The following is a 113,547-nucleotide window of genomic DNA, read 5'->3' on the forward strand; positions in this document are numbered from 1 at the left end:
AAGTCGGCAAACATGTGCTTGATCTGCAAAAGACAGAGCAGCAGCAATACTGTGCCTAGCGTCGCAGGCAAATGAACCCTCCCGATATCGTCCTGAGACGAACACTAGGCGGTAAATCCGCTGTGCGCAAATGAACTAGTTCACACAAGGCGAAATTGATGCAATTCGCAAATTCATTTGCGTCTATGGTTCGGATTGCGGTACTTTCGGACGGGCGTATTTTTGCCAAAATCAAGGGTTTGATCGGCGATTCATTAACCGGGGGCGGGTTTTATCGAGCGGACGATTTTTCAGTTTATCTGGAAATACTCCAAACGCGACCAGTTGATTCTACTGGCCGTGACGGCGACTCTGTTCCCTCTGCTCTATCTGACGCTGGAACTGCCCAAGCGGATTATCAATGACGCCATTGGCGCGTCCAGCTCGATTGTCGATGTCTGGGGCTTTAGTCTGCCGCAGACAACGTTCCTGATGATCCTGTGCTTTGGCTTTCTGCTGGCGGTGCTGGCGCACGGCCTGATGAAAATGCGCATCAACACCATGAAAGGTGTGCTGAGCGAACGGATGCTACGCCGCTTTCGTTACCAGTTGATCAGCCGCGCGCTGAGGTTCCCACAGCCGTATTTCGAGCGTGTCAGCCAAGGTGAAATGGTCTCGATGGTCACGGCGGAAAGCGAACCCATGGGCGGGCTGATGGGGGATGCGATTAGCCAGCCGGTGCTGCAGGCGGGTCAGATGATCACCATCCTGTCCTTTCTGTTTCTGCAAAGCGTTTGGTTCGGGCTGGCAGCCGTCGCACTTATTCCGTTGCAGGCGTGGCTGATCCCGAAATTGCAGCGCCAAATCAACTTGTTGAACAAGAAGCGCATACAAGAGGTTCGCATCCTGGCCGCGCAGATTGGCGAGAACGCAGCCGGTGCCGCGACTTTGCGCGCCAATGGTGGCTGGCGTTATCGCCGGGCAAAGATCTCGGATCAACTGGGCCGTTTGTACGGCATCCGGTTCGAGATCTATCAGAAAAAGTTCTTTATGAAGTTCATCAACAACTTCATCTCGCAACTAACGCCATTCATGTTCTATCTGGTCGGCGGCCTGCTGGTTCTGCAGGGCTCGGTTTCGCTGGGGGCGCTGGTGGCCGCGTTGGCGGCGTACAAGGACCTGAGCTCGCCGTGGAAGGAATTGCTCACCTACTACAATCAGACGCAGGACATGTCTTTGCGCTGGAACGTGGTGATCGAGCGGTTCGCACCATCGGGAATGACCGACGAGACGCTGTTCGAAGGTGACCCCGAATCCCAAGCGCATCTGAGCGGAGACATCGTGCTGAATCAGGTTTCGGTGCGGGACATTGACGGCAACCAGGTTCTTGACGACCTGGACCTGACATTCCCGGCTGGCAAGACGATCGGCATTGCCGCGCCCTCGGAAGAGGATCGGCGCGCCGTAGCTGAATTGTTGACGCGGGAGATTCTGCCAAGCTCGGGCCGGGTCGAGGTCGGGGGGCAGAACCTGGCGTCTCTGCACCAGGGCGTCGTGGCAGCACGTATCGGCCATGCCACCTCGCGGCCGGTTATGTTCCAGGGTACGCTGGGCGAAAACGTCATGATGCCCATGCGGTACAAACCGGTGACCTCACCCGATACGACAGCGGATTTTGCCGAGACCTTGCGCGCCGGGAACAGTAGCGATCCGTTCGACGCCGATTGGCTGGACCCGTCTCTGGCCGGATTGGGCAGTGCCGGCGATCTGCGCGACTGGTGGCTCAAACTGATCGACGGCATGGGCTCGGGCACTGCGCTTTATCGCCGGGGTGCCGAACAGGTCTTTGATGAAGGTACGCACGCGGAACTGGCGCAAAAGCTTGTCGAATTGCGCCCAACCGTTCAGCAGGCCGTTCGGCGTGCCAAGCTGGATCAGCAAGCGCTGATCTTTGATCGCGAGGTCTATAACCCGGCGCTGCCAGTTGTCGAAAATCTGTTGTTTGCGACACCACGAGTTCCTGTCACGCAGGAATTGCTGGCCCAGCAAACAGTGTTCCTCGGTCAATTGCGCGAACTGGGTCTGGACGAGACCCTTATCGCGCTGACGCGCGATGTGATCGATATGCTGCGTCAGATCTTTGGGCTGGACGGGACCGATCATCCCCTGTTCCGCAAGCTGGGTCTTGAGGCACAGACTTACGAAGCGGCGGTTGAACTGGTTGAACGGACCCGGCAGGAGGGCGGGCAGGGGCTGGATGACGAACAATTGGCCAATTTGCTGGCAGTGCCCTTCGTGATTTCGGCCGAGCAAATCGGCCCCGCCTTCAGCGATGAGTTGAAGAACCGCATCCTCGAATTGCGCGCCAGTCATTCGGACAAGCTGATGCAGCTGTTGCACGATGTGTTTGTTCCACTGGATGCAGACAAATTCGCACCGGGCCTGACGGTGATGGAGAACGCGCTGTTCGGAAAGGTCAGCCAGATAGGCGGCGCGCGGTCGGACGAGGTGCGCAAACTTATCGTCGATGTTTTGGCCGAGAACGGCGCGCGGCCTTTGGTAGTGGAATTGATCTATGACATCCCGGTGGCGCTGGGTGGTCAGAATTTGCCGGCCGTCTTTGCCGAACCGCTGGCGTTCACGCGGGCGACAATCAAGAAGCCCGACATCCTGATACTGGAAAACGCGCTGGCCAGTTATGACATGCAGACGCAGGTTGCGGTGTACAAGAACCTGCGTCAGTTGTTGCCGGATACAACTGTCATCTACCTCAATGATCAATTCGAAAGCCCGGATGTGTTCGACATGTATGTCGAAATCCGGCAAGGTCGGGTGGTGACAGATGAAGGGCCTGCCGACGTGGAAGAAGACAGCGCTGCCTCAGCCGACCTGGCACGCAAGCTGCGTGCGCTGGAACAGACGCCGCTATTTTCCGGGCTGGATCGACGGCAGCTGCGCCTGCTCGCCTTTGGTGCGCGCTGGTTCGAGGCGTCGGCCGGGCAGGTCATTTTCCTGAAAGACGATCAACCGACAGATGGTGCCTATGTGGTGCTTGAGGGCGAAGCGGGATTGTACCTTCCACAGCCGGACGGGCCGGACAAGCTGATCCTTGCGGTGGGGCCTGGCGCGTTGGTCGGCGAGCTTGGCTTGATCCGCAAAGAACCGCGCGCACTTAGCATGGTGGCCGAGACCGATCTGTCCTGTCTGCGCATCGGTGAAGAAGAGTTTATGGCCGTGGTCGAAAACGACGCCGCAACCGCATTCAAGCTGTTGCAGGTCATTGCGGGATACGTCTCCAACTAGCGTTGAGCTGTCTGACTTACCCGTGCGTCAGCTGTCAGTTGCCGGGGCACCGCCCTGAAAGGCGTTGCCGTTGGCATAGTCGCAAGGTTCCTCCTGCATCTGCAGGTGCAGCCCGTCACCCGTATAGGGATGCGCACGGGCCAGCGCCTCGTCAACATCGATCCCTAGACCCGCGGCGGTCGGAGGTGCGACAAAGCCATCCTCAACCCGGATGGTGCCCTTGATCAACTGATCGTGGAACGGTGTTTCGATACTCTCCAGCAGCAACAGGTTCGGGATCGAGGCGGCAAGGTGGATATTGGCGGCCCACTCAACCGGCCCCGCATACAGATGCGGTGCCATTTGGGCATTAAACACTTCGGCCATGGCAGCGACTTTCTTCATCTCCCAGATCCCACCTGCGCGACCCAGCGCCGGTTGCAGAATTTCCGCGGCTCCTGCGCGCAGCACGGCACCGAATTCGGCCTTGGTTGTCATGCGCTCACCAGTGGCCACGGGGATACGTACGTTGCGGGCGACACGCGCCATATCTTCGATCATGTCAGGCGGCGTGGGCTCTTCGAACCAAAGCGGCGAATAGGGTTCCAGCGCCTGCCCCAGACGAATTGCGCCTGCGGTGTTGAATTGCCCATGGGTCCCAAACAGCAGGTCGGCCTCGTCGCCCACCGCCTCGCGAATGGCTTTGCAAAAGGCCACGGACTGAGAGATATCGCTCATCGCGGGCATATGGCCGCCACGGATCGTATAGGGGCCTGCCGGGTCGAACTTGACCGCTGTGTATCCGCGTTTGACCATTTCGGCGGCGCATTCTGCGGCCTGTTCCGGTGAGGTCCAGAAATCGGTCAGATTATGCTGGGGCAGGGGATACAAGTAAGTATATGCCCGGATGCGGTCGTTCATGCGCCCGCCAAGCAGAGCATGAACAGGCCGGTCGCGATCCTTGCCCAGAATGTCCCAGCAAGCGATCTCGAGCCCGGAAAAAGCACCCATTACGGTCAGATCGGGGCGCTGGGTGAAACCGCTGGAATAGGCGCGGCGGAACATCAGCTCGATGTTTTCGGGATTTTCCCCAGCCATGTGGCGTTCGAACACATCACGGATCACATGCTGCATCGCATCCGGGCCGATGGACGACGCATAGCATTCGCCCCAACCGGTGATCCCGGTGTCGGTCGTCACCTTGACCAATATCCAGTACCGCCCGCCCCAGCCCGGTGCGGGTGGTGCCGTGACAATGATGTCGAGGTCTTGCAGCTTCATCGGTGTCTCTTTCTAGGGCGGTCAGCCCTTGTCGAACAGGATCACGTTGCGCTTGGCCGAGCCGGTCTTGGTGTCTTCGATGGCGTCGTTGATCTGGCTCAGCGACCACCGGCCCGAGATCAGTTCGTCCAGCTTCAACCGCCCCTGTTCATACAGGTCGATCATCCAAGGAATGTCCCGCTGAATGACCACATCGCCCATCTTGGATCCGATCAGGCCCTGGCCGATGGCGGCCAGGATGACCGGCTCGTAGGTCGCCTGCGCACCGGAATGCGGCATTCCGATCATGACAGCCTTGCCGCCGCGTGCCAGATAGCGTGGCGCCTGATCATAGGCGGCAATTGCGCCGACGGTGATCAGGACCGCATCCGCCCCCCGGCCTCCCAATGCTTTGCTGGCCGCTTTCCACGGTTGATCGAGGGTTCCCAGAACCCCATGAGTCGCGCCGAACTCTTTTGCGATCTCAAGTTTTTCTTCTGACATGTCGACGGCGACGATACGGCGGGCCCCTGCAATACGCGCACCCTGAATGGCGTTGAGTCCGACCCCGCCAGCACCGATCACGACAACGTCCTGGCCGGGGCGTAGGGCGGCGGCGTTCACAGCGGCGCCGACTCCGGTTATGACGCCGCAGGACAGCAGGCTGGCGATGTCCTTGGGCATGTTTGGCGGGATTTTGACGATTTGGCGGTGGCTGACCACGACCTTTTCGGCAAAGGCCCCACAGGCCATGGCCTGTTCCAGCGGCCCGCCATCCGCCGTGCGCAATGGCCCTTTGACCGTATCATAGGGGGTCTCGCAAATCGTCGGCTTACCGCTGGCGCAGGACGGGCACGAGCCGCAGGCGCGGATCAGGGTTACGACAACCGTATCGCCGATCTTGAAGCCGCCGACACCATCCCCGACATCGGTGATGACACCCGCAGCCTCATGACCGTACACGGCTGGCAGAAACCCACCCCACGCACCGCTGGCAAATGTGATGTCGGAATGACAGATGGCCACGGCGCCCAGTTCAACCTCGACCTCGCCCATTCCGGGAGGTGCGAGCAGGACGTCCTCGATCACCAGTGGCGCGCCAAACGCGCGGCAGACGGCTGCTTTGATGGTTTGCATGTTGTTCCCCGTTCCCCGTTTTGGCCACGGTGGACTGTCGGATTGCCGCCTGCAAGGCAGAATCCGCCAAAGATGTGTCGCTTACAGTGTCTCGGGCGCGGGCCGCAGAAAAAGCGCGAAGCCCGCCATCATCAACACCAGCGCCAGCAGGAACGGCGCACCGGGCAGGCAGAACGGCGCATCGTTCCGTATGAATTGTGCAAACACGTTGGTCATGACCAAAGGAGAGATGATCATCGCAAGCGCGTGCAGCGCGGCCAATACGCCCTGCAACTCTCCTTGCTGCGAATCCGGCGTCGCTTTGGACATCATCGCCTGCAATGCAGGAGTGACTACGGCCCCCAACGCGGTGATCGGGATTAACAGCATCGCAATCGTTCCATTGGTCAGAAACGCCAGAATAAGAAAGCTTCCGATCTCGAACCCCATGCCCCAGATGATGGTTTTGCGTTCACCCAAATGGCGCGTCGCTGGGCGAATGAGCCCTCCCTGTACGGCTGCCATGCCCAGACCATAAACGGCCAGCGACAGGCCGATCATCTGCGGCGACCAGCCAAAGCGTTCCAGCGTGAAATAGGACCAGATCGCAGGGTAAACGTAGATGGATACGGAATAGAGGAAATACACCCATAGCAAAGGCCGAATGCCCGGAAGCGCCGCTATGGCTTGCAAAGAGCCCGCCGGGTTGGCTCGACGCCAATGAAACGGACGCCGCGTTTCGTCCGTCACGGTTTCGGGCATGACCAGAAATCCGACCAGACACCCAAAGGCCGAAAGCCCCGCCGCCGCCCAGAATGGTGCACGTGTTCCAAACTCGCTCAGTACGCCGCCCATCAGCGGCCCCAGAACAAAACCGACGCCAAAAGCCGCGCCCAACAGGCCGAAATTCGCGGCCTTCTCACTGGGTTTCGAGACGTCTGCCATAAAAGCGGCTGCGGTCGAGTGGGTCGCGGCGGTGATCCCGCCGACAATGCGACCTGCCAGCAGCAGCCAGATGCTGCCCGCAACGGCCATCACCACGTAATCCAACGCCATGACAAACAAAGACACCAACAGAACGGTCCGGCGGCCATAGGCGTCTGACAGATTGCCCAGAACCGGTCCAAACAGAAACTGCATGGCTGCGAAGGCGGTGCTTAGAACGCCGCCCCAGATAGCGGCGTTTGCCAGCGTGCCGCCCTGAACCTCGACAATCAGTTGCGGCATGATCGGCAAGACCAGACCAATGCCCATCGCATCGATCATCACGGTACCGAGAACAAACAGAAAAGGCAGACGCATAAGGGACCAATGGTTCGGATTTGTCCGGCACCCTAGCGGCGACGACGGCACCTGAAAAGAGGGCTGTCGCCGCCTGACGTGAGATCACATCTGCTGTGCCGCTTTGTCCAAAAGTTCTGCCAAGGCCCTCGGTTGCGAGAAGAAGGGTGAATGAGAGCTGTCAATGGTCAGGCGCAAATGCGGGCTTGCGCATTGGCTCATCTCGGCCTGGTACTCGGTTGGAACAATCCGGTCGTCGGTGGCGCGGATATAGGCCTTTGGAAGTTGCTCAAAACAGTCGCCGACAGGCAAAGCGGTATCTTGCGGCCTGATCGCCTGCGGACACATGCGGGCCAGAGCATATGAGACGATCTCGGACGGGCAATCGTGATAGAGCAGATCGTGAACCCGGTCTGGTAAGATACTGTATGAGGTGCCGTCAGTGGATTTTTCCAGCGCGTCATCAAGCAGCTGGCGTGGCCCGCGCTTTCGCATCTCGATCAGGGATCGTCCGGCGGCGGGGACATAGGCGCAGACATAGATCAGGCCGCGCATCGCTGTTGGATCAGCTTCGGCTGCGGCGCTGATCGGGTATCCGCCCCAGGAATGCCCCACAAGAATGGTTTCCGGCGTCGAGGCATTCAGCACAGCATCCCGGCACATCTCAAGCGTGACGTTGCCAGCCGGTGTCGGGTCTGACCCGTGGCTGGGCAAGTCGATCGCGCGGGCGGTATGTCCCAGGGCAACCAGTTCGGGCAGCAGGTCCCGCCAACACCAGGCGCCGTGCCATGATCCATGAACCAACAAAAAATCTGCCACCGTGGGCTCCTTCAAATATGTCCGATCCGGGTCAGGAAATCGGTAAGAATATCGGCGTATTCGGCGGGGCGCTCGACACAGGGCAAATGGCCTGCTTTTCGGATCAGCCGGAATTCCGATCCGGGGATAAGGTCAATGGTTTCACGCACCAGATCCGGGGGTGTCGAGCCGTCCTCGCTGCCGGCGATGCCCAGTGTTGGTAGGCGTAACCCGCTGGTGGGCGTATAGAAATCCGTTCCCGAGATCGCGGCGCAACACCCCAGATAGCCGTCCACAGGTTGTCGGACCATCATGTTGCGCCACAGGGCCACGTCTGGGGTTGCGCGAAAAGCGCGGGAAAACCAGCGCTCCATCGTTGCGTCGGCCAACGCCTCGATCCCGCCCCGTTTGACTGCGGAGATACGTTCTTGCCAGATCGGTGGCGTGCCTATTTTGGCCGCTGTATTCGACAGGACCAGCGCGCGAACCTGATCCATCCGTTTGACCGCAAGCCCCTGCGCGATCATCCCGCCGATCGACAGGCCGACAAACACGCAATCCCGGACATCAAGATGGTCCAGCAACCTTTCAGCGTCCCGCACCAAAGTGCCCATGGAATATGGCGCAGGTGGTTGCGATGACAGCCCGTGGCCGCGCTTGTCGTACCGGATGATCCGCAACCCTTTGGGTAGATGCGGCAGGATCGGGTCCCAAAGGCGCAAGTCAGTGCCCAGCGAGTTTGCCAGTACCACCGGCGCACCGCTGGGGTCGCCATCGATCCGGTAATGCAGCCGGACATCCCCGAGTTCGGCAATATTCATCTTTCTATCCTGTCCGTGAGCCAGACGTTTCTGCGGATATTGCACCGCCGATATGGGGTTGTCAGGTCAGGAATTCCAACGCTTGCGCAAAAATCTGCGGATCGGTGTTGCCCCCCGATGCAACCACGATGACCGTGTCGCCATTGATCTGGTCCTGGCGGAACAGGGCCGAGGCGAGCGATACCGCCCCGCCGGGCTCCAGCACGATTTTCAGGCGCAGAAAAGCCAGTGCCATGGCGTGCAGGGCTTCTTGCTCGGTCACCGCGAATCCAGGCCCGCACAAACGGTTGAGGATGGGGAACGTGATGTCGCCGGGCTGAGGCGTCAGAATCGCATCACAAATATTGCCGGACGTGGCGGGGTTGCTCTGAATCTGCCCGCTCAGCAGCGACCGCCGGACATCATCAAAGCCCTCGGGCTCGCACGGGCGGGGCCGCAATCCGGGCGCATGCCCCGCAAGCGCCAGCGAGATGCCCGCAGTCAGACCGCCGCCGCCGCAACAGATCAGAACATCCGCTTCGGTGACGCCCAGATCCTGCGTCTGCCGGGCCAGCTCCAGCCCGACAGTGCCCTGTCCGGCGATGACCTGCGGTTCGTCATACGGACGGATCAAGGTCAAGCCGCGCTCGGTTGCCAGCGCTTCGCCTATCGCTTCCCGGCTTTCGTTTGCGCGGTCGTATAGTACGACCTCGGCCCCCAAAGCCCGCGTGTTGTCGATTTTGAGCAGCGGTGCATCCGAGGGCATCACGATGACCGACGTGATGCCATGTTGCGCAGCCGCATAGGCAACGCCCTGCGCGTGGTTGCCCGAGGAATAGGCGATCACCCCGCGTCGGCGCACCGTTTCGTCCAGCGCAGAGATCGCCGACCATGCGCCACGAAACTTGAAGCTGCCGGTGTGCTGAAGACATTCCGGTTTGACCAAGACGCGGCGGCCGGCGATTTCATCCAAAAACGGTGAGGACAGGAGAGGTGTCTTGCGGACGTGCCCCTCAAGCCGTTTGGCGGCGGCCTCGATCAATTCCAGAGTACTCATGAGGCATCCAGTATTTTGCGAATAATTCTTAGCGCTTGCGGCTCGTCCAAGAAGGGTACGTGGCCGCGATCAGGCACTTCAGCTGAAATCAGGTCGGGATGACGCGCGCGCATCTGTTTGACGGTCTCAGCGCTCAGCACATCCGAGTTCTCGCCCCGGATCACGCCGGTCGGGATGGTGCGGAGGGCGTCGAACAGCGGCCAAAGGTCGGGTGCCGCGCCGTCTGCAGCCTGTCCGATCAAAGCGTCGCGCAGCGCGCTGTCGTACCGCAGAGCCAGCCCATCGCCGGTTTCCAGATACTGAAATTCCGCCTGACGCCGCCAGATATCTGCCGGCACCCCCGGAAACTGGGATTCCATGATCTGGCTCAGAAGTGCGGCGGCCTGATCATAGGTCTTTGCAGCGGGTTTCTTGCCCACGTAGTCCATGATTTTGGCGATGCCTGCGGGCTCGATCACCGGGCCAACATCATTCAGGATGACACCCGCAAGACGATTGGGTGAGGTCGCGGCAAGGGCCATTGCGATCAAACCGCCCCGGGACGTGCCGAGAACGGTTACTTTCTCAAGCCCCAGATGATCCAGCAGTTCAACAACGTCCTGAGCTTCGCGCAGCACGTTGTAGTTCATGAAATCAGGGTCGTGGTCCGATTGCCCGCGCCCGCGATAATCCATCTTGATCAGGCGCAGATCACCCGCGTGCGGCGCAAAAAATGAAAAGTCCTGGCTGTTGCGGGTCAGACCGGCAAGGCAGAGCAGCGGCGTGCCAGAGCCGCTGTCTTCGAAGTAGATTTGCAAGCCGTCCGAGGTTTTGAAGAACGCCATCAAAGCCCTGCCAATTTGGGAATGTTCGTTAGGTCTGCCAACACATGCGCTGGTGTCCAGGGTAGCCTGTCCGTGGGCTCGCCTGCGCGATTGACCCAGGCGGTGACAAACCCGTATCCGCTCGCACCTGCTGCGTCCCAACCATTCGAGCTGACAAAAAGCACCTCGTCACGGGCGCAACCAAACCGCTGCTGAACAAGATCGTAAACGCGGGCATGGGGTTTGAAGACGCCAACACTCTCAACGGACAGCACATCATCCAGAACGGCACCGATTCCTGCGGATTGCACCGCCCCATCCAACATCGGCGGCGAGCCGTTGGACAGGATCGCGGTCTGCATTCCACCCGCTTTCAGGGCAGCCAGCATATCGGGCACTTCGGGATAAGCTTGCAGTTCCCAATACAGGTCCAGCAAGCGTTGTCTCAACCTGTCGTCGCCTTGTAGCCCGGTGGCCTCAAGCGCCCAGTCCAGACCGTCTTGGGTCACATCCCAGAAGTCGGCATGGGCATCGGCAACCGCGCGCAGCCAGGTGTATTGCAGTTGTTTCAAACGCCAATGATTTGCCAACTCGGGCCATTTGTTCTGCAGGGCTTCGAACCCGGGTTCGGCGGCAGCCTGACGGGCGGCAGCTGCAACGTCGAAAAGCGTGCCATAGGCGTCAAAGATGCAGGTTGTGATGGCCATCTGTTCCTCCGGTAATCGTGCGCAGGTTGACACAGGAGTTCGAGGGGTGAAAGAGCCCAGGCTTTACAATGTCGTGTCAGACCCTAGGTTTGGCCGTTCATCCCTTTTGAGGCCGGAGGCCCCCATGACCACGATCAAACAAGGCGACACCGTTCGCATTCACTACACCGGTACCTTGCTGGACGGTAAAGTCTTTGACAGTTCCGAGGGTCGAGACCCGCTGGAATTCGCGGTGGGGTCGGGTCAGATCATTTCGGGCCTAGATGCGGCGCTGCCCGGCATGTCGGTCGGCGATAAGAAGCGGGTCGAAGTCCCCTGCGCCGAAGCCTACGGTCCGATCAACCCCGGCGCGCGGCAACAAATCCCGCGCGAGGGCATTCCCGATGACATTCCGTTGGAACCCGGCTCGCAGTTGCAGATGCAAACCCCTGACGGTCAGGCGGTGCCGGTCACCGTTGTCGAGGTGAACGAAGCAACGGTGACGCTGGATGCAAATCACCCGTTGGCAGGTCAGGATCTGGTGTTCGACATCGAAATTGTGTCGATCAACTGAACGCCACTGGGGGCTGACTCTAGTGATAGGGGCCGCGCTGCAGCAGCGATTCGATCGCCGAGACGACCTCTGGCTGTGTGAAGAACAGGAATGCGGTCAGTAGGGCGACAAGGGCAACCAGCAGCATTCGCGCACGACCGCCCCGCAGCCCGGATTTGTGGCGTGGGGCGGCGATGCGGCCATTGCTGGCCAGGATTTGTTCAACTTTGCTCATGATCCAATCCCTGCCGGGAAAAGATGGTCAAATCTTGACGTCGGCAGGGAAAGAAAAGGTCACATCGATTCGGGCTGTGGCATTCCCAGAATGTGGTAACCGCCATCGACACGGATGATTTCGCCCGAGGTATACATGCCGGCATCCGACGTGAGGTAAACGGCGGTGCCGCCGACCGCCTCAAGCGTCGCATTCGAGCGCATCGGCGCGTTCTGGTCGCAGAACTTGTAGGTTTTGCGTGCGCCGCCAATGGCCGCACCGGCCAGCGTTTTCATCGGTCCGGGCGAGATCGCGTTGACGCGGATACCTTCGGGACCCAGGTCGTTGGCCAGATAGCGCGTCGCCGATTCCAGCGCCGCCTTGGCAACGCCCATTACGTTGTAGTTCGGAACGACTTTGTTCGAACCCTGATAGGTCAGCGTCAACAGGGTGCCGCCATTGTCCTGCATCAGCGGATAGGCGCGGCGGGCAACCTCGATGAAGGAATAGGCTGACACGTCTAGCGAGTGTTTGAAATTCGCCCGCGTGGTGTTCAGGAACCGGCCTGTCAGTTCGGATTTGTCCGAATACGCAATGGCGTGAACAACGAAGTCGATCGTCGGCCAGCGCGCGCCAAGCTCGTCAAAGGCACGATCCAGAGACGCGTCGTCGGTGACATCCGCGTCGACCATAAAGTCGCTTCCGAGGCTCTGTGCCAAAGGCTCCAGCCGTTTTCCGAACGCTTCGCCCTGATAGGTGAACGCCAGTTCCGCGCCTGCTTCGTGCATCGCCTTGGCAATGCCCCACGCGATCGAGCGATCATTGGCCACGCCCATAATCAGGCCGCGTTTACCCTTGAGAAGTTCCGACATCACATTCACCCGTTATATTTCGACAGAATCATGGACCCGTTGGTGCCGCCAAAGCCGAAGCTGTTGGTCATGACACTGTCCAAGCCTGCATTTTCAACCACTTGAGTTGCAATTTCACCGGGCTGAATGCCTTCGGCAAGTGTGTCGACATTGATCGACGGAGTAATAAAATCGTTGTCCAGCATCAGCAGACAGAAGATCGCCTCCAACGCGCCAGCCGCGCCCTGCGCGTGGCCGGTCATGGATTTCGTGGACGAGATAGGCGGCACGTTGCCTTCACCAAAAATGCGGCGAACGGCTTCGACCTCACCCACGTCTCCGACCGGGGTCGATGTGCCGTGGGCGTTGATATAGCCGACTTTGCGACCTTCGGGCAGCGTGGACAATGCCAGACGCATCGCCCGCTCACCGCCTTCGCCGGATGGGGCCACCATGTCATGGCCATCCGAGGTGGCGGCATAGCCTGTGACCTCGGCATAAATCTTGGCGCCGCGGGCCAAGGCGTGCTCCAACTCTTCCAGCACGACGATGCCGCCGCCGCCGGAGATCACAAATCCATCGCGGTTTTCATCGAACGCGCGCGAGGCTTTGTCGGGCGTGTCGTTATATTTGGACGACATCGCACCCATGGCGTCGAACAGGCAGGACAGGGTCCAGTCCAGTTCTTCACCGCCGCCTGCAAACATGACGTCCTGTTTGCCCAGCATGATCTGTTCAGCCGCGTTGCCGATGCAGTGCAGCGACGTCGAGCAGGCCGAGGTGATCGAGTAGTTGATGCCCTTGATCTTGAACGCGGTCGCCAGATTCGCAGAAATCGTCGAACACATGCATTTCGGCACTGCAAACGGCCCGATCCGCTTGGTTGCGCCGGTTTTCAGCACGGTCTGATGCGCGGTCAGCATGGCGCTGGTCGAAGGACCGCCTGATCCGGCCACCAGACCCGTACGCGGGTTGACGACCTGATCCTCGGTCAGCCCTGAATCCGCGATAGCCTGATTCATGGCGATATGCGCATAAGCCGCACCCGGCCCCATGAAACGTAGGGTGCGTTTGTCCACATGCTCGGCCACGTCAATCTTGAGCGTTCCGGCGATCTGGCTGCGAAAGCCGTGTTCGACCATCTGCTCGTTGGCTTCGATGCCGGATTTGCCCGCTTTCAACGAGGTCAGAACCTCTTGGGCATTGTTGCCGATAGAGGAGACAATCCCCAGACCGGTGACAACTACTCGACGCATGTGCGTGCTCCTTGTTTCAGGCTGGTCCGCCTTAGGCGTCGGACAAAACAACTCTCATGTCTTTGACGTCGTAAATCATTTCGCCGTCCGCTTCGACGATGCCATCCGCCACACCCATTGTCAGGCGGCGAGTCTGGATCGCCTTTTTGAAATCTATTTTATATGTCAGCATCTTACGGTCCGGGCGCACCATGCCGGTCAGCTTGACCTCGCCGACGCCGACTGCCATGCCGCGACCCTGCCAGCCACGCCAGCCCAGGTTAAATCCGGTCAGCTGCCACAAGCCGTCCAGCCCAAGACAGCCCGGCATGATCGGGTTGCCGGGGAAGTGGCAGTCAAAGAACCAAAGATCGGGCGTAATATCGAACTCTGCCTGGACGTGGCCCTTGCCATGTGCGCCACCGTCGGCCGAGATATCGGTAATCCGGTCCATCATCAGCATCGGCGGTGCGGGCAACTGCGCGTTACCCGGGCCGAATAATTCGCCGCGGGCGCATTTCAGCAGATCGTCCTTGTCAAAGCTGCTCGGGAATTGGGCCATTCTGCCGCCTCTCCTGCCAGGGGTCCGTTCGTTATATCTGGCCTCGTCTAGCACCCGTATGCAAGGTCCTGCAAGAGCGGCGCGCCACATCTTGTTGTGCCTACGACATTCTTTGCGAATGAATTTCATTTGAAATTGCCCGCACAGCGCACTTATATATAGGGTCAGCGAAAACGGGTATCGGACATATGACACCTCAGAGCCGAAACATAGCGACAAACTGGTTGGTAGATGCCGGATTGCGACCAACGCGTCAGCGGGTTGCACTGGCTGAGCAATTGGTGGGTGACGGGCGCCATCGCCACGTGACCGCCGAAAGCCTGTTCGACTCTGCCAAAAGCAATGGTGATGCGGTTTCGCTGGCCACGGTCTACAACACGCTGCGCGCTTTCTGCGAAGCGGGTGTGCTGCAGGAAATCACCGTTGACGGATCGAAAAGCTATTTCGACACCAACACCCATGATCACCCGCATTTCTTCTGGGAAGACGAAGGCCGCCTGAGCGATGCGCCATCGGACCAGCTGGTGATTCAGCGTCTGCCCGAGGCTCCGGAAGGCGTCGAGATCGCATCGGTGGATGTAGTCATCCGCCTGCGCAAGAAAAATACCTAATTCTGACTTAGCTCCTGGATCAACACCTGCTCTGCCTGCCCGACTGTGGTATCAACAGGTCCGGTGCCGTGACGCGCCAGCACAATTGATTCGATTGCTTCGGGGTCGGTGATCGGAATACTGACGACCGGCGCTCCATCATAACTGACATCACCGTGCGGACGGGTATAGCTGATCCCAATTCCCTCGCCATGGGCGGACAGGCTGCGCAGCAGCTCTAACGAGCTCGCCCGGTGCGCCACGACGGGATGCAGTTGCTGGCGCTGAAACAGGCTCAGTACATATTGTGCGGAAAGACCTTCCTTCGACAGGATCAGAGGGTGCGGCTCGAGTTCTGCGAGCGTAAGGGTTGCGTGTTTCGACAGGGGGTGTCCGGGCGGCACCATCGCGCTGGGGCATTTCTCGAACAACTTCCGGCGCGTGAACCCGGCATCCATTCCCAGATCAAAGGTGATGGCCAGGTCGGTCTTTCCTTCGATCAAGCCGGCGACAAGACCCTCGAACCGTCGGATGTCATAGCGGATTTCGACGTCCGGCAGCGCATTGCGCAATTGCCTGAGGGCGGGTGCCAGAACAAATGGCGCGAGGTCTTCGAAACAGCCCACTACCAGATGACCCGTTCCGGGCGTGGTTTGCGAGGCATCCTCAAGACGTGCGGCGTCTGCCAACAGCGCCTCGGCGTTCTGTACAAACGCGCGCCCCTGAGGAGTCAGCGTCATCGCCGCGCCGCGTTTGCGCGCGAATAACGCGTGTCCCAGCCGCGATTCGATCTTGGTGACTGCGTTTGAAAGGGCCGGTTGCGAGACATTCAGATGTTGCGCAGCGGCAGACAGGCTGCCGTAACGCCCTATGGCGCAAATATATTCGTGCTGACGGAGTGTAACGTATAACATGAAGCTAATAGTTACTTTCAAAGATATTACTTGAACAGAGGTAAGCGTCATCACAAAAAAGATGTGTCCAACGCAGGAGCTTGCCATGTCTCACCCCCTTGTTACCCAGGAAATGATCGACAACTATCAGACCGATGGCGTTGTTCTGGTCAAAGGCCTGTTTGCCGATCACGTCGACGATCTGCGTGAGGGGATTGCCGCGAACATGGCCGAACCGGGGCCCTATGCGTCTGAAAACAAAAAGGAAGGAGAATCCGGGCGGTTCTTCGATGACTACTGCAACTGGTCTCGTATCCCGCAGTTTCAGGCTGTGATCCAGAACTCTCCCGCCGCTGAGGTTGCCGCCGACCTGATGCAATCGCAATCGGTTCAATTGTTCCATGACCACGTTTTGGTTAAAGAGCCCGGAACCTCGATGGCGACGCCGTGGCATCAGGATGGACCATATTACTTTGTCGAAGGGCAACAGACGGTCAGCTTCTGGTCGCCGCTCGATCCGGTGAAACACGCGACGCTGCGCTGCGTTGCCGGGTCGCACCGCTGGGAGAAAGAGGTGCTGCCAACCCGTTGGGCCTCGGAAGAGGGGTTCTTTGCGGATGAAGGGCAGTACATTCCCGTACCTGATCCTGACGCCGAGGGCATGCGGGTGGTCGAGTTCGAGATGGAACCAGGTGACGCGGTTGCCTTCAACTACCGCACGTTGCATGGCGCGCGCGGCAACCAGTCGGACAGCCGCCGCCGCGCGTTTTCGCTACGGCTGGTGGGCGAAGACGCCCGCTATGTCGAGCGTCCGGGCCGGACGTCGCCGCCCTTTCCTGGGCACGACATGGTCGCGGGCCAGCGCTTGCGCGAGGACTGGTTCCCAGTCTTGCTGCAACGGTAAACCGGTTCAGAACCACTGACCGGGCTCCATCAGCCCCAGATCCATCAGCTGGTGCGAGTTCCATTCGAACGCAACCGACCCGCGCCAGCGAAAGCTGGGGATGGCAAAGGTCGAGCCCGCATTCGACTTGAGCGCCTTGGCGGCGCGGAACGAGCAGATGGCTGCCGTCACGTTGTGATGCCAGGGGCAGGAATAGGTGTTGTATTCCGCTATGTTAAAGCTGTGGTCGGATTGCAGTTCCAGCCCTTTTTGGGCCTTGAACAGGGCAATTCGGTCGATGCGACGGCGGGCGTAAGGTATGTGATCCTCGAACCGCCAGCGCAGCCCACCGGACATGTCCAACTGCCGGTCCTGTGCTTGCCCGGCCGCGTCGTGACGTGCGTGGGCATAGTATCCGATATTGTCCAGCATGGCATGATCCCGGTCCACGCCATTTGGATGCGTCGCCAGATCGTCCGCATAAAGGTCGATCACATGGGTCATCATCGCGGCGCGCCGCTCTTCGGTGTGAAACGCCAGCAACTCGGAGATGTTGCGGGTTTCGCAGAACGGGTAGAACAGGTATTCGGCGTTGTAGCCATAGTACATCCAGGTTCCTGGCGCGGCCTCGATGATGCGATTGACGGTGTCAAAAACCACCTCGCGCGGGGCGCAGGTCAGCGGGACCCGGTGGACGATCTCTGCCAGATCGTCTTCGAGCGTGAATTCATCCGGCTTGAACAGGAGCACGGACTTGAATCCAAGCTTCAGGTGGTGGCGTAAGGTACTGCCCAGTTCCACGTCGTCTTCGGCAAACAGCAAGGCGACCGGGCCTTTCGCAAGCGCTGCCCGACCGGTTTTCAGGAAGTGGTCCAGAGAATTGTACTGCATCGCCCGCTTTGGTTCCGCCTTGCTGGAAGTTTTTGCCAAATTCGGGTAAACGCAGCGCCATTGCAAGCGGCGTTCGTTGCGTATAGACGACGCCGACCCAGCGTATGCAAAGGCCCGTCCCATGTCCGAACCCAAAAAGCTGTATATCAAGACCTACGGCTGCCAGATGAATGTCTATGACAGCGAGCGTATGGCCGAGGCGCTGGGCGGTCAGGGGTATGTCGAGACCAAGACGCCCGACGATGCGGATATGATCCTGCTGAACACCTGCCATATTCGCGAAAAGGCTGCGGAAAAGGTCTATTCCGAACTTGGTCGGTTCAAGGGACTGAAAGCGGACAAGCCCGATCTCAAGATCGGCGTCGCGGGCTGTGTCGCACAGGCCGAGGGGGAAGAGATCATGCGCCGCCAGCCGTTGGTCGATCTGGTCGTTGGCCCGCAAAGCTATCATCGTCTGCCCGAAATGGAGGCAAAGACACGCGATGGCGAAAAGGCGCTGGATACGGATTTCCCCGAAGAGGATAAGTTTGAAAAGCTGAAAAACCGCCCAAAGGCCAAGCGTGGACCAACGGCGTTTCTGACGGTTCAGGAGGGGTGCGACAAGTTCTGCGCCTTCTGCGTGGTGCCCTATACCCGAGGGGCGGAGGTCAGCCGCCCGGCCGATCGCATTATCCGCGAAGCGCAGGATCTGGTGGAACGCGGCGTGCGCGAGATCACGTTGCTGGGCCAGAACGTCAACGCCTATCACGGGGCCGGTCCGAACGGCGACATGACGTTGGCGGGTCTGATCTGGGAGCTGAACAAGGTCGACGGGCTGGAGCGCATTCGTTTTACCACATCGCACCCGAACGACATGAGCGACGATCTGATTGAGGCGCACGGCACCTGCGACAAGCTGATGCCTTATTTGCACCTGCCAGTTCAGTCGGGATCCGACAAAATCCTCAAACGAATGAACCGCAGCCATACCGCAGAAAGCTATCTGCGTTTGATCGAGCGCATTCGTGAGGCGCGTCCGGATATTCTGATGTCAGGCGACTTTATCGTCGGTTTCCCAGAAGAAACCGAAGAGGACTTTCAGGCGACCTTGGACCTGGTGGAAGAGGTCCGCTACGGCTACGCCTATTCCTTCAAGTATTCGACCCGCCCTGGCACGCCAGCGGCGGAAAGGGCACAGGTCGACCCGGCACAGGCGGATGACCGCCTACAGCGATTGCAATCCATGATCACGCGCCATCAGCGTGAAATTCAGGAATCGATGGTGGGCCGGAACGTGCGTGTGCTGTTTGAAAAGCCAGGGCGTCAGACGGGGCAGATGGTCGGAAAATCCGAATATCTGCACGCAGTTCACGTCGTCGGACCCGATCTGAACGTCGGAGAGTTGCGGGATGTCCGCATTACCGCATCGGGCGCGAATTCACTGGCTGGCGAATTGCTCTGAGATTCTGTGCCCTCTGCATAGGTGACGTGAAACCCTGAAATTAACCCTTGATTTATGGGTCAGAACTATGCTCGGACATACCCCAGTTTTTTCGACTGGGGTGTGCGTCCGTTGTTGCAGGATCGCTGGTCGCAATAAGGTTGCCTGGAGGGTACGAGTGGTGGACAGAACACGGTTTCTACGGTCGAGATGTATACGTTTCCTGTCAGCATTCCTGCTGCCTTATGCTTGCGTCGTGCCAGCGATGGCGGGTGACGTGATCGGCGATGTAGCAGAACCCGAAGTTCTTTCCCCGGAAACCGTCGCGTACGATGTGAATGCGTTCTATCTTGGCCTGAGCGGCGGATATGGCTCGGGCGATGTCGATCGGTTCGGCCTGGCGATCCCGGGTGGCAGAGTTCGAATTGGCGATCTGGAACCCAGCGGCAATTACGGCGGGATTCGCGGCGGCTGGCGCGGCTCGGTGCCCATCGTGGGTGGGCGCGACTATGTCTATGGCTTTGAAGTGTTGTATGATTTCGGCACGCTTGACGACAGCACCTCCTCTCTGATCGGGGGAACCACGGTGGATGTTGGGTCCGAGATTTCGGACGTTCTGTCGATCCGATTCCGAAACGGTATCACCAACCGCAGCCGGAAAGTGCTGTATTTCGTTTCGCTTGGCTATGTTCAGGGCGACATAACAACGTCGGCATCGCTGACGAACGAAGATACCGCCAGCGCGTTTGAGGAATCCGACAGCCGCAACGGGTTTTCCGCAAGCATTGGTGCAGAACACCGCTTTAACAAAAACTGGTCAATCACCGGAGAGATCGAATACTACCAATTCGACTCGAAAGACGTTGATTTCAGTTCGGATTTCTCAACCAAGTCGACCCCCAGTTTCCGTGGTGTGCGGGTCGGCCTGAACTACACGTTCTGATTTACGCCTCAACCTTTTTGGTGACATTGCGACCCTTGCGCATTGGGTCCGCCTGCGGCTGGATAGTCGCAATTTCCATTTCGCGGCAAAATTTGAATTCTGCCGCTTGCGTCCGGCCAAGTTTGTTGTCTACCCTCAAGATGAAACGCCAAGACAGGAGAACGGATTGGCCATCGGTGCCCTGACCCCACCGCCAGACGACATGCCCCAGCGTGAGGCTTTTGTTGAATTTCCCGACAACCGGTTGTTGATTGATCTATGCGGCGAATATGACCGCAATCTTGCTGACATCGAACAGAAACTGACAGTTCAGATTGTTCGGCGAGGGAATCAGCTTGTTGTGATGGGCGAAGAAGGCGCTCAGAATCAGGCGATCGAAGTATTGCAGGCGCTCTATACCCGTTTGGAGGGCGGCCGAGACGTCGAAGCCGCCGATGTGGACCGCGAATTGCGCATGGGCAACTCAGAAGTTGGAACCGGCACGCGCGACGGTGACCAGCTTGAGATGTTCAAGGGTGGCACGGTCGAAATCAAAACCCGCAAAAAGCTGGTTGAGCCGCGCACCGATGCGCAGAAAGCCTATGTGCAATCCCTGTTCAACAACGAACTGGCTTTCGGCATCGGCCCGGCTGGTACCGGCAAGACCTATCTGGCCGTGGCCGTTGGCGTGTCGATGTTCATCGGTGGCCATGTGGACCGCATCATCCTCAGCCGCCCAGCGGTCGAAGCGGGTGAAAAGCTGGGTTATCTACCGGGCGACATGAAGGACAAAGTCGATCCCTACATGCAGCCGCTTTATGACGCGCTGAACGATTTTCTGCCGGGTAAACAACTGGCGAAACTGATCGAGGAAAAGCGAATTGAAATCGCTCCGCTTGCCTTCATGCGGGGTCGAACATTGGCCAATGCTTTCGTGGTCCTGGACGAGGCGCAAAACGCCACGACGATGCAGATGAAAATGTTCCTGACCCGTCTGGGCGAGGGCAGTCGTATGGTGATCACCGGGGACCGCTCGCAGGTCGATCTGCCGCGCGGCGTGCAGTCTGGGCTGGCGGATGCAGAACGGCTGCTGAAAACGATCCCGAATATCAGCTTCAACTATTTCACATCGAAAGATGTGGTACGTCACCCGCTTGTCGCCGCCATCATCGAGGCGTATGAGGCCGACTCGGGCCGCGAAACCGGATAATACCGCAAGGCCCGGGCAACGCCGAAGCTTTGGACTGTGGAAATGAATCTGGAGATAACGATTGAAGACCCGCGCTGGCAGGGCTTGGAGTCGATCGCGCGCAGGTCTGTAATGGCAGTTCTGGATCATAGCGGTCTGTCGCGCGAACTGTGCGAAATCAGCGTTTTGGGATGTGACGATACTCGGATTGCCGAACTCAACGCGGAGTTCCGAGACAAGCCGACCCCGACAAATGTTCTAAGCTGGCCGGCCGAGGATTTGTCCGCTGACATCCCCGGTCAGGCGCCCAGTCCCCCGCAGGCGGATTTTACCGGCGAGATTGCATTGGGCGACATCGCAATATCCTACGACACCTGCGCCCGCGAGGCGTCAGAGGCAGGCAAATCGATGGACGATCATGTCACACATTTGATCGTTCACGGCGTTTTACATTTGCTGGGCTACGATCACATTCGTGACCCGGACGCCACTTTTATGGAAAGTGTCGAGGTCGAGATACTTGGCAAAATGGGTATAGATGACCCATATAATATATGACACAGGGTCTTGGACCCGATCATTTGGAACAGGATAATGGGCGATACAGACGGCAGTTCTAGGGCGGCGCACGGCGCGCAACCCCCGAACAGCGACGAAACCAACACTGAGAAAAGCGGGCTTTTTTCCCGTCTTTTCGATGCATTCTCTTCACATGATGATGCGGCTGAGCCGGTAAACGGAACCCCAGTCAGCCCTCCGCAGTCGCGCGGTATGATCAACCTGCGGCGCATGCGGGTCGAGGATGTGGCGATCCCGACGGCCGAGATCGTCTCGGTGCCCCTGACGACCACCAAGGAAGAATTGGCCGAGGTGTTTCGCGAAAGCGGTCTGTCCCGCATTCCGGTTTATGACGGGACGCTGGATACGCCGCTGGGGTTCATACACCTCAAGGACTTTGCGCTGACCCACGGGTTCAACGGCAATTCGGCCGAGTTTGACCTGAGGTCGATGCTGCGCACGCTTCTGTTCGTTCCTCCGTCAATGCCGATCGGTGTTCTCATGACCAAGATGCAGACCGAGCGGCGGCATATGGCGCTTGTGATTGACGAATATGGCGGCGTCGATGGTCTGCTAACCATCGAGGATCTGATCGAACAGGTCGTGGGCGAGATTGCCGACGAACACGATGCCGATGAAGATCAGCTATGGGTACAGGAAAAACCCGGTTGCTACATCGTGCAGGCCCGCGTCCCGCTCGAGGAATTCGAGGCCGAGATCGGACGTTCCCTGACAAGCCACGAAGATGTGGACGAGGAAGAGATCGAGACTTTGGGTGGTCTGGTCTTCATGCTGTCGGGACGGGTGCCCGCGCGGGGCGAGGTCGTGCTGCACCCCGAAGGTCCCGAGTTCGAAGTGATCGATGCAGACCCGCGACGGATCAAACGTTTGCGCGTGATGATGCCGGATATCGCTCGATGAACCCTGCCCAGGGCTGGCCTTTTTGGGTTCGGCTGCTTTCGGCGACCGTGTTGGGCGCGGTTGCAGCCATGGGTCAGGCACCCTGGGGGGTCTGGGCCGCGACACTGATCGGGCTGGTCCTGATCGTGCCGCTCTATCTGACTTGCGAAACACCCAGGCGCGCCGCCCTGCTTGGATGGGTCTTTGCAACTGGCTATTTCGCCAATTCACTCAGCTGGATAACTGAGCCCTTTCTGGTTGATGCTGAGCGCCACGCCTGGATGGCACCTTTCGCGCTGGTGTCTCTCGCGGCTGGGCTTTCGCTGTTCTGGGCGGCGGCGTTCTGGCTTGCTCGCCGGATCGCAGGGCGGCCCGTGCAGCAGGCGTTTGTTCTGGCGATGGCACTGGCACTGGCAGAGTTTGCGCGCGGATACGTGCTGACCGGATTTCCCTGGGCCGGGGTTGCGCAGGTTTGGGTGGATACGGCTGTCGCGCAGCTGTTGTCGCTGATCGGTCCGTATGGGCTGGCAGCGCTGACATTTCTCGCGACGCTACCGCTTGGGGCTGCTTTGTGCACATCAAGGACCCTCCGCGGATGGGCGGTACCCGTTGCGTTGACGGCAGCGTCTGCGATTCTGGCGCTCGGCTATGCCGCCACCCGACCACCTGTGCAGATGACGGAACATGTTGTGCGGTTGGTTCAGCCGAACGCACCTCAGCATCAAAAATGGGATCCAGCCTATGCGCCCCTGTTTTTTGCCCGACAGCTGGAATTCACTGCAGCTGAACCGCGCCCGGACCTGATCGTCTGGCCCGAAACGTCGATCCCGGCCTGGCTGGGCAGTGCTCAGCCCTACCTTGAGGCGGTCGCGCAAGCTGCACAAGAAACACCTGTAGTCCTTGGTATCCAGCGGGGCGACGGCGCGCGCATCTACAACTCGATGATCTATCTGGATTCGGACGGGCGGCAGGATGGGCTTTACGACAAACATCATCTGGCGCCCTTCGGAGAATACGTCCCCTTTGGCGACCTTATGGCTCGGTTTGGCATCTACGGCATGGCGGCAACCACAGGTCACGGCTTCAGCGCTGGACCGGGCGCGGCGCTTCTTGATGCCGGGCCGCTGGGAAAGGCGTTGCCGCTGATCTGCTACGAGGCGGTGTTTACGCAGGACGTGCTGTCTGCGCCAGGCAGGGCAGACTTCCTGCTGCAAATCACCAATGACGCCTGGTTCGGGACGCGTTCGGGCCCCTACCAGCATCTGGCGCAGGCCCGTATGCGCGCGATCGAGCAGGGCTTGCCGATGATGCGGTCTGCCAACACTGGCGTGTCGGCAATGATCGATCCACTGGGGCGGGTGACATCGTCACTTGGGCTGGAGCAGGCAGGATATATCGATGCCGAATTGCCGCGACCGCATCCGCCAACGGTTTATGCGTCGATTGGCGATACTTGGGTGTTCGGCGCGCTGTTGGTTCTGTTTGCGCTGTTTTGGCGCAACGCTGCGGCAGGAGCTGCAAAACGGGATTGACCCGGCGCCCAAGCGGGCGTATCCCCGCGCAAACCCGTCACAACGGCTTCCTGGCGTGGCGGAGAAATCTTAATGGAGCACTTTCATGTCCCGACAGAACTACACATTTACTTCGGAGTCCGTTTCCGAAGGGCACCCGGATAAGGTCTGCGACCGGATTTCCGATGCCGTACTCGATGCTTTTCTGAATGAAGAACCCGAAGCGCGCGTGGCGTGCGAAACCTTTGCAACGACCGATCGAGTTGTCATTGGTGGCGAAGTAGGTCTGTCTGATCAGGAAAAACTGCATGATTACATGGGCCGCATCGACGAGATCGCGCGCGCCTGCATCAAGGATATCGGCTATGAGCAGGACAAGTTTCACCACGAAACGGTCGAGGTGACGAACCTGCTGCACGAACAGTCCGCCCATATCGCACAGGGCGTCGATGCGGCAGCGGACAAAGATGAGGGCGCGGGCGACCAGGGCATCATGTTCGGGTACGCCACCACGGAAACGCCGGCGTTGATGCCCGCGCCGATCCAGTATTCGCATGCCATTCTTCGGCGCTTGGCCGAGGTGCGTAAAGACGGTTCGGAACCTGCGTTGGGCCCCGACGCAAAGTCTCAGCTGTCGGTCATTTACCGCGATGGCAAGCCGGTTGGCGTCAGCTCGATCGTGCTGTCGACGCAGCATCTGGACGAAGCGCTGAGCTCGAACGACATTCGCGCCATTGTCGAGCCCTATATCACCGAAACCCTGCCAGATGGCTGGCTGTCGGCCGAAACCGAGTGGCACGTGAATCCCACAGGCAAATTCGTGATCGGCGGTCCCGATGGCGATGCCGGTCTGACCGGACGAAAGATCATCGTGGATACCTATGGCGGTGCCGCGCCCCATGGCGGCGGTGCGTTCTCGGGCAAAGACCCGACCAAAGTAGACCGCTCGGCTGCCTATGCCGCGCGTTATCTCGCCAAGAACGTAGTGGCCGCAGGCATGGCCGAACGCTGCACCATCCAGCTGAGCTATGCGATTGGCGTGTCCAGGCCGCTGTCGATCTACGCCGACACGCATGGAACAGGCCAGATTGCCGACGCCGTGATTGAAAAGGCTGTTGGCCAGGTCATGGACCTGACGCCGCGTGGCATTCGCGAGCATCTGCAACTGAACAAGCCGATCTACCAGCGCACCGCCGCCTACGGTCACTTTGGCCGCGAACCGGATGCGGATGGCGGATTCAGCTGGGAACGCACCGATCTTGCAGCTGCGCTCAAGGCCGCCGTCTGATCGATTGTCAAATTGTGCACCCTGACGGGTGCGCTCTTCATCTTTTTGAATATACTCCGGGGGTGTGGGGGCTGGCCCCCACCTCCACCACTTGCCTCACCGTGCGCATCGCAGTATGGGCACCGCCATGAGCACCCAGACCCCACAGCGCCCACGCAGAAACTTCTACGGCCGTTTCAAAGGCAAAGCCCTGAAGCAGAGCCAGAAGGCATATCTGAACGAAGATCTTGGCGCGCTTTCGCCCGGCGACGTCGATTGGGACCGCAACCCCGAGCGCAAACCGCTTGACCTTGGCACTTTGTTCGGTGGCAAGGATGTCTGGCTTGAGGTCGGCTTTGGCGGCGGCGAGCATCTGGTGCACCAGGCCGCGCATAACCCCGATATCGGCATCATCGGGGCCGAGCCCTATATCAACGGCGTTGCCATGTTGCTTGGGAAAATCCGCAAAGCTGGGGTTGATAATCTGGCCGTGCATCCAGGTGATGCGCGCGACCTGTTCGACGTATTGCCCGAGGCCAGCATCTCGCGTGCGTTTCTGCTCTATCCTGACCCTTGGCCCAAAACACGACACCATCGCCGCCGATTCGTGACGCCCGAGCATCTGGAACCCCTGGCCCGCGCGCTGAAGCCGGGCTCGATCTTCCGGGTCGCCACCGACATACCCGACTACGTTCGGCAAACGTTGGAAGAAGTTCCGCGCGCCGGGTTTGAATGGCTCGCCGAGCGTCCCGCAGATTGGCGCAGGCCGTGGGAGGATTGGATTTCCACCCGCTACGAACAGAAGGCTCTGCGCGAAGGTCGTACACCGCATTACCTGACCTTCCGCCGCAAAGGCTGATTGCCGCTGGACCAACCGGCGCCAATTCGCTAATCGGCCTGAGTACTGATAGCGAAAACAGGAGCCCCCATGTCCGGACACGGCACGCCCATCCCGATGACCTCGCATCCTTGCGGCCCGCTGACCGGTACGGCTGAGGTGCCGGGGGACAAGTCGATCTCGCACCGGTCGCTGATCCTGGGCGCGATGGCTGTCGGAGAAACCAGGATATCGGGTCTGCTGGAAGGCGAGGATGTTCTGGACACCGCCAAGGCGATGCGCGCCTTTGGGGCCGAAGTCACGGATCATGGCGACGGTGAATGGACCGTACACGGAGTTGGGGTCGGCGGGTTCGCCGAGCCCGATCAGGTCATCGACTGCGGTAACTCGGGCACGGGCGTGCGCCTGATCATGGGCGCGATGGCGACATCGCCACTTGCGGCGACCTTTACCGGAGATGCCAGCCTGAACAAACGCCCGATGGCGCGGGTCACCGACCCGCTGGCATTGTTCGGCACGCGGGCGGTCGGCCGGGAAGGTGGGCGTTTGCCCATGACCATCGTTGGTGCAGCTGACCCGGTGCCCGTGCGATACGAGGTGCCGGTGCCGTCGGCGCAGGTGAAATCGGCGGTGCTGCTGGCGGGCCTCAACGCGCCCGGCAAAACCGTCGTTATCGAAAAAGAGGCGACCCGCGACCATTCCGAAAGGATGCTGGCGGGATTTGGCGCTGAAATTACCGTTGAAGACACCGACGAAGGTCGGGTTATCACGCTGACCGGACGGCCGGAGTTGAAACCTCAGGTGATCGCAGTACCACGCGACCCCTCTAGCGCGGCGTTCCCGGTTTGCGCTGCACTGATCACACCGGGTTCGGACGTGCTGGTTCCCGGCATCGGCCTGAACCCCACCCGTGCAGGTCTGTTCACCACATTGCGCGAGATGGGGGCCGATCTGACCTATGAAAACGAGCGCGAAGAGGGTGGTGAGCCGGTGGCCGATCTGCGCGCGCGCTATTCACCCGAGATGAAGGGTATCGAGGTTCCGCCTGAACGTGCAGCCTCGATGATCGACGAATACCCGGTTCTGTCCGTCGTTGCGGCGAATGCAACCGGGACGACACTGATGGCGGGCGTGAAGGAATTGCGGGTCAAGGAAAGCGACCGCATCGACGCGATGGCCCGTGGCTTGCGCGCGAATGGTGTGACCGTGGACGAAGGAGATGATTGGTGGTCGGTTGACGGTCTGGGCATCGGCAACGTCCCTGGTGGCGGTACTTGCGAAAGCTTTCTGGATCACCGCATCGCCATGTCGTTCATGGTGATGGGCATGGGTGCGAAATCGGCGGTTTCGGTGGATGACGGCGGACCGATTGCCACGTCTTTCCCGATCTTCGAACCGTTAATGGCAAGCTTGGGCGCAAAGGTCGCCCGGGCATGAGCTTTACCGTCGCAATAGACGGACCCGCGGCTGCGGGGAAAGGCACGATCTCGAAAGGTGTTGCCGCGCATTTCGGATTTGCGCATCTGGATACCGGGCTGCTCTATCGCGCGGTCGGGCGACGCACGCTGGACGGCACCGGCGCGGTGGCGGCTGCGCATGCGCTGACCGCCGACGAGTTTGAGCAAGGCGACCTGCGTACCGCAGATATCGCACAGGCGGCTTCGAAAGTTGCTGTGATCCCGGAGGTGCGGGCGGCATTGGTCGATTTCCAACGCGCTTTTGCGCGCCGCGCAGGTGGGGCTGTTCTGGACGGACGCGATATCGGGACGGTCATTTGCCCTCGGGCGGAGGTCAAGCTTTACGTAACCGCCAGCGCGGAAGTGCGCGCCGAGCGCCGTTTTCTTGAATTGGCCTCGAAGGGACATGACGTTTCGCGCGCGCAGGTTCTGGCTGATGTGCGCGAACGCGATGCACGTGACGCCGAACGCAGCACCGCTCCGATGAAACCGGCAGACGATGCGGTTTTGCTGGACACCTCGGACCTCAGCATTGATCAGGCGCTGGCCCAGGCGGTTACCCTGATCGAACGTGCTCTGCCCGCCGAACGGTAGTGCATCACTGATCACCAAGCTTTGTTTGGCCTGTGCGACGACCGATCCCTATGGTCAGGGTAACGTCCGCAGGAGAGTGATCATGATCCGACTTGTCATCGCACTTTTTTTTCTGGCCTCAAGCCTGTCCGCTCAGGAGACTGAACCTCGGATGGATTACGAGCGGCTAGGCAAGATCCTGTTTGCGCTTGATCCCGAAGCACAGCCAAACGGGCCGGGTTTTGAACTGACGCTCGGCGACGTGCCAGTTCTGGTGATCGCAGATGAGGCAGCAGACCGGATGCGGGCGATGGTAGCAATTCGCGGGGTTGACGGCCTGACGGCGCAGGATCTGCATCGCATGATGCAAGCGAATTTCGACGATGCGCTGGATGCACGATATGCAATCGCCAATGGTACGCTGTGGTCCGTTTTCATCCACCCGCTGTCTTCGCTGGAAAGGGATCAGCTGATCTCGGGGCTGGCGCAGACCGTGAACATCGCGCTGACCTACGGAACCCTGTATTCCGGTGGAGGCATGCAGTTCGGAGGCGGTGACAGCAATGATCTGCAACGTGCCTTGATCGACGAACTTCTGAAAAAAGGCGACGATATCTGACCCGATTAGTCATGCGGTGACCCGAGGTGAAAGAGGGCTTGCTCGCGAGTTTTGATATGTTATGAAATAACGTATTGTAAAAACCAGCGGCTAATCCGGTTCGCATGCTTCAATGAACAGACCGGCCTTACCCATGACGGATCAGGACTGCCATGTCTGAAAGTAAATCGCGGCGGAATCTTCGAACGTCGATGAAGACACGCCGACGGGGCGGGTCGCGGATGCAGGCATTCGATGCGTTGCCGCGAGACCTGCGAGTTTGGCTGGCCTCGGCCTGTTTGCCCTGGAGCCCGGAATCGGCACTGAAGGTCTGGAGCCGCGCTGGTGGGCGGCTCAGCCCTGATGCGGCGATCTCACGCCTTGATGAAATCGAACAAGCGATGCTGCAAAAGGATGCGCGGGTTTGGACTGCGAGTCCCTACCCAAATGGATAAGCGCTTGCCGATACCCTTAAGAAATTGGCTTTCTGCTTGCGCCTGACAGGAAATCCGCTTATACGCGCGCTGTCTGAACAAGGGCGGTCAACGTCCGGATGACGTATCTGAGCAGGGCCGGGTTACCTCGGCCCTTTGTGTTTGTTTGCTCAGGCGCGTTCCGGGTCACGCAGTCAGGCATCATGAAACAAGACCGGCGGAGACAACCGTTCGGCCAGCAAAAACGTACTGTAAAGGAAAACAACGCCACATGGCTAACGCATCCATGGAGGAATTCGAAGCCCTCCTGAATGAAAGCTTCGAAATGGACACACCCGAAGAGGGTTCTGTTGTCAAAGGCAAGGTTCTGGCGATCGAAGCCGGCCAAGCCATCATCGACGTAGGCTACAAAATGGAAGGCCGCGTTGATCTGAAAGAATTCGCAAATCCCGGCGAAGCCCCTGAAATCGCTGTAGGCGACGAGGTAGAAGTTTACCTGCGCGCCGCAGAAAACGCCCGTGGCGAAGCCGTCATCTCGCGCGAGATGGCCCGCCGTGAAGAGGCTTGGGACCGTCTGGAAAAAGCATATGCCGACGACCAGCGCGTCGAAGGTGCAATCTTTGGTCGCGTCAAAGGTGGCTTCACCGTCGATCTGGGTGGCGCAGTTGCGTTCCTGCCCGGCAGCCAAGTTGACGTCCGCCCCGTGCGCGACGCTGGCCCGCTGATGGGTCTGAAGCAGCCGTTCCAGATTCTGAAAATGGACCGCCGCCGTGGCAACATCGTTGTGTCGCGCCGCGCAATCCTGGAAGAATCGCGTGCCGAACAGCGTGCCGAAGTCATCGGCAACCTGTCCGAAGGTCAGACCGTCGAGGGTGTCGTCAAGAACATCACCGAATACGGTGCATTCGTTGATCTGGGCGGCGTTGACGGCCTGCTGCATGTCACCGACATGGCATGGCGTCGTGTAAACCACCCGTCCGAGATCCTGACGATCGGCGAAACCATCAAGGTTCAGGTCATCAAGATCAACAAAGAGACCCACCGCATCAGCCTGGGCATGAAGCAGCTGCAGGAAGATCCGTGGGATCTGGTTGCTGCCAAGTACCCGCTGGGCTCGGTCCATCAGGGTCGCGTCACCAACATCACCGACTACGGCGCGTTCGTCGAGCTGGAAGCCGGTGTCGAAGGTCTGGTTCACGTGTCCGAGATGTCCTGGACCAAGAAAAACGTCCACCCCGGCAAGATCGTTTCGACCAGCCAGGAAGTCGACGTCATGGTTCTGGAAATCGACGGCGCCAAGCGTCGCGTATCTCTGGGCCTGAAGCAGACTCAGCGCAACCCGTGGGAAGTGTTTGCAGAAACACACCCCGAGGGCACCGAGGTCGAGGGCGAAGTCAAGAACATCACCGAATTCGGTCTGTTCATTGGCCTCGAAGGCGACATCGACGGCATGGTTCACCTGTCCGACCTGTCGTGGGACGAGCGTGGCGAGGATGCGATCCAGAACTACCGCAAAGGCGACATGGTTTCGGCCGTCGTCTCGGAAGTTGACGTCGAAAAAGAGCGTATCTCGCTGTCGATCAAAGCCCTGGGCGGTGACAAGTTCGCCGAAGCCGTGGGCGGTGTGAAGCGCGGCTCGATCGTGACCGTCGAAGTGACCGCAATCGAAGATGGCGGCATTGAGGTGGAATACGAAGGCATGAAGTCGTTCATCCGCCGTTCCGACCTGAGCCGTGACCGTGCCGAACAGCGCCCCGAGCGTTTCTCGGTCGGTGACAAGGTCGATGTTCGCGTCACCAATGTCGACAGCAAGACCCGCCGTCTGGGCCTGTCGATCAAGGCACGCGAGATCGCCGAAGAGAAAGAGGCCGTGGAACAGTACGGTTCGTCGGACTCGGGCGCATCGCTGGGCGATATTCTGGGTGCAGCGCTGAAATCCGGCGACTGATCCAGGGCGCAAGCCATTGATGACTTTTCAGCCCTGCGCACCCGCGCGGGGCTGTTTTTGTTGCGAATCAACATGTTCTGATTTTCCGGGTTTGACCGGCGCTGGTTCGCTCAATACGTGTGAGAATCGAGCGCGCAGGCCAAAAATCGCGTGAGATTGCCGGAAAATTCTGAAACTACGCACAGAGTCTACGTTCCCCCGAACCCGGTTTTTTCCTATACTGTCCAGAACAATAGAGATGGTAACCGGCCGCCTGGGAGGGTAACGCGCATGATCCGTTCAGAATTGATTCAGAAAATCGCTGACGAAAATCCGCATCTTTATCAGCGGGACGTCGAACGGATCGTCAACACCGTCTTCGAAGAAGTCACTGACGCCATGTCACGCGGCGACAGGGTCGAATTGCGTGGGTTTGGGGCGTTCTCTGTGAAAAAGCGCGATGCCCGTGTAGGCCGCAATCCCAGAACCGGTGAAACTGTGCAGGTAGAAGAAAAATGTGTGCCGTTCTTCAAGACCGGCAAGTTGCTAAGGGACCGTTTGAACGGTAAAGCCTGACCTTATGATGCGCTATATTCGCTATGCCTTTCTTGCGATCCTTGGGATCGTTCTGGTTTCCATTTCTCTGGCAAATCGCCAGATCGTGGAACTGAAACTGATGCCGGATGCGTTGGCCGAACTGATTGGTTTCAACCTGTCCACATCGCTTCCGCTGTTTCTTGTGGTGCTGGGCGGTGTCGTTGCCGGACTGGTTATCGGGTTCCTGTGGGAATGGCTGCGCGAGCACAAGCACCGCAAAGACGCCACCGTTAAAAAAAGCGAAGTGCGTAAGCTTGAGCGCGAGGTCAAGAAGCTCAAGAAAAAGCAGAATGTGGGTCAGGATGATGTGCTGGCCCTGCTGGATGAGGCAAGCTGAGACGCGCTCATGTCCGGTGACATTGCAGTCAAAATTTGCGGTCTGACCGCTCCTGAGCATGTGCGCGCAGCGGTGGACGCTGGCGCGCGCTATGTGGGGTTTGTGTTCTTTCCAAAATCGCCCCGCCATCTTGAATTGGCGGTGGCTTCGGAACTGGCGCATATCGTGCCAGCTGGTGTCGCCAAAGTGGCGCTGACCGTGAACGCCTCGGACGAAGACCTGGATAGGATAATCGGGGCCGTGCCGCTGGACATGCTTCAATTGCATGGAAAAGAAACTCCTGATCGGGTTTCGGAAGTTCGACAAAGGTTCGGTTTGCCGGTGATGAAGGCCATCGGCGTCGCCGAGGCCGAGGATTTGGAGGCCATCGACCTCTATTCCGAAGTTGCGGACCAGTTGCTGATCGACGCCAAGCCACCCCGCAACTCTGAACTTCCTGGCGGCAACGGTTTGTCATTCGACTGGCGCCTGCTGGCCGGGCGCAAATACTGGCGCCGCCCGTGGATGCTGGCTGGTGGCCTGACGCCGGAAAACGTCGCCGAGGCGGTGCGGATGACGGGCGCACGACAGGTCGACGTTTCGTCTGGTGTGGAATCCGCGCCTGGTGTCAAGGACGCCCAGAAAATCCGGGACTTTATCGCCGCCGCCAAGTGATCTGACCTTCCACCGCCCGCGTATCTCTGGTGGGAGAGGAATAGTCATGCTCGCAGCGATTGGCGGTGTTTCGTTGAAGCACTGGTACAATGCGCCAGAGTTTTTCTGGCGTGCAGGTCAGGCGATGAAGCAGGCGCGGGGCGATCCGCTTTGTCTTCATGCCGAGGTGTTCCCGCATCGGGGCCTTTATTTTTCCTTTACGGTTTGGCAGGATATCGAGGCAATGTTGACCTTCGCCCATTCCGGGCCGCACCGACATGTGGTTCAAGCCGCACCCCGGCTGGCAAACATCAACAGGTTCTGTCATTTCGACTGCATCGCGGTTCCAACCCGCGATCAGGCGCTCGAGGTTTGGAGACAGCAGCGTGAGGCTGCGGAATGATGCGTTTTGCGATGGCAAATCCCCGCGCCACCTCCTATGAACAACGGGTAAGATGACGGAGACAGCCATGGCCAACGATCTTTTCAATTCCTTCATGTCCGGCCCTGACGAACAGGGACGGTTTGGCATTTTCGGCGGACGGTTTGTCAGTGAAACACTGATGCCGCTGATCCTGTCTCTGGAAGAGGAATACGAAAAGGCCAAGGATGACCCGAGTTTCTGGGCCGAGATGGACGATCTGTGGGCGAACTATGTGGGCCGCCCCTCGCCGCTGTATTACGCGGAACGCCTGACCGAGCATCTGGGCGGGGCCAAGATTTACCTCAAGCGCGACGAGCTGAACCATACCGGCGCGCACAAGATCAACAACGTGCTGGGCCAGATCATTCTGGCGCGGCGCATGGGCAAAACCCGGATCATCGCTGAGACCGGGGCAGGGCAGCACGGTGTGGCCACGGCCACGGTCTGCGCCAAGTTTGGTCTGAAATGCATCGTCTACATGGGCGCGCATGACGTACAGCGTCAGGCCCCGAACGTGTTCCGGATGCGCTTGCTGGGCGCCGAAGTGATCCCCGTAACCTCGGGTCGCGGTACGCTGAAAGACGCGATGAATGACGCGTTGCGCGATTGGGTCACCAATGTGCGCGACACCTTCTATTGCATCGGCACGGTGGCCGGTCCGCATCCTTATCCGGCGATGGTGCGTGACTTCCAGTCGATCATCGGCAAAGAAGCCAAGGAACAGATGCATAAGGCCGAGGGCCGCCTGCCCGATACGATCATTGCTGCCATCGGTGGCGGGTCGAACGCGATGGGTCTGTTTTATCCATTCCTTGATGACAAGTCGGTCAACATCATCGGCGTTGAGGCCGGTGGTAAAGGCGTGAATGAAAAGATGGAGCACTGTGCGTCGCTGACTGGGGGCCGCCCCGGCGTGCTGCATGGCAACCGCACCTATCTGCTGCAGGACGATGACGGGCAAATTCTGGAAGGTTACTCGATTTCGGCCGGTCTGGATTATCCCGGCATCGGGCCCGAGCATTCGTGGCTGAACGATGTGGGCCGCGCGCAATATGTCTCGATCACCGATAAAGAGGCGCTAGAAGCGTTCCAGCTGTGCTGCGCGACCGAGGGTATTATCCCGGCACTGGAACCTTGCCACGCGCTGGCCCATGTGATGAAGATCGCGCCCGATCTGCCCAAAGATCACCTGATCTGCATGAACATGTGCGGGCGGGGCGACAAGGATGTTCAGACGGTTGCCAAATATCTGAACTTTGACATGTCGGATACCGAGGGCCGTTCGGCAGATTGATCCCGGGCTAGGCGGCTTGCAAGAACTGTGTCAGGTTGCGTGCTATGCGTAACCCACCCGCTGCCGCCGAGCTTGATCAGAAATACGATGCCGCCGCACCCGGCTGGGCCGACAAGATGCGGCTGCTTGGATATTTCGATGCATATCTGGGGTTTCTGTCTGCGGATCCGCAGGCCGAGTTGGGCGAAAATGCCCTGGATGTTGGCTGTGGCACCGGCGCATTCGCCGAAGCCCGCGCAGTGATACGCCCCGAAGGCCACGTAACGCTGTTGGAGCCGTCAGAGAAGATGGTCAGACAAGCACACAGAGCTTTGACCAAACGTGGCGCGACTGTCGAACTTGCTCAAACCCGGTTGGAGGAGTTTGCTCCGTCGCACGCGTTTGACTGCGTGCTTGCCGCGCATGTTCTGGAACATTGCCCGGACCCGGTTTCAGCCCTGCGCCAAATGCGTTCACTGGCCGAACCCGACGCGGCGCTTTGGCTGGTGGTCAGCAAGCCACATTGGTGCAATGCGATCATCTGGTTTCAATGGCGGCATCGCACCTTTCGCCCGGAAACGGTGGCCGGGATGCTGGCGGAAACGGGCTGGCAACTGCAATCGCAACATAGCTTCCCAACCGGCCCGCCGTCGCGCACGTCCCGAGGGTATCGCGCCGTTGCGGTTTAAGTATCAGGTATCGGCTTCATTCATCTTCAGGACGTCCAGCGTCACAATCTCCAACGCTCGCTGATGCGTTGCTTCAAGATGAACCTTCGGCGCGCATCCTTCGTCATGGGCCTGCAGAAACCGCGCGGCGCACAGGCACCAACTGTCACCGGGTTTGAGGCCCGGAAAGTCAAACTCGGGGCGCGGCGTGCTGAGGTCATTGCCCACATATTTGGAATAGGCCAGAAACTCTGCCGTCATGACCGCACAGACCGTGTGGCTGCCCTGATCCTCGGGGCAGGTGTTACACGCACCGTCGCGGAAAAACCCGGTTAGCGGCTTGCGAGAGCAGGGGGCCAGAACGCCGCCCAACACGTTGATGCTGTCTTGCTTTTGCATGTGGGCATCCTACAGGCTTTGCGCGATCTTGCGGAACATTTCTATGTTTGCGTCGTTAACGCCCGGCTCACGAAACTGGCGATCAGCTGCTGTTGACACGATCAGAACACCGCGCGGCTGGTCGAAATAGATGTATTGCCCATAGACGCCACGCGCCAGAAACTCGCCCTCATGCGCGTTCTTGGGGATCCACCATTGGTAACCATACCCCATTTTGCCGGTTTCGGTCGGCGCACTGGGCCAGGTCGATTCTGCGATCCAGTTGGCAGGCACGATCTGTTCGCCGTCCCGCACACCATTCTGCAGGATCATCTGCCCAAACCGCGCAAAATCGCGTGTCGTGAAGTTCAGCCCAGCCAGAACAAAGGCAACGCCTGCGCCATCGGTCAGATAATACCCATCGCGTTCCAACCCCAGCGGCTTGATGATCCGTTCGTCCATCAGTTCCGGTACGCTGCGCCCAGTTGCGCCCCGGATCACCATACCGATCACATGTGTGTCGATGGACACGTATTGCCAGACCTCGCCGGGGGTCGCAAAGCTGTCCGCAAGCGAAGCGGCAAAGTCGTCCAACTCTCCGCCCAAGGCAATTACGCGCCCCATGCGATTGATGTCCGAGTTGTAGTCGAAATAATCCTCATCAAAGGTGACGCCGCTGGCCATGTTCAGGACATTGCGGATCGTGGTGCCGTCATAAGCACTGCCCGCGAGTTTTGGTGCGTACTTGATAACCGGATCATCCAGCGAGCCTATCGCACCTTCGATCAGCAGGATACCGAACAGGGCCGACAGATAGCTTTTGGCAACCGACCACGAAATCCGCCGATCCTCGGGCGCGGTTCCCAGATAATATTCTTCGAACCGAATTTGCCCATTCTGCATCACCAGCAGAGACGTGACAGTGCGTTCCTCGATCCACTGATCCGTCCCCTCGGGCAGGTCAAAGCCTTGACCATATGGCAGTTCCCATGTCGGGCCATTACCGCGCGGCAGACCGACCGTCAGAAATGCGTCATCCATATGCGAGAAATTGTGAACGATCTTGTCTTCGGAAAACAGAGAGTTAACAGCCAACAGGCGCTGAATTTCTTCCCGTTTCCAAAATCCGACGACAAGCGCAGCCAAAATCAGGGCCAGCAGGATGCGCAGCATCCACCTGAATAGGGTTCTCATGCGTTTCCTCCCTTACGCACGTCTCATAGGACCGGGGCCAGACTCATATCGCAATCCGGAACGTTGCGGCACGGGCGATTATCCTAACGGAATTTGTCCAACAATTTTTGCATGGGTGAGCGATCGTCCGGAGCGCGTTCAGCGGGTTCTGTTCGTTGCGGTTCGGCGGCAGGCTTTGCCGGGGTCTTGGATGACCGTGCCGGGGCGGTACGCAAGGCGACGGCGTTCATGAACTTGCCGCCTTCATCGTCAGCCAGAAACGCTGCCCCATCCGAGACACCACGCAGCACATCCTCAAGCCAATCGGCGTCCGCCTTGGCGAAATCGCTCAGAACATAAGGAGAGACCATCTCTTTCCGACCCGGGTGTCCGATACCCAGCCGAACCCGGTCATAGGCCGGGCTGATATGCTCGTGGATCGAGCGCAGTCCATTATGGCCGGCGTGGCCTCCGCCCGCTTTGACGCGCACCTTGCCGGGGGCGAGGTCAAGCTCATCATGGAAAACGGTGACGTCCGTCGAGTCCAGTTTGTAAAACCGCATCGCTTCACCCACGGACTGACCTGACCGGTTCATAAAGGTCTGCGGCTTCACCAACAGGACCTTTTCACGCCCCAGGCGACCTTCAGAGATTTCGGCCTGAAACTTGGATTTCCAAGGGCCAAAGCCGTGATCTGCGGCAATGCGGTCCAATGCCATGCAACCGATATTGTGCCGGTTGCGGGCATATTTTGATCCGGGATTTCCCAATCCGACAAACAGCTTCATTGCGGCGCCCTTTGAATTTCACGCAGACTGTGCCTTTGGTTGATGGCACGAATTGGCCTCGGGTTTCCACCCCGTGCCGACCAAAAGAAAACGGGCCTCCGAAGGAAGCCCGTTTCAAATTCCGAGAAAGGCCCGGAATTATTCTTCTGCGGCGTCTTCCTTGCCGACAACTTCGACTTCATCTGCGGCGACTTCTTCTTCGTCACCTTCTTCATCGTCGCTGGTCGACAATCCGGTCGGTGCAGAAACGTTGGCGATAACGAAGTCACGGTCGATGGTCGGCTTGGTACCTGCGGGCAGATCAACCGAGGAAATGGTGACAACGTCGTTGATTTCCATTCCGGTCAGATCAACGGTGATCTTTTCGGGAATGTCGCCGGCGGTGCACATCAGCTCAACTTCGGGGCGGACAACAGTCAGAACGCCACCCTTCTTGATACCGGGTGCTTCATCTTCGTTGATGAACTCAACGGGGATGTACAGCGCGATCTTGGTGGTCCGGCGCAGGCGCATCAGGTCCAGGTGGGTCGGCAGGTCTTTGACAACGTCACGCTGAACGTCGCGGCAGATGACGCGGACGTCTTCGTGGCCTTCAACTTTCAGGTTCCACAGGGTCGACTTGAACCGACCTGCTTTCAGGCTCTTGAACAGAACGTTGAACGGGATCTGAATCGGCAGCGGCTCTTTGTCACCACCAAATACAATGCCCGGAACCATGCCGTCGCGGCGTGCCTGACGAGCGGCGCCCTTGCCTGTCCCCGTCCGTTCCAGAGCTACGAGATCAGGAATCTCTCCAGCCATGATTATTCTCCAATGTTAGGGCGGGCATCCTCCAAGGCTGTATGCCCGCGTGAAGCCGCGTCCTTATCTCGATTCATAGGGTTTGGAAAGAGGTATTTTGCGAGGCTCTGCCTCGCGCTCCGAGGTATTTTTGAACAGAAGAAGAATGCTCCGCTTCCCTCGCTTCTTCTGTTTGAAAATACCTCGTGGGAGTCGCAGCTTGCAGCGGCGGGGGCAGAGCCCCCTCAATCGTCCGTCAGCCCTGCCAACGCCCGCCGAAATCTTCGGGGACCAACAGGTTATGACGACCCAGATCGCCAACTTTGCGCTCACCGCACAGCGCCATGGTGGTGTCGAGTTCCTTTTGAATAACCTCCAGCGCGGTTGTCACGCCCCTCTGGCCCATGGCACCTAGCCCGTAGATGAAAGCGCGGCCAATGAAAGTACCCTTGGCGCCCAGGGCGAGCGCCTTCAGGACGTCCTGGCCAGAACGAATGCCGCTGTCCAGATGCACTTCTAGCTCTCCACCAACCGCATCCATGATTTCGGGCAGCACGCGAATTGAGCTCAGCGCGCCATCCAGTTGTCGTCCGCCATGGTTCGATACGATGATGGCATCGGCCCCCAGTTTTGCGGCCATCTTGGCGTCATCAGCGTCGAGGATGCCTTTGAGGATGACTTTGCCACCCCATTGCGCCATCAATTTCTCGACCTTGTTCCAATCCAGGCTGGGGTCAAACTGTTCTGCGGTCCAGGTGCCCAGTGACTGCGTGTCGGTGATCGTGTCGACATGGCCCACGATATTGCCGAATTCGCGGCGTTTGGCCCCCAGCATCTCGATGCCCCAGGCCCATTTCGTCAGCAGGTTGGCAATCGTCTTAGGCGTCAGCTTCGGAGGCGCGGAGAGGCCGTTCTTCAGATCCTTGTGGCGCTGGCCAAGGATTTGCAGATCAAGCGTAATGACAAGCGCCGAGCATTCTGCGTCTTTTGCCCGCTGGATTAAGCGCGCAACGTAATCCTCGTCCTTCATTGTGTAGAGTTGAAACCAGAAGGGTTTGCGGGTCGCTTCGGCGACATCTTCGATCGAGTTGATCGACATCGTCGATAGCGTGAAGGGAACGCCAAAGGCCTCGGCAGCCTTGGCGGCTTTGATCTCGCCATCCGCATGCTGCATCCCGGTCAGCCCGACCGGAGCTAACGCAACTGGCATAGCGACGTCTTCGCCGATCATCTGTGATGCGGTCGAGCGCCCCGACATATCCACGGCAACCCGCTGGCGCAGGCGGATATCCTCAAAGTCCGATGTGTTCTCGCGAAAGGTCTGTTCGGTCCAACTGCCGCTTTCCGTGTAGTCGAAGAACATGCGTGGCACACGGCGTTCGTAGATCCGCTTGAGGTCTTCGATATTGGTAATGACGGGCATGGCAGGGACCTGTGAGGTATCGGATTGTTTTTCCTACCAATAGCGATAAGGCGGCGCAACGTCTGCTGCGCCTCACCTTTGATGCCAGCAACCCGCAATATGCGTGAAGTCCAATGTTTTGATCAGGCGTTATGAGCGCCGTCGGCCAGAGATTTCACAAAGTCCAGAACCTCGGGCACAGGTTTTCCGGCGCCAATCTGGCTGACGATGGCAGACCCCACCACGGCCCCGTCCGCTACGCTTGCAATGGCGCGCGATTTTTCTGGCGTGTTGATGCCGAATCCGACGATGACGGGCAGGTCAGTCGCGGCTTTGATCCGAGCGACTTCGGGGCCAACATCGGTGGCCTGCGCTTCGGCCGCGCCAGTGATGCCGGTGATCGAGACGTAGTAGACAAAGCCGGATGTGTTCTGCAGCACCCGCGGCAGCCGGGTGTCGTCGGTCGTAGGCGTTGCCAGACGGATGAAATTCAGACCCGCTGCCTGCGCGGGCAGGCACAGCTCGGCATCTTCCTCCGGGGGCAGGTCGACGACAATCAAACCATCAATTCCGGCGTCTTGGGCGTCGGCCAGGAACGCATCAACTCCACGGCTGTAAATCGGGTTATAGTACCCCATCAATACAATCGGGGTGGTGTCGTCGCTCTCGCGAAATGCGCGCGCCAGATCCAGGGTCCGTTGCAAAGTCATTCCGCCATCCAGTGCCCGTTGTCCGGCGGCCTGTATGGTGGGGCCGTCAGCCATTGGATCGGTGAACGGCAGGCCAAGTTCGATCACGTCGACACCCGCGCCGGGCAGCCCTCGCACCAATTCCAGCGAGGTGTCATAATCAGGATCCCCCGCCATGACATAGGCAACAAATGCCTTTTTGCCCTGATCCTTGAGCTCAGCAAATTTGGCGTCGATACGGGTCATTTTGGATCCTTGCATACAGGTTTCGACCCGATGTGCAGAAACTTTGACCGAAAATCAATCCCGGTTCGGCTATGCCGCGTCAGAATGCAAAATGGTATCTCAGCAAAGCCGAGTTTACGCCGGGGTTGAAATTCTCGGTGCTGGCATTTGATTTGTGGGTGACCGCCAGCGACAAGCTGTTTCCATTGTCAAAGGTGTATCCCAGTCCCAATAAGCTTCTAATTTGGAATTCGCCGCCAAGATCGTTCAGCGCATCGCCATCAGAAAAATACCCTGGCATTACACTGCCTTCGACAAACCAGCGTTCGGAAAAGGAATAGACACCGACCAGCCCGATGCCGATATGCAGATCGGCGGCGGCGTCCACTGTAATCGCGCCACCCCATCCCGCCGAAAAGCGCGTGGCTTGGTGAAATGGGCGGTGATGGTATTCAAGAGAGACGACAGCCTCATCACTGGCCAACGGGTCGGAAAAATCCGAAAAGCCGGCCCCTAAGATCAAAGACTGCGCGTGTACAACCTGGGTGGTCAAACACAGCGCGGTGGCGATGTAGAGAAGTTTCATAACTGACGTTCACTATTAAATTGTTTCTACACGTTAATTTTTGAATCTAATTTTGACCGTTCAATGAGCGCAAGCGCACAATTGCGTGACAATTCGTGTGTGTTGCCAATTGGTCCAAATTGGGACAATCGGCTCGGCGCCTTGCGCATTTCGTCGGACCTGCATAGAAGCAGCGCGCAAATGGCATGCAGGAGGCCGTGATGGGCTTTAAGATGGGAATTGTGGGTCTGCCGAATGTGGGCAAGTCGACCCTCTTTAACGCGCTGACCAAAACCGCTGCTGCGCAGGCGGCGAATTTCCCGTTTTGTACCATCGAACCCAATGTGGGCGATGTGGCCGTGCCCGACGACCGGCTGGACAAATTGGCTGCGATTGCCAGTTCGAAACAGATCATCCCGACGCGGATGACCTTTGTGGATATCGCCGGTCTGGTAAAGGGTGCTTCGAAAGGTGAGGGGCTGGGCAACCAGTTTCTGGCCAATATCCGCGAGACGGACGCGATTGCTCATGTGCTGCGCTGCTTTGAGGATGGCGATGTGACCCATGTTGATGGCCGTGTTGATCCCGTGGCCGACGCCGATACCATCGAGACCGAGTTGATGCTGGCCGATCTGGAAAGCATCGAAAAACGCCGCGCCAATCTGGTGCGCAAGCTGAAAGGCAACGACAAAGAAGCGCAGCAGCAGGAGCGTCTGCTGGCCGAGGCGCAGGCGATGCTGGAAAACGGCAAACCCGCGCGTTTCGTCGAGGTTTCAGACGAAGACGCCAAGGCGTGGAAGATGTTGCAACTGCTGACCACCAAGCCGGTGCTTTATGTCTGCAACGTGTCCGAGGAAGAGGCCGCCGAGGGCAACGAATACTCGACCCGCGTGGCCGAAATGGCTGCGGCGCAAGGCAATTCCCACGTCATCATCAGCGCCAAGATCGAGGAAGAGATCAGCCTGCTGGAAGCGGACGAGGCGCAGATGTTCCTTGAGGAAATGGGTCTGGAAGAACCGGGCCTCGACCGCCTGATCCGCGCCGGTTACGACCTGCTGAAACTGGAAACCTATTTCACCGTTGGCCCCAAAGAGGCCCGCGCCTGGACCATCCGCACCGGCACCGCCGCCCCGCAGGCCGCTGGGGTGATCCACGGCGATTTCGAAAAGGGTTTCATCCGCGCCGAGACCATCGCCTATGACGACTACATCGCCGCCAACGGCGAACAAGGCGCAAAGGAAGCAGGCAAGATGCGGGCCGAGGGCAAGGGCTACATCGTCAAGGACGGTGATGTGATGCACTTTTTGTTTAATACGTGATCCACGGCCTCATTTGCGAAAACTTTTTGGTGTGTTCTGAAGCGGGCTTAGTATCGTCAATAAAGTTGTGCTAGCTGCGGTTCATTGCTCAGCACTATCCTCTAGCTGGATACCTGCAGAGTGTTTCGCCGAAGTTTTTGAAGGGGAAGAAACGGAACTCTCTGTACCCAAAGCTAAGCTTTGAATCGTTTGAAGCTGGGTGATACCGAAAGGCGCCAAGGTATTTCATGTTCTTGAAAAAGATTGAAGCAGGTGGGGTATCGCCAGCGGTAGGCCCAGCCTCACTACAGCTCAAATCGTCATTTCGCAGTCTTACGTCCACTTCTTCTTGATAGTTAAAGATGCGCACGCTTGGACCATCTAGGATCCGCATCATCCAAACACTGTTCACTACGATAACAGTGCCGTCATCGTGTAGGTAAAGATTGACCTCGTCACTGAAATCGGCGACGAGCCATTCGTAAGCGCAGGAAAGCGGGCTATAGTCGCACACAACCAAGCGCCGCTGATGTTCAGCGAAGAGCGATCGAAAGGGCGTGGGAACTTGCACGCGGATCGTTCTTCCGTCAGAAAATTCATATGCGTCTTTGTAAGGCACCTCTGCCGTCGCCGCTCGAAAGTTGACGGTCGTAACTACGGTGGCCGCAAAGCAAAAACCTAGAAGGCTGATAGATCGTCCGTTCATTGGTTTTTCCGGTTTCTGGCGCTTTGATTCTTAAGGAAAATTGACATTTCAACTCTCGTGCGACAACACATTTCGAATGTCGCGTTTCACCAGCAATTCAGCGATGTTTCTGGGCAGTAACACAGGCCGGTTCCATCCGCATTTCCCCAGCGCCAAATGGGGTCGGCTTTCCTCTGCTGTTGAAATCTCGTTAAGGTATGGATCGACCAACTGTCTGAGAGATCCCCAAAATGATCGAAATCCGCGACCTCCAACTGCTCAGCGCCTTGGCGCGGCATCGCCATTTTGCCAAGGCGGCTGAGGAGTGTGGGATATCGCAGCCTGCATTTTCGATGCGTATCCGCAATCTCGAAGACCGGCTGGGCGTTTCAATCGTCCGCCGCGCGAACCGGTTTCAGGGGCTGACTGAAGAGGGCGAGATGATCGTCCAGCGCGCGCGGCGCATACTTGATGACACCAAGGCGCTGGAACAGCAGGTGTTGGCCTCGAAAGGTGAGATCACGGGGACGCTGATCCTCGGTGTGATTCCCACCGCAATCGCCTTTACCGGTCGATTGACCAAGCGGCTGCGGGATGCGCATCCCCGCATTGTCACCCGGATCGAAACCATGTCCGCCACCGCGATTCAGCACCGGCTGGACGAAGGCAGTCTGGACGCAGGCATCACCTATGGCGACAGCATCGGTACCGATCTGCGGCAGGTTCAGCCATTGTACGAAGAGACCTATGTGCTGTTGATCCCGGCCCATATGACTGCGGAAAATGGCCCGATTCCATGGGCGCGGGTCGCTGATTTTCCGATCAGCCTGCTGGAACCACAGATGCAGAACCGCCGTATTCTGGACCGGATTTTTGCCGAACAGGGCCTGCACCCGCAGGTGGTGGCGGAAACAAGCGGGTTTACCGCCTCGATGGTCATGGCGCGCGAAGGGTTGGCGGCAACGGTTGTTCCCCGCGTACTGGTTCGGGCGCTGGGCGATCTGAAAGGCACCAGGGTGCTGCCTCTGGTCGATCCTGTTGTCAGCAAACCGATTTGCCTGGCGACGCTATCACGTGATCCTGAACTGCCCACGGTCGAGGCCCTGCGCGCGGTGGTGACGTCTTTGCGGTGATAAACTGTCGTTATCGTGCGATTGCGATATGCGATTTGACGATATGCTATTCTGATGAGACACGGAGCCTCAATCGGAGGGCATCATGGCACCATTAGATACCAAGCCATCAGGCGCACCCAAGGGCGTCTGGAAGTCAGGTAAAGGCAAGGGGCGGCACACGCCCAAGGGCCGTCAGTTCACGGATGAGGCGCAGGCGGAAATTGCACGTCTGCTGGGCGACCGCCCGCGCCGCCGCGATTTACTGATCGAATTTCTGCACCTGATTCAGGACGAACACGGCCATATCAGCGCCGACCACATCGCCGCCTTGGCGGTAGAGATGCGGGTCGGTCAGGCCGAGATCTACGAGACTGCCACTTTCTATGCCCATTTCGACGTGGTCAAAGAGGGCGAGACACCGCCGCCTGCGTTAACGATCCGTGTCTGTGATTCCCTGTCCTGCGAAATGGCTGGTGCCCAACAGCTTCAACAAGCGCTGGAGGACGGTCTGGACCCGTCCGAGGTCCGCGTTGTTCGTGCGCCCTGCATGGGCCGCTGCGATACGGCCCCGGTGCTTGAGATTGGTCACAACCACATCGATCACGCGACCCCCGAAAAGGTGCAGGCTGCGATTGCTGCTGGCGACACGCATGCCCATCTGCCCGACTACGAAACATTCGCCGCCTATGAGGCCAATGGCGGTTACGCCAAGCTGGCAGAGCTGCGCGACGGTGGCGATTGGGAGAAGGTGCAGGAAGACGTGCTGGCCTCGGGCCTGCGCGGTCTGGGCGGCGCTGGTTTCCCGTCCGGCAAGAAATGGGGCTTTGTTCGCATGAACGAAGGGCCACGCTATCTGGCCGTGAACGGGGATGAAGGTGAACCCGGCACGTTCAAGGACCGCTACTATCTGGAACGCACGCCGCATGTCTTCCTTGAAGGCATGTTGATCGCCGCCTGGGCGGTCGAAGCGGAAACCTGCTTCATCTACATGCGCGACGAATATCCAGCGGTGCTGGAGATTCTGCGCCGCGAGATCGCAGCGCTGGAGGACGCCGGTATTGTTGAGCCCGGTTATATCGACCTGCGGCGGGGTGCCGGTGCTTACATCTGCGGTGAAGAATCCGCGATGATCGAGTCGATCGAAGGCAAGAAGGGTCTGCCGCGTCACCGTCCTCCGTTTGTGGCGCAGGTTGGGGTCTTTAACCGCCCGACCTTGGTGCACAATGTCGAGACACTGTATTGGGTCACTAAGGTGTGCCGTGAGGGACCGGAGTGCCTCAACAGCACCGAAAAGAACGGGCGTACGGGCCTGCGCAGCTATTCGGTCTCGGGCCGTGTGGCGAAGCCGGGTGTTTACTTGTTGCCGGCGGGCTCGACCATTCTGGACGTGATCGAAGCCGCCGGAGGGATGGCCGAAGGGCAAACTTTCAAGGCCTATCAGCCGGGCGGACCGTCCTCGGGCCTGTTGCCAGCGTCGATGGATGATATCCCGTTGGATTTTGACACACTACAACCACATGGCACTTTTATCGGCTCCGCTGCCGTTGTGGTCCTGTCCGATCAGGACACCGCCCGCGACGCCGCGCTGAACATGCTGCGGTTCTTCGAGGATGAAAGCTGTGGCCAGTGCACGCCATGCCGTGCTGGCTGCGAAAAGGCGGTTAAGCTGATGCAGGCTGACAAATGGGATCAGGACCTGCTGGAAGACCTGTGCCAGGTCATGGGCGATGCCTCCATCTGCGGTCTGGGGCAGGCGGCCCCGAACCCCATCCGCCTGGTCATGAAACACTTCGCTGACGAAATCTGAGGGAGACAGAGCCATGCTTGACGCAAGCCCAAACAAGACCGTCACCTTCAACCTGAACGGCGAAGATGTCACCGTGCCCGAAGGCTGGACCATCTGGGAAGCCGCCAAGGGGCAAGGGTTCACCATCCCTCACCTGTGCCACAAGCCGCAGCCGGGCTACAAACCCGACGGCAACTGCCGCGCCTGTATGGTCGAGGTCGAAGGTGAGCGCACGCTGGTCGCGTCGTGCATCCGTCCGGCAGCGGATGGGATGGTCGTGAAAACCGACAGCGACCGCGCCGAGAAATCGCGCGCCATGGTCATGGAATTGCTGGTTGCCGACCAGCCGGAAGAGCCGCACGACACCTCCAGCCATTTCTGGGACATGGCCAAGCTGAACGATGTCAGCGACAGCCGTTTCCCTGCGAAAGAGGCCGAAAAAATCCCGCTGTTGGATGACAGCCACGTTGCGATGCGGGTCAATCTGGACGCCTGCATCAACTGCAACCTTTGCGTCCGTGCCTGCCGCGATGTGCAGGTGAATGACGTGATCGGAATGGCCGGTCGTGGCCACACCGCACAGGTGGTGTTCGACCAGAACGACCCGATGGGCGCATCGACTTGTGTGGCATGTGGCGAGTGTGTTCAGGCCTGCCCAACCGGCGCGCTGATGCCCGCGACTGTGTTGGATGACCAACAGCGCGGCGACAGCAAGGATTACGATAGCGAAACCGAAAGCGTCTGCCCGTTCTGCGGCGTGGGCTGCAAGGTCTCGCTGAAGGTCAAGGACGGCAAGGTCAAGTATGTCGAGGGCATCAATGGTCCCGCAAACGAAGGCCGCCTGTGCGTCAAGGGCCGGTTCGGGTTCGACTACATCCACCACCCACATCGCCTGACCAAGCCGCTGATCCGGCGCGAGGATGCGCCTGAAAAGGGGCTGAATGTCGATCCCGGCAACCTCGACACCCATTTCCGCGAAGCGACATGGGAAGAGGCGATGGATCTGGCCGCCACCAAGCTGAGGGCTCTGCGCGATGAAGACCCGCGCAGCGTCGCGGGCTTTGGTTCGGCCAAATGCACCAATGAAGAAGCTTATCTGTTCCAGAAGTTCATCCGCCAGGGCTTCAAGCACAACAATGTCGACCACTGCACGCGCCTGTGCCACGCGTCGTCGGTTGCGGCTCTGATCGAGAACGTCGGCTCGGGTGCCGTGACCGCGACCTTCAATGAGGTCGAAAACTCAGACGTCGTAATCATCATCGGCGCCAACCCGATCGAGAACCACCCGGTTGCGGCGACCTACTTCAAGCAGTTCACCAAACGCGGCGGCAAGCTGATCGTGATGGATCCGCGCGGCGTTGGTATGCGCAAGTTTGCGGATGAGATGCTGCAGTTCCGTCCGGGTGCGGATGTCTCGATGCTCAACGCGATCATGAACGTGATCGTCGAGGAAGAGCTGTACGACAGCCAATACATCCACCGCTGGACCGAGAACTGGGAGGCCGAGAAAGAGCATCTGCGCCAGTTCACGCCCGAGGCGATGGCCCCGATCTGTGGCATCGAACCGGATCAGTTGCGCCGCGTCGCGCGCACCTTCGCGCAGGCCAAGGCCGGTCTCATCTTCTGGGGTATGGGCGTCAGCCAGCATATCCACGGCACGGACAATTCGCGCTGCCTGATCAGCCTCGCGCTGATGACTGGCAATGTTGGTAAACCCGGCGCGGGTCTGCACCCGCTGCGCGGTCAGAACAACGTTCAGGGGGCCTCGGATGCGGGCCTGATCCCAATGTTCCTGCCGGATTATCAATCGGTTACCGATGACGGTATCCGCGCCAAGTTCAACAACGTCTGGAACTCGGACGATTTCTCGAACGAGAAGGGCCTGACCGTGACCGAGATCATCGATCAGGCATATGCGGGCAACATCAAGGGTATGTACATTCAGGGTGAAAACCCGGCCATGTCCGACCCCGATGTGAACCACGCGCGCGAGGCGCTGGCCAAGCTGGACCTGATGATCGTGCAGGATATCTTCCTGACCGAAACGGCGAACTATGCCGACATCATCCTGCCCGCCTCGGCGCTGTATGAAAAGAACGGCACCGTGTCGAACACCAACCGTCAGGTGCAGCGTGTGCGGCCCGCCGTGAACCCACCGGGTGAGGCGCGCGAGGATTGGAAGATCACGGTCGAATTGGCACAGCGGATCGGTCTGAACTGGGATTACACGGATGTGTCTCAGGTCTTTGACGAGATGAAGCTGACGATGAACTCGCTCGACAATATCACCTGGGATCGGCTCAAGACCGAAACCATCACCTATCCGTCGCTGTCCGAGACCGATCCGGGGCAGGCGATTGTGTTTGGCGATGGCTTCCCGCGCGCCGAAGGGCGGGCGAAATTCACTCCGGCAAGCGTCATCCCGCCGGATGAGGCCCCGGATGATGAATACCCGATGATCGCCACCACCGGACGTCAGTTGGAGCATTGGCACACCGGGTCAATGACCCGCCGGTCGAACGTTCTGGATGCGGTGGAACCGGAAGCGAACTGTTCGATGAACCCGCGCACGCTGAAACTGATGGGCATTGAGCCCGGTGAGATGATTCGTCTGACCACGCGCCGCGGTTCCATCGAGATCATGGTGCGCACCGACCGGGCGATTGCCGAGGATATGGTGTTCATCCCGTTTGCCTATGTCGAGGCGGCGGCGAACATTCTGACCAACTCGGCGATCGATCCGTATGGCAAAATCCCCGAGTTCAAGTTCTCGGCGATTCGCGTCGAAAAGATCGAAGATGCCATCGCGGCGGAATAGCGGGGTCTAAGACCGATACGCTAAGGGGCGGTTCTGAACAGGGCCGCCCCTTTTTGTTGCAATGGTGGCCATTCCTGAGGTTTCTGCCTTTGGCTGCGCGGAAAATACCGGCTTTGGCCCTAGGGTCTGCGCGAACATCGCGACCCTTTGGTATCAGATCGATACGTTTCAAGGGCCAACACTGCACAAAATAAATTGAACTCGAAAACTGTGTCTTATCGATCTTTTGGGCGCTCCGTTCGGGTGACAACGACAACTTTTGGGAACCGAGTGAATCACCGAGGTCTTTGGTGTCTTTTCGCGCAATCAGGTTCGAGAATTTATATTAAAAAATAACGTTTTAAGTCGGTTTTTGATCAACGATTCACGCCCGCAGAACACGTCGAACCGCCTTTCCGGAATGCTGGGAAACAGACAAAACCTGTTCTTTGGGCACCTCAGAAAATCGCCGGGCGTTCAGGAAATGAACCGGGGCGTCTTGAGGGTCCTCGGGATTTGCCGGAATAGACAGCGAGCCAGAATTTCCAGCTCACTCAATCACATTTACGGACAACGACATGAAACATGTTCTCTTCGCAACTACTGCGCTGATTGCGACTGCAAGCGTCGCCGCAGCGGAAGTAAGACTTGGTGGTTTCGCCCGGTTTGGTATCGGCTATCAGGAAGATCGTTCGGCCGACGCGAACGTCGATGACACCATTCTGGTATCGCGCTTTCGTCTGAACATCGACGGAGACGCAGAAACCAACGGTGGCGTCAAATTCTCGGCGCGTGTGCGGCTTCAGGCCGACGAAGACAGCAGCACAGGCGAAGCCGGTCGCGCAGGACTCAACGGCGCGCGCTTTTCGGTGATCTATGGTGGACTGCGTGTTGACGCGGGCAACGTCTCGGGCGCCTTCGACAACTCGGATCTCTACTTCGGTACCGAGCCGGGGCTCGAAGAGTTCTTGGGCCAGTATTCGGGCGTAGATTACGAGTTCCTCGAATACAGCTCGACCGGAACTGGCGCTAACGCATTGTTCTTCCAATATGCGGTTGGTGATTTTGCCTTCGGTGCCTCTTATGACAGCGATGCTGTGGACGGGGCGGACCGTTGGGATGTAAGCGCGACTTACGGGTTCGAAAACTACTCGGCCACACTGATCTATGGTCAGACAAAAGGCGTCGGTGGTGCCAGCGATCAGGACCTGATCGTTTTGGCCCTGGGTGCCGAATTCGGCAACTTCAACGGCACCGTGTTCGTCGGACGTGACGGTGACACGCCAGACAACGATTTTGGCGAAGAAACCGACGGCACGGCCTATGGTTTGTCGCTGGCCTATAACATCGGTGCTGCGACCACGCTGACCGCGTCTTATGGTGACGGTTCGGCAGAAGGCGATACGCAGCAATACGGTGTTGGAATGATCTACGATCTGGGTGGCGGTGCATCGCTGCGCGGCGCTGTCGGACACGAGAAAGTGGGTCGTGCAGGTGACGGGCAAATCCTGGCCGACTTTGGTGTTCGCTTCAACTTCTGACGCGAGTTGACGCAATTGAAGGGCCGGTCTTTGGACCGGCCCTTTTTCGGTGTTCTGGACAAGCTTCGCATTTATTGCCTTGATGGGCTGCACGTACGGAGAACAGTCCAAATGACGCACCAATCGCCTACGGGTTATGACGGCCCATATCCCGCCCCTGTCGAAATCAGGGGGTTTACCGTTGATACGACCTGGATCGACTACAACGGCCATATGAATGTCGGCTACTACGGCGTGGCTTTCGACAATGCGTTGGAAATCCTAATGGTCGATCACCTCGGGCTGGGCGAGGGGCAGGTTCAGGCCTATGGGCACGGGCCGTATATCATTCAATCCCACCTACACTTCCTGCGCGAGATTGTGGCCGACACACCGTTTTCCTTTCGGTTTCGGATGTTGGACGCTGATCACAAGCGTGGTCACTACTTTGCTCAGATGATCTCGGATCAGGATGGACAGGTCTGCGCAACGCAGGAAGCGCTGTTCATGAATGTCAGTCACGAGACGGGCCGGTCAGTGCCCTATCCGGATTGGGCCGCTGCGCGCCTGTCGCAGATGGTTGCCGATCACAAAGTGCTGGAAACAGAGGCCCAGATCGGTCGGCCCATCGGCATTCGCCGCTAAGCGGTCCCGCGGGCTCAGTAGTCCCGTTCGAAAAAGATACCCAGACCGGTTTCGCCACGCCCGTCCACGGTCCCGCGGACGGTAAAGCTGTCGGTGACATCCAAGTTCAGGTTCACCTCGGTATCGCCTTCGGTGTTTACGGTGAAATCGGTGTAGAGGTTGTCGCTGAGATAGGCACCGGCCCCCAGCCGCCCGGCCCCTCCGGACGTTGCGCCGACATCAATCGTATCGACCCCGGTGGCCTCGCGTACACCTTTGGTTGCGTCCCCTCCGGCACCGCTGAGCTGCGCTAGCGACGCTGCCATCTGCGCGATTACGAAGGGCGAAAGCTCTGAGAACCGGTTGCCAAACAGCAGCATGGCCAGCGCCTCTTCGGTGGGGCGTTCGGGGTCCGAGAATACGTCGACCTGCGGCGAATCCAGCGGTCCGGCGATTTCAATCGTGGCGGTTCCGTCCGAGGTGCTGCTTGAGGATTCGAACTCGATATACGGCGTCAGGTCGCCTTGCAGGGTCACCAGACCCTTGGTCAACGCCAACCGGCGACCAAGGATGTCGATGTGGCCCCGGATCAACTCAATCTGACCGGAGGGCACCACAGAAGACGTGGTGCCGCCGATCTGGATGCGCCCGCCAAGTTCGGCATTCACGCCGCGCCCGCGGACAAATACGGCTTTGGGGGCCAATAGGTTGATATCCAGCGCGATGCGCGATGCGCCCTTGCTGGCCTCTTCCTTGACCACCAGCTGCGCGCGCTCGCGGGTGACATAGCTGGCCGAACTTTCATTGATGTGCTCGATCGGTGGAATGGGGGCTGCGCCAACAGCCCCGGCTGCGGCGGCGAGGTTGATATTGGTCTCGCCGAAATTGATCTGCCCCGCGATCGAACTGTTGCCCGCCAATGCACCGTTCACGGCGATCTGGCCGTTTAGCGTGGTTTCGTAGAGAAGATCATCGGTCAGAACCAGATTGTTGATCGACGTGACGATATTGGCGTCAAAGGGAGGCGTCAGGCCGACCGGGCCGTTGATGGTAAAACCACCACCCGCGCGAACGCCGCCCTGCATCGCAATCGTCGCGCGGCTTTGGGCCAGTGTCACCGTGCCGCCGATGCCAGTGATCGTCTGGCCGACAGATGGCAGCGCCATGGCTGTCCCCGAGGTCGTGATCGTCCCGCTCAGCGCATCCAGCGACGGCGCCCCTTTCAGTGCCAGATCAAAGTTGGCGGTTCCTTCGATCGTGTTTGGGGTGATGAACCTGTTGGCAATGCCGATATTGACGCCGCCTTTCATGGTCAGATCCGCGGTACCGGCGGATTCATCGAAAGTACCCTCAACTGTGCTGTTGATCTGGGCCGGTCCTTCGGCTTTGGCGCTGATCGTCCAGACACCCGCGTCGCGACGTGCGGTACCATTGGCTGCAATGGTGCCGGGAAATTCGGGCGCGAAACGCTCGATCTTGTTCAGACGCGCCTCGAACTTCAGATCAGCGGCGCCTTCGGTGGTCACTGTACCCGTCAGATTGGCATAAGAACTGTCGGGGCCTTGCAGGCTGACGTCGCCCTCGAGCCCTGAGCCTGTTGGGGCAACGTTTCCATCCAGTTTCAGCGGCCCGCTGAGGGTCTGAGAGAGCCGCCCGAGATCGTCCAGCGCGGCCGAAAAATCCAAGCCCCCTTGCGTACGGTCCAATTTGCCCGAAGCACTGGCTGTCAGCGCGGTTCCGTTCAGGCGGAAGGTGCGGATGTTCAGCCCCTGTTCGTCATTCACCGCGTCTACGTTCAGAGTGGTGCGACCTGCGATCAGATCATCGACAGTAGCAATTCCGGTCGAGATGTCATTGGCGGTGACGTTGCCCTGAACGTCAAATGTCCGATCTGCCTGCTGGCCGCTGCCTTTGACGTCAGCACGAACGGACCCGGCCAGATCGCGCTTTGCGATGCCCGAGAATAAGGACAGGTCTGGCGCGTTCAGCTTCACCTGTCCGTCAACTGCAATGTCGCCGGTCGGGTCGTCGATGGTGGCTGCAACCTCGGCTGTCAGGGCAGAACCGTTGACGGTGGCTTTGCGGATCACGATCTGATCGCCTGTGCGAGCGCCGTCGAACTCAATCGCGGTTCGTCCGGTCAACAGCGGGTCAAACTCGGCCATACCTGTCTGGATGTTATCTCCGATGACGCTGGCGGTTCCGTCGAATTCCAAGGTCTGGACTGTTCCGCTGCCATCCACCTGCGCCTGCAGGGAACCGCTTAACTCGCGTTTGGCGAGGCCGGAAAAGACCGACAAGTCGTTTGCGTTGATGCTGGCTTGCCCGTCGATGGTCAGGTTGCCGTCAGGTGTGGTCACCACGCCATCGGCCTGAGCGTCCAAAGCCGCCGAGGAAATCTTAAAGTCTCGGATCGTGATCCCATCAGTGGCCCGTTTGGCATCCAGTGTGATGTCGGTTTCACCCGCGATCACCGGGTCGATGTCGTCGCGCCCGGTCACAAGGTCCCGTCCGCTGACCGTGACCTTGCCGTCAAAGCTGCGTTCCAGAGGTGACCCGGTTCCTTCAACCCGGATCGAGGCCTCGCCACCAAGGTCCAGCTTGGCCACTTCGGAAAATCGCGACAGATCATCGGCTGACAGTTCTGCCGATCCATCGATCTGCAAGCCGGTCGCAAGGCCGCTGATGATCGCATCGGCCTCAAGCGCATAGTCGCTGCCGACAATCTCGAACCCCGACAGTTTCACCGTCTGGTCGCTGCCATAATCGAAATGTCCGTCCAGTGTCACGCGGTCACCAACCGCAGCATTCAGCCCGGGGTCGGACAGGTCGATCCCGTCCAGCGCGGCCTGAACATCGCCATCGATGGTCAGCCCGCCGCTTTGATCCAGCGTCCCTTGTCCCGATACTTGCGCTCGTTCCAGATTGATCTGGGCGGCCTTGATATCGTTGGCCGTTAAGCTCAGGTCCCAAAGGTTGCCGTTCTTCACATCATACAGGGCTGATAGTTGAGCCGCACCAATCGCGGTGTCCCCTCCGCTGATCGGCAGGACAACCTGATCCCCTTCGGGCGGGGTGATGCGACCTTGTACAGCAACCAGTTCCAGGGCGCCGCCCGCCGCAAGGCTAAGCTGGCTTTCCAGCGTCAGTGCCTGAGCGGTGATCTCGATATCGGAAATATCCAGTGCGCCGTCGGAATAGGTGCGCCCGTCGACAAACAGTTTCGTATCTGTTCCAAAGAACGTGTCCATCTCGTCGGCCAGAAACGGCGTCAGATCGCCCCCCAGATCGGCAGTAAAGGCGATGCCCTCATCTGCGCTTGCGGCTGCTGTCGGGGCAGCGCGCAAGCGGACCTGCCCGGTCACGCGTAGCTGATCGTCGCTGCTCAGCCCGATATCGGCGGTGAAATCGGTGACTGGCCCGGACCCTTTGGCTGTCAGCCCGATCGGGGGGCTGTCGGGGATCTTCAGCGCGGTCGAAATCAACCCGCCGGATGCCTCGGCCACAGTCAGGTCCAGGGTGATTTCTCGGCTGGAATTCTGGAAACCGGCGGTCAGGTTCACCGAATCCCCCGCCCGATCCAGCCGGTCGATGTTCAAGGTGGTATCCAGCGTCCCATCTGCCAACGACAGGTTGCCATCGACCGTCAGGTCAGCGGCGACGCCGATCAGCGGCTCGCCCAGCGAAAGATCATCTATGCGCAACTCGCCGATCTCGATCGACACCGGCAGTTCGGGCAATTGAAAGGGTTGAGTTTCGGCGGAAGGCGGCGGGGCTTCTTTGGTTGTTGTTCCAGGCGCTCGGGCGATGTCGATCTCATGCGCGACCAACGCGTTGACCGAGAAGCGCCCGCGGAGCAGGGCCAACCGGTTCCAGTCCAATTCGGCCCCCTTGATGGTCAGCCAGACACCTTCGTCGTCCGCGACCGTGATCTCTTGTATCGTGGCGCGCGAACTCAGCGCGCCTTCCAACCCGACAACACGCACGTTCTGGTCGTCGCCCGACAGCGTGTCCTGAAGGAAGCGTTCGATCATGCTGCCGCCGTCGTCCTGCGCCGCAACCGGCACCGGCGCGGCGATGACAACCGATCCAAGCAGCAGCGGATATGCAGCACGACGCATCAAAAGGCTTGTCCGATCCCTAAATAAAACTGAAGCCCGTCGCCGGTGTCACCCTGAACCGGAACAGCAAGGTCAAATCGCAGCGGGCCAAAGCCCCCAAGATCATACCGGACCCCAATCCCCGCGCCAGAGTGGACTTCTGCGTTTGTGCTGACAAACGCAGAACCATCGACCGCGCCATAATCGTAGAACCCGACCAGCGAGATTGTTTCGGTCACCTTGCCGCGTACCTCGCCGGAAAATCCAAGGAAGGATCTGCCGCCTGCAACCTCGTCGCCAACAGGAATACCGAGGCTTTCATAGGGCTGACCGCGTACGGTTCCGGCACCACCGGAAAAGAACAGGAAGTCAGGTGTCACGTTGGACGCAGACGGCCCCAAGACCGAACCCAGTTGCACACGACCGGCCAATACCAGACGGCCGCCGGTTCCAAGGCTGGTATAGGCGCGTCCGTCCAGAAACATTCGCACGCCCGAGTCGGTTCCCGAAAAGCCTGCAAATGGCATCACTTGCGAATCCAGATAGAACCCGCGCGTGGCGCTGACTTTGCTGTCTCGCTGGTCCCATTCCGACCGGAAAGGCAGGATGAAATAACGAAACTTGCGCCCATCTCCGTATGCATCGTCGGCGTCGGACCACTGAAATCCAGCTGATGCCTCGGCATATAACCTGTCGGAAAAGGTACGGCGCGCACCATAGGCCAGCGACGCGATGGTTACGTTATAGTTTTCTGTGTTGCGTCGCTCCAGCAGGGCGCTCCAGAATGTGTTGTCATCGGGACCCAGCCTGTCGGGTTGATCCAGCCGCAGACCGATCCGGCCATCCAGATCTTCCGCCCCACCGATATTGCGCAAGGCAAGTTCAAAGCGCAGCCTCTCGGCGCGTCGGAACACATTGCGATGTGTCCAAGTGGCCGTCAGGTCCACCCCATCGCGCGAGGCGATCTCGGCCCCAAAGGTGATCCGGCGCGGGGGCAGGTCTTCGAAAGTCGCGTCAAAGTCCAGAGTGCCGTCCGGATTGGGGGTCTCGCGTTCCTTGATCGACACCGTCGCAAAGGTTCCGGTGCGCCGCAGGCGTGTGCCGACTTTTTGGACCTCTTCCGGCGAATAGACCTCTCCGGTTGGGAACCCCGCAATCTTTTCAATCGAGCGGCGACGCACCTTTGTGTCGCCATCGATGAACATCTTGCCGAATGTCAGGCGGGGACCGGGTGCAAGATCGATCTGGGAATCCAGTCTCCTCTGGGTGTGTCGGGCAATGACCTTTTGATCCTCGACATCGGCCTTGGCGTGACCGGCATTCCTCCAGCCCTGTACACCGGCCGAGGCCGCCTGTTGGATCGCGCCGGTCGTGGCGCGTTTGCCGGTCGCATATTCGGGGGGCAGTTCGGTATTGGGCGACAAGGGCTGCACGATGGCGGTGCCAAATGTATATATCGGTCCGGGATTGACCAGAATGACGGCCCGCTTGAACTGTGGCGGTGCTTCGAGCGAGTTGATGTCGGCGGCCTCCTGACCGTCCAGCTTGATGCTGACGACCGGGGCGAAATAGCCCTCGTCATACATGATCTGCACGATGGTGCGGTAATCGGATAGCGCAGCGGACAGGATTTCCAGCGAAGTATCCAGCCCGCGTGAATCTGCTGTAAAGACGGAAGAGGTTTCTTCCAGCCGCTCGACCAATTCCTTTGGTGCGCCGGGTGCGGACAGGCTGATTTCAAGGGCGGTTGCAAGCGTCGGGGACAGGGTAACCAGTGCAGCGAAAATCCAGCCTCTCAGAACGCGCTGCGGTCTGCCCCTTGTCATCATATGTCTCAACTGCCCCAAGCTGAAATCGTTATCGCCGCGAAATACCCATCGGTGCGGCCGGTTGAGTTCAACTTAGAGCATCTGTTTGGCTTCAGGGGAAGGATTAATCACACGGCGCTGGTATTGTAGCCGACAAAATCAGGCGCGTAGACGGACTAGGAATCCGCATTGCGGAACCAGCGGATGATCGCGGCGCGGTCCTCGGGTTCCATATAGGTCACGTTGGCGGGCGGCATGGCATGCGTCACGCCTGCCTGCAGATAAATCTGTTGCGCATTCCGGGCGATGTCACCTTCGGTTTCCAGCAGAACACCTTTGGGGGCCCAGAGGATGCCGTCCCACACCGGTTCGCGGGCGTGGCACATTGAACAGCGGCCCAACACGATGTCATGTGCCTCGTCGAAACCCTCGGCAGCGGCGAACCGCTGCTCGTAGGGTGTCAGTGGTTCAGCCTCGGCCTCCTCGACCGGTTTGTACATCGGCGCAGTGGACAGCCACATGATGGCGATGAACAGAAGCGCGGTCACAAGCCATGTCCAGGTCGGGTTGCCCGCACGGGCATGGTGGGTGTTGAAATAGTGCCGGATGGTCACGCCCATCAGGAACACCAGCGACGCAATGATCCAGTTGTACTCGGTCGCGAAGGCCAACGGATAGTGGTTCGACAGCATCAGGAACACGACCGGCAAGGTGAGGTAGTTGTTGTGGGTCGAGCGTAGCTTGGCGATCTTGCCGTACTTTGGATCCGGCGTGCGGCCGTTCTTGAGGTCATCCACCACAATGCGCTGGTTGGGCATGATGATGAAAAACACGTTCGCCGTCATGATTGTGGCGGTAAACGCGCCCAGATGCAGCATCATTGCGCGCCCGGTGAAAATCTGGTTGTACCCCCAGCCCATCACCACCAGCAGCACAAACAGCAAGACCATCAGCAGGGTCGGGCGCTCACCCAGTCCCGATTTGCACAGGTAGTCATAGATCAGCCAACCCACCGTCAGCGAAGCGGCCGAGATCAGGATACCCTGCCACAGCGCCAGATCGGCCTTTTGCGCGTCGATCAGGTACAGCTCTCCGCCGACCCAATAGACCAGCATCAACAGCGCCGCGCCGCTGAGCCAGGTGGCATAGCTTTCCCATTTGAACCAGGTCAGATGGTCCGGCATCCGTTCGGGCGCGACCAGATATTTCTGAATGTGATAGAAGCCGCCGCCATGCACCTGCCATTCTTCGCCATCCGCAGGGCCGGGGATGTCGCGGTTCAGGCCAAGGTCCAACGCGATGAAATAAAAGGATGATCCGATCCAGGCGATTGCGGTGATGACGTGCAGCCAGCGCACGGCAAAAGCCATCCAATCCCAGAACACGGCGAAGTCGTACATTGGTGATGTCTCCGATTGCTTGGGGCCACACTAGGCAAGCGGGTATTTATTCGGTATTCCCATATATTGCCAAGCTGTATCAAAAAAATCGAAAAGATGTCCTATCTCGACAACATACGCACTTTTGTCAGGGTTTACGATCTCGGCAGCATGTCTGCTGCCGGGCGCGACCTGCGGATTTCTCCCGCCGTGACCTCAGCCCGAATATCGCAGCTCGAAGATCACCTGGGGGTTCGCCTTTTTCAGCGTACAACGCGGAACCTGTCGCCAACCGAACAGGGCAAGGCGTTCTACCCCGGCGCGGTGTCGGTGCTGGACGCGGTGGATGAGGCCGAGGCGCAGGTCACGCATTTGACCGAGGCGCCGCGCGGATCGCTGTTCGTTGCAGCGCCGCTTGGCGTCGGGCGGCGTTTGCTGGCCCCGAACGTGCCAGATTTTCTTGCCGAATACCCTGAGATTGATGTGCGGCTGCGATTGACCGATCGATCCGTTGATCTGACGACCGAAGGGCTGGACCTGGCCTTTTTCATCGGTCAGCCAGAAGACAGCACATTGCGCATTCGCAAGATCGCAGATTGCCAAAGAGTCTTGTGTGCAGCGCCCGATTACGTGGATCGGCGCGGGATGCCGCAAACCGGTCGGGATCTGATAGCAGACAAGCACGAGTGCCTGAACCTGCGCTATCCCGGCGCGACCGAGTTTCAATGGGTATTGGAAACGTCCGATGGCCCAAATCGCTTTGCCGTGACCGGGCGCTTTGAATGTGATGACGGGGATGTGCTTACGGATTGGGCGCTGTCAGGGCAAGGGATCGCAATGAAGCCGATGTTCGAGGTGGCCGATCACCTGAAAGCCGGAAGGTTGGTGTCTGTCGCGCAACAGACGCCTCCGGTTCCGGTGCAGATGGCGTGCCTCTATACCCATCGCCGCCATCAGGATCCCAAAGCCCGGTTGTTCATGGATTTCATGATCGAACGGATCAGCAAGGTCGTGCGAAGTGTCGAAGAAACCGCCTAGAGGCGGGGTCGATCAGCAGCGGTCCTCTAGCTGCCGCGATAGGTCGAATAGCCGTAGGGCGAAAGCAACAGCGGCACGTGATAGTGCGCCTCGGCATCCGACATACCGAACCGGATTGGCACTTGATCCAGAAACAGCGGCTCTTCGGCGGTCTGATCGGTTGCGCGCAGGTAATCTCCGGCGAAAAACACCAGTTCATAGGTGCCGGTTTCAAAAGTCTCATGCGGCAGGATCGGTTCGTCCGTGCGGCCATCGGCATTGGTCACGGTCTCGGCCAGTTTTTGATGCGTGGTCCCGGCCACCTTATAGAGCGCGATCTTCAGCCCTTGGGCCGGGCAGCCGCGTGCCGTGTCCAGAACGTGGGTTGTCAGGTATCCAGCCACCGGAACCTCCTTCTTTTTGTTCGCGCCATTTGTGCTCGCAGCCGGATGGTCTGCGCCGACAGGTATATTTTGAGACACTCTGATTTGAAACCGCAGCATTTGGGAATGCCGAAAGAAATGGAAACAGCGTTCGGATTGATTTGATAATTCTACCGGCAATTCTGCGCTAAAGCTGTGTGAACTGAATAGACCAAGACGGAAAACAGCATGCAGCCTCCTCGTTATCCCCGCGATATGATCGGATACGGAGCCACCCCACCAAACGCACAATGGCCGGGCGGGGCAAAGATCGCGATTCAGATCGTGCTGAACTATGAAGAAGGCGGTGAGAACTGCATCCTGCACGGCGATGCCGCATCCGAGGCATTTTTGTCCGAGATCGTCGGCGCGGCGCAATGGCCCGGTCAACGCCATTGGAACATGGAGTCTATCTATGAATACGGCGCGCGCGCCGGGTTCTGGCGTCTGCACCGGTTGATGAAGGACCTTCCGATCACGGTGTACGGCGTGGCGACCGCATTGGCACGCTCGCCCGATCAGGTTGCGGCAATGAAATCCGCCGGATGGGAGATTGCCAGCCACGGCCTGAAATGGGTCGAGCACAAGGACATGTCGGAAGACGAAGAGCGCGCCCAGATCGCCGAAGCGATCCGCCTGCATACCGAAGTTGTCGGCGAGCGTCCCTATGGCTGGTATACTGGACGGTGCTCCGAGAATACCGTGCGTCTGGTGGCCGAAGAAGGCGGTTTCGATTATGTCGCAGACACATATACCGACGATTTGCCCTACTGGACAAAGGTCGGTGAACGCGATCAGCTGATCGTGCCCTATACGCTGGATTGCAACGACATGCGGTTTGCCACACCGCAGGGCTTCAACTCGGGCGATCAGTTCTATTCCTATCTCAAGGACAGTTTCGACGCGCTTTACGAAGAAGGCGAGGCTGGTTCGCCCAAGATGCTGTCGATCGGTTTGCACTGCCGACTGATCGGCCGCCCGGGCCGCGTCATGGCGCTGAAGCGGTTTCTTGATTATGCGGGCGGATTTTCCGATGTCTGGTTCGCGACACGGCAGCAGATCGCTCGTCATTGGGCGGCGATACATCCGGCGCAGTCAGCCGCGAAACCGTCATTGATGCAGCGGTCCGAATTCGTCGACACTTACGGCGGTATCTTCGAGCATTCCGCCTGGATCGCGGAACGGGCCTATGATCTGGAACTTGGCCCGGCCCACGACACAGCTGGGGGTTTGCACAACGCGCTGACCCGCATGTTCCGATCCGCGACCGAGGACGAGCGTCTGGGCGTCCTGACTGCGCACCCGGATCTTGCGGGTAAACTGGCACAGGCCAAACGTCTGACGGCGGAAAGCACATCCGAACAGGCCTCGGCAGGTCTGGATGCTTTGACGGATCAGGAACGGCAAGCTTTTACCGACCTGAACACGCAGTACACCGAAAAATTCGGGTTTCCCTTCATCATCGCGGTGCGCGACCATGACAAGGCCTCGATCCTTGGGGCGTTTGAACGCCGGATCGAACAGGATCGTGCGACCGAATTTGCCGAAGCGTGCCGTCAGGTCGAACGCATTGCCGAATTCCGCCTGCGCGACTTGTTGCCGTCATGAGCCTGCAGATCGTCGTCGAACCGATCTCGGCCAAGGCATTCGCGCCATTCGGAGATCTGATGGAGGTGACCGGTGAGCCCGACAAGATCATCAACCAAGGTCAATGCGGGCGATTTCACGACCGTGCGTCGCTCGACTTTTCGGATGGCCGCGCCGGGATCAGCCTGTTCAACGCCAATCCAAGGGCATTGCCCTACACGCTGGACATGGTCGAACGCCACCCGGATGGCAGTCAGGCTTTCATCCCGATGTCTCACCAGCCCTTTCTGGTCATCGTGGCACCGGACGAGGGAGGCAAGCCGGGTCTTCCGAGGGCGTTCGTCACGCAGCCGGGCCAGGCGGTGAACTACCATCGCAGTACGTGGCACGGGGTTCTCACGCCCCTGCACGCACCGGGACTGTTCGCGGTCGTCGACCGCATCGGCGATGGCCCCAACCTTGAAGAATACTGGTTCGACGAAGCTTACCAGGTAATCGAACCACAAAGCTGAAGCCGACGCAGAAACGGCAAGAACCCCATTGGATCTTAGGGAGGACAACAAGACCATGGCCGACACTTCGATAGGAACGCCCGAGCAACTTCGGGATCCAAATTTCACCCCCGGGTTACACAAGGCGATCCCTTTGGGCATTCAACATGTTCTGGCGATGTTCGTCTCGAACGTGACGCCCGCGATTATCGTGGCCGGGGCCGCCGGGTTCGGGTTTGGCTCGAACTCGCCTGATTTTCCGCAGCTTCTGTATCTGATTCAGATGTCGATGCTGTTTGCCGGTCTTGCGACCCTGCTGCAGACCGTGACCATCGGGCCGGTTGGGGCCGCCTTGCCAATTGTTCAGGGCACCAGCTTTGCCTTCCTGCCGATCATGATCCCGCTGGTTGCGGGCAAAGGCGTCGACGCGTTGGCCGCTCTGTTCGGAGGCGTGCTGATCGGCGGTTTGTTCCACGCCTGTCTGGGGCTGGTCATCGGAAAGATCCGCTTTGCGCTGCCGCCTTTGGTGACAGGCCTTGTTGTAACAATGATCGGTCTGGCACTGGTCAAGGTCGGTATCCAATACGCCGCCGGCGGTGTGCCCGCCATCGGAACGCCGGAATACGGCTCGTTGCTGAACTGGTCTGCCGCGCTAGTCGTTGTTGTCGTCACACTCGGGCTGAAATTCTTCACCCGCGGGATGCTCTCGGTTTCGGCGGTTCTGGTCGGTCTGGCCGTTGGCTACGCCTACGCTCTGTTGATGGGCATGGTCACCTTTGAGGCAATTGGAACCAGTTGGGGTCGCGCTGCGGCATTCGCGCTGCCGGTACCGTTCAAATACGGGTTTGAATTCTCTGCCGCCGCCATCATCGGTTTCTGCCTGATGTCATTTGTATCGGCGGTGGAAACCGTGGGCGATGTTTCGGGCATTACCAAAGGCGGCGCAGGTCGTGAGGCAACCGACCAAGAGATCGCCGGTGCCACTTACGCTGATGGTCTGGGGTCTGCCGTTGCAGGTATTTTTGGCGGCTTTCCCAACACCTCGTTCAGCCAGAACGTTGGCCTGATCGCGATGACCGGCGTGATGAGCCGCCATGTGGTGACCTGCGGAGCGCTGTTCCTGATCCTGTGTGGGCTGGTTCCAAAAGTCGGTGCCATCATCCGCACCATTCCAATTGAGGTTCTGGGCGGTGGCGTGATCGTGATGTTCGGTATGGTCGTCGCCGCCGGTATCTCGATGCTGTCCGACGTGAACTGGAGTCGCCGCAACATGGTGATCTTTGCCATCTCGCTGAGCATCGGTCTGGGGCTGCAACTTGAGCCCGGCGCAGTGCAGCACCTGCCGGACACACCGCGCATTCTGATGACCAGCGGCTTGTTGCCCGCGGCTTTGATCGCGATTGTTCTGAACCTGCTGTTGCCGGAAGAACTGGCGGCTGAGTCGACCGAGGAAGTCTCGGGCGGTATGGCCGGTCATGGCTCGGGCAGCCTGCCGTCGGAATAAGCTAAGCACTTACCGCAGCGCCGATCAGGTGCTGCGGTTCTAACCGGTTTGGGCCATCAGCCGAGCCACGTCCAGCATACGTGCGGAAAAGCCCCATTCATTGTCATACCAGCCAAAGACGCGAAACTGGCGGTCCCCGACCGCGCGCGTCTCGCGGCCTGCGATGACCAGCGATTCCGCACGCGCCCTCAGGTCTGACGACACCAGCGGCATATCGGTCCAACCCAGAACCGCCGAGTTGTCGACCGCCTGACACAGCGCGGTATTGAAGGTGTCTGAGTCCATGGTTCTTTCCAGCGAAACAACAAGATCCACAGCCGAGACGCTGGCCGTTGGCACCCGCACTGCAGCACCCGAGATGCGGCCCGCAAGATGCGGCAGAACAACATCGATTAACTGTGTGGCGCTTGATGTGGTGGGCACCATCGACAATGCCCCCGCGCGAGAACGCGCCAGATCGCCACGCGGAGCGTCCACCATGGGCTGACTGTTCGTATAACAGTGGATCGTTGTCATATGCCCCGAGACGATGCCGCCGATTTCGTCCAGTACCCGGACCAGCGGCGCAAGGCCGTTGGTGGTGCATGAGGCGTTCGACACGATCCGGGCGGTGCCCAGTTGATCTTCGTTCGCGCCCAGAACCACGGTCACCTCGGCAGCAGGTGAGGGCCCCGAGATCAGAACCTTGCCCGCCCCGGCGGTCAGCCCGCGACGCGCGACATCCGATGTGCGGGCAACGCCGGTGCAGTCCAGCAGGACGTCGACGCCGCTCAGGTCCACATTGGCCAGATCGGCGCTGTGAGTGACCGGATAGGTCTGCCCATCGACCTGCAGGGCATCGCCTTCAGCCTGCACCTTCCCGGGATAGGGGCCGAATGTGCTGTCGTATTGGAACAGGTAGGCGCAGGTCTCAAGCGGCGCGATATCATTGATCAGCACCAGCTCGATATCACCGCCGCGCGGCTGGGCCAGCAGCTGCCGCAAAATCGTGCGGCCGATACGGCCGAATCCGTTGATCGCGAGTTTCATGCGCAAGCTATGGCAGGCGAAACAGGCGACCTCAATGAAAGTATTGTACCAATCTCAGCCGCAGCTGACCTGCGAAAAGAACTGACCCGAGATGTTCTGATACATGCTGGGGACGATCACTTTGCACCCGGTTGCCTGTTGGATCGCGGCAATTGCCTGAATGGTGCGCAGTCGTGGCGGCGGGCCAAAGGGGTTGAGGTTGTTGTTGTCGCGCGTCGCCCGGTAAATGACGGGCTCATCGGACACTTGGGTCACCGCCCAAGTGCGGCTCATGACAAAAACCGATTTGGTTTCTTCCTTTGCCGCAACCGGCGTTGCATCCAGGGCCGTCAGGCCAACCACGGCCGCGATGGCCAGAATCGTTCCGCGCAAAAACATCGAATGTCTCCAGTGCTGAAATTTCCGCCGTATTTCAACAGATTCCGAGGCTTATGTGAACCCCTTGCCCGCGAAGAGGGTTAGCGCGGTGACAGGCTCAGCGGCATGTGTCGGTTCACATCCTTGTAGAGCAGATAGCGAAAGCGGCCGGGACCACCGGCATAACAGGCCTGCGGGCAGAAGGCGCGCAGCCACATATAGTCGCCGGCCTCAACCTCGACCCAATCCTGGTTCAGCCTGTAAACCGCCTTGCCTTCAAGCACATAAAGCCCGTGTTCCATCACATGGGTTTCGGCAAAGGGAATCACGCCGCCGGGTTCGAAATTGACGATATTGACGTGCATGTCGTGGCGCACATCCTGTGGATCGGCGAAACGGGTGGTGGACCAGCGGCCCTGCGTGCCCGGCATTTCGATCGGCGTAACATCACGTTCATTGGTTATGATCGGGTCCGGCAGGGGCAAGCCTGGTACGGCCTCGTAAGCTTTGCGAACCCAATGAAAGCGAGCAACGCTGTCAGCGCTATTGTGCAAGGTCCAATCCGACCCGGGTGGGATATAGGCGTATCCGCCGGTTTCAAGATTGTGAGTCTCGCCATCCAAGGTCAGCGTCACGGTGCCTTCAACGACAAACAGCACGGCCTGCGCCTGCGCGTCGGTTTCGGGACGGTCGCTGCCGCCGCCGGGCTGAACCTCCATGATGTATTGCGAAAACGTCTCGGCAAAACCGCTCAGGGGGCGCGACAGAACCCAAAGGCGTGTGCCTTCCCAGAAGGGCAGGTAACTGGTGACGATGTCGCGCATGGTGCCTTTGGGGATGACCGCATAGGCGTCGGTAAACACCGCGCGGTCTGTCAAAAGCTGATCCTGGCCGGGGTGTCCGCCGGTCGGCGCATAGTAATTCGGTTGTGCCATCGAATGCCTCGGGTTGGTGGTCCGCGCACTATGCGGATAACCGGCAATCTGGCCTAGCGGCGGTCTGCCAATAGGATTGTTCTGGAAATTTTGAAGATATCACTCGGGGCTTGGCCCCGGGCGTCGCGCGGTATAGTGTTGAACCCAAACCTTTTTCAGTTTCATGAGGCCATTATGAAGGCTTGGATTTTCACTGCACTGGCAGCCTGCGCTGCCCTTAGCCTAAGCTGCGCTGTTCAGGCAAAGCCTCTGTCCCGAATAATCTCGGAAATGGGCTTGAGCCCCGCCGATTTTGAGGTTCTGAGCGCGACTTCGGACTCAATGTTCGCCAATGGCGCACCTGGTGTTGGAACCGAACGCGAATGGATAAATGACGCCACCGGTTCCAAAGGCACGATTCGGGTCCGGGAAGTCCGCGACAACTGCGTGCATTTGCAGCATTTCATCCGTCCGGACGGTGCCGATCAGACCCGTGAGGTGCGCACCCGCAGATGTCGCGATGCAAGCGGCGCGTGGGTCATGACACCCTGACCGGGCGTCCCGGCTTAGTAGCCACGCTCTCGGTCGACCTCGTGCAGCAATGGCGCGCCGGTGCTGAGCCGCCGGAAGTTTTCGGCCACATCCGCCAGCGCGTCGCCCAGATGCCAGCCCGAGACATGGGGCGTGATCGTCACGCCCGGATGGGCCCATAGCGGACTTGTGGGTAGCAGTGGTTCCTGACTGGTCACGTCCAACACCGCATGCCCTGGCCTCCCGCTGTCCAAAGCAGCGATCAGGGCGTCCTCGTCGATCAGATCGCCGCGCCCGGCATTCAGCAACTGGCTGCCGGGTTTCATCATCGACAGCACCTGCTTGCCGAACAATCCCACTGTTTGCGGTGTCGATGGCAGGATGGCACAGACATGATCGCAGTGTGCCAGTACCTCGGGCAGCGCGTCGTCTCCGTGCAGACAGGTCACGCCCTCGATAACTTTGGGCGAGCGGCTCCATCCCAGAACCTGGAATCCTACAGCGCGCAGCATGCTGGCCGTTCGCGCGCCGATATGACCCAGCCCCAGCACGCCTACCACGGTGTCAGGCGTGCTGACCGGCGCTTTCGGGGACCACTCGGCCCGCGTCTGCGCGCTTTCATGGAACGCCATGTGCCGTTGCTGACGCAGGATATAGGCGACAAACCATTCGGCAATGCCCTGAGCAGGCGCATCCGGCTTGAGCCTCGTAATGCGAACATGATCTGGCAGCTTCGGATTGCCGACGATGGTTTCGACGCCAGCCCCCAGTTTCTGAACCAGTTTCAGGTTGGGCAAGCGACTCGGCTGATCGTCCTGCAATCCAACCAGCGCCAGCATGGTGATGTCTGAGGCGTCCCCGATCGTATCAGGCGTACGCACATCCGCGTCAGGAAGCCGTTTGCGAACCTCTTGCGCGATGTCGCTGTCGCTTATCCAGCCGGTCAGACCCGTCTCGATCAATAGTGCCATTTGCGTGCCCTTGTTTTGGTTGCAGGTGACGTCCCGTCACGCGGGTAGACATGGTATCGGCAGCTAAGTCATTCTCGGACCCAAGGTAAAGCCCGGTTTGCGGGGCGTAGGAGAAGAAGCAATGACAATGTCTTTCGGGCTGCGCGAGGAAAACCGCGTTCTGTTGAGCCGTGTGGCGGATATGATCCGGGACGACATCATGCCCTTGGAACGTGAATATCAGGCCGAGATCGGCAAGGGCGACCGCTGGCAGTACACGCAGCGGCAGACGGACATACTCGAAGGATTGAAGGCCAAGGCCAAAGCCGCAGGTCTGTGGAATTTTTGGCTGACCGACAGCGACAAGGGATTTGGCCTGACCACGGTTGAATACGCCTATTTCGCCGAAGAGATGGGCAAGACGCCGCTGGGGGCCGAGGTTTTCAACTGCTCTGCCCCCGACACCGGCAACATGGAGGTCTTTGAACGCTACGGCACTGACGCGATGAAGGAACAGTGGTTCAGGCCACTTTTGGATGGCCGGATACGGTCTGCGTATCTGATGACGGAACCGGATGTCGCCTCGTCCGACGCCACCAATATCTCGATGTCCTGCGTGCGCGATGGCGACGCCTATGTCCTCAATGGCGAAAAGTGGTGGGCGTCCGGGGCAGGCGATCCGCGTTGCAAAGTCTATATCGTGATGGTCAAGACCGCCGGAGACGAGCAGCCGAAACACAAGCGACAATCGATGATCGTCGTGCCTGCCGACACGCCCGGGGTCGAGGTATTGCGTCCGATGCAGGTCTATGGCCACGATGATGCGCCGCACGGCCATATGCATATCAGGTTCACCGATGTGCGCGTTTCGGCCGAGAACATGCTGCTGGGTGAAGGACGTGGTTTCGAGATTGCGCAAGGCCGTCTGGGGCCCGGCCGCATCCACCATTGCATGCGCGCCATAGGGCAGGCCGAAACTGCACTGGAACAGATGTGCAAGCGGTCGCTGCAGCGCGAGGCGTTCGGCAAGAAGCTGGCGCAGCTTGGGGCCAACTACGACATCATTGCGGAATGCCGGATGGAGATCGAAATGGCCCGCCTTCTGTGCCTCAAGGCGGCCTGGTACATGGATCAGGGTGACGCCCGCGCTGCCGCACCGTGGATCAGTCAGATCAAGGTCATCGCCCCGCGGGTTGCGCTCAAGGTCATCGACGAGGCAGCGCAGATGTTCGGAGCGCAGGGGATCAGTCAGGACACGCCGCTTGCGTCGGCCTGGACCCATGTTCGGACCCTGAGACTGGCGGACGGTCCGGATGCGGTGCATCGCAGGCAGGTAGCGCGGGCCGAACTGAAGAAATACACGCAGGAAAAGGTCTGATCGAAATACAATGAAAGACGCGCAGTCCAAGCCCAGTTTCTTTCGTGCCTCAGAGGGTGGTGTATTCGTCGGAAACGATCCCGCCCGTGGGCCGTGGTCGGCGGATCACTGTCATGCGGGTCCTGTTGCCGGCCTTATCGCGCGCGCCGCCGAGGCCGAGGTTGGTTCAGACAAGATGCTGACACGACTGACCGTGGATCTGATACGCCCAGTGCCATTGTCGTGGTTGCATGTCGCGGCGGAAACCACGCGGCACACCAAAACCCTGGCAACGACCCGAGTAACGGTGCACGATCTGGACGGGACGCTTTGTGCCAGCGCCTCGACCATGCACATGGTGCGCCGCAACCTTGGGCCTGTGCCGGATGCTCCGTCAGAACCAATTCTGCTGGCGGATGCCGTAAAGGGTCCGTTCCCGATAGGAGAGATTCGCCACAACCTGCCTTGTTTCGCGCATTTCGCCGACGTCAGATACCCGAAGGGAGGCAATCTAGGGGCCGGACCCAAAACCGTTTGGATGAATACCCCCGCTATACTCGATGGCGAAACGCCGTCGCCGATTCAGGCGCTGTGCCCGTTGGCCGATTGTGGCAACGGTATCTCGTGGAACGCACCCACGTCCGAAATGGGGTTCATGAACACGGATCTGACGATGCAGATCCACCGCGAACCGCTGCCGGGCTGGTTCGCGGCGCAGTCACTCTCGCGCTGGCAGCCGACGGGGATCGGCATGTCGCAAACAGTGCTTTACGACACCGAAGGTCCGGTCGGCACGGCGTTGCAAACACTGGTTTTGTTCCCGCCCACCTAAGCTGACGCGCGGGTTCCTGCGTCTGAGACAGGAAAGCCATTGCTGTCCGGTGGCAGGCGATCTATCTTCGCCTCATGCGATGGCTGGCGACATTTCTGACCTGCTGTGTGCCGCTTCCGGTACTGGCGCACCCGCATGTCTTTATCGACACGGGGCTGGAATTCATCGTGGATGAGGCCGGCAACCTGACACATGTGCGTGTCACCTGGGCTTATGATGAGCTCTACTCATTGTTTCAGCTTGAAGAATATAAACTGGATCAGGATGGCGACGGAAATCTGACCAAAGCGGAAGAGGCTGTTCTGGCCGGGTTCGATGCCCAGTGGATGGAGGGTTACAACGGTGATCTCGTGGTACAGGCCGACGGTCAACCGGTTCTTCTGTCTGGTCCAATGCAGGCCACGGCTGTCACCGAGGACGGTCGCATTGTGACCACCCATCTGCGAGCGGTCGAAGGCGGGCCGGTACCGGCACATGCGCTGTCCGCGAAACCGTATGACGAGAGCTATTATACTGCCTACGAAGTCGCCCGTCCGGTCACCGTATCGGGCCCTGCCGTTTGCTCAATCGAGCGCATCGATGCCGATATTGACGGCCAGCTGGCACAGATGCAGGCGTTCTTGCGGACGCTCGACGCAGACTATGACCTTGAGGAGAACGATATTCCCCTGGTCGGCGAAAGCTTTGCGACCGAGATTCTGGTGTCATGTCCCGATACCTGATTGTTCCTGTTGTTTTGGCAGGGGGTGTATTGCTCTGGTTCTGGGGCAGCGGTGGATTCGACCAGCTTGCCGCCTGGGCAGCTGGTGAACAGCGCGAGTTTCAAAACCAGATCGCGCGCGGGTTACGCGCTGTACGGTCGGAACAGCCAGAGGCGGTCGCGACTTTGCTGACCGTCTGCTTTGCTTACGGGTTTTTTCACGCTATCGGCCCGGGTCACGGAAAGGTTTTGATCGGCGGCTACGGGTTGGGTCGACAGGTGGCCTTTTTGCGCCTTTCGGCAATCAGCGTGCTGTCCAGTCTGGGTCAGGCCGTTACCGCCGTTGTGCTGGTCTACGCCGGAGTTCTGGTGTTTCAGATGTCTCGGCAGAGCCTGGTCGGAACGACCGAGCAAATCATGGCCCCGGTCAGCTACGCCGCGATTGCCGCGATTGGGCTGTGGTTGGTGTTCCGGTCCTTGCGCAGCTTTGCCCGGCGGCGTCGCAGCGAAAAGACCCTTCATGATCACCACCACCACCATCATGATCACCACCATCACGACGATGGCACTTGCGCCGATTGCGGGCATAAACACGGCCCGACGCCAGACGAAGTCGCCAATGTCGCAAGCCTGCGCGAAGCGGTGCTTTTGATCGTCGGGATTGCCGCGCGGCCTTGCACGGGCGCGTTGTTCGTTCTGATCCTGACCTGGCAGATGGGCATCGCCTTAGTGGGAATCGCCGGGGCGTTTGCAATGGCATTGGGGACAGCGACGGTGACGACTTTGGTCGGATGGACCTCGTTCGGTTTGCGCGGCGGTTTGCTGGCGTCAGCGTCGGCCACGCGGATTGCCTCGATCCTGGCGCCAACGATCGAACTGATGGCGGGCCTTTTGATCGCCGTGGTCGCCAGCGGGCTATTGTTGCGGGCGCTTTGATCTAGCCGAACACAGGTTCAGGATAGCCAACCCGCGCCAGATACAAACCTTGTGGCGGGCACACCGGACCGCATGCGGCCCGGTCCGCCGCCTCCAACGCGTCGCGCACATCCTCGGGCGTCCACGCCCCTGCGCCAACACGTTCCAGAGTGCCAACGAAGCTGCGCACCTGATTGTGCAGGAACGACCGGGCGCGGACATGGAAATGTACCTCGGGACCTGAAAAGCCCTGAACCTGTTCCACCCGCAGTTCGTCCAGCGTTTTCACCGGGCTGGCGGCCTGACAAATGGACGACCGGAACGTGGTGAAATCTTGCCGGCCGATCAGCGCATCCGCCCCGGCCTGCATCGCGTCGATGTCCAACTGATGATTAATGCGCCAGACCTGCCCGTTGTCATGCGTCGCCGGCGCGCGCCGCATCAGGATGCGGAACAGATATTGCCGCTCGATGGCCGAGAACCGGGCATGCCAGTCATCATCCACCCGTACGGCCTCGATAATGGCGACAGGCTGCGGTTTGAGGTGATAGTTCAGCGCCTCGGACAGGCGGAACGGATCCCAATCGCGCGCCATGTCGCAATGAGCCACTTGCCCCAACGCATGCACACCCGCATCGGTGCGCCCTGCGGCGGCAATCGTGTGCTCACCGGGTTGAATGCGTGACAGGGCCTGCTCGATCGCGCCCTGCACCGATGGCAGGTCCTTTTGCCGCTGCCAACCGGCAAACGGTTCCCCTTGGTATTCGACTTTCAACGCGTATCTGGGCATGCGATCGCTGGTAGCGCGCGGCGTGCAATCGGGCAAGGGGGGTAAAAGCTCTGGCATGTGCGCGACCGGCTACCTATCTTGAGCGAAACGAAAAATTGCGGGGCGACAGATTGGTCATCTCATCACTGGCAGACAGTCTTGTGCGCGGCGTTGAATCGATCGGCGACAGCGTGTCCGAGACGTTTTTTGAGCCGGTCATCCGTCTGGGCGTCACGGGTCTGGCGCGGTCGGGAAAGACAGTGTTCATCACCTCGCTGGTAGCAAACATGCTGGATCGCGGCAGGATGGCCGGGCTTGCTGCCCAGCAAGAGGGGCGGATAACCGCGTCTTATTTGCAGCCACAACCTGACGACACGGTGCCCCGGTTTGACTATGAATCCCACCTGTCCGCGCTGACGGGCGCATCGCCTCATTGGCCCGACAGCACCCGCGCGGTGTCGGAACTGCGCTTGTCGCTCAAGGTGCAACCCGCGGGGTTGTTGTCGGGCCTACAAGGGCCGCGCAAGATACATTTGGACATCGTGGACTATCCCGGCGAGTGGCTGCTGGACCTTGCTTTGTTGGAGAAGTCCTATGCGGACTGGTCGCAGGAAACCTTGTCGCGCATCAATGACCGGGCCGAGGCTGACAACTATCTGACCGCCGCGCAATCGACCGATCCGGCAAGCGACCATGACGAGCCCACCGCGCAGGCACTGGCGCGCGGGTTTACCGACTATCTGGTGGCCGCCCGCGAAGCAGGGTTCTATGACTGCACGCCAGGGCGGTTCCTGTTGCCTGGTGATTTGGCTGGTTCGCCGGTGCTGACATTCGCGCCGCTGCCGGTATCAGGCCCTTCGCGCAGACGATCGCTTCAGCGCGAGATGGAACGGCGATACGAGGCGTATAAGTCGCAAGTGGTCAAGCCGTTCTTCCGGGATCACTTTGCCCGCATCGACCGGCAGGTCGTTCTTGTCGATGCGCTGGGCGCGATCCACAAGGGGCCGCAGGCGGTCGAGGATATGCGCCATGCAATGGCGGATATTCTGTCGGCATTTCGCCCTGGTCGAAACGCTTGGCTCAGCCAATTGCTGTTGGGCAAAAGGGTCGAACGCATCCTTTTTGCGGCCACCAAGGCAGATCATCTGCATCATTTGCAGCACCCTCGGCTGACCGCCATTATCGAGGCGCTGACGCGAGACGCCCGCGATCGGGCAAAGTTCGCGGGTGCTGAAACGGCGGCTTTGTCGCTGGCGTCATTACGCGCAACCACCGAGGAGCTGCGCAGCCATAACGGTGCTGAACTGCCCTGCGTACGTGGCACATTGCTGGATAGCAACAAGCAGGCAGCGTTCTATCCGGGCCAGTTGCCCGAGGACCCCTCGCAGCTGCTGGGCCCGGCGCGGGATGGGGCCGAGGCCTGGCTGGACGCGGAGTATGGGTTCATGGCGTTTGCACCGTCGCAACTGTCGTTGCGCCCCGGCGACGGCCCGCCGCATATCCGATTGGATCGCGCTGCGCAGTTCTTGATCGGAGACAGGCTATGACCGTCACGCTTCGTCCCGCTCGCAGTACCGACGCCGGGTCTATCGGTGAAATACTGCATGGTTTCGCACGGGAACACCATTGGATGCCCGAGCTGCATTCACGCGCGGAAACTATCGCGTTCTGCGGGATGATGATCGACAAAAACTGGGTGACCGTCGCTGAGGCAGCGGCGGGCATCGTGGGTTTTCTGGCGCGGAACGGGGATGAGATTCACTCACTCTACCTTGACCAAGCAGCGCGCGGGCAAGGCATTGGCAAGCGTTTGCTGGACGCGGCAAAGGCTGATCGGGCGGAACTCTCGCTGTTCACGTTTCAGGCCAACACGCGCGCGCGCAGGTTTTACGAACGCAACGGATTTGCCGAGGCGGCCCGCAGCGACGGCGCAGAGAATGATGAAAACCTGCCCGACATAAAATACGTCTGGCGCAGCAATGAGGGTAAGCATGGCTAAGGGTCCGGTTCTGATTGATCTCGATGCGGACGACCCGGTTGCGGATGTAGCCGAAGCGCCGCCTGTGCCCGATATTACGCCGCCACAGGGGCAGGCGATGCAGGCCGCCGCGCAGTTCGTCGCCCGCAAACCCTCGGTCCTGTCCCGCTGGTTCTGGGGGCTGGCGCTGGCGGTGATCGGCGCAGTGGTCTCGGTCGCCGCGTGGGATTTTGCAACTTCATTGGTTGCCCGCGCGCCCATTCTGGGATGGGTCGTCACCGGAATGTTCGCAGCCTTGGTCCTGGTCGCACTGATCATTGCAATGCGAGAACTGGCTGCGATCGCGCGGCTTTCGCGCGTCGATGGGTTGCGACGCGCTGCCGATACTGCACTGGCAGAGGATGATCTGACGCAGGCGCGCACGGTCACAAACCGGTTGATCGCCTTTTACAAGGGGCGCGACGAGACACGCTGGGGCAGGGAACGTACGCAGGAGCGTATCAACGAACAATTCGATGCGGCAACGCTGCTGACACTGGCCGAGGATGAAATCCTGGCGCCGCTGGACGCCGCTGCAAGCCGCGAGGTCGAAGCCGCCGCACGGCAAGTGGCAACGGTCACCGCGCTGGTTCCGCTGGCCCTTGCCGATGTGGTCACGGCCCTGGCAGCATCCCTGCGCATGATCCGCAGAGTGGCTGAAATCTACGGCGGCCGGGCTGGTTTTCTTGGCAGTTGGCGCCTGACACGCGCGGTGTTCGTTCACCTTGTCGCGACCGGAGCGGTTGCCGTCGGTGATGACCTGCTGGAACCGGTTCTGGGCGGGTCGGTCCTCAGCAAGCTGTCCCGCCGCTTTGGCGAGGGGTTGGTGAACGGTGCGCTCAGCGCCCGCGTCGGCGTTGCCGCGATGGAGGTCTGCCGCCCCCTGCCGTTCTCGGAGCGGCACAAGCCCTCCACCCGTGGGATGGTCAAACGCGCGCTCAGCGGTTTGTTTTCCAAAACTTGATCTGCCGCAATGCGGTGATCTGGCCTGCCCTGCATAAACAGGGCGGAGCCAGCCATGACCGAACACGGCCACAGCCAGCAGGATATCGCCGCCCGCATCAACGCACCGCCGGGCCGGGGTGTGCTGCGCGATGTGGTCTATGGCGGGATCGATGGCTCGGTCACCACCTTCGCCATTGTCGCCGGGGTGGCTGGTGCGGGCCTGTCGCCCTTTGTGATCGTGGCGCTTGGGCTGGCGAACGTTCTGGCCGATGGGTTTTCCATGGCGGCTGGGAATTATTCGGGCACCAAGGCAGAACTGGACAACATCCGCCGTCTGCGCACGATCGAGGAACGGCATATCCGTCTTTTCCCGGATGGTGAGCGGCGCGAGGTGCGTGAAATCCTGTTTCAAAAGGGCCTTTCTGGTCGTGTGCTGGACGAGGCGACGGATGCCATCACCGCCAATCATGACAATTGGATCGACCTGATGATCGAAGGTGAATACGGGTTAGGCAGCGTCGACCCACACCCGTACAAGGCTGCTTTGGCGACGTTTCTGGCGTTTCTGGTGGCGGGTATGATCCCGTTGCTTCCCTTTTTGATGACGGTCCAGAACGCCTTTGCCATCTCAGCCTGCATGACGATGGGTGTATTCTTTGCCATCGGAGCGCTGAAAAGCCGCTGGTCGCTGGCGCCTTGGTGGAGGTCGGCGATTGAAACCACGCTGATCGGCGGGGCTGCGGCGTCGATCGCCTATCTCGTCGGATCGTTGTTTCATCCCTGAATGGTCCCGTTGTCGCAGAGCGGCGGATGGCGCTGGCCTTGGATCGGTGATCCGTTAGGGTGCGGAAAACGGGATCAGACGACCATGCCGGATCAAATGGCCAGGGCAAAAAACGTTCTTGTGCTTGGGGCTAACGGCTTCACCGGCGCTGCCGTTTCGCGTTCGCTGAGAGCCGAAGGTTTCAACGTCACCGGGCTGGTACGCAACAAGGCGACTGGTCAGAAAGTGCTGCCAGGGATCCGTCAGATTCAGGGCGACCTGCGCGTGATGAGCGGGCGCGAAGATTGGCGCGAACCGCTGTCCGGAATCGATATGGTCGTCAATTGCGCCGGGGCTTTGCAAGACGGGGGTGAGGATGACCTCGAGGCCGTGCATCACGTCGCTATCGCTGCACTCGCCCAGGCTTGCGTCCAGCAAGGAGTGGCGATTGTTCAGGTCTCGGCAATCGGGGCCGAGGCGGATGCGTCGACCGCCTTCATGCGCACCAAGGCAGCGGGCGACGCGGCTTTGCGCGCCAGCGGAGTAGACTTGTGGATTCTCAGACCCGGTCTTGTGATCGGTCAGAGCGACTATGGCGGGACCGCGCTGCTTCGGATGCTGTCGGCAGTACCCTATGTGCAGCCGGTGGCCTATCCCAATACACCAGTTCAATGCGTCGGGATGGGGGACCTCTGCCGCGCGGTCGTCGACGCGGTGCAAAACCGGTTACCGCAGGGAAGCTATGATCTGGTCGAGGAATCGCCGCAGCCGCTGTCCGAGGTCATTGCGCTCACGCGCCGGTGGCTGGGATTTCCTGCGGCCCGCGTTGTGATCAAAGTTCCCGCTGTTTTGACCAAGCTGATTGCCGTCCCGGCGGACCTGTTGGGTCGTCTGGGGTGGAGATCACCGCTGCGCAGCACCGCCATGACGGTTATGGCGCAGGGTGTGACCGGTGACCCCGAACCGTACACTAGCGCATCTTGTCGGTCGTTGGCATCGCTGGAGGCCATATACGAGCGGTTGGATTGCACGCGCGAACACCGGTTGGCGGCACGGATCAGTTTGCTGATGCCGCTTGTCATCGCGTCTCTCAGCTTGTTCTGGGTAATGTCGGGGGTCATTGGGTTGGTGCATCTGTCTGCGGCCGCGCAGGTGTTGACAGATGTCGGCTGGCCGGGCTGGATGGCGCGGGCCAGTGTTGTGGTCTGGTCGTTGGTTGATATGGCGCTGGGTCTGCTGATGCTGTGGCGACCTTGGGCGGCGCGCGCGTGTCTGGCCCAGGCCGGCGTGGCGGTTTTCTATCTGTTGGCTGCAACTGTTGTGACGCCCGCATTGTGGGCCGATCCTTTGGGTCCGCTGGTCAAGGTTGTCCCGTTGGTCATGCTGGCGATGACCGCACGCGCGATGTTGGAGAGTCGATGATGGACCCTGACCTGATTCTGCGCTGGCTGCATGTAATTGGGGCCTGCGTACTGTTGGGGACCGGGGCGGGTATCGCCTTTTTCATGCTGATGGCCCATCGCAGCTGCGATCCGCACCTGATTGCGCATACCGCCGGGATTGTGGTTCTGGCAGACCTTCTGTTCACGGCAACGGCGGTTGTGGCGCAACCGGTCACCGGTCTTTTGTTGGCCTGGAGACTGGGGTGGTCGCTGACCGAGGGGTGGATCGTTCTGTCGCTGGCGCTCTATGTGCTGACCGGCCTGTTCTGGCTGCCCGTTGTCTGGATACAGATAAGATTGCGCGACCTTGCCGGACAGGCTGCCTTGCAGGGCTCTGCGCTGCCGACCGACTATGACCGGCTGTTCCGGATATGGTTCGCCTGTGGCATTCCTGCCTTCATGGCGGTTCTTGCGATCCTCTGGCTGATGTTGGCGCGCCCTGATATCACGGTGTTTTGACGCGACGGCCGCTGCGATGCGCTAAAAACGGCTGAAATTCCAGACTGTTCGTGCCCTTTGCTCCGGGCTAAAGTTGGCGTGCGCACCGGAGGTATCACTTGGAATCGCTGCTTGTTCTAGTTGTTCTTATCGTTCTGGCCATACCGGTTTCGATCGTCGTCCTGCTGGTCGGCCTTTCGCGGATGCGCCGCCGGGTCGAGCAACTGGAACGGCAGGTTGCGCTGTTGCAAGGCGATGAGCCCGAGCCTGTCCGAGAATCGGTAACCGAGAAAGACAAAACCGGACCCTGGGCGCCGCCAAAACCAGCAGAGCGGCCCGCGCCAGTCACACCAACTAAGCTTGAGCGACCGCCGGTCGCAGCCGCAAAGCAAGCAGACAAACCAGACTGGTTTGGTCGGTTCAGTGCGTGGATGCGTGAGAACTGGTTTTATGCGGTTTCTGCCCTGTCTCTGGCGCTGGCCGGAATTTTTCTGGTTCAATACGGTGTCGAAAATGGTCTGCTGCCGCCAACAGCGCGGGTCGTGGCGGCGTTGGCATTTGGCATAGCGCTGATCATCGCCGGAGAAATCGTGCGTCGCCGGTTCGGCGACGACGATGCGTCGGCCACTGCCTATATCCCGTCCGTTTTCTCGGGCGCTGGTCTGGTGACGCTGTTCGGTGGCGTTTTGGCCGCGCGTCAGCTCTACGACCTGATCGGTCCCGAGATGGGCCTTGCGGGGATGATCCTCATCGCGCTGGTCGGCCTGGTGCTGGGCTGGTTCCACGGACCATTGCTGGCGGCGGTTGGTCTGATCGGTGCCTATGCGGCCCCCTTTGTGGTCGGAGGGTCGTCGGACAACCCCACCTGGCTATATGGCTATTTCTTTGTCATTTCGGTGTTGGGTCTGGGCATCGATACGGTGCGTCGCTGGGCCTGGATTTCGGTGCTGACCTTGGTCGGGGCCTATTCTTCGGCCTTGCTGCTGGTGCTGTCGTCGCCGTCGACCGAACCGGGTTATTTGACCTTTGCCACAGCGCTCGCGCTGATTGCCATCGCGATCCCCGCGCGCCGTTTCTGGCCCGATCATGCGGGGCCGATGATGTCTGAGATCGTCAGGCGCAAGGCGGGCGATCCGTGGCCGTACTTTCCAACCAGTTTGGCGTTCGCCTCTGTTGCGGTCACCTGCGGAATATTGTCGATTCATTGGCCGGATTCGCAGGGCGAGTTCTGGCTGAGTATCTCTCTGATCACCGGTCTGGCGCTTGCCCTGATCCTGTGGGCGCGTAAGGCGCGGGCTTTGCAGGACGTCACCCTGCTGCCAGCGCTGGCGCTTGTCTGGGTCGTATTGATGCAGGGCCTGGATCATGGCCCGGTCTTTCTCGAATTTGCTGCCACCTATGCCGAGACCGCCGAGGCGGATTACCCTTGGGTTGTCACCGTGCTTGCCACCCTGGGAACCTTAATCACCGTTTGCGCCGCGCTCAGGTCCTTTGACGGCGGGCGCTTTGCCGTGGTTTGGGCCGCAGCGGCGGCAGTGTTTGCCCCTGTCCTGGCCATCGCGGTTGAGGTCGGTTGGCATCCGGCAGAGGTGATCGGTGCATACCCTTGGGCTCTGCATGCGGTCTTGCTGTCTGCGCTGATGGTCGCGCTGGCCGAACGTTTTGCGCGCGTAGATGGCACCGCGCGAATGCGGGCGTCGCTGGCCGCCCTGTCTGCGTTGTCCTGCCTGACCTTCGCATGTGTCATCGTGCTCAGTTCAGCTGCGCTGACAATTGCGCTGGTGGTGACCGTGCTTGCCGCGGCGGCGCTGGACCGGAAATTCACGCTGCCGCCGATGAGTTGGTTCATCTGGGCAGGTGTCTTCACGATCACGGTCCGGTTGGTCCTGAACCCCGGGCTGCACTGGGCCGAAACCGCACCAATTGCCGAGATGACCTTGGTCTACGGCACAGCAACTCTTGGCTTTGTGGTCGCATGGCGGATCTTGGTGCCATTGGACCGGCCGATCGCAAAGCTTTTGCTTGAAAGCGCAGCTTGGGCCACCGGGGGTATTCTGTTGTCGCTCTTGCTGTTGCGCTGGCTTTCCGGGTTTGGTGAAGGCGGGGCAGAAGACAGCCATTGGGGATTGGGTCTGTTGGCGGTGATCTGGCTGTTGCTGGCATTCGCACAGGTACAGAGGTTCGTTCTGAAAGGGTGGTTGAACTATGCGCGCTATGTGTTGGCCGCATTCTTTGCGGCCCACGGCTTGTTCCGTCTGGGTCTGGCGCTGACCGAAGCGAACCCTGTTCTGAACAGTTTGGCCGACCCGGTCCTTGGGCCGCCTGTCCTGAATACTCTGGCAGTCGCTTATCTGCTGCCTGCCATTGCCATTGGGTTCACCGCCTGGCGCATTTCTGCGCGCCCTGTCTTGCTGCGTCAGATCAGCTATGGCGCTGCTATTCTGCTGGCAGCGGTTTGGCTGGGGCTTGCGATCCGGCATTTCTGGCAGGGCGCAGGTGGTATGTTCGAGGGTAACGGAGTTTCGCAACCCGAGCTTTATACCTATACGCTTACGTTGCTGCTGATCGGCGCCGGGCTGTTCTATCAATCGCTTGCGCGACAGTCGGACCTGATGCGCAAGGCTGGGCTTGTTGTGATCGGAATGGCTGTGGCCAAGGTGTTCCTGATTGACATAGCGGGTCTGGGCGGGCTGATCCGCGTCTTCTCTTTGCTGGCTTTGGGTCTCGCTCTGGCGGGACTTGCATGGCTCAATCGCTGGGCCAAGCTGCGCCATTCGCCGCAGGGCCCGGAACCTCTGGACCATTGAGGGCGGGCGTCCTATAAGCGCCGCCATGTATGACCGTCTGGCCATCATTATTCGAATTATGTCCCCGGCGCTCTGATATCGCGAGACGCCGGGCAAAGGTGCTTGAGTTATCGCACTGACCGCTTCGATCCACACGACGACAAGACCATCCAAGGGACGCCCCCAATGTGCGCCGAGACACCTGACTACAAAGACACGCTGAACCTGCCCAAGACCGAATTCCCCATGCGCGCAGGCCTGCCCAAGCGCGAACCAGCCTGGCTGGAGCGCTGGGAGAAGATCGGCGTCTATGACCGCCTGCGCGAGAAAGAGGGCCGAAAGCCTTTCACCCTGCATGACGGCCCGCCCTATGCCAACGGCCACCTGCATATCGGCCACGCGTTGAACAAAACCATCAAAGACATGATCGTCCGGTCCCATCAGATGATGGGCTTCGACTCGCGCTATGTGCCCGGCTGGGACTGCCACGGTCTGCCAATCGAATGGAAGATTGAGGAACAGTACCGCAAGAAGGGCAAGAACAAGGACGAGGTGAACATCGTCGATTTCCGTCAGGAATGCCGCAAGTTCGCCGAGGGTTGGATCGACGTCCAGCGCGAGGAATTCAAGCGTCTTGGCATCACCGGCAACTGGCCTGATCCTTACATCACCATGGACTATCATGCCGAGGCGGTCATTGCGGACGAATTCATGAAGTTCCTGATGAACGGCACGCTCTATCAGGGGTCCAAGCCCGTGATGTGGTCGCCGATCGAGAAGACGGCTCTGGCCGAGGCTGAGGTCGAGTATCACGACAAGGAAAGCTTCACCATCTGGGTGAAGTTCAAGGTCGTGAATACCGGGGACGTGACTCTGGACAACGCGTATGTGGTGATCTGGACGACGACGCCCTGGACCATGCCCTCGAACAAGGCTGTGGTTTACGGCGAGGGCATTTCCTATGGCCTGTACGAAATCACCGGACGCCCTGAAGAATGCTGGGCGCGGATCGGTGAACGTTATCTGCTGGCCGACGACCGTGCGGCAGATGTGTTTGCCCGCGCGCGTTTGGACGACTCCATGTACCGCCGTCTGTGTGATGTGACTCAAGAGGATCTGGCCAAGATCCAACTGACCCACCCTCTGGCCGGGGCCGAAGGTGGCAATGGCGAATGGGACGACATCCGCGACTTCCGCGCGGCGGAGTTTGTGACCGACACCGAAGGCACCGGTTTTGTCCACTGCGCTCCCTCGCACGGGATGGAGGAATTCGAGCTGTACCGCGATCTGGGGATGCTCGAGCAAGTCATCACCTATAATGTGATGGACGATGGCAGCTTCCGCGCTGATCTGCCGTTCTTTGGCGGCAAATACATCCTGTCCCGCAAGGGCGGCGAAGGTGACGCGAACAAAGCCGTTATCGACAAGTTGGCCGAGGTCGGCGGGCTGCTGGCGCGTGGCAAGATAAAGCACAGCTATCCGCACTCGTGGCGCTCGAAGGCTCCGATCATCTATCGCAACACGCCGCAGTGGTTTGCCTCGGTCGACCGCAAGCTGGACGACGGCATGGGCGAGATGGGGGATACCATCCGCGAACGCGCCCTGCGCTCGATTGATGAGCTGGTGAAATGGACCCCGCAGACGGGTCGCAACCGTCTGTATTCAATGATCGAGGCCCGCCCGGACTGGGTGCTGTCCCGCCAGCGCGCCTGGGGTGTGCCGCTGACCTGTTTCACCAAGAAAGGTGCTCTGCCCACCGACGCGGATTACCTGCTGCGCAACGAAGACCTTAACGCCCGTATCAAGGCGGCGTTTGAAAAGGATGGCGCGGATATCTGGTACACCCACGGGTTCAAGGAACAGGTGCTGGACGGCATCGCCAACCCCGAGGACTACGATCAGGTCTTCGACGTGCTGGACGTGTGGTTCGACTCAGGTTCGACCCACGCCTTTGTTCTGCGCGACCGCGAGGACGGCACCGAGGACGGCATCGCGGACGTCTACATGGAAGGCACCGACCAGCACCGCGGGTGGTTCCATTCGTCCATGCTGCAGGCCTGTGGCACCAAGGGGCGTGCGCCCTACCGCAACGTGGTGACGCACGGTTTCACGCTGGATGCCAAGGGCAACAAGATGTCCAAGTCGCTGGGCAACACCATCGTGCCGGAAGAAGTCGTCAAGCAATACGGCGCCGATATCCTGCGTCTGTGGGTGGCCCAGACCGACTATACCGCCGACCAGCGGATCGGGCCGGAGATTCTGAAAGGGACCGCCGACAGCTATCGCCGGCTGCGCAACACGATGCGGTTCATGCTCGGCTCGCTGGCAGATTTCACCGAGGCCGACCGGGTTGATCCGCAAGACATGCCGCGACTGGAACGCTGGGTGCTCAGCCGTCTGGCGGAACTGGATGAACAAGTGCGCAACGGCTATGCCTCGTTTGATTTCCAGGGCGTGTTCAGCGCGGTGTTCACCTTTGCCACGGTTGACCTGTCGTCCTTTTACTTCGACGTCCGCAAGGACGCGCTGTATTGTGACGGTGACAGCCTGCGCCGTCGTTCGGCACGCACGGTTCTGGACATTCTGTTCCACCGACTGACCACATGGCTTGCGCCGGTTCTGGTCTTCACCATGGAAGAGGTTTGGCTTGAGCGTTTCCCAAGCGATGACAGCTCGGTCCATCTGGTGGATTTCCCCGAAACGCCAGCCGCGTGGCGCGATGCAGAACTGGAAGCCAGCATGGCAAAGGTCCGGCGCGTCCGCCGGGCCGTGACAGCTGCTCTTGAGGTGCAGCGTCAGGATAAGGTGATCGGGTCAAGCCTTGAGGCTGCACCGATTGTGCATGTTGAGGATCAGGAAACCCGTGATCTGCTGGCGACTTTCGACGTCGATGATATGTGCATCACTTCGGGCTTGTCCGTGACCGGCGACCCGGCCCCGGCAGAAGCGTTCCGGGTGCCCGAGATCGAAGGCGTCGCAGTGATCTTTGAAAAGGCCGACGGCGAGAAGTGCCAGCGGTGTTGGAAGATCCTGCCCGATGTGGGGCTGCACGCGCATCCGGGGGTTTGCGGGCGTTGTAACGAAGCACTGGGCTGACTCAGCAAACCCCCGGTCAAGCGCCGGGGGTTTTTCTTTCCCGCTTGCCCCTGTCCCGGTGATCTGAAACGGTAAGGCCATGCCGATGATCGCCGTAGAAACTCAGTTTGGCCGCTTGGGTGTCGAAGAAACAGACGGGGCCATCACGCGCCTTGTGTGGGACGGGTACGATGATGCGCCCGACACACCGCTGTTGTCCGAGGCCGCAGCGCAATTGAGGGCCTATGACGCGGGCCGGTTGCAACGGTTCGACCTGCCGTATCGCGTGGCGGGGTCGGAATTTCTGCGGCAGGTCTGCGACATCATGTTCGCCATCCCGTTTGGCGAGACGTTGACTTATGGCGAGATTGCCAAGCAGTTAGATCAGCCGGCGCAGCCGGTTGGGCAAGCCTGCGGCGCAAATCCGATTCCGGTGATCATTCCGTGCCATAGGGTGCTGTCAGCAACCGGTCTGGGCGGTTTTTCCGGGGATGGCGGGGTCGAGACAAAGGTGGCGCTGCTGCGTCACGAAGGTGCGGCCAGCCTGTTGATCTGAACTCAACTTACTGGTTGCAATCAGGCAAGTCCGGCCCCAACCTGTATGAAAACGTGAATTTGAAGGACGTATCGCATGACCGACCTTGCCGCCCGGAAAAAGGAAATCATCGACCGCCTGATGTCGCTTGAGGAACAGGAACTGGCCACAGCGCAGGCGCATTACGATGCCTTTCTGAAGGATTCGCAACTGGACGACCGCGAAGGGCACGACAAGGACGATATCGCGGCATCGCGCGAAAACGCCGATCTGGCGGCGGCTTTTGACGCGCCGGTTCACGCCCATCACGCCAAGATCGACGTGATCGAGAACACCGATTTCAGCCTGGCCGACACAGTACGGCCTGGGGCAGTGATCAAGTTCAATAATCGACGCTTTGTGGTCTGCGTATCGACCACGCGGTTCGAGGTGGATGGCAAGACTTATATGGGCATCTCAACCCAAAGCCCGATCTACCTGGCGATGGCGGGCCTGCAACAAGGCGACGTATTCACTCATAACGGCACCGAGTTCGAAGTTCAGGAAATCCTGTAACCCCTAGAGCGATGCGCGGGCTGCGCGCGCGGGTATCGCCTGTTGTGCGATGCCTGCAAAAGTCAGGTAGAGGCTGGTGATAACCAAACCCCAATGCGCCCAGCTTTCAGGGTGGAAATCGACCCAGGCGGCCCAACCAGCAAAGAATGTCCACGCAAAAGCCATTGGTAGGGAAACCGAGCGCCAACGCTCGGTCCTGACCGGGTGGATGAATTTCAGCGGTAGGAACATCGCCAGCGACAGTAAAGTCACCAGCAGCAGGATGACCCAGAAATTGGGCTCTAGCGCGAAGATGACGATCACGAACATGTTCCAACAGCCGGGAAAGCCGGAAAACGAGTTGTCCTTGGTTTTCATGCGTGTGTCAGCGAAATACATGGCGCTTGCGAATGTGATGACGATGATCGCAAACCAGCCGGTCCAGCCGTCCATCAGGCCGGATTTGAACAGCGCAAAGGCCGGGATGAACACATAAGTCAGATAGTCGATAATCAGATCCAGCAGCACCCCGTCAAACTCTGGCGCGTTTTTCTTGACGTGGTAGTGGCGTGCAAGCGGTCCGTCGATTCCATCAACGATGAACGATACCACCAGCCACAGATACATCAGGCTCCATTTCTCTTCGACTGCGGCCAGCATGGCCAGCATCGCAAATACGGCGCCTGTTGCGGTGAAGAGATGGACGGAAAGAGCTTTGAATCTGAGTGTCATGCAGGTGTCATGTACGAACGCGGCCAAAGATGCAAAGCAAAAAGCCGAAGATGAAATATCTGCCTGGCCAACTTGCTCAGGCTTTGGGGTGGGCGCGGTTGTAAACCTCCATCAGCCGGGCGGTGTCGACAGCGGTATAGGTTTGCGTTGTGGATAGCGACGCGTGGCCCAGCAGTTCCTGGATGGCGCGCAAATCACCCCCGGCGGAGAGCAGGTGGGTGGCGAAACTGTGCCGCATCGCGTGGGGCGTGGCAGTTGAAGGCAGGCCCAGTTGCATACGCGCCTTAGCCATCACGCCCTGAATCGCACTTGGATTCAATGCGCCTCCGCGAACGCCGCGAAACAGAGGGGTGTTTGCGGTTTGCGGATGCGGACAAAGCCGGAGATAGCGATCGACTGCATCGCGGGCAGCGGGGATGACGGGAACGATCCGTTCCTTGCCGCCCTTGCCGAGAATGCGCAGGGTCTCGGGCAAAGGGGCGTCTGCGCCGTTCAAGGAGAGCGCTTCGGATATGCGCAACCCGCAGCCGTATAAAAGCGTGACAACCGCCACGTCCCGGGCCGAGACCCAATCCGAGGTCGATTGAAGCTCGACCGTTTCGATCATCGCCCGTGCGGCGTCTTCGGCCAGCGGGCGGGGTAGTTTCTTGGTGAATTTGGGTGCGCGTGTTGACAGAACGGCAGTCGGTTCAAACCCTTCACGCTCGGCCAGCCAGCGATAGAAGCTTTTGACGGCCGACAGTTTGCGCGCCAGCGATCTGGCCGCGACGCCGTGGCCGCGCTGATCCGCCATCCAGGCCCGCATGTCAGAAACGCTTATCTGCGCCAACGCAGCCAGCCCCTGGCGCGCGCTGTGGTGCAGGGTCATGAACGAGAGGAACTCGGTCACATCCCCCCGATAGGCTGACAGGGTGTTTTCAGACCGACCGGCCAGTGCCCCCAGACTGTCCAGCCAATGCTGCAAGGCATCGCGGCAGGCCGGGGAAATCAGGCTCACGACAGCCAGTGGCGCATCGAGCGTTCGAACACGCCAGCGAAGAAGGCCAGTAGGTCAGTGCCCAACTGCGGGGTGAAATGACGCGGATCATTTGCTGCCATGACAATCATACCGGGTAGCCGGCCTTCGCCCAGGTCCAGCTTCAGACAGGCCTCGGACCGCAACTGACCGGCGTTCTCGCCGTAAATTCTGGGGCTGGGCTGCTTGATTTCGCGCAGCACGACCTCGCGCGCGGGGGCATTTCGGTCGTGGGTGAAATAGGCATCGACAAAGCCGGGTTCGGCGATGGTCAGAACGCCCCCCAAAGTGTCTACCGCCGGATCGCCCTGTTTGACGGTTGTCTCCAGCACCAGAGTGATGTGGTCAACGCGCAGGATATCGGCGACATCGTTGCCCAGGGCGCGCAGAAAATCCTCGAACTCAACCGGTTCCAACAGGCGCAGAATCGCGCGGTGAACCTGGTTGGTTCCGGCGAGGTTTTCATAGGCGGCGGCAATGACCGAACGGTGCGTGTCCTCGAGCCGGTCCAGCCGTGCTTCGAGCCGTTGCATCGCGATGCCGCGCAGGTCGATGACGTTGTCGCCACGTGCCTGTTCGTTGGCGGCCACCAGCGCCTGCATCAGGTCCTTGTCATCCAGCACGGCGTCCGGTTCAGCCAGAATCGCGGCGCGGAGATTGTCCTTGAGTTTCGGATTGCTGCTCATATCCCGTCCGGTCGTTTTTTTGTTTTGGCGGCTTATAACACGCCTTGCCGGATTTGCCTTGGGAAAAATGCACGTAAAGGTGGTTTTCGTCTGAACTGTGCCGGAAACGCTCCCGCCTGCAAATCACCGATCAGAGATCGGCATCTTGCAGTTGGGCCGGGCGCGGTGCCTGACGGCACCGCGCGCCAGCGATAGGGGTCAGAGGATTTTCTGACCGGTTTTGGCCCAGTCGGACAAAAAGGCCTCCAGCCCTTTGTCGGTCAACGGGTGGTCCGCCAATTTCTTGATCACGCCCGGAGGTGCGGTGATCACGTCCGCGCCGATACGGGCGCTGTCAGTCACGTGGTTCACCGACCGGATTGATGCGGCGAGGATTTCGGTTTCGTATCCATAGTTGTCATAGACCTGACGGATATCAGCGATCAGGTCCATGCCGTCGAGGTTGATGTCGTCCAGACGACCGATGAAGGGCGAGATGAAGGTTGCGCCTGCTTTGGCCGCCAGGATCGCCTGGTTGGTCGAGAAGCATAGCGTCACGTTGACCATCTGGCCTTCGTCGGTCAACGTTTTGCACGCTTTCAAACCGGCCCAGGTGAGCGGCACTTTGACCGCGATGTTCGGAGCGATCTTGGCCAGCTTGCGGCCTTCGGCGATCATGTCGTCGGCCTCGGTTGCGACCACCTCGGCCGACACGGGACCGTCGACCAGATCACAGATCTCTTTGGTCACTTCCAGAATGTCGCGGCCCGATTTCAGGATCAGCGAAGGGTTGGTGGTCACGCCGTCCACCATGCCCAGATCATTCAGTTCGGCGATGGCATCGATCTCGGCTGTGTCTACGAAGAATTTCATGAGGGCAGTCCTTTGATGGGTTGGCCTTGGTCGCGGATGGCTTTACCTCAAAGAGACCCATGCTGGAACCCCCTGCGAAGGATATACCGTGAGCGCTAACGGATTTTTCGACGAAGGAGAGCTGGTTGCGGTGCTAACTACGCAACCGCTGGACCGGACGCTGGACTATAAAGCGCCGGAAGGTGGGTGCTTTCTGGGTGCGTTTGTCGAGGTGCCGTTGGGGCCGCGCAAGGTGCTGGGCGTGGTTTGGGGACCGGGGCAGGGTGGATTTGATCTGGCCAAAGCGCGATCGGTGATCCGGGTGCTTGAGGTCGCGCCGATGCGCGAAGAGATGCGGGTGTTTCTTGGGAAAGTGGCCGACTACACGCTGACGCCGATGCCAGCAATGCTGCGCCTGGCGACGCGCGCACCAGGGTTGGGCGATCCGCCGTCGATGCGCAAAGTATACCGTCTGGGTAGCGCGGAGCCGGATCGGATGACCGACGCGCGTACGCGCGTGCTTGAGGTGTTGCGCGACTATGGCGGCTTGGCCTTTACGCTAAAGGAGCTGGCCGAACAGGCTGGCGTAACCTCATCCGTTGTCAAAGGCTTGGTCAAACTTGGCGCTGTTCGGGAAGAGGATAGTCCGCGAGATTTGCCCTACCCGCATCTTGATCCCGATTTGCCCGGAAAGGAACTGACCGAGGATCAGGCAACCGCTGTCGCTCGACTTCAGGCCGGGCAGCAGACAGGTGACTATGGCACGACGCTGCTGAAAGGCGTGACAGGGTCGGGCAAGACCGAGGTTTACCTTGAGGCGGTGGCCGAGGCCCTGCGCTTGGGGCGACAGGCGCTGGTCTTGCTGCCTGAAATTGCGCTGACCGCAGAATTCCTGACCCGCGTCGAGGCGCGGTTTGGCGCGCGGCCCGCCGAGTGGCATTCGGGTGCGACCATGACGGAACGCCGCCGGGTTTGGCGGATGGTCGGGCAGGGCGATGCGCAGCTGGTCGTCGGGGCCCGGTCGGCGCTGTTCCTGCCGTTTCGTGATCTGGGGCTGGTCGTGGTCGATGAAGAACACGATACTTCCTACAAGCAGGAAGACGGGGTGCATTACAGCGCGCGGGATATGGCCGTGCTGCGTTCGGCCATCTGTGGGGCGCGGGTGATTCTTGCCAGCGCGACGCCCTCGCTGGAAAGCTGGGCCAATGCCGAGGCGGGCAAGTACGAACGGCTGGACCTGACTTCGCGGTTCGGCGCGGCGGTCTTGCCCGAGATGAAGCCCATCGACATGCGCGCCGAGCAAATGCAGCCGGGGACATGGATTTCCCCGTCACTGCGGCAGGCCGTGACCCAGCGGATCGAAAAGGGCGAACAATCGCTACTGTTCATCAACCGCCGGGGCTATGCGCCGGTGACGCTGTGCCGGGCCTGCGGCGAGCAGATCGCCTGCGATCATTGCGATGCGCGGATGGTGGAACACCGGTTCCTGAAACGGCTGATGTGTCATCAGTGCGGTGAGACAAAGCCGATGCCCGAGGCCTGTCCGTCTTGCGAGGTCGAGGGCAAGCTGGCCCCGGTTGGGCCAGGCATCGAACGGCTGGCCGAAGAGGCCGAGGCAACCTTTCCCGACGCCAAGATTGCGATGCTCAGTTCTGACCTGTTCGGATCGGCGCGGGCGTTGAAAGCCAAAATCGAAGAAATTGCTGCGGGCGACGCGGATATCGTCATCGGTACGCAATTGGTCGCCAAGGGGCACAACTTTCCCAAGCTGACGCTGGTCGGTGTGATCGATGCGGACCTTAGCCTGCATGGCGCTGACCTGCGGGCGGCAGAGCGGACGTTCCAGCTGATGCGGCAGGTCGCCGGTCGGGCCGGTCGGGCGGACAAGCCCGGGCAGGCGCTGTTGCAAACCTTTCAGCCGGAACATCCCGTGATCCGCGCGATCTTATCCGGCGATGAGGAGGGGTTCTGGACCGCCGAAGCCGCCGGGCGGCAGGCTGCTGGTGTGCCACCTTACGGACGTATGGCCGGTATCGTGCTGTCCGGCCCCGAGGTCGGCCCGGTTTTTGATATTGGCAACGCTATGGCCCGCAATGACGCAGCTCTGCGCGATGTGGGGGCGCAGGTCTTCGGTCCCGCACCGGCGCCGATTGCGCGCATACGTGGGCGGCATCGCGTGCGATTGTTGGTCAAAGCACCCAAAGGAGCGCCGATCCAGGACGCCATCGCCCGCTGGATTGCGCCGTTGCGTTTGAAAGGTGAACTGCGGCTGACCGTCGATATCGACCCGCAGAGCTTTTATTGACCTCTGCATCAATGCAGACCCATTGTGCGCTGCGATCTTGCCTATCGCCAAAGTGCAAAAATGGGCGTAGAGGGGTCTCATGCTGAAACCCATGCCCTTGTCCGAGGCGCAAAGCCTGCCATTCTGGCGCCGCCCCATTGCGCTTTTGTTCGTGATGGCGATGACCATGCCGATTGCGTTCAACGGCTGGAGCGCGCTGCTGAACAACTTTGTCATCGAAGTGGCGAATTTTGATGGGGCTGATATCGGCCTGTTGCACACGGTGCGTGAAATCCCGGGTTTTCTGGCCGTCGGCGTGATCGCTGTGATCATCTTTATCCGCGAGCAGGTTCTGGCGATGATCTCTTTGATCATGCTGGGTGTTGCAACCGCCGTAACGGCCTGGTTCCCCAGCCTGGGCGGGTTGCTGTTCGTGACACTGTTCAGCTCGATCGGCTTTCACTACTACGAAACGGTGAACCAGTCGCTGCAATTGCAATGGCTGCCAAAAGACCGCGCGCCGCAGGTATTGGGGTGGCTGGTGGCGATGGGGTCGGCCTCGACCATGGTGGTTTACGGGCTGATCGTGCTGACGTGGGATCGGTTCGATCTGTCCTACAATACTGTATTCATGGCCACAGGCGGGGTTACGGCGCTGTTGGCGTTGTTTTGCCTGATTGCCTTTCCCCAGTTCGACGCCCCGACACCGCAAACCAAGAAAATCGTGCTGCGCCGCAGATACTGGCTGTATTACGCCTTGCAGTTCATGGCCGGTGCGCGGCGTCAGATTTTTATCGTGTTCGCCGGTTTCATGATGGTGGAGCGCTTTGGGTTCGACGTACATGAATTGACGGGCCTCTATATGATCAACCTGATGATCAACATGATGGCCGCCCCGCTGCTGGGCAAAGCGGTTTCGATGTTTGGTGAGCGGCGCACGCTGATCTTCGAATATACAGGTCTGGCGATTGTCTTCGCCGCATATGGCGGCATCTACTGGTTCGGTTGGGGGGTCCTTTTGGCCGCGATCCTCTATGTGATTGACCATGTGCTGTTTGCGCTGGCGCTGGCTCTGAAAACCTATTTTCAGAAGATCGCCGATCCTGCCGACATTGCGCCTACCGCAGCGGTTGCATTCACCATCAACCATATCGCCGCCGTTTTCCTGCCAGCGCTGCTGGGGCTGCTATGGGTCGTCTCGCCCGGTGCCGTTTTTGGATTGGCTGCTGCGATGGCGGTAGTTTCTCTGGTGTTGTCGCTGCTGATCCCGCGCTATCCTGAGCCCGGGAACGAAACGGTCTTTTCGAAATACGCTCCGGCACCCGCTGAATAGTCGCGAATGCTTGACCTTGGCGGGCCGGCGCCATAGGCGCTGTGTCAACGGATACAGGAGGCCCACATGCCCACATTCACCGCGCTGACAACGCTGACCGGAAAGAAGGCCGCCGAGGGCCTGGGTGAAGCGATGGAGCGTCTGGTCCCGGAACCGACCGGCGTCGGCGTGTTCGAGGTCGAAGACGGATCGGGCCTGTGGGAAGTGGGTGGCTATTTTACCGAAACGCCGGATGAAACTGCGCTGGCTGTTCTGGCCGCGGCGTTCGACGCCAAACCTTTTGTGGTGTCGGAACTGCCTGAAACCGACTGGGTGGCCCATGTGCGCCGCGAGCTTGCCCCCGTCGAGGCCGGGCGTTTCTTTGTCTACGGCAGCCACGACGCCGACAAGCTGCCCGAGGGCCGCATCCCGCTGCTGATTGAGGCCGCGATGGCCTTTGGCACCGGACACCATGGCACAACGCTTGGATGCCTCAAGGCGCTGGACACGCTGCTTGACGAAGGTTTCAGCGCCTCAAGCGTGGCAGATATCGGCTGTGGCACGGCGGTCTTGGCGATGGCAGCAGCGCGCGTCTGGGACGGAGATATCATCGCAAGCGACATTGATCAGGTGGCGGTCGACGTGGCCGAGGCAAACCTGAAGGCAAATGGCATGTCCGGTGCCGTTCGATGCGTCGAGGCGGCGGGTTTCGATCACCCTGATCTGAAGGCACATGCGCCCTACGATCTGATTTTCGCCAATATCCTGAAAGGACCTTTGGTCGCCCTTGCACCTGAGATTTCGGCCAATCTGCGCCCCGGTGGGCAGGCGATTCTCTCGGGGATATTGAATGAACAGGCCGATGACGTGCTGTCCGTTTATTTACAAAACGCGTTCAATCCGCATTCCAGAAACGCCATTGGTGAATGGACGACGCTAATCTTAACGAAACAGGGCGAAAATTAGGCCATTTACAGGAGTTTTCTGGATTTACGCCACGGATTCGTCGCATTCTGCTTCTACCGTAATTGGATGAATCGGGGGGCGGTTTTCGGAGGCTGCCATGATGGAAAAACAACTGGAGTTTGGTCAGCGCGTATCGCGCCTGAACAAGAAACATGAAAAACTAAGCCGCGGATATCGCGCCACCATGCGTCCGGATGGACTGGTGGTGATGAAACCGCAGCGTGTCAGATCGGCGATCCCTGCCAAGGTGCTCTTGGTTTGCCTGGTCGCTTTTTTCGGGTTCAAGTCACTGTTGCTGTTCAATTTGGGCGAAACCGCCTATGACGCACGTGTCGCGGCGCTGAGCGAGGGCACCGAGGTCGAAGTTGCCGGTGCCTGGATCATGCAGTCCGAGCCGGTTTCCCAGTTCCTGGCCGCACAAATCGCCAAAATCTGGTACTGATTTTCTCGATCTTTTGACCGGGCGTAAAAAAACACCGCCTGCCTTGGGCAAGCGGTGTTCTTTTCATTTCCACTTGGTTGAGTGGCGTTGTTGCGCCTCAGCGGTGGCCTTCGGCGACCAGTTCAATGTCACCACGGCACAGGCCGATGTCGCTCAACTCGCGGTCAGTAAGGCCGTTCAGCGCGTTGCGGGTAACGCGGGCGTTGTTCCAGTCTGCAACCATCTGTGCGACCGATGCGAAATTTGCGCCGATACGGCCGACGAGGCCGAACGAGCCAGTGGCGATGCGGGTGTTATCCAGTGCAGCCATATCCTGTTTCCTTCTGGTTTGTGTTAGCGTTTGATCTTTCGATCTTCCCGGCAGTTAGTGATGTGTGCGATCGTGTTCAAGCGCAGAAATTGCATGTGTCCTATGCGTTTTCTGCAATGCTCAAAAAACCTGTAGGTCCCTTAAATTTATAGTGAAATCGCCTTAATAATCGGGTCGATTTCGTGCCATTTGCTGTCGCAATTTGTCCGTGGTGTCGCGGGCGGAATAGTGGTGTCGCATTTGGGCGCGGCTGCAATTTCCTTGGAAAATGTTCACGCTTCGTGCTAATCGGGTAAAAAGGTCACAAAAACCCGAGCAGGCCGAGGCAAAAGATGCGAATTCTGGGCATTGATCCGGGGCTTAGGACCCTGGGATGGGGCGTCATCGAATCACGAGGCAGCCGTATGAGCCACGTCGCCAACGGTCTGTGCAAGTCCGACGGCGATGACTTGGGCGAACGGCTGCTGTCCCTGCACAATCAGATTGTCGAGGTGATCGCCGAGCATCAGCCGGATCAGGCGGCGATTGAGCAAACCTTTGTGAACAAGGATGGGGCAGGTACGCTGAAACTGGGTCAGGCGCGCGGCGTGGCCTTGTTGACGCTGGCTCAGGCGGGGTTGCCGGTAGGTGAGTACGCGCCGAACCGGGTCAAGAAAACCGTTGTTGGCGTCGGGCACGCGGAAAAAGAGCAGGTCCTGCATATGGTCAAGCTGCAATTGCCGGGATGTCAGCCCAAAGGGGCCGATGCGGCGGATGCGTTGGCAATTGCCATTTGTCATGCCTATTACGGCAAGACAACGCAGGTGCAGTTGAAAGAGGTGCGGGCATGATCGGAAAACTGACGGGGCGGCTGGACTACCGCGCGGCGGATCACGTCCTGATCGATGTGCGTGGGGTTGGCTATCTCGTCTATTGCTCGGACCGGACCATGGCTGCGTTACCGGGCGTCGGCGAGGCGGTGGCGATCTACACCGATATGGTCGTGCGAGAAGACTTGATGCAGCTTTATGGCTTCCTGTCGCTGGTTGAGAAAGAGTGGCATCGCCTGCTGTGTTCGGTGCAAGGGGTTGGCGCCAAGGTCTCGCTGGCCATTCTCAGCGCGCTGGGGCCGGATGGTGTCAGCCGCGCGATTGCGCTGGGCGACTGGGGGGCCGTCAAGGCAGCAAAAGGCGTTGGTCCCAAGACCGCGCAGCGGATCGTGCTGGACCTGAAAGACAAGGCTCCGGGCGTGATGGCCATGGGCGGCACAGTGGTCGAGGCGACCGACGGCCCCGTGCCCGAGGTGGTCGAACTGCCCGAACCCGCGCCCGCAGCCAAGCCTGCGCGCCGGACGCCGACGGGTTCCGCCGCGGCGTCGGCCGGTGCCCTGTCGGCGCTGTCCAATCTGGGTTATGGCCCGTCCGAGGCGGCCTCTGCTGTGGCCGAAGCTGCGGCCAATCTGCCGGATGCGGGTGAAGCGGAACTGATCCGGGCCGCGTTGAAATTGCTGGCACCGAAAGGGTGATTGAATGGTAGACGCTGATCCCGCCCTGCGCCCCGATCCTTTGCCAGAAGACAATGATCGTGCCTTGCGCCCGCAGGGACTGGATGAATTCATTGGTCAGGCTGAGGCGCGGGCCAACCTGCGTATTTTCATCCAATCCGCCCGTCAGCGCGGCGAAGCGATGGATCATACGCTGTTCCATGGCCCTCCGGGTTTGGGCAAGACGACGTTGGCGCAGATCATGGCGCGGGAATTGGGCGTCAATTTCCGAATGACCTCGGGGCCGGTTCTGGCAAAAGCGGGTGATCTGGCGGCGATCCTGACCAATCTTGAGGCGCGCGATGTACTGTTCATCGACGAAATTCACAGGCTGAACCCGGCGGTCGAAGAAGTGTTGTACCCCGCGATGGAAGATTTCGAGCTCGATCTGGTCATCGGCGAGGGTCCCGCGGCGCGGACCGTGCGGATCGAGTTGCAGCCCTTCACCCTTGTTGGTGCGACCACGCGGATGGGGCTTTTGACGACGCCGTTGCGGGATCGGTTCGGCATCCCGACCCGTCTGCAATTCTATACGGTGGATGAATTGCACGAGATCGTCACCCGCAATGCCCGCAAGCTGGGCGCACCAGCAGATGACGAAGGTGCGCGAGAGATCGCCCGGCGTTCGCGCGGAACACCTCGGATTGCGGGGCGATTGCTGCGGCGGGTGGTGGATTTTGCCATCGTCGAAGGTGACGGACGAATAACGCGTGAATTGGCGGACAGTTCCCTGACCCGACTGGGGGTGGACAATCTGGGGCTGGACGGTGCGGACCGTCGGTACCTGAAGCTGATCGCCGAGAACTACGCTGGTGGTCCTGTTGGGATCGAGACGCTGTCGGCGGCGCTGTCGGAAAGCCGGGATTCGCTGGAAGAGGTGATCGAGCCATACCTGTTGCAGCAGGGGTTGATTCAGCGAACGCCTCGGGGCCGTATGCTGGCGCAAAAGGCTTGGACACATTTGGGAATGGCCGCGCCCAAGGGGCAAAGCGATCTGTTTGGTTGAAGCCGGGTCTCAGAGAATTTATGCCTCCGGCAGGAGTACTTTCGAAAAGATGAAGGGCAAGAAGTGACACCCGAAGAGATCGAGGCGCTTTTTACGCGCGACAGCGGCGAGTTCCTGTTTGCCCGTTGGGGGCGACCGATTGTGCCGGTCGTGTTCGGGGTCGAGGATGAGACCCTGCGCACTGTCAAAGGCGCGTTTGAGGCTGTGGTCGCGCTGGCAGGTCACAAGATGGCCGAAACCGACGCCGAGTTGGGTGTCAATTGCATGGTTTTCTTTTTCCGCGATTGGCAGGAATTGCTGGAAGTCCCCGACCTCGATCGACTGATACCTGATCTGGGGCCGCTGGTTGACCGTCTGCTGGCCGCCGACGCCAACCAGTACCGGATCTTTAGATTTGAAAATGATAGGTCCATCCGCGCGGCCTTTGTTTTTTTGAAGATGGACAAGGAATTGTCGAAAATTCCCGCCGAGACACTTGCGCTCAGCCAGGTCGTGCAAACGATCGTTTTGTGGTCAGACAGTGCCTTTCGCACGCAATCACCTCTTGCTGTTGCCGCAGAGACAACGATCCTGCGCCCCGAGATCGCTGCCTTGATCCGCGCTGCATATGATCCGGTTCTGCCTGGGGCTGCGCAGGACCCGTCACATGCCCTGCGGTTGTTTGCCCGGATGGAGGTGCCGCAATGACCCACACCTACCCGGTACGCGTCTATTATGAGGACACCGATATGGGTGGTGTCGTCTATCATGCGAACTATCTGAAATTCATCGAGCGGGCGCGTTCGGATTATGTGCGCAATTTGGGCAATGATCAGAACGCCATGCGTGAGGACGGGATCGTCTGGGTCGTGCGGCGGATCGAGGCGGATTACCTTGCACCGGCCAAATTCGATGACGAACTTGAGATCGAGACCCGCGTGGTATCACGGTCAGGTGTACGCCTGACCATGGCGCAGGTGGTTCGACGTGGGGAAACCGAACTGTTTCGCGCCACTGTCACAGCCGTTTGCATCACCAAAGACGGCAAACCGACCCGTCTTCCGGCAGAGATTCGCGCATTGCTGTAACAAAAAGCCCGCTCAGGGTGGTTCTGTTGGCATTTCATGCCCAACTGCGTTAGCGTTTGGCAAAACAAGGCCAAAACAACGGCTATCAGGCAAAACAAAGAGCAGGTTCATGGAAGCTGAAACGCTGGCGCTGGCGCAGGAGATCGATTTCTCCATGTGGGGGCTGTTTGCCCGTGCAACATTTATCGTCAAACTTGTGATGTTGATGCTGATCGTCGCATCGATCTGGTCCTGGGGGATCATCATCCAGAAGCTTATCAACTATCGGGCCGCTCGGCGCGAGGCGCAGGTATTTGATGAATCCTTCTGGTCCGGCAACCCGCTGGACGCGTTGTTTGAGCAGATCGGGACGCAGCCGGATGGCAGTTCAGAAAAGATCTTTGCTGCCGGGATGATCGAATGGCGGCGGTCGCATCGAAATGATGGCGGCTTGATAGCAGGGGCGACGGCCCGGATCGACCGGTCAATGGATGTGGCCATCGCCAAAGAGGCCGAGACCTTGCAAAAGGGCCTGCCCATCCTGGCGACGGTCGGCTCGACCGCACCGTTCATTGGCCTGTTCGGCACCGTTTGGGGCATCATGAATGCCTTTATCGAGATTGCCGAACAGCAGAACACCAACCTTGCCGTCGTGGCCCCGGGGATTGCCGAGGCGCTTCTGGCCACCGGCCTGGGCCTCTTGGCCGCGATCCCGGCGGTGATTTTCTATAACAAGCTCAGCGCGGATAGTGACCGGATCGTTGGCGGCTACGAAGCCTTTGCCGACGAGTTTGCAACCATCCTGTCGCGTCAGTTGGACAGCTGACGATGGGCGCGGCGGTTCAGCAACCCTCGGGCGGGAACGGGCGCAGGCGCGGTCGGCGACGCGGGCGCGCACAGCCGATGGCTGAGATCAACGTGACGCCCTTTGTCGATGTCATGCTGGTGCTGCTGATCATCTTCATGGTGGCGGCGCCGCTTTTGACCGTCGGCGTGCCCGTGGACTTGCCGAAAACGGCAGCCAGCGCCTTGCCCGGCGACAACGAAGAGCCTTTGACAGTGACGCTGACGGCGGGTGGTGAGGTTCAAATCCAGACCACCGAAGTGTTGCGCGAAGAGTTGATTGGTAAGCTGCGTGCAATTGCAGCGGAACGCAGCAGCGACCGGGTGTTTTTGCGGGCGGATGGCTCAATCCCCTATGCGCAGGTGATGGAGGTCATGGGCGCATTGAACGCAGGTGGCTTTTCCAATGTGGGCCTGGTGACCGACACCGGCGGGCCGACGCTGGACGATGGGTAAAGGTGAGGTTGCGCGGTGGATACCGGCACCAAAATTTCGGCGATTGCTCATGTCAGCCTGATCAGCTGGGCGTTATTCGGCGGTACGTTCCGGTCCGAACCGTTGCCGATGGCGGTGCAGGATGTCTCGGTGATCACCGTTGAAGAATTCGCCGCGCTTTCGGTGCAGCGGCAGGCGCCCGCGGTGCCGGAAGAACCCACCGATCTGCAACAGCCCGAAGTGCCGGTGGACGAGGTTAACACGCCAGAGCCGGTCGTCGAAGAACAACCGCAACCAGAGCCCACCCCGCCTGCGGAACCTGAGCCTGAACCTGAGCCTGAAATCGTCGAACTTCCGTCCGATCCGGAAGTGGTCGAAGAACCGCCGCAACTGGATCAGCCCGACGCAGAGATTGCGGCTCTGCCAGCCCCCCCGGGCCCGGATACGCCACCCAGCCCAGCAGATAAGATCGCACCCGAGCCGATTGCGCCACCACCACCCGACGTGAAGCCTGATGATGTCGAGACCCCGCCCGTGTCGCTGGACGAAGGGGCGGAGATTCAGCAGGCGCAGCAGGACCAGACCGCACCGGAAGAGGCCGCGCCCGAGATCGTGACCGAGGCAGAAGAGGCGGATGACCCTGCGCCCAAAACCTCGCCCCGTCCGCGTGTCAGGCCCAACCGCCCGACGCCTCCGCCCGAGCCGGACGTTGCCGAGGCACCAGACCCCGAGCCAACCGAACCGGCACCCAGCAATCAGGATGCGATCAACGACGCGCTGACCGAGGCATTGGGCACTGCAGCCGAACCGTCTGGACCGCCTTTGACCAGCGGTGAGAAAGACGCGATGCGTCTTGCCGTGTCGAAGTGCTGGAATGTCGGATCTTTGTCGACGGATGCCTTGAACGTCGTTGTCGTTGTCGGGTTCTCGCTGACCCCTGACGGAAAGGTCCAAGGTGGCAGCCTGAAGTTGTTGGACAGCTCTGGCGGCTCGCCCGGTGCCGAAAAACAAGCCTACGAGGCCGCAAGGCGCGCAATTCTGCGCTGTGGGGCCAAAGGATACGACTTGCCTGCTGACAAATACGATCATTGGCGAGATGTTGAGATTACATTCAATCCCGAGAGGATGCGGATAAAATGATGAAACTTCTGACCAGTCTCTTTGTCGGTCTGACCTTGTTGTCGACGCCGGCGTTTGCGCAAAGTGGACCGCTGCGTCTGGAACTGGATCAAGGGATCATCGAACCCTTGCCCTTTGCGGTGCCCAGCTTTGTGCCCGATGGGCCGGCCGCGTCGCAATATGCGCAGGACATCTCGCGCGTGGTGGCGGCGGATTTGACTGGTACGGGCCTGTTCCGTGAGATCTCGTCAGATGCGTTCATCAGCCGGGTCAGCAGCTTTGACGCGCCGGTCCAGTTTGCCGACTGGAAGGCGATCAATGCCGAGGCTTTAGTGACCGGCGCGGTCAATGTTTCGGGTAATCGACTGACGGTGCGGTTCCGTGTCTGGGACGTGTTCTCGGGTCAGGAACTGGGCAATGGTCTGCAATTTGCTGGTACCACGGAAGGCTGGCGGCGCATGGCACATAAGGTGGCCGATCAGGTCTATAGCCGGGTGACGGGTGAAGGCGGGTACTTTGACAGCCGCGTCGCGTTCGTATCGGAAAGCGGACCCAAGAATCAAAGGGCCAAGCGGATCGCCATCATGGACTATGATGGCGCGAATGTGCAGTACCTGACCGACAGCGCGGCGATTGTGCTTGCGCCTCGGTTCTCACCGAACGGCGATCAATTGCTCTATACCAGCTATGAGACCGGCCAGCCGCGAATTTACGTGCTGGACGTAGGCCGGGTGAAACGGCAGGAACTGAAGACGCAGGAAGGCACCATGAGCTTTTCTCCGCGCTTCTCGCCCGATGGCCGTTCCATCGTGTACTCGCTGACGCAGGGCGGCAACACGGATCTGTGGAAGATGGATCTGGCCTCGGGGCAGAGTGTGCGCCTGACCAACACCCCTGCGATCGAAACTGCGCCAAGCTATGCGCCGGATGGATCAAGGATCGTCTTTGAAAGCGACCGTTCGGGCACACCGCAACTTTATGTCATGCCCGCCAATGGGGGCGAGGCGACGCGGATCAGCTTTGGTCAGGGCCGCTATGGAACCCCGGTCTGGTCGCCGCGCGGGGACCTGATCGCCTTTACCAAGCAGAACAAAGGCCGGTTCCACATCGGCGTCATGCGCACGGATGGCAGCGAGGAACGCTTGCTGACCGCGTCGTTCCTGGACGAAGGCCCGACATGGTCACCCAACGGGCGCGTCATCATGTTCACCCGCGAAACACAAGGCGCAAGCGGCCGGTCGTCGCTTTATTCGGTTGATATTTCGGGGCGGAATTTGAAGCCTGTACGGACACCTGACGGGGGTAGCGACCCGTCATGGGGGCCGCTGCAGAATTGACTAAGACGCGGTGTGGGTGACGTTCACAACAAACCCGCATTGTGCTAAATAGATGATAATAAACAAATGGAACACGAGGCACTGACATGAACCTTCTGAGCAAAGCGGCGGCGCTGGGCGCATTGGCGCTGATCGCCGCCTGTACGAATACCGACCCTTCGGCCCTTGGCGGTGGCGGACCGGGCGGCAGCGGCGCATTGGTGCCGGGCTCACCAAGCGATCCGCGTTCTCCCGCATATTTCCAGCAAACTGTTGGCGATCGGGTACTGTTCGAGGTGGACCAGTCGACGCTGACACCCGCAGCACAGCAGGTTCTTCAGGGGCAGGCGGAATGGCTTTTGGCCAACACCGATTTTGTCGCCACGATCGAAGGTCACGCGGACGAGCAAGGCACGCGGGAATACAACCTCGCCCTTGGTGCGCGCCGGGCCAACGCTGCACGGGAATATCTGATCTCGCGCGGGGTGGCTGGCAACCGTCTGACGACCGTAAGTTATGGCAAGGAACGCCCGATCGAGATTTGCAGCACCGAGGAATGCTATTCCAAGAACCGCCGTGCGGTGACGGTGCTGACCGGTTCAACCTTGGGGTAAGACAATGAAATTTGCAGGATGGGTTCTGGCGGCGGTGGTGACCGCCGCAGGTATGGCGCAGGCGCAGGATCAGCAGACTTTGGCGGATATTCGTCAGGAACTGACGGTGCTGCATGTTGAAATCCAGCGCCTCAAGCGCGAGTTCTCGACCACAGGCTCGCCGACGCCGAACCTTTCCGGCAGCTCTGTGCTTGAACGCGTTGACGCCATCGAGGCCGAATTGCAGCGGCTGACGCGTCAGACCGAACAGTTGAACCAGCGGGTGCAGAACATTGTCACCGACGGCACAAACCGGATCGGCGACTTGGAGTTTCGGCTGGTCGAACTGGAAGGCGGCGATTTGAGTGCTTTGGGTGAAACCAGCACCTTGGGCGGGGACAATCCCGGTACTGCCGTCGCCGCTGCAACTCCCACACAACCCGTCGAAGCGGAACAGGGCGAACTTGCTGTGGGTGAGCAGGCTGATTTTGACGCCGCCGCGCAGGCGCTGACGGATGGTGATTATCAGACTGCGGCCGACTTGTTTTCGCAATTCGACCTCGCATATCCGGGCAGCCCGCTGGCACCGGAAGCCAACCTGCGGCGAGGCCAGGCCCTGGAGGGTTTGGGTGACACCCGCGAAGCAGCCCGGGCGTTTTTGGCCAGCTTTACAGGTGATTCCGAAGGTCCAATAGCCCCCGAGGCGCTGTTTGAATTGGGTGCCGCGCTGGGCCGTCTGGGGCAGACCGATCAGGCCTGCATAACGCTGGGCGAGGTCGGCGTGCGCTTTCCCGCCTCGGGCCAGGCCGCGTCAGCGACACAGGAAATGGCCTCACTGGGCTGTACTTGACTATCGACGCCGATACCCTGCGCAGGGAGATTCGGGCGCATCTGCCTGACCGATTGCCGCCGCGTCTTGGCGTGGCAGTGTCCGGTGGTAGCGATTCGACAGCGTTATTGTACCTGCTGGCGGAAATCTCGCGTCAGGAAGGGATCGTGCTGTTTGCGGCGACCGTCGATCATGGATTGCGACCCGAGGCTGCGGAAGAGGCGAGAACAGTTGCGGCTCTGGCGCGCCGCTTGGGTGTCCCACATCAAACGTTGAAGTGGCGAGGTTGGGACGGGACCGGCAACCTGCAGGATGCGGCGCGTCGCGCGCGCTATGGGTTGCTGATCCGATGGGCCCGGGAGCAGGAGTCGCCAGCCATTGCGTTGGGCCATACTGCGGACGATCAGGCGGAAACCGTTCTGATGCGATTGTCGCGATCCGCGGGTGTCTCGGGTCTGTCGGCCATGGCGCAACTGCGGTCAGAAGAGGGAGTTGACCTGTTGCGCCCGATGCTTTCAATCACCCGCGCGCAATTGCAAAGCTACCTGATGCAATCCGGCCTTGAGTGGATCGAGGATCCATCGAATCAAGATCAGCGATTTGAGCGGATCAAGGTACGAAAGGCCCTTGCGCAACTTGAACCGCTGGGGATCACCGCCGATACCTTGTCTCGGGTGGCTGAAAATCTGACCCAAGCGCGCGAGGCGTTGGCGCAATACGCGCAAGACTCCGCCCGTCGGGTTGTTCGCGTCGATGGTGGCGATATCTGTATCGACCGCGACAGCTTTGGTGAATTGCCCGAAGAGATCCGACGCAGGATCATCGTTGCTGCCGTTGTCTGGATTGCAGGCGCTGGCTATCCCCCTCGACACAGCGCTGTTGACCGGGCGCTGCACGCTCTGACCGCGAATGGGACCTTGCCGATTGGCGGATGCCTTTTGGTCCCGGACGCAGAAAACATGTGGATTTGCAGAGAGCTAATGCCCGTTAGCGAAAAAGTATCGTGCTTGAATGAGCCTTGGGACAACCGCTGGGTCGTCACCGGGCCGAATGCGGTCAATGCTCAGGTCCGCGCGCTTGGCGAAGATGGACTTCTTCAGCTTTCGGACTGGCGCGCTTTGGGAAAGCCCCGCAAAGCACTGCTAGCGACGCCTGCGGTTTGGGCAGAAGACACCTTGTTGGCGGCTCCTTTGGCGGGGTTTTGTGGTGAATGGCGCATAAAAATGTCTGAGAACCGGCCCGAGTTCTTCAGTTCGATTTTATCGCATTGAACCTGCCTCAATCATCTCTATTTTAAAGAGTAACTCCGGCAGGCCCCCATCTGCCGAAACCGTTTGGGAGAATTTCCTTGGGCAACGCTCGTAACATCGCCTTCTGGGTCGTTCTGTTCCTGTTGATCCTTGCACTGTTCAATTTGTTCAGCGGATCGGGTGGAACGCTTCAGAATAACGAAAGAACCTATTCCGAATTCGTCAGCGCCGTAGATGCCGGAGACGTCACAAACGTGACTCTGGACGGCGAGCAGATTCGGTACCGCACCAGCGACAACCGCGACTATGTCACCATCAAGCCCGGCGATGCCGAGGTGACGAAGCTGCTGATCGACAAGAACATCCCCGTGCGCGCGGAAAAACAGCAGCAGTCCGGTTTCCAGTCCTTCCTGATCACTCTGCTGCCCTTCCTGCTGCTGATCGGTGTCTGGGTCTATTTCATGAACCGGATGCAAGGTGGCGGCAAAGGCGGCGCGATGGGCTTTGGCAAGTCCAAGGCCAAGATGCTGACCGAAAAGCATGGCCGCGTGACCTTTGATGATGTCGCTGGCATCGACGAGGCCAAGGAAGAGTTGGAAGAGATCGTGGAATTCCTGCGCAACCCGCAGAAATTCTCGCGTCTGGGCGGCAAGATCCCGAAAGGCGCGCTGCTGGTTGGCCCTCCGGGTACCGGTAAGACGCTGCTGGCTCGTGCCATTGCGGGTGAAGCAGGTGTGCCGTTCTTCACCATTTCGGGCTCGGATTTCGTTGAGATGTTTGTGGGTGTCGGTGCAAGCCGTGTCCGTGACATGTTCGAACAGGCCAAGAAGAACGCGCCTTGCATCGTATTCATCGACGAAATTGACGCCGTGGGTCGCCATCGTGGTGCCGGCTATGGCGGTGGCAATGACGAACGCGAACAGACCCTCAACCAGTTGCTGGTTGAGATGGACGGGTTCGAGGCCAATGAAGGCGTGATCATTCTGGCGGCCACCAACCGTAAAGACGTTCTGGACCCTGCGCTGCTGCGTCCGGGCCGGTTTGACCGGAACGTGACCGTCGGCAACCCTGACATTAAAGGCCGTGAGAAAATCTTGGGCGTGCACGCGCGCAAAACGCCTTTGGGCCCCGATGTCGATCTGCGCATCATCGCGCGGGGTACCCCAGGCTTCTCGGGTGCCGATCTGGCCAACCTCGTGAACGAGGCTGCGCTGATGGCCGCACGTGTGGGTCGCCGCTTTGTCACTATGGAAGATTTTGAGAACGCCAAGGACAAGGTGATGATGGGGGCCGAGCGCCGCTCGATGGTGCTGACCCAGGATCAGAAGGAAAAGACCGCTTACCACGAATCTGGTCACGCCGTTGTTGGCATGACCCTGCCGTTGTGTGATCCGGTCTATAAGGCGACAATCATTCCGCGCGGTGGTGCGCTGGGTATGGTTGTCAGCCTGCCCGAGATGGACCAGCTGAACTATCACCGCGACGAGTGCGAGCAGAAGCTGGCGATGACGATGGCGGGCAAAGCCGCCGAAGTGATCAAATACGGCGAAGATCACGTCTCGAACGGCCCTGCGGGTGACATCATGCAGGCCAGCCAGTTGGCGCGCGCCATGGTGATGCGCTGGGGCATGTCCGACAAGGTTGGCAATATCGACTATGCCGAAGCGCATGAGGGGTATTCGGGTAACACCGCTGGTTTCTCGGTTTCAGCGCATACCAAAGAGCTGATCGAGGAAGAGGTGAAACGCCTGATCCAGCAGGGTTACGAGCGCGCCCATAGCATCCTGACCGAGAAGAACGAGGAATGGGAGCGTCTGGCACAAGGTCTGCTGGAATACGAAACCCTGACCGGGGACGAGATCAAGCGCGTCATGAATGGTGAGCCGCCCACCGCGGACGATGACGAAGGCGACAGCCCGGATGAGGGCAACGCGCCAAGCGTGACGGCTATTCCCAAGACCAAGGCCAAGAAGTCGCCGCCCGAGGGCGGGATGGAGCCCGAACCTTCGGCATAATGAAAAGAGACCCGGGCAATCCCCGGGTCTTTTCTTTTTCGGCGCGCTGGCATCTATTGCGGCTAGGTGTCGGATGAAAGAAAGGTATGCCCATGCCCGTGCTGCGCGAAACTGAGTATGTGGCCGAAGTTGTCTGGTTGGGTCATGTGCCATCCGGCAAATCTCTGCGCGCCGAAGCGGTTGGTTCTTTGGATCTGGATTTCTCGGGTGACAAAGCGGCGCGGCACGAAGGTGTCAATCGGGCGTCTTGCGTGCGGGTCAAGAACCTGTATCCACAGGGAACCGAAATCCGAAACGTGCGCCAGCTTTCGATACTGTCCGCCGAAGAGATCGGGACAATCACCTCTGAGATCGGGCTTGAACATCTGGACCCGGCCTATCTGGGGGCCAGCATCGTGGTCAAGGGGATCCCGGATTTCACCCATGTTCCACCGTCCTCGCGATTGCAGATCACGGGCGGGTTGACGATTACGATCGACATGGAAAACCGTCCCTGCGTGCTGCCGGGGCGAGAAATCGAAACAGACCTTCCCGGACACGGAGCCGCCTTCAAACCCGCAGCCGTGGGTCGGCGGGGCGTCACAGCCTGGGTCGAGCGGCCCGGGTCGATCGCCTTGGGGGACCGGATGGCGCTGTTCGTTCCGGATCAGCGCGCTTGGGCACCCTGACGGGCGCGAGTTTCCGATTATAGGCGGGTGAAAACCGGCAACGCCGTTTCGCGGCCTGATTATGTCGGAATTCATATCTATCTCGACGGTGTACAATTGTATGGGTTGACCAGCGCTGACGTCCATGCGTCGGCTATGCACGGCATTCAATCAGGGACTCGGGCCAATGAGCTACAAATCCGACATCGAAATCGCTCGCGAAGCGAACAAGAAGCCGATTCAGGAAATCGGTGCCAAGCTGGGCATCTCCAGCGACGATCTGCTGCCCTATGGCCACGACAAGGCGAAGGTCAGCCAGGACTTCATCAACTCGGTTCAGGACCGCGAAGACGGCAAGCTGATCCTGGTGACCGCGATCAACCCGACCCCTGCTGGCGAGGGTAAGACGACCACGACCGTTGGTCTCGGTGATGGCTTGAACCGCATCGGTAAGAACGCGATGATCTGTATCCGCGAGGCCTCGCTGGGCCCGAACTTCGGCATGAAGGGTGGCGCTGCGGGTGGCGGCTATGCGCAGGTTGTTCCGATGGAAGAGATGAACCTGCACTTCACCGGCGACTTCCACGCTATCACCTCGGCCCACTCGCTGCTGTCGGCGATGATCGACAACCACATCTACTGGGGCAACGAGCAGGAGATCGACACCCGCCGCGTCGCATGGCGTCGTGTGGTCGACATGAACGACCGTGCCCTGCGTCAGATCACGGCGTCTCTGGGCGGCGTATCGAACGGCTTCCCGCGCGAGGCGGGCTTTGACATCACCGTGGCGTCCGAGGTCATGGCGATCCTGTGTCTGGCCAACAACCTGAAAGACCTGGAAAAGCGTCTGGGTGACATCATCGTTGCCTATCGCCGCGACAAGACCCCGGTTTACTGCCGCGACATCAAAGCCGAAGGCGCGATGACCGTTCTGCTCAAAGATGCGATGCAGCCAAACCTGGTTCAGACGCTGGAGAACAACCCGGCCTTTGTTCACGGTGGTCCTTTCGCGAACATCGCACATGGCTGTAACTCGGTCATCGCGACCAAAACCGCGCTGAAAGTGGCCGACTATGTAGTGACCGAAGCCGGTTTCGGTGCCGACCTGGGTGCCGAGAAGTTCATGAACATCAAGTGTCGCAAGGCGGGCATCGCCCCGTCGGCTGTGGTGCTGGTCGCCACTGTGCGCGCGATGAAGATGAACGGCGGTGTTGCCAAAGCCGATCTGGGTGCGGAAAACGTCGATGCGGTTCAGTCGGGCTGTGCCAACCTGGGCCGTCACATCGAGAACGTGAAATCTTTTGGTGTGCCTGTTGTTGTCGCAATCAACCACTTTGTCACCGATACGGATGACGAAGTGCAGGCCGTCAAGGATTACTGCGAAACCCACGGCGTCGAGGCAGTCCTGTCGCGTCACTGGGAACTGGGTTCGGACGGTTCTGCGCCGCTGGCCGAGAAAGTTGTCGAAATCGTTGAAAACGGTGCCGCGAACTTTGCACCGATCTACCCCGACGAGATGCCGCTGTTCGAGAAGATCGAAACCATCGCCAAGCGCATCTATCGTGCCGACGAAGTTCTGGCCGACAACAAGATTCGCAACCAGCTGCGTGAGTGGGAAGAAGCAGGCTATGGCAACCTGCCGGTTTGCATGGCGAAGACGCAGTATTCGTTCTCGACCGACCCGACCCTGCGCGGCGCGCCCACCGGCCACTCGGTTCCGGTGCGCGAGGTTCGCCTGTCCGCAGGTGCCGGTTTCATTGTGGTTGTCTGCGGTGAGATCATGACCATGCCCGGTCTGCCGCGCAAACCGGCTGCTGAGACCATCTGCCTCAATGACGCAGGTGAGATCGAGGGCTTGTTCTAAGCGCCCGAATGATACATCTCGTGGACCGGGGATTTCCCCGGTCCATGAGGAGATTGCAATGCCCACTCTGATACCGCCGCAGGACTGCCACTCGATGCAGGAATTGCGGGTTCAGATCGACAAGCTGGACCGCCAACTGATTGAAATGTTGGTGACGCGCGCAAGCTATATCGACCGCGCATCTCAGCTGAAACCCGGCGAGGGGTTGCCCGCCCGTATCCCGGTTCGTGTCGAAGAGGTGGTGCGGCGCGTGCGCACAAGTTCCGGCGAGTTGGGCATGGACCCCGATCTTGCCGAACAGCTTTGGCGCATCTTGATTGACTGGTCGATTGCCCGCGAAGAACGCGTGCTCGGCCCCGACTGAAGAACCGGGCGCCATGAGCGCCCGATCCGCTTTTCGAAGGAAGGGATCAAAGAATGGTAGCGCAGGTTATCGACGGCAAGGCGTTTGCGGCCAAGGTTCGTGCTCAGGTTGCCGATCAGGTGGCACGGCTGAAAGAAGAAAATGGCATCACCCCCGGACTTGCGGTGGTTCTGGTGGGCGAGGACCCGGCAAGCCAGGTCTATGTGCGGTCAAAGGGCAAGATGACCGTCGAAGTCGGCATGAACTCGTACGAACACAAGCTGGACGCGGACACCTCGGAAGAGGACCTGCTGACACTGATCGACAAGCTGAACAACGACCCGGCGGTGCATGGAATTCTGGTGCAATTGCCGCTGCCCAAACATCTGAATGAAGATCTGGTAATCAATTCGATCGATCCGGCCAAAGATGTGGACGGGTTCCACATCTCGAATGTGGGCCTGCTGGGCACTGGGCAAAAGTCGATGGTACCGTGCACCCCGCTGGGCTGCCTGATGATGCTGCGCGACCACCATGGCTCGCTGTCGGGGATGGATGCGGTTGTCATTGGTCGGTCGAACATCGTGGGTAAGCCGATGGCGCAATTGCTGCTGGGCGACAGCTGCACGGTGACCATTGCGCATAGCCGCACCAAGGACCTGCCCGATGTTGTTCGCCGGGCCGACATCGTCGTCGCCGCCGTCGGCCGCCCAGAAATGGTGCCGGGCGACTGGATCAAGGAAGGTGCGACGGTGATCGACGTGGGCATCAACCGCATCGAGCGCGACGGCAAGAACAAGCTTGTGGGCGACGTGGATTATGCCAGCGCAGCCGAGCGTGCCGGAGCGATCACACCGGTGCCCGGCGGGGTGGGTCCGATGACAATCGCCTGCCTGCTGGCCAATACCCTCACCGCGTGCTGCCGCGCCAACAAACTCGCCGAGCCGGAAGGGCTGACGGCGTAAGCTGAATACCATCATCGGCATACCGAATGCCGGGCGAACAAATCCGGGCTGAAAGGCGAGTGCTTTTCAGCCCATTTTTTTACGTTCACGGTTTTTTGAATACGTTCAATTGGCGCTTTGATGCTGCGCGTGCGGATGATAAGCATTATATCCCAACCGGTTAGGTCCAGACGGGCTAGCCGGGGGCGTGTTGGGCTGGAATCGGGATATCGTTTGTTAACAAGTATAAAGTCAGTGACAAGTCAGATCCTGGCGCAGTGCAGCCCGCAACGGGTGATTGCAGGGATCGTTTTCATTCCATTGTTGGCTTATTCCTTTGCCCCATTCAGGGATATGGACCTGTCATTTCCTCTGCGTATCGTGTTCTGGACCGGAGTTATGGGGTTGGCTCTTGGCGCGACTTGGACGGCCAGCCGGCTGGTGCGAGAGCGCCTGTGTCAAAGCCGACAGCTAGTACGGGACGCCGCTTTCACCGTGCTGATCCTGATCCTGTTCGCTCCTTCCCTGTGGGGTTTGGCCTGGCTAGTGTTTTCCTTCGTCGGCAAGAACGCCCCGAGCCTCGCAGCGGTGCTGCCATATGGCGGCCTGTTTGCGGCGGGGTTGATTCTGGTCCGCTATCGGAAAGACGAACTGCCGGACCAACCAAAACAGCGACCCAGGTTGCTGCTGCGGTTACCTGAGAGCTTTGACGGACAGATTTATCGGCTGACGGTTCGGGATCATCAGGTCGATGTGGTCACGTCCGAGGGGATTTTCACCATCCGATCCCGTTTCACCGACGCAATTTCCGAAATGGAGCCGGAACCGGGCCATTGCGCGCACAGATCGCACTGGGTGGCCACGGCTGCCATATCCGGGGTCGAAAAGCAGGGGGCAAAGACGTTGTTGCGATTACACAATGGCGATCTTGTTCCGGTCAGCCGGAAATACTATCCGGACTTGGAAGCTGCCGGGTTGGTCTAGGACGCGGCTACCGTGGCATGGGTACAATCTGCGGCAGGTTGCCGGTCAGAATGGCACGTGCATCCGCGCCCATAAGACCCCCAAGCACTGACTCGGTGCTGCGCAATCCTCCGGTATACGTGCCGTATGCGGGCAGGATCAGGCGCTTTGAGTCAAATAGAAAAGCGGGCCGCGTAACTGAACGCCCTCGTAGTCGCAACGTGGCTTTGGGATGGTAATGGCCCGAAACCTCGCCGAAACCGTCGGGCTGCGCGATATGGCGAAACGTCAGCGGACCGCAGGACCATTCGGCCAGATGCGCTCCGCCAAGATCAACCGGACCGGGGTCGTGATTGCCCTCGATCCAGATCCAGCGGCGCCCGGCCTGCAACACCGAGATTCGCAAGCGGTCGTCCCCATCAAGCGCTTGCGAGGCGTCCAGATCATCGAAACTGTCCCCCAAACAAACCACAACCGTTGCAGCGCTACGCTCAAGATCGGATGCAAGCCGTGCCAAAGTTTCGCGGCTGTCATAGGGGGGCAGAACCTGCCCGGTTCGGCGCGCCACCCTCTCGGACTTTCCCAGATGCAGATCCGACACGCAGAGCAGGCTCTGATCCCGCCACCAAAGCGCCCCCGAGCCGAGGGCCGAAAGCGTCTGTCCGCGAAAGGTGAAGTCAATTGCGTTCATGATTTGTTCATTATGGTTTCCCAGCCAATTTGCAAGTGGGATCAGCCTGCGGCAAGACCGGCCTCTTGCAGCAGTCGCGCGCTTTCTTCGGCCAGCAGGCGTTCCTCGGCTTCGCCTTTGACGGGCACTTTTCCAACCTCAAGAAACAGCGGTGCGGCGAGCGGAGAGACCCGATCCAGCCGCAACAAATCGATCCGTCCGTCAATCCGGGCTAGCATCTCTTCGATCCGACCGAAATCGACCAGCCCGCGCATCGCCTCCTCTCGGGTGATTTGCATCAGCAAATGGTCGGGGTCGTATTTCAGAAGCGTGTCGTAGAGAATATCGGAAGAAAACGTCGCTTGCCGCCCGCTTTTGCGTTGTCCGCCAGTGTTTCGCTCGATCAGCCCGGCAATGGTGGCCGAGGCACGAAAGGTCCGTTTCATCACTGCATTGCCAGCCAGCCAGGTTTCCAGACCGTCCCGCAGAGCTTCGGGCTGAAACAGCGGTCGTGGGTCCATCACCGCGTCCAGCCCCCAGATCAGCGTCGCATAGTCGGTCGCAACGAACCCCAATGGGGCCAGCCCGGTTTCCTCCATGCGCTTGGTCAGCAGCAGGCCCAGCGTTTGCTGGGCGTTGCGACCGGCGAAGCCATAGACGCACAGATGTTCGCGTCCGTCGCTGGGAAAGCTTTCGACCAGCAACCGGTCGCGACGCGGCAGGCGGGAAATGTCGCGCTGTAGCGCCAGCCACTCGGACGTATGCGTTGGAAGCTGAGGCCAGTCGGGCTGCGCAAACATACGAAGAATGCGGTCGCTGAGCTGGGTCGAGGTGGCAAATTTCGTGCCCGAAAACGTGGCAATCTTGGGTTTCCTGTCAGCGCGTCGACTGACCTCGACCACCATTTCGCGCAGGCCTTCGTAGCGGACAATCTGACCTCCGATCAGAAAGGTATCTCCGGGCGTCAGGGATGCTGCAAAGCCTTCTTCGACCTCGCCCAAGGGTTTGCCGCCGCGATTGCGTTTCAGGCGGACCTTTAGCGTGTCGGTGTCTTGAATTGTGCCCAGATTCATGCGGATGCGTTGTGCCGCGCGCGGGTCGCGCAATTGCCAGCGCCCGTCCGGGCGTTGTTGCAGCCGTTGCCAGCGGTCGTAGGCGCGCAAAGCGTAGCCCCCGGTTGCGCAGAAATCCAGACAGGCATCAAATGCGGCCCGGGTCAGACAGGCATAGGGTCCGGCTGATGTCATTTCAGCAAACAGAGCATCGGCGTCGAATGGACCTGCAGCGGCGGCAATCAGAATATGCTGGCACAGAACGTCGCGTGGACCTGCGCCGCGCGGGTCACCGTCGAGGTCATGCGCGCGGGCGGCCTCTAGCGCGGCGATGCATTCCACCACCTCGAACCGGTTCGCGGGCACCAGTAAGGCCTTTGACGGGGCATTATAGCGGTGGTTCGCGCGCCCAATGCGCTGCACCAGCCGTTTAACGTTCTTCGGGGCGCCGATCTGGATGACAAGGTCTACGTCGCCCCAGTCTATCCCCAGATCCAGACTGCCCGTGCAGACAATGGCACGCAGATCGCCACGCACCATTGCAGCCTCGACGCGTTCGCGCTGTTGTCGGTCCAGACTGCCGTGATGGATGCCAATCGGCAGAGCGTCATCATTCGCCAGCCAAAGGTTGTGAAAGAAAATCTCGGCCTGCGCCCGCGTGTTGTGAAAAATCAGTGTGGTTTTGTGTTGTTTGACCTGCTCGAGCACGGCCGGGATCGCATAGGCTGCGCCGCCGCCGGACCAGGGCGGCATGTCGTCGGTCTCCAGCATTCTAATATCAGGATCGGGCCCGGGGTCTGCCTGAATGATCTTGCAGGGATCGGGGTGGCGCGCCAGCAGCCGGGCGATGCCCTCGGGGTCTTCGACAGTGGCCGACAGGCCGACGCGTCGCAGCGTGGGGCACAGGCTTTGCAAACGGGCCAGCGCCAGCATCAATTGATCGCCGCGCTTGCTTTCCGCCAGCGCGTGTATCTCATCCACGATCACACGTTGCACGCCATCAAACATGCGCGGTGCATCTTCGTATGAGGTCAACAGGGCAAGGCTTTCAGGGGTCGTCAGCAGAATATGCGGAGGGTCAACGCGTTGGCGTTTCTTTTGCGTGGCCGTGGTGTCGCCGGTTCGGTCCTCGATTCGGATCGGCAGGCCGATTTCATCGACCGGAATGCGCAGATTGCGACGGATGTCGGCGGCCAGCGCCTTGAGCGGCGAGACATAAATTGTGTGAAGCCCAGAGTGCGAGCCATCCGCCAGCTCGGCAAGCGAGGGCAGAAACCCGGCCATTGTCTTGCCGCCCCCGGTCGGCGCAATCAGCAGCGTCGCCGGGTCCTGCGCCCGCTTGAACATGTCCTGCTGATGGGGGTGGATGGACCAGCCCTTGGCGGTGAACCAATTGGTGATCCGGGCGGGAATCTGCGTCATGGTCGCAGATTACCCGCCCGGGATCAGAATGACAGCGATCAGTGAACGATCTTTTCTTCGCGAACGAACATGTTCGCCCAGGCACGGTCGATCAGGTCAGGGGTCATCTGGTAAGGAATGCCCTCGAATTCGCAGATCGAGATCATCTGGTCGATCAAGAAGATTGGCTGATAGTTCGCATAGATATTGTTGATTGTCGGATACTTGACCTTGAGCAAATGCACCAGCGCGGCCTCATCCAGTGGCATACCGCGCTTGCGGGCCACCATCGCAAAGATCTTCAGGAAGTTTTCCTGGTTCGGGCCGTCGATCTTGATCTTGAAGAAAATCCGGCGCAGGGCCGCTTGGTCGAAGATCTCATTCGGGTGGAAGTTGGTCGAGAAGATGACCAGCGTGTCGAACGGGACCTCGAACTTCTCACCCGACTGCAAGCCGAGAATATCCTTGCTTTCTTCCAGCGGAACAATCCAGCGGTTGATCAGCGCCTGCGGAGGCTCGGCCTGACGGCCAAGGTCGTCGACGATGAAGATGCCGCCGGTGGACTTAAGCTGCAACGGGGCCTGATAGGTCCGGGCCGTTGGGTTGTAGACCAAATCGAGCATGCTCAGTGACAATTCACCGCCCGTGACAACGGTCGGGCGTTCGCATTGAACATAGCGCGTGTCGAACCGTTTGCGGCGGCGCAGGCTGTTGGGATCGTCGGCTTCCTGCTCGATGGCGGTGTGGACGATCGGGTCATAGACCGTGATCACCTGTCCCGCATATTCGATGGCGCGGGGCACATAGACATTGTCGCCAAGCGCGTCCC

The 113,547-nt window shown here is 59.7% G+C and carries 110 protein-coding genes and 1 riboswitch (2 of these 111 only partly in view); of the genes, 70 read left to right on the plus strand and 40 right to left on the minus strand.

From position 1 onward, the window contains the following. On the minus strand, positions 1 to 71 hold the start of the coding sequence (locus ACR0JA_RS06580; RefSeq protein ID WP_480571725.1) for a DUF3307 domain-containing protein. 319 nt of this gene lie to the left of the window's left edge; 71 of the gene's 390 nt are visible here — the first part of the coding sequence; it begins with the start codon at positions 69 to 71; its stop codon lies off the left edge, out of view. Between the two features lie 214 nt (positions 72 to 285). Here ACR0JA_RS06580 and ACR0JA_RS06585 point away from each other — a divergent pair, with 214 nt between their 5' ends. Beyond that, a complete protein-coding gene (locus ACR0JA_RS06585; RefSeq protein WP_480572393.1) occupies positions 286 to 3,282 on the plus strand; it encodes an ABC transporter transmembrane domain-containing protein in 2,997 nt (998 codons plus the stop codon). A 27-nt stretch (positions 3,283 to 3,309) separates the two neighbouring features. Here the strand turns inward: ACR0JA_RS06585 and ACR0JA_RS06590 are convergent, their stop codons facing one another. From ACR0JA_RS06590 to ACR0JA_RS06625, 8 genes are all read right to left on the minus strand, one after another. Further along, positions 3,310 to 4,542 carry a mandelate racemase/muconate lactonizing enzyme family protein gene (locus ACR0JA_RS06590; protein ID WP_480571728.1) on the minus strand — a complete coding sequence of 411 codons (1,233 nt, stop codon included), beginning with the start codon at positions 4,540 to 4,542 and terminating at the stop codon, positions 3,310 to 3,312. Positions 4,543 to 4,563: 21 nt separating this feature from the next. Beyond that, positions 4,564 to 5,658, minus strand: a complete 1,095-nt coding sequence (locus tag ACR0JA_RS06595; RefSeq protein WP_480571731.1) for a zinc-binding dehydrogenase — start codon at positions 5,656 to 5,658, stop codon at positions 4,564 to 4,566. Between the two features lie 81 nt (positions 5,659 to 5,739). Then, complete coding sequence (locus ACR0JA_RS06600) at positions 5,740 to 6,939, minus strand: TCR/Tet family MFS transporter (RefSeq protein WP_480571734.1); 1,200 nt, start codon at positions 6,937 to 6,939, stop codon at positions 5,740 to 5,742. An 84-nt stretch (positions 6,940 to 7,023) separates the two neighbouring features. Beyond that, the gene (locus ACR0JA_RS06605) at positions 7,024 to 7,737 is read right to left on the minus strand and encodes an alpha/beta fold hydrolase (RefSeq protein ID WP_480571737.1); all 714 of its coding nucleotides are present in this window, start codon (positions 7,735 to 7,737) and stop codon (positions 7,024 to 7,026) included. Positions 7,738 to 7,748: 11 nt separating this feature from the next. Continuing rightward, a complete protein-coding gene (gene pcaD, locus ACR0JA_RS06610; protein WP_480571739.1) occupies positions 7,749 to 8,537 on the minus strand; it encodes a 3-oxoadipate enol-lactonase in 789 nt (262 codons plus the stop codon). A 61-nt stretch (positions 8,538 to 8,598) separates the two neighbouring features. Further along, complete coding sequence (locus tag ACR0JA_RS06615) at positions 8,599 to 9,573, minus strand: threonine ammonia-lyase (protein ID WP_480571742.1); 975 nt, start codon at positions 9,571 to 9,573, stop codon at positions 8,599 to 8,601. Further along, positions 9,570 to 10,397, minus strand: coding sequence for an alpha/beta fold hydrolase (locus ACR0JA_RS06620; protein ID WP_480571745.1), 828 nt, complete (start codon positions 10,395 to 10,397; stop codon positions 9,570 to 9,572). The genes ACR0JA_RS06615 and ACR0JA_RS06620 overlap by 4 nt, the downstream gene beginning before the upstream one ends. After that, on the minus strand, positions 10,397 to 11,083 hold the full coding sequence (locus ACR0JA_RS06625) for a haloacid dehalogenase type II (RefSeq protein WP_480571748.1): 687 nt from the start codon (positions 11,081 to 11,083) through the stop codon (positions 10,397 to 10,399). The genes ACR0JA_RS06620 and ACR0JA_RS06625 overlap by 1 nt, the downstream gene beginning before the upstream one ends. Positions 11,084 to 11,207: 124 nt before the next feature. Between ACR0JA_RS06625 and ACR0JA_RS06630 the strand changes: the two genes are divergently transcribed. Further along, on the plus strand, positions 11,208 to 11,636 hold the full coding sequence (locus tag ACR0JA_RS06630; RefSeq protein WP_480571752.1) for an FKBP-type peptidyl-prolyl cis-trans isomerase: 429 nt from the start codon (positions 11,208 to 11,210) through the stop codon (positions 11,634 to 11,636). A 19-nt stretch (positions 11,637 to 11,655) separates the two neighbouring features. Here the strand turns inward: ACR0JA_RS06630 and ACR0JA_RS06635 are convergent, their stop codons facing one another. The 4 genes from ACR0JA_RS06635 to fabA are packed head-to-tail and all read right to left on the minus strand — an operon-like array spanning position 11,656 to position 14,477. Continuing rightward, positions 11,656 to 11,850 carry a hypothetical protein gene (locus tag ACR0JA_RS06635; RefSeq protein ID WP_480571755.1) on the minus strand — a complete coding sequence of 65 codons (195 nt, stop codon included), beginning with the start codon at positions 11,848 to 11,850 and terminating at the stop codon, positions 11,656 to 11,658. Between the two features lie 59 nt (positions 11,851 to 11,909). Further along, positions 11,910 to 12,701: an enoyl-ACP reductase FabI gene (locus ACR0JA_RS06640; RefSeq protein WP_480571758.1), complete on the minus strand. Its 792-nt coding sequence runs from the start codon at positions 12,699 to 12,701 to the stop codon at positions 11,910 to 11,912. A gap of 5 nt (positions 12,702 to 12,706) precedes the next feature. Next, positions 12,707 to 13,936, minus strand: a complete 1,230-nt coding sequence (gene fabB, locus ACR0JA_RS06645; RefSeq protein WP_480571761.1) for a beta-ketoacyl-ACP synthase I — start codon at positions 13,934 to 13,936, stop codon at positions 12,707 to 12,709. A 31-nt stretch (positions 13,937 to 13,967) separates the two neighbouring features. Next, the gene (gene fabA / locus ACR0JA_RS06650; protein WP_480571764.1) at positions 13,968 to 14,477 is read right to left on the minus strand and encodes a bifunctional 3-hydroxydecanoyl-ACP dehydratase/trans-2-decenoyl-ACP isomerase; all 510 of its coding nucleotides are present in this window, start codon (positions 14,475 to 14,477) and stop codon (positions 13,968 to 13,970) included. 188 nt (positions 14,478 to 14,665) lie between these two features. Between fabA and irrA the strand changes: the two genes are divergently transcribed. Next, the gene (gene irrA, locus ACR0JA_RS06655) at positions 14,666 to 15,088 is read left to right on the plus strand and encodes an iron response transcriptional regulator IrrA (RefSeq protein WP_480571767.1); all 423 of its coding nucleotides are present in this window, start codon (positions 14,666 to 14,668) and stop codon (positions 15,086 to 15,088) included. Here irrA and ACR0JA_RS06660 read toward each other — a convergent pair. Next, a complete protein-coding gene (locus tag ACR0JA_RS06660) occupies positions 15,085 to 15,981 on the minus strand; it encodes a LysR family transcriptional regulator (protein ID WP_480571770.1) in 897 nt (298 codons plus the stop codon). The genes irrA and ACR0JA_RS06660 overlap by 4 nt on opposite strands. A gap of 85 nt (positions 15,982 to 16,066) precedes the next feature. Between ACR0JA_RS06660 and ACR0JA_RS06665 the strand changes: the two genes are divergently transcribed. Beyond that, positions 16,067 to 16,864 (plus strand): phytanoyl-CoA dioxygenase family protein, encoded by a 798-nt coding sequence (locus tag ACR0JA_RS06665; protein WP_480571773.1) that lies wholly within the window; start codon positions 16,067 to 16,069, stop codon positions 16,862 to 16,864. A gap of 6 nt (positions 16,865 to 16,870) precedes the next feature. Here ACR0JA_RS06665 and ACR0JA_RS06670 read toward each other — a convergent pair whose 3' ends face one another. Then, the gene (locus ACR0JA_RS06670) at positions 16,871 to 17,734 is read right to left on the minus strand and encodes a glycosyltransferase family 2 protein (RefSeq protein WP_480571776.1); all 864 of its coding nucleotides are present in this window, start codon (positions 17,732 to 17,734) and stop codon (positions 16,871 to 16,873) included. 121 nt (positions 17,735 to 17,855) lie between these two features. Between ACR0JA_RS06670 and miaB the strand changes: the two genes are divergently transcribed. The 19 genes from miaB (at position 17,856) to ACR0JA_RS06765 (ending at position 35,281) form a co-directional block, all read left to right on the plus strand. Continuing rightward, complete coding sequence (miaB, locus tag ACR0JA_RS06675; protein ID WP_480571779.1) at positions 17,856 to 19,175, plus strand: tRNA (N6-isopentenyl adenosine(37)-C2)-methylthiotransferase MiaB; 1,320 nt, start codon at positions 17,856 to 17,858, stop codon at positions 19,173 to 19,175. A gap of 157 nt (positions 19,176 to 19,332) precedes the next feature. Further along, positions 19,333 to 20,097, plus strand: a complete 765-nt coding sequence (locus ACR0JA_RS06680) for an outer membrane protein (protein ID WP_480571781.1) — start codon at positions 19,333 to 19,335, stop codon at positions 20,095 to 20,097. A gap of 166 nt (positions 20,098 to 20,263) precedes the next feature. Further along, positions 20,264 to 21,286, plus strand: coding sequence for a PhoH family protein (locus ACR0JA_RS06685; protein ID WP_480571784.1), 1,023 nt, complete (start codon positions 20,264 to 20,266; stop codon positions 21,284 to 21,286). Between the two features lie 42 nt (positions 21,287 to 21,328). Next, positions 21,329 to 21,823 (plus strand): rRNA maturation RNase YbeY, encoded by a 495-nt coding sequence (gene ybeY, locus ACR0JA_RS06690; RefSeq protein ID WP_480571787.1) that lies wholly within the window; start codon positions 21,329 to 21,331, stop codon positions 21,821 to 21,823. A gap of 36 nt (positions 21,824 to 21,859) precedes the next feature. Continuing rightward, positions 21,860 to 22,744, plus strand: a complete 885-nt coding sequence (locus ACR0JA_RS06695) for a hemolysin family protein (protein WP_480571790.1) — start codon at positions 21,860 to 21,862, stop codon at positions 22,742 to 22,744. Beyond that, complete coding sequence (lnt, locus tag ACR0JA_RS06700; protein ID WP_480571793.1) at positions 22,741 to 24,255, plus strand: apolipoprotein N-acyltransferase; 1,515 nt, start codon at positions 22,741 to 22,743, stop codon at positions 24,253 to 24,255. Before ACR0JA_RS06695 ends, lnt begins: the two co-directional genes overlap by 4 nt. Before the next feature lie 31 nt (positions 24,256 to 24,286). Next, positions 24,287 to 24,335, plus strand: a riboswitch (SAM-SAH riboswitch). A gap of 5 nt (positions 24,336 to 24,340) precedes the next feature. Beyond that, the gene (gene metK, locus ACR0JA_RS06705; protein ID WP_480571795.1) at positions 24,341 to 25,522 is read left to right on the plus strand and encodes a methionine adenosyltransferase; all 1,182 of its coding nucleotides are present in this window, start codon (positions 24,341 to 24,343) and stop codon (positions 25,520 to 25,522) included. A gap of 127 nt (positions 25,523 to 25,649) precedes the next feature. Then, positions 25,650 to 26,360 (plus strand): tRNA (guanine(46)-N(7))-methyltransferase TrmB, encoded by a 711-nt coding sequence (gene trmB, locus ACR0JA_RS06710; RefSeq protein WP_480571798.1) that lies wholly within the window; start codon positions 25,650 to 25,652, stop codon positions 26,358 to 26,360. Between the two features lie 69 nt (positions 26,361 to 26,429). Then, on the plus strand, positions 26,430 to 27,776 hold the full coding sequence (gene aroA / locus ACR0JA_RS06715; protein ID WP_480571801.1) for a 3-phosphoshikimate 1-carboxyvinyltransferase: 1,347 nt from the start codon (positions 26,430 to 26,432) through the stop codon (positions 27,774 to 27,776). Further along, positions 27,773 to 28,390: a (d)CMP kinase gene (locus tag ACR0JA_RS06720; RefSeq protein WP_480571804.1), complete on the plus strand. Its 618-nt coding sequence runs from the start codon at positions 27,773 to 27,775 to the stop codon at positions 28,388 to 28,390. Before aroA ends, ACR0JA_RS06720 begins: the two co-directional genes overlap by 4 nt. 82 nt (positions 28,391 to 28,472) lie before the next feature. Beyond that, a complete protein-coding gene (locus ACR0JA_RS06725; RefSeq protein ID WP_480571807.1) occupies positions 28,473 to 28,988 on the plus strand; it encodes a hypothetical protein in 516 nt (171 codons plus the stop codon). 152 nt (positions 28,989 to 29,140) lie between these two features. Beyond that, complete coding sequence (locus tag ACR0JA_RS06730; RefSeq protein WP_480571810.1) at positions 29,141 to 29,422, plus strand: DUF6525 family protein; 282 nt, start codon at positions 29,141 to 29,143, stop codon at positions 29,420 to 29,422. Between the two features lie 250 nt (positions 29,423 to 29,672). Beyond that, complete coding sequence (gene rpsA, locus ACR0JA_RS06735) at positions 29,673 to 31,349, plus strand: 30S ribosomal protein S1 (protein ID WP_010438032.1); 1,677 nt, start codon at positions 29,673 to 29,675, stop codon at positions 31,347 to 31,349. A gap of 270 nt (positions 31,350 to 31,619) precedes the next feature. Further along, entirely contained in the window at positions 31,620 to 31,904 is a 285-nt protein-coding gene (gene ihfB / locus ACR0JA_RS06740; RefSeq protein WP_008758048.1) for an integration host factor subunit beta, read from the plus strand. Positions 31,905 to 31,911: 7 nt separating this feature from the next. Continuing rightward, complete coding sequence (locus ACR0JA_RS06745) at positions 31,912 to 32,262, plus strand: lipopolysaccharide assembly protein LapA domain-containing protein (RefSeq protein ID WP_480571813.1); 351 nt, start codon at positions 31,912 to 31,914, stop codon at positions 32,260 to 32,262. A 9-nt stretch (positions 32,263 to 32,271) separates the two neighbouring features. Further along, positions 32,272 to 32,916, plus strand: coding sequence for a phosphoribosylanthranilate isomerase (locus ACR0JA_RS06750; protein WP_480571816.1), 645 nt, complete (start codon positions 32,272 to 32,274; stop codon positions 32,914 to 32,916). A 46-nt stretch (positions 32,917 to 32,962) separates the two neighbouring features. Then, entirely contained in the window at positions 32,963 to 33,298 is a 336-nt protein-coding gene (locus tag ACR0JA_RS06755) for a hypothetical protein (protein ID WP_480571819.1), read from the plus strand. Positions 33,299 to 33,365: 67 nt separating this feature from the next. Next, positions 33,366 to 34,613, plus strand: coding sequence for a tryptophan synthase subunit beta (trpB, locus tag ACR0JA_RS06760; protein ID WP_480571821.1), 1,248 nt, complete (start codon positions 33,366 to 33,368; stop codon positions 34,611 to 34,613). A 44-nt stretch (positions 34,614 to 34,657) separates the two neighbouring features. Beyond that, complete coding sequence (locus ACR0JA_RS06765) at positions 34,658 to 35,281, plus strand: class I SAM-dependent methyltransferase (RefSeq protein WP_480571824.1); 624 nt, start codon at positions 34,658 to 34,660, stop codon at positions 35,279 to 35,281. Positions 35,282 to 35,284: 3 nt separating this feature from the next. On the opposite strand, the gene ACR0JA_RS06770 is transcribed toward ACR0JA_RS06765, so the two are convergent. From ACR0JA_RS06770 to ACR0JA_RS06800, 7 genes are all read right to left on the minus strand, one after another. Then, positions 35,285 to 35,659, minus strand: coding sequence for a DUF2237 family protein (locus ACR0JA_RS06770; protein WP_480571827.1), 375 nt, complete (start codon positions 35,657 to 35,659; stop codon positions 35,285 to 35,287). Positions 35,660 to 35,668: 9 nt separating this feature from the next. Continuing rightward, entirely contained in the window at positions 35,669 to 36,832 is a 1,164-nt protein-coding gene (locus ACR0JA_RS06775) for a serine hydrolase domain-containing protein (RefSeq protein WP_480571830.1), read from the minus strand. Positions 36,833 to 36,915: 83 nt separating this feature from the next. Then, entirely contained in the window at positions 36,916 to 37,599 is a 684-nt protein-coding gene (gene pth / locus ACR0JA_RS06780; protein WP_480571833.1) for an aminoacyl-tRNA hydrolase, read from the minus strand. Between the two features lie 138 nt (positions 37,600 to 37,737). Further along, positions 37,738 to 38,400, minus strand: coding sequence for a 50S ribosomal protein L25/general stress protein Ctc (locus ACR0JA_RS06785; protein ID WP_480571837.1), 663 nt, complete (start codon positions 38,398 to 38,400; stop codon positions 37,738 to 37,740). Between the two features lie 235 nt (positions 38,401 to 38,635). Further along, positions 38,636 to 39,802, minus strand: coding sequence for an alpha-hydroxy acid oxidase (locus ACR0JA_RS06790; RefSeq protein ID WP_480571840.1), 1,167 nt, complete (start codon positions 39,800 to 39,802; stop codon positions 38,636 to 38,638). A 122-nt stretch (positions 39,803 to 39,924) separates the two neighbouring features. Further along, entirely contained in the window at positions 39,925 to 40,716 is a 792-nt protein-coding gene (gene trpA / locus ACR0JA_RS06795) for a tryptophan synthase subunit alpha (protein ID WP_480571843.1), read from the minus strand. 79 nt (positions 40,717 to 40,795) lie between these two features. Further along, positions 40,796 to 41,281 (minus strand): acyloxyacyl hydrolase, encoded by a 486-nt coding sequence (locus ACR0JA_RS06800; RefSeq protein WP_480571846.1) that lies wholly within the window; start codon positions 41,279 to 41,281, stop codon positions 40,796 to 40,798. A 200-nt stretch (positions 41,282 to 41,481) separates the two neighbouring features. Here ACR0JA_RS06800 and ychF point away from each other — a divergent pair, with 200 nt between their 5' ends. Then, positions 41,482 to 42,579, plus strand: coding sequence for a redox-regulated ATPase YchF (ychF, locus tag ACR0JA_RS06805; protein ID WP_480571849.1), 1,098 nt, complete (start codon positions 41,482 to 41,484; stop codon positions 42,577 to 42,579). 94 nt (positions 42,580 to 42,673) lie between these two features. Here ychF and ACR0JA_RS06810 read toward each other — a convergent pair whose 3' ends face one another. Continuing rightward, complete coding sequence (locus tag ACR0JA_RS06810; RefSeq protein ID WP_480571852.1) at positions 42,674 to 43,264, minus strand: hypothetical protein; 591 nt, start codon at positions 43,262 to 43,264, stop codon at positions 42,674 to 42,676. 230 nt (positions 43,265 to 43,494) lie between these two features. Between ACR0JA_RS06810 and ACR0JA_RS06815 the strand changes: the two genes are divergently transcribed. From ACR0JA_RS06815 to ACR0JA_RS06835, 5 genes are all read left to right on the plus strand, one after another. Next, the gene (locus ACR0JA_RS06815) at positions 43,495 to 44,376 is read left to right on the plus strand and encodes a LysR family transcriptional regulator (protein WP_480571855.1); all 882 of its coding nucleotides are present in this window, start codon (positions 43,495 to 43,497) and stop codon (positions 44,374 to 44,376) included. An 85-nt stretch (positions 44,377 to 44,461) separates the two neighbouring features. After that, positions 44,462 to 46,165 (plus strand): NAD(P)H-dependent oxidoreductase subunit E, encoded by a 1,704-nt coding sequence (locus ACR0JA_RS06820; RefSeq protein ID WP_480571858.1) that lies wholly within the window; start codon positions 44,462 to 44,464, stop codon positions 46,163 to 46,165. 13 nt (positions 46,166 to 46,178) lie between these two features. Then, positions 46,179 to 48,962, plus strand: a complete 2,784-nt coding sequence (gene fdhF / locus ACR0JA_RS06825; protein ID WP_480571861.1) for a formate dehydrogenase subunit alpha — start codon at positions 46,179 to 46,181, stop codon at positions 48,960 to 48,962. A gap of 557 nt (positions 48,963 to 49,519) precedes the next feature. After that, the gene (locus tag ACR0JA_RS06830) at positions 49,520 to 50,482 is read left to right on the plus strand and encodes a porin (RefSeq protein ID WP_480571864.1); all 963 of its coding nucleotides are present in this window, start codon (positions 49,520 to 49,522) and stop codon (positions 50,480 to 50,482) included. Positions 50,483 to 50,593: 111 nt separating this feature from the next. Continuing rightward, positions 50,594 to 51,106, plus strand: coding sequence for a thioesterase family protein (locus tag ACR0JA_RS06835; RefSeq protein ID WP_480571867.1), 513 nt, complete (start codon positions 50,594 to 50,596; stop codon positions 51,104 to 51,106). Positions 51,107 to 51,120: 14 nt separating this feature from the next. On the opposite strand, the gene ACR0JA_RS06840 is transcribed toward ACR0JA_RS06835, so the two are convergent. The 3 genes from ACR0JA_RS06840 to ACR0JA_RS06850 all read right to left on the minus strand — a co-directional run bounded on the left by ACR0JA_RS06840 (position 51,121) and on the right by ACR0JA_RS06850 (position 58,393). Next, positions 51,121 to 55,206, minus strand: a complete 4,086-nt coding sequence (locus ACR0JA_RS06840) for a translocation/assembly module TamB domain-containing protein (protein ID WP_480571871.1) — start codon at positions 55,204 to 55,206, stop codon at positions 51,121 to 51,123. After that, a complete protein-coding gene (locus ACR0JA_RS06845) occupies positions 55,206 to 57,011 on the minus strand; it encodes an autotransporter assembly complex protein TamA (RefSeq protein WP_480571874.1) in 1,806 nt (601 codons plus the stop codon). Before ACR0JA_RS06845 ends, ACR0JA_RS06840 begins: the two co-directional genes overlap by 1 nt. A gap of 158 nt (positions 57,012 to 57,169) precedes the next feature. After that, on the minus strand, positions 57,170 to 58,393 hold the full coding sequence (locus ACR0JA_RS06850; protein ID WP_480571877.1) for a urate hydroxylase PuuD: 1,224 nt from the start codon (positions 58,391 to 58,393) through the stop codon (positions 57,170 to 57,172). 96 nt (positions 58,394 to 58,489) lie between these two features. On the opposite strand from ACR0JA_RS06850, the gene ACR0JA_RS06855 reads away from it, so the two are divergent. Next, positions 58,490 to 59,410: a LysR family transcriptional regulator gene (locus ACR0JA_RS06855; protein WP_480571880.1), complete on the plus strand. Its 921-nt coding sequence runs from the start codon at positions 58,490 to 58,492 to the stop codon at positions 59,408 to 59,410. 26 nt (positions 59,411 to 59,436) lie between these two features. Here the strand turns inward: ACR0JA_RS06855 and uraH are convergent, their stop codons facing one another. Beyond that, complete coding sequence (gene uraH, locus ACR0JA_RS06860) at positions 59,437 to 59,793, minus strand: hydroxyisourate hydrolase (protein ID WP_480571883.1); 357 nt, start codon at positions 59,791 to 59,793, stop codon at positions 59,437 to 59,439. 207 nt (positions 59,794 to 60,000) lie between these two features. Here uraH and puuE point away from each other — a divergent pair, with 207 nt between their 5' ends. Genes puuE through ACR0JA_RS06875 form a run of 3 tightly spaced genes read left to right on the plus strand, consistent with a single transcriptional unit; the run spans position 60,001 to position 63,393 of the window. Continuing rightward, positions 60,001 to 61,419 carry an allantoinase PuuE gene (puuE, locus tag ACR0JA_RS06865; RefSeq protein WP_480571885.1) on the plus strand — a complete coding sequence of 473 codons (1,419 nt, stop codon included), beginning with the start codon at positions 60,001 to 60,003 and terminating at the stop codon, positions 61,417 to 61,419. Further along, positions 61,416 to 61,910, plus strand: coding sequence for an ureidoglycolate lyase (locus tag ACR0JA_RS06870; RefSeq protein ID WP_480571888.1), 495 nt, complete (start codon positions 61,416 to 61,418; stop codon positions 61,908 to 61,910). The genes puuE and ACR0JA_RS06870 overlap by 4 nt, the downstream gene beginning before the upstream one ends. A gap of 55 nt (positions 61,911 to 61,965) precedes the next feature. Beyond that, entirely contained in the window at positions 61,966 to 63,393 is a 1,428-nt protein-coding gene (locus tag ACR0JA_RS06875; protein ID WP_480571891.1) for a nucleobase:cation symporter-2 family protein, read from the plus strand. 39 nt (positions 63,394 to 63,432) lie between these two features. Here the strand turns inward: ACR0JA_RS06875 and ACR0JA_RS06880 are convergent, their stop codons facing one another. The 3 genes from ACR0JA_RS06880 to ACR0JA_RS06890 all read right to left on the minus strand — a co-directional run bounded on the left by ACR0JA_RS06880 (position 63,433) and on the right by ACR0JA_RS06890 (position 65,714). After that, positions 63,433 to 64,422, minus strand: a complete 990-nt coding sequence (locus tag ACR0JA_RS06880) for a type I glyceraldehyde-3-phosphate dehydrogenase (protein ID WP_480571894.1) — start codon at positions 64,420 to 64,422, stop codon at positions 63,433 to 63,435. 54 nt (positions 64,423 to 64,476) lie between these two features. Then, complete coding sequence (locus ACR0JA_RS06885) at positions 64,477 to 64,800, minus strand: hypothetical protein (protein WP_480571897.1); 324 nt, start codon at positions 64,798 to 64,800, stop codon at positions 64,477 to 64,479. Positions 64,801 to 64,880: 80 nt separating this feature from the next. Further along, entirely contained in the window at positions 64,881 to 65,714 is an 834-nt protein-coding gene (locus ACR0JA_RS06890; RefSeq protein WP_480571900.1) for a bifunctional allantoicase/(S)-ureidoglycine aminohydrolase, read from the minus strand. A gap of 174 nt (positions 65,715 to 65,888) precedes the next feature. Between ACR0JA_RS06890 and ACR0JA_RS06895 the strand changes: the two genes are divergently transcribed. Beyond that, positions 65,889 to 66,245, plus strand: a complete 357-nt coding sequence (locus ACR0JA_RS06895) for a hypothetical protein (RefSeq protein ID WP_480571903.1) — start codon at positions 65,889 to 65,891, stop codon at positions 66,243 to 66,245. Positions 66,246 to 66,259: 14 nt separating this feature from the next. Here the strand turns inward: ACR0JA_RS06895 and ACR0JA_RS06900 are convergent, their stop codons facing one another. After that, a complete protein-coding gene (locus ACR0JA_RS06900; protein ID WP_480571906.1) occupies positions 66,260 to 67,195 on the minus strand; it encodes a 2-hydroxyacid dehydrogenase in 936 nt (311 codons plus the stop codon). A 121-nt stretch (positions 67,196 to 67,316) separates the two neighbouring features. Between ACR0JA_RS06900 and ACR0JA_RS06905 the strand changes: the two genes are divergently transcribed. The 4 genes from ACR0JA_RS06905 to ACR0JA_RS06920 all read left to right on the plus strand — a co-directional run bounded on the left by ACR0JA_RS06905 (position 67,317) and on the right by ACR0JA_RS06920 (position 70,999). Beyond that, positions 67,317 to 68,552, plus strand: coding sequence for an acyl-CoA dehydrogenase family protein (locus tag ACR0JA_RS06905; protein ID WP_480571909.1), 1,236 nt, complete (start codon positions 67,317 to 67,319; stop codon positions 68,550 to 68,552). 10 nt (positions 68,553 to 68,562) lie between these two features. Then, positions 68,563 to 69,363: a thioesterase family protein gene (locus tag ACR0JA_RS06910; protein WP_480571912.1), complete on the plus strand. Its 801-nt coding sequence runs from the start codon at positions 68,563 to 68,565 to the stop codon at positions 69,361 to 69,363. A gap of 74 nt (positions 69,364 to 69,437) precedes the next feature. After that, complete coding sequence (locus tag ACR0JA_RS06915) at positions 69,438 to 70,085, plus strand: DUF1007 family protein (RefSeq protein WP_480571915.1); 648 nt, start codon at positions 69,438 to 69,440, stop codon at positions 70,083 to 70,085. Next, positions 70,070 to 70,999: a nickel/cobalt transporter gene (locus tag ACR0JA_RS06920; protein ID WP_480571918.1), complete on the plus strand. Its 930-nt coding sequence runs from the start codon at positions 70,070 to 70,072 to the stop codon at positions 70,997 to 70,999. The genes ACR0JA_RS06915 and ACR0JA_RS06920 overlap by 16 nt, the downstream gene beginning before the upstream one ends. A 1-nt stretch (position 71,000) precedes the next feature. Here ACR0JA_RS06920 and truA read toward each other — a convergent pair whose 3' ends face one another. Continuing rightward, positions 71,001 to 71,768, minus strand: coding sequence for a tRNA pseudouridine(38-40) synthase TruA (gene truA, locus ACR0JA_RS06925; RefSeq protein ID WP_480571921.1), 768 nt, complete (start codon positions 71,766 to 71,768; stop codon positions 71,001 to 71,003). Between the two features lie 110 nt (positions 71,769 to 71,878). Here truA and ACR0JA_RS06930 point away from each other — a divergent pair, with 110 nt between their 5' ends. The 10 genes from ACR0JA_RS06930 (at position 71,879) to ACR0JA_RS06975 (ending at position 84,303) form a co-directional block, all read left to right on the plus strand. Next, complete coding sequence (locus tag ACR0JA_RS06930) at positions 71,879 to 73,294, plus strand: YcjX family GTP-binding protein (RefSeq protein WP_480571924.1); 1,416 nt, start codon at positions 71,879 to 71,881, stop codon at positions 73,292 to 73,294. Then, positions 73,291 to 73,746 (plus strand): N-acetyltransferase family protein, encoded by a 456-nt coding sequence (locus ACR0JA_RS06935; RefSeq protein WP_480571927.1) that lies wholly within the window; start codon positions 73,291 to 73,293, stop codon positions 73,744 to 73,746. Before ACR0JA_RS06930 ends, ACR0JA_RS06935 begins: the two co-directional genes overlap by 4 nt. After that, positions 73,739 to 74,728 carry a YcjF family protein gene (locus tag ACR0JA_RS06940; protein ID WP_480571930.1) on the plus strand — a complete coding sequence of 330 codons (990 nt, stop codon included), beginning with the start codon at positions 73,739 to 73,741 and terminating at the stop codon, positions 74,726 to 74,728. The genes ACR0JA_RS06935 and ACR0JA_RS06940 overlap by 8 nt, the downstream gene beginning before the upstream one ends. 54 nt (positions 74,729 to 74,782) lie before the next feature. Then, positions 74,783 to 75,493, plus strand: coding sequence for a VIT1/CCC1 transporter family protein (locus ACR0JA_RS06945; protein ID WP_480571933.1), 711 nt, complete (start codon positions 74,783 to 74,785; stop codon positions 75,491 to 75,493). 84 nt (positions 75,494 to 75,577) lie between these two features. Further along, on the plus strand, positions 75,578 to 76,894 hold the full coding sequence (locus ACR0JA_RS06950; RefSeq protein ID WP_480571936.1) for an SDR family oxidoreductase: 1,317 nt from the start codon (positions 75,578 to 75,580) through the stop codon (positions 76,892 to 76,894). Further along, complete coding sequence (locus ACR0JA_RS06955; protein WP_480571939.1) at positions 76,894 to 77,373, plus strand: DUF2269 family protein; 480 nt, start codon at positions 76,894 to 76,896, stop codon at positions 77,371 to 77,373. Before ACR0JA_RS06950 ends, ACR0JA_RS06955 begins: the two co-directional genes overlap by 1 nt. A 98-nt stretch (positions 77,374 to 77,471) precedes the next feature. Beyond that, positions 77,472 to 80,159, plus strand: coding sequence for a DUF2339 domain-containing protein (locus tag ACR0JA_RS06960; RefSeq protein ID WP_480571942.1), 2,688 nt, complete (start codon positions 77,472 to 77,474; stop codon positions 80,157 to 80,159). 165 nt (positions 80,160 to 80,324) lie between these two features. Further along, positions 80,325 to 83,234, plus strand: a complete 2,910-nt coding sequence (gene ileS / locus ACR0JA_RS06965; RefSeq protein WP_480572396.1) for an isoleucine--tRNA ligase — start codon at positions 80,325 to 80,327, stop codon at positions 83,232 to 83,234. Positions 83,235 to 83,313: 79 nt separating this feature from the next. Further along, complete coding sequence (locus ACR0JA_RS06970; RefSeq protein WP_480571945.1) at positions 83,314 to 83,769, plus strand: methylated-DNA--[protein]-cysteine S-methyltransferase; 456 nt, start codon at positions 83,314 to 83,316, stop codon at positions 83,767 to 83,769. A gap of 75 nt (positions 83,770 to 83,844) precedes the next feature. Then, positions 83,845 to 84,303: a hypothetical protein gene (locus ACR0JA_RS06975; RefSeq protein WP_480571947.1), complete on the plus strand. Its 459-nt coding sequence runs from the start codon at positions 83,845 to 83,847 to the stop codon at positions 84,301 to 84,303. Positions 84,304 to 84,306: 3 nt separating this feature from the next. Here ACR0JA_RS06975 and ACR0JA_RS06980 read toward each other — a convergent pair whose 3' ends face one another. From ACR0JA_RS06980 to fsa, 4 genes are all read right to left on the minus strand, one after another. Next, positions 84,307 to 85,014: a CDP-alcohol phosphatidyltransferase family protein gene (locus ACR0JA_RS06980; protein ID WP_480571950.1), complete on the minus strand. Its 708-nt coding sequence runs from the start codon at positions 85,012 to 85,014 to the stop codon at positions 84,307 to 84,309. A 76-nt stretch (positions 85,015 to 85,090) separates the two neighbouring features. After that, a complete protein-coding gene (locus ACR0JA_RS06985) occupies positions 85,091 to 86,011 on the minus strand; it encodes a tyrosine recombinase XerC (protein WP_480571953.1) in 921 nt (306 codons plus the stop codon). Continuing rightward, the gene (locus ACR0JA_RS06990) at positions 86,008 to 86,715 is read right to left on the minus strand and encodes a DUF484 family protein (RefSeq protein WP_480571955.1); all 708 of its coding nucleotides are present in this window, start codon (positions 86,713 to 86,715) and stop codon (positions 86,008 to 86,010) included. The genes ACR0JA_RS06985 and ACR0JA_RS06990 overlap by 4 nt, the downstream gene beginning before the upstream one ends. A 198-nt stretch (positions 86,716 to 86,913) precedes the next feature. Further along, on the minus strand, positions 86,914 to 87,567 hold the full coding sequence (gene fsa / locus ACR0JA_RS06995; RefSeq protein ID WP_480571958.1) for a fructose-6-phosphate aldolase: 654 nt from the start codon (positions 87,565 to 87,567) through the stop codon (positions 86,914 to 86,916). 88 nt (positions 87,568 to 87,655) lie between these two features. Here fsa and ACR0JA_RS07000 point away from each other — a divergent pair, with 88 nt between their 5' ends. The 4 genes from ACR0JA_RS07000 to ACR0JA_RS07015 all read left to right on the plus strand — a co-directional run bounded on the left by ACR0JA_RS07000 (position 87,656) and on the right by ACR0JA_RS07015 (position 92,550). Continuing rightward, on the plus strand, positions 87,656 to 89,851 hold the full coding sequence (locus ACR0JA_RS07000) for a primosomal protein N' (protein ID WP_480571961.1): 2,196 nt from the start codon (positions 87,656 to 87,658) through the stop codon (positions 89,849 to 89,851). Between the two features lie 79 nt (positions 89,852 to 89,930). Then, positions 89,931 to 91,163 (plus strand): MFS transporter, encoded by a 1,233-nt coding sequence (locus ACR0JA_RS07005; RefSeq protein ID WP_480571964.1) that lies wholly within the window; start codon positions 89,931 to 89,933, stop codon positions 91,161 to 91,163. 66 nt (positions 91,164 to 91,229) lie between these two features. Further along, positions 91,230 to 92,108, plus strand: coding sequence for a 50S ribosomal protein L11 methyltransferase (locus ACR0JA_RS07010; protein WP_480571967.1), 879 nt, complete (start codon positions 91,230 to 91,232; stop codon positions 92,106 to 92,108). Positions 92,109 to 92,205: 97 nt separating this feature from the next. After that, positions 92,206 to 92,550: a hypothetical protein gene (locus ACR0JA_RS07015; RefSeq protein WP_480571969.1), complete on the plus strand. Its 345-nt coding sequence runs from the start codon at positions 92,206 to 92,208 to the stop codon at positions 92,548 to 92,550. A 97-nt stretch (positions 92,551 to 92,647) separates the two neighbouring features. Here ACR0JA_RS07015 and ACR0JA_RS07020 read toward each other — a convergent pair whose 3' ends face one another. After that, positions 92,648 to 92,860 carry a DUF1127 domain-containing protein gene (locus ACR0JA_RS07020; RefSeq protein WP_480571972.1) on the minus strand — a complete coding sequence of 71 codons (213 nt, stop codon included), beginning with the start codon at positions 92,858 to 92,860 and terminating at the stop codon, positions 92,648 to 92,650. A gap of 332 nt (positions 92,861 to 93,192) precedes the next feature. On the opposite strand from ACR0JA_RS07020, the gene ruvC reads away from it, so the two are divergent. The 18 genes from ruvC to ACR0JA_RS07110 all read left to right on the plus strand — a co-directional run bounded on the left by ruvC (position 93,193) and on the right by ACR0JA_RS07110 (position 109,616). Continuing rightward, entirely contained in the window at positions 93,193 to 93,690 is a 498-nt protein-coding gene (ruvC, locus tag ACR0JA_RS07025; RefSeq protein ID WP_480571975.1) for a crossover junction endodeoxyribonuclease RuvC, read from the plus strand. Beyond that, on the plus strand, positions 93,687 to 94,364 hold the full coding sequence (gene ruvA / locus ACR0JA_RS07030; protein WP_480571978.1) for a Holliday junction branch migration protein RuvA: 678 nt from the start codon (positions 93,687 to 93,689) through the stop codon (positions 94,362 to 94,364). The genes ruvC and ruvA overlap by 4 nt, the downstream gene beginning before the upstream one ends. A 4-nt stretch (positions 94,365 to 94,368) precedes the next feature. Beyond that, positions 94,369 to 95,388: a Holliday junction branch migration DNA helicase RuvB gene (gene ruvB / locus ACR0JA_RS07035; RefSeq protein WP_480571981.1), complete on the plus strand. Its 1,020-nt coding sequence runs from the start codon at positions 94,369 to 94,371 to the stop codon at positions 95,386 to 95,388. Between the two features lie 63 nt (positions 95,389 to 95,451). Continuing rightward, positions 95,452 to 96,075: a hypothetical protein gene (locus ACR0JA_RS07040; RefSeq protein ID WP_480571983.1), complete on the plus strand. Its 624-nt coding sequence runs from the start codon at positions 95,452 to 95,454 to the stop codon at positions 96,073 to 96,075. Continuing rightward, the gene (gene ybgC / locus ACR0JA_RS07045) at positions 96,072 to 96,455 is read left to right on the plus strand and encodes a tol-pal system-associated acyl-CoA thioesterase (protein ID WP_480571985.1); all 384 of its coding nucleotides are present in this window, start codon (positions 96,072 to 96,074) and stop codon (positions 96,453 to 96,455) included. The genes ACR0JA_RS07040 and ybgC overlap by 4 nt, the downstream gene beginning before the upstream one ends. 109 nt (positions 96,456 to 96,564) lie before the next feature. Continuing rightward, positions 96,565 to 97,260: a protein TolQ gene (gene tolQ, locus ACR0JA_RS07050; RefSeq protein WP_480571988.1), complete on the plus strand. Its 696-nt coding sequence runs from the start codon at positions 96,565 to 96,567 to the stop codon at positions 97,258 to 97,260. A 2-nt stretch (positions 97,261 to 97,262) separates the two neighbouring features. Continuing rightward, a complete protein-coding gene (gene tolR, locus ACR0JA_RS07055) occupies positions 97,263 to 97,733 on the plus strand; it encodes a protein TolR (protein WP_480571991.1) in 471 nt (156 codons plus the stop codon). Positions 97,734 to 97,748: 15 nt separating this feature from the next. Next, a complete protein-coding gene (locus ACR0JA_RS07060; RefSeq protein WP_480571994.1) occupies positions 97,749 to 98,852 on the plus strand; it encodes an energy transducer TonB in 1,104 nt (367 codons plus the stop codon). After that, a complete protein-coding gene (gene tolB, locus ACR0JA_RS07065) occupies positions 98,849 to 100,168 on the plus strand; it encodes a Tol-Pal system beta propeller repeat protein TolB (RefSeq protein WP_480571997.1) in 1,320 nt (439 codons plus the stop codon). Before ACR0JA_RS07060 ends, tolB begins: the two co-directional genes overlap by 4 nt. Before the next feature lie 86 nt (positions 100,169 to 100,254). Next, positions 100,255 to 100,761: a peptidoglycan-associated lipoprotein Pal gene (pal, locus tag ACR0JA_RS07070; RefSeq protein WP_480572000.1), complete on the plus strand. Its 507-nt coding sequence runs from the start codon at positions 100,255 to 100,257 to the stop codon at positions 100,759 to 100,761. Positions 100,762 to 100,765: 4 nt separating this feature from the next. After that, on the plus strand, positions 100,766 to 101,590 hold the full coding sequence (gene ybgF / locus ACR0JA_RS07075; protein WP_480572003.1) for a tol-pal system protein YbgF: 825 nt from the start codon (positions 100,766 to 100,768) through the stop codon (positions 101,588 to 101,590). Then, positions 101,587 to 102,840: a tRNA lysidine(34) synthetase TilS gene (gene tilS / locus ACR0JA_RS07080; protein WP_480572006.1), complete on the plus strand. Its 1,254-nt coding sequence runs from the start codon at positions 101,587 to 101,589 to the stop codon at positions 102,838 to 102,840. The genes ybgF and tilS overlap by 4 nt, the downstream gene beginning before the upstream one ends. A gap of 77 nt (positions 102,841 to 102,917) precedes the next feature. Then, complete coding sequence (gene ftsH, locus ACR0JA_RS07085) at positions 102,918 to 104,834, plus strand: ATP-dependent zinc metalloprotease FtsH (protein WP_480572009.1); 1,917 nt, start codon at positions 102,918 to 102,920, stop codon at positions 104,832 to 104,834. A 92-nt stretch (positions 104,835 to 104,926) separates the two neighbouring features. Continuing rightward, positions 104,927 to 105,502 carry an MOSC domain-containing protein gene (locus tag ACR0JA_RS07090; RefSeq protein WP_480572399.1) on the plus strand — a complete coding sequence of 192 codons (576 nt, stop codon included), beginning with the start codon at positions 104,927 to 104,929 and terminating at the stop codon, positions 105,500 to 105,502. A 166-nt stretch (positions 105,503 to 105,668) separates the two neighbouring features. Further along, positions 105,669 to 107,345 carry a formate--tetrahydrofolate ligase gene (locus tag ACR0JA_RS07095; protein WP_480572012.1) on the plus strand — a complete coding sequence of 559 codons (1,677 nt, stop codon included), beginning with the start codon at positions 105,669 to 105,671 and terminating at the stop codon, positions 107,343 to 107,345. A gap of 58 nt (positions 107,346 to 107,403) precedes the next feature. Further along, positions 107,404 to 107,709, plus strand: a complete 306-nt coding sequence (locus tag ACR0JA_RS07100) for a chorismate mutase (RefSeq protein WP_480572015.1) — start codon at positions 107,404 to 107,406, stop codon at positions 107,707 to 107,709. A 53-nt stretch (positions 107,710 to 107,762) separates the two neighbouring features. Then, positions 107,763 to 108,653 carry a bifunctional methylenetetrahydrofolate dehydrogenase/methenyltetrahydrofolate cyclohydrolase FolD gene (gene folD / locus ACR0JA_RS07105; protein ID WP_480572018.1) on the plus strand — a complete coding sequence of 297 codons (891 nt, stop codon included), beginning with the start codon at positions 107,763 to 107,765 and terminating at the stop codon, positions 108,651 to 108,653. Between the two features lie 234 nt (positions 108,654 to 108,887). Continuing rightward, positions 108,888 to 109,616 carry a LytTR family DNA-binding domain-containing protein gene (locus ACR0JA_RS07110; RefSeq protein WP_480572022.1) on the plus strand — a complete coding sequence of 243 codons (729 nt, stop codon included), beginning with the start codon at positions 108,888 to 108,890 and terminating at the stop codon, positions 109,614 to 109,616. A 7-nt stretch (positions 109,617 to 109,623) separates the two neighbouring features. On the opposite strand, the gene pdeM is transcribed toward ACR0JA_RS07110, so the two are convergent. The 3 genes in view from pdeM to ACR0JA_RS07125 are tightly spaced (at most 41 nt apart) and all read right to left on the minus strand, a layout consistent with a single transcriptional unit that may run on beyond the window. After that, positions 109,624 to 110,286: a ligase-associated DNA damage response endonuclease PdeM gene (pdeM, locus tag ACR0JA_RS07115; RefSeq protein ID WP_480572026.1), complete on the minus strand. Its 663-nt coding sequence runs from the start codon at positions 110,284 to 110,286 to the stop codon at positions 109,624 to 109,626. 41 nt (positions 110,287 to 110,327) lie between these two features. Further along, on the minus strand, positions 110,328 to 112,739 hold the full coding sequence (locus tag ACR0JA_RS07120; RefSeq protein WP_480572029.1) for a ligase-associated DNA damage response DEXH box helicase: 2,412 nt from the start codon (positions 112,737 to 112,739) through the stop codon (positions 110,328 to 110,330). A 38-nt stretch (positions 112,740 to 112,777) separates the two neighbouring features. Next, positions 112,778 to 113,547: the 3' portion of an ATPase gene (locus tag ACR0JA_RS07125; RefSeq protein WP_480572032.1), read on the minus strand. The gene runs 538 nt beyond the window's last position; only the last 770 of its 1,308 coding nucleotides appear in the window; its start codon lies beyond the right edge, outside the window — the gene reads right to left on this strand; the stop codon is at positions 112,778 to 112,780.

The organism is Ruegeria sp. AM4, assembly GCF_056540665.1.

Bases quoted from the DNA above. Each gene is read 5' to 3' on its own strand.
- ACR0JA_RS06590 (WP_480571728.1), bottom strand. From the start codon at position 4,542: ATGAAGCTGCAAGACCTCGACATCATTGTCACGGCACCACCCGCACCG.
- ACR0JA_RS06595 (WP_480571731.1), bottom strand. From the start codon at position 5,658: ATGCAAACCATCAAAGCAGCCGTCTGCCGCGCGTTTGGCGCGCCACTG.
- ACR0JA_RS06600 (WP_480571734.1), bottom strand. From the start codon at position 6,939: ATGCGTCTGCCTTTTCTGTTTGTTCTCGGTACCGTGATGATCGATGCG.
- pcaD (WP_480571739.1), bottom strand. From the start codon at position 8,537: ATGAATATTGCCGAACTCGGGGATGTCCGGCTGCATTACCGGATCGAT.
- ACR0JA_RS06615 (WP_480571742.1), bottom strand. From the start codon at position 9,573: ATGAGTACTCTGGAATTGATCGAGGCCGCCGCCAAACGGCTTGAGGGG.
- ACR0JA_RS06620 (WP_480571745.1), bottom strand. From the start codon at position 10,397: ATGGCGTTCTTCAAAACCTCGGACGGCTTGCAAATCTACTTCGAAGAC.
- ACR0JA_RS06625 (WP_480571748.1), bottom strand. From the start codon at position 11,083: ATGGCCATCACAACCTGCATCTTTGACGCCTATGGCACGCTTTTCGAC.
- ACR0JA_RS06630 (WP_480571752.1), top strand. From the start codon at position 11,208: ATGACCACGATCAAACAAGGCGACACCGTTCGCATTCACTACACCGGT.
- ACR0JA_RS06635 (WP_480571755.1), bottom strand. From the start codon at position 11,850: ATGAGCAAAGTTGAACAAATCCTGGCCAGCAATGGCCGCATCGCCGCC.
- ACR0JA_RS06640 (WP_480571758.1), bottom strand. From the start codon at position 12,701: ATGTCGGAACTTCTCAAGGGTAAACGCGGCCTGATTATGGGCGTGGCC.
- fabB (WP_480571761.1), bottom strand. From the start codon at position 13,936: ATGCGTCGAGTAGTTGTCACCGGTCTGGGGATTGTCTCCTCTATCGGC.
- fabA (WP_480571764.1), bottom strand. From the start codon at position 14,477: ATGGCCCAATTCCCGAGCAGCTTTGACAAGGACGATCTGCTGAAATGC.
- irrA (WP_480571767.1), top strand. From the start codon at position 14,666: ATGACACCTCAGAGCCGAAACATAGCGACAAACTGGTTGGTAGATGCC.
- ACR0JA_RS06660 (WP_480571770.1), bottom strand. From the start codon at position 15,981: ATGTTATACGTTACACTCCGTCAGCACGAATATATTTGCGCCATAGGG.
- ACR0JA_RS06665 (WP_480571773.1), top strand. From the start codon at position 16,067: ATGTCTCACCCCCTTGTTACCCAGGAAATGATCGACAACTATCAGACC.
- ACR0JA_RS06670 (WP_480571776.1), bottom strand. From the start codon at position 17,734: ATGCAGTACAATTCTCTGGACCACTTCCTGAAAACCGGTCGGGCAGCG.
- miaB (WP_480571779.1), top strand. From the start codon at position 17,856: ATGTCCGAACCCAAAAAGCTGTATATCAAGACCTACGGCTGCCAGATG.
- ybeY (WP_480571787.1), top strand. From the start codon at position 21,329: ATGAATCTGGAGATAACGATTGAAGACCCGCGCTGGCAGGGCTTGGAG.
- ACR0JA_RS06695 (WP_480571790.1), top strand. From the start codon at position 21,860: ATGGGCGATACAGACGGCAGTTCTAGGGCGGCGCACGGCGCGCAACCC.
- lnt (WP_480571793.1), top strand. From the start codon at position 22,741: ATGAACCCTGCCCAGGGCTGGCCTTTTTGGGTTCGGCTGCTTTCGGCG.
- metK (WP_480571795.1), top strand. From the start codon at position 24,341: ATGTCCCGACAGAACTACACATTTACTTCGGAGTCCGTTTCCGAAGGG.
- trmB (WP_480571798.1), top strand. From the start codon at position 25,650: ATGAGCACCCAGACCCCACAGCGCCCACGCAGAAACTTCTACGGCCGT.
- aroA (WP_480571801.1), top strand. From the start codon at position 26,430: ATGTCCGGACACGGCACGCCCATCCCGATGACCTCGCATCCTTGCGGC.
- ACR0JA_RS06720 (WP_480571804.1), top strand. From the start codon at position 27,773: ATGAGCTTTACCGTCGCAATAGACGGACCCGCGGCTGCGGGGAAAGGC.
- ACR0JA_RS06725 (WP_480571807.1), top strand. From the start codon at position 28,473: ATGATCCGACTTGTCATCGCACTTTTTTTTCTGGCCTCAAGCCTGTCC.
- ACR0JA_RS06730 (WP_480571810.1), top strand. From the start codon at position 29,141: ATGTCTGAAAGTAAATCGCGGCGGAATCTTCGAACGTCGATGAAGACA.
- rpsA (WP_010438032.1), top strand. From the start codon at position 29,673: ATGGCTAACGCATCCATGGAGGAATTCGAAGCCCTCCTGAATGAAAGC.
- ihfB (WP_008758048.1), top strand. From the start codon at position 31,620: ATGATCCGTTCAGAATTGATTCAGAAAATCGCTGACGAAAATCCGCAT.
- ACR0JA_RS06745 (WP_480571813.1), top strand. From the start codon at position 31,912: ATGCGCTATATTCGCTATGCCTTTCTTGCGATCCTTGGGATCGTTCTG.
- ACR0JA_RS06750 (WP_480571816.1), top strand. From the start codon at position 32,272: ATGTCCGGTGACATTGCAGTCAAAATTTGCGGTCTGACCGCTCCTGAG.
- ACR0JA_RS06755 (WP_480571819.1), top strand. From the start codon at position 32,963: ATGCTCGCAGCGATTGGCGGTGTTTCGTTGAAGCACTGGTACAATGCG.
- trpB (WP_480571821.1), top strand. From the start codon at position 33,366: ATGGCCAACGATCTTTTCAATTCCTTCATGTCCGGCCCTGACGAACAG.
- ACR0JA_RS06765 (WP_480571824.1), top strand. From the start codon at position 34,658: ATGCGTAACCCACCCGCTGCCGCCGAGCTTGATCAGAAATACGATGCC.
- ACR0JA_RS06770 (WP_480571827.1), bottom strand. From the start codon at position 35,659: ATGCAAAAGCAAGACAGCATCAACGTGTTGGGCGGCGTTCTGGCCCCC.
- ACR0JA_RS06775 (WP_480571830.1), bottom strand. From the start codon at position 36,832: ATGAGAACCCTATTCAGGTGGATGCTGCGCATCCTGCTGGCCCTGATT.
- pth (WP_480571833.1), bottom strand. From the start codon at position 37,599: ATGAAGCTGTTTGTCGGATTGGGAAATCCCGGATCAAAATATGCCCGC.
- ACR0JA_RS06785 (WP_480571837.1), bottom strand. From the start codon at position 38,400: ATGGCTGGAGAGATTCCTGATCTCGTAGCTCTGGAACGGACGGGGACA.
- ACR0JA_RS06790 (WP_480571840.1), bottom strand. From the start codon at position 39,802: ATGCCCGTCATTACCAATATCGAAGACCTCAAGCGGATCTACGAACGC.
- trpA (WP_480571843.1), bottom strand. From the start codon at position 40,716: ATGACCCGTATCGACGCCAAATTTGCTGAGCTCAAGGATCAGGGCAAA.
- ACR0JA_RS06800 (WP_480571846.1), bottom strand. From the start codon at position 41,281: ATGAAACTTCTCTACATCGCCACCGCGCTGTGTTTGACCACCCAGGTT.
- ychF (WP_480571849.1), top strand. From the start codon at position 41,482: ATGGGCTTTAAGATGGGAATTGTGGGTCTGCCGAATGTGGGCAAGTCG.
- ACR0JA_RS06810 (WP_480571852.1), bottom strand. From the start codon at position 43,264: ATGAACGGACGATCTATCAGCCTTCTAGGTTTTTGCTTTGCGGCCACC.
- ACR0JA_RS06815 (WP_480571855.1), top strand. From the start codon at position 43,495: ATGATCGAAATCCGCGACCTCCAACTGCTCAGCGCCTTGGCGCGGCAT.
- ACR0JA_RS06820 (WP_480571858.1), top strand. From the start codon at position 44,462: ATGGCACCATTAGATACCAAGCCATCAGGCGCACCCAAGGGCGTCTGG.
- fdhF (WP_480571861.1), top strand. From the start codon at position 46,179: ATGCTTGACGCAAGCCCAAACAAGACCGTCACCTTCAACCTGAACGGC.
- ACR0JA_RS06830 (WP_480571864.1), top strand. From the start codon at position 49,520: ATGAAACATGTTCTCTTCGCAACTACTGCGCTGATTGCGACTGCAAGC.
- ACR0JA_RS06835 (WP_480571867.1), top strand. From the start codon at position 50,594: ATGACGCACCAATCGCCTACGGGTTATGACGGCCCATATCCCGCCCCT.
- ACR0JA_RS06840 (WP_480571871.1), bottom strand. From the start codon at position 55,206: ATGCGTCGTGCTGCATATCCGCTGCTGCTTGGATCGGTTGTCATCGCC.
- ACR0JA_RS06845 (WP_480571874.1), bottom strand. From the start codon at position 57,011: ATGACAAGGGGCAGACCGCAGCGCGTTCTGAGAGGCTGGATTTTCGCT.
- ACR0JA_RS06850 (WP_480571877.1), bottom strand. From the start codon at position 58,393: ATGTACGACTTCGCCGTGTTCTGGGATTGGATGGCTTTTGCCGTGCGC.
- ACR0JA_RS06855 (WP_480571880.1), top strand. From the start codon at position 58,490: ATGTCCTATCTCGACAACATACGCACTTTTGTCAGGGTTTACGATCTC.
- puuE (WP_480571885.1), top strand. From the start codon at position 60,001: ATGCAGCCTCCTCGTTATCCCCGCGATATGATCGGATACGGAGCCACC.
- ACR0JA_RS06870 (WP_480571888.1), top strand. From the start codon at position 61,416: ATGAGCCTGCAGATCGTCGTCGAACCGATCTCGGCCAAGGCATTCGCG.
- ACR0JA_RS06875 (WP_480571891.1), top strand. From the start codon at position 61,966: ATGGCCGACACTTCGATAGGAACGCCCGAGCAACTTCGGGATCCAAAT.
- ACR0JA_RS06880 (WP_480571894.1), bottom strand. From the start codon at position 64,422: ATGAAACTCGCGATCAACGGATTCGGCCGTATCGGCCGCACGATTTTG.
- ACR0JA_RS06885 (WP_480571897.1), bottom strand. From the start codon at position 64,800: ATGTTTTTGCGCGGAACGATTCTGGCCATCGCGGCCGTGGTTGGCCTG.
- ACR0JA_RS06890 (WP_480571900.1), bottom strand. From the start codon at position 65,714: ATGGCACAACCGAATTACTATGCGCCGACCGGCGGACACCCCGGCCAG.
- ACR0JA_RS06895 (WP_480571903.1), top strand. From the start codon at position 65,889: ATGAAGGCTTGGATTTTCACTGCACTGGCAGCCTGCGCTGCCCTTAGC.
- ACR0JA_RS06900 (WP_480571906.1), bottom strand. From the start codon at position 67,195: ATGGCACTATTGATCGAGACGGGTCTGACCGGCTGGATAAGCGACAGC.
- ACR0JA_RS06905 (WP_480571909.1), top strand. From the start codon at position 67,317: ATGACAATGTCTTTCGGGCTGCGCGAGGAAAACCGCGTTCTGTTGAGC.
- ACR0JA_RS06910 (WP_480571912.1), top strand. From the start codon at position 68,563: ATGAAAGACGCGCAGTCCAAGCCCAGTTTCTTTCGTGCCTCAGAGGGT.
- ACR0JA_RS06915 (WP_480571915.1), top strand. From the start codon at position 69,438: ATGCGATGGCTGGCGACATTTCTGACCTGCTGTGTGCCGCTTCCGGTA.
- ACR0JA_RS06920 (WP_480571918.1), top strand. From the start codon at position 70,070: ATGTCCCGATACCTGATTGTTCCTGTTGTTTTGGCAGGGGGTGTATTG.
- truA (WP_480571921.1), bottom strand. From the start codon at position 71,768: ATGCCCAGATACGCGTTGAAAGTCGAATACCAAGGGGAACCGTTTGCC.
- ACR0JA_RS06935 (WP_480571927.1), top strand. From the start codon at position 73,291: ATGACCGTCACGCTTCGTCCCGCTCGCAGTACCGACGCCGGGTCTATC.
- ACR0JA_RS06940 (WP_480571930.1), top strand. From the start codon at position 73,739: ATGGCTAAGGGTCCGGTTCTGATTGATCTCGATGCGGACGACCCGGTT.
- ACR0JA_RS06945 (WP_480571933.1), top strand. From the start codon at position 74,783: ATGACCGAACACGGCCACAGCCAGCAGGATATCGCCGCCCGCATCAAC.
- ACR0JA_RS06950 (WP_480571936.1), top strand. From the start codon at position 75,578: ATGCCGGATCAAATGGCCAGGGCAAAAAACGTTCTTGTGCTTGGGGCT.
- ACR0JA_RS06955 (WP_480571939.1), top strand. From the start codon at position 76,894: ATGGACCCTGACCTGATTCTGCGCTGGCTGCATGTAATTGGGGCCTGC.
- ileS (WP_480572396.1), top strand. From the start codon at position 80,325: ATGTGCGCCGAGACACCTGACTACAAAGACACGCTGAACCTGCCCAAG.
- ACR0JA_RS06970 (WP_480571945.1), top strand. From the start codon at position 83,314: ATGCCGATGATCGCCGTAGAAACTCAGTTTGGCCGCTTGGGTGTCGAA.
- ACR0JA_RS06975 (WP_480571947.1), top strand. From the start codon at position 83,845: ATGACCGACCTTGCCGCCCGGAAAAAGGAAATCATCGACCGCCTGATG.
- ACR0JA_RS06980 (WP_480571950.1), bottom strand. From the start codon at position 85,014: ATGACACTCAGATTCAAAGCTCTTTCCGTCCATCTCTTCACCGCAACA.
- ACR0JA_RS06990 (WP_480571955.1), bottom strand. From the start codon at position 86,715: ATGAGCAGCAATCCGAAACTCAAGGACAATCTCCGCGCCGCGATTCTG.
- fsa (WP_480571958.1), bottom strand. From the start codon at position 87,567: ATGAAATTCTTCGTAGACACAGCCGAGATCGATGCCATCGCCGAACTG.
- ACR0JA_RS07005 (WP_480571964.1), top strand. From the start codon at position 89,931: ATGCTGAAACCCATGCCCTTGTCCGAGGCGCAAAGCCTGCCATTCTGG.
- ACR0JA_RS07010 (WP_480571967.1), top strand. From the start codon at position 91,230: ATGCCCACATTCACCGCGCTGACAACGCTGACCGGAAAGAAGGCCGCC.
- ACR0JA_RS07015 (WP_480571969.1), top strand. From the start codon at position 92,206: ATGATGGAAAAACAACTGGAGTTTGGTCAGCGCGTATCGCGCCTGAAC.
- ACR0JA_RS07020 (WP_480571972.1), bottom strand. From the start codon at position 92,860: ATGGCTGCACTGGATAACACCCGCATCGCCACTGGCTCGTTCGGCCTC.
- ruvC (WP_480571975.1), top strand. From the start codon at position 93,193: ATGCGAATTCTGGGCATTGATCCGGGGCTTAGGACCCTGGGATGGGGC.
- ruvA (WP_480571978.1), top strand. From the start codon at position 93,687: ATGATCGGAAAACTGACGGGGCGGCTGGACTACCGCGCGGCGGATCAC.
- ruvB (WP_480571981.1), top strand. From the start codon at position 94,369: ATGGTAGACGCTGATCCCGCCCTGCGCCCCGATCCTTTGCCAGAAGAC.
- ybgC (WP_480571985.1), top strand. From the start codon at position 96,072: ATGACCCACACCTACCCGGTACGCGTCTATTATGAGGACACCGATATG.
- tolQ (WP_480571988.1), top strand. From the start codon at position 96,565: ATGGAAGCTGAAACGCTGGCGCTGGCGCAGGAGATCGATTTCTCCATG.
- tolR (WP_480571991.1), top strand. From the start codon at position 97,263: ATGGGCGCGGCGGTTCAGCAACCCTCGGGCGGGAACGGGCGCAGGCGC.
- tolB (WP_480571997.1), top strand. From the start codon at position 98,849: ATGATGAAACTTCTGACCAGTCTCTTTGTCGGTCTGACCTTGTTGTCG.
- pal (WP_480572000.1), top strand. From the start codon at position 100,255: ATGAACCTTCTGAGCAAAGCGGCGGCGCTGGGCGCATTGGCGCTGATC.
- ybgF (WP_480572003.1), top strand. From the start codon at position 100,766: ATGAAATTTGCAGGATGGGTTCTGGCGGCGGTGGTGACCGCCGCAGGT.
- ACR0JA_RS07090 (WP_480572399.1), top strand. From the start codon at position 104,927: ATGCCCGTGCTGCGCGAAACTGAGTATGTGGCCGAAGTTGTCTGGTTG.
- ACR0JA_RS07095 (WP_480572012.1), top strand. From the start codon at position 105,669: ATGAGCTACAAATCCGACATCGAAATCGCTCGCGAAGCGAACAAGAAG.
- ACR0JA_RS07100 (WP_480572015.1), top strand. From the start codon at position 107,404: ATGCCCACTCTGATACCGCCGCAGGACTGCCACTCGATGCAGGAATTG.
- folD (WP_480572018.1), top strand. From the start codon at position 107,763: ATGGTAGCGCAGGTTATCGACGGCAAGGCGTTTGCGGCCAAGGTTCGT.
- pdeM (WP_480572026.1), bottom strand. From the start codon at position 110,286: ATGAACGCAATTGACTTCACCTTTCGCGGACAGACGCTTTCGGCCCTC.
- ACR0JA_RS07120 (WP_480572029.1), bottom strand. From the start codon at position 112,739: ATGACGCAGATTCCCGCCCGGATCACCAATTGGTTCACCGCCAAGGGC.